Source organism: Brevibacillus sp. YAE8 (assembly GCF_057543335.1).
The window spans coordinates 288,358-400,956 of the sequence record NZ_BAAIYG010000001.1 but is presented as its reverse complement, the minus strand read 5'-3'; the positions used below and the strand labels follow the sequence as shown (position 1 = coordinate 400,956).

Below are 112,599 nucleotides of genomic sequence, written 5' to 3'. Positions count from 1 at the left end.
TTCCTCTCCAAATGGAAATCACGGGCACTCTGCCTGTGATGGAGAGCAAACGGAAGAAGACCTCCGCGTACGCCAATTTACGCGTAAGTGGCCATAGCGAAACAAGATCCCCTGTGCCATACGAAAAGAAAAGGGGAAATGTGCATAACAAAAGAAAGGCAGTATGATCTACCTTTCTACACCTTGCCGTATATTTCATGCAAAATGAAGATTATTAAAAGAAGGCAGACTAATCCCGTTTACCCTGCTCACACAAGCAGAGCCTTTGAATATACAATTACTTATTCAAAGTCAGGGAACGTAGTCTCATATAATCCATCTTTTAATAATCCTCTTTCGAAATTTTTTACATACATTTACAATGTAGCATCATCTTTGCAGGGGAGTCAACACCATTTGCGTGTTTGACCCAAGAAATGGCCTCGCATGAGCTTTTAACCAGGGGGTTAAACCGCTTTTTGGGCTTGTGGTGCATGTCTATGCGGAAGAAGGAAAAGAAAAAACCTTGCATCAGCAAGGCTTTCAAAAGCTTTTGTATGGAGCGGGTGATGGGAATCGAACCCACGCCGCTAGCTTGGGAAGCTAGAGTTCTACCATTGAACTACACCCGCAAAACGTCGAGACTGGCTTGTCCTGTTTGTTACACACAGTGAAAATGTTTCATTCCTCTGTTATTTATTATAGCAGCAGCATCCTCCAAGTCAAGGAAAAGATATCCATAAAGGTTTGCTTGGGGCAAAAAAAGACGGAAAATGTTACGCCAGCCTGTTCGTCGGGCTGTTGTCGATGGGGGATGCAGGTCTGACAGGCAACGATGCGTTCCGTGTTGTCTCGGATATCCAGCATAGCTTCTATTATCAACGGCTCTGTTAAAACGGCGGTGTTGAGTTGATAGGCAAGCAAAACGAAACCCCACAGACGAATGGTGGGGTGTATGCCGTTTAAAAGCTTGTCAAAAGCTTGCGAGCGATATCCGTTCGCTTTCTCATCATGGCCCGTACGCGAAAAATTACGATAATGCTTTTATCATGTTGTACCACTTCTCTCCGGCATGTTCAGAACTGGAGAGCCCCTTGTTGACGTAACCATGCTTTTCGTAATAGCCAATTAAGTTTTCTTTGCAGGTAAGGGTGATCGTTTCACGATGTTTCTGTCTTGCTTCTTGTTCCAGGTGCATCAGCAGCTTTGCTGCGATGCCGTGCTTTTGAAACTGCGGGTGGACCGCCAGTCCCAGGATGCTTTGATGCCCGCCGGTTGCCGGGTTTTTCTTTATATGCGTAAACAAATCGTCGGTTATGTAGGCGGTTTCGATGACGGGGCCGTTAATTAACCCTACAATTTCCCCGTTTTCTTCGGCAACATAAAAGCTATCTGGAATCATCTGAATCCGCTTTGCAAACGCCGCTTTCGTTGCCGCCTCTTCTTCCGAAAAACAGAGCTGTTCAATGACGACAAGCTGCGGCAAATCTTCCATCTGGACTTTTCGAATGTGGAACACGAATACCACCCTTTGCATTTTGGTAGGAAGCAGGCTACTGGTAGAGAGATTTCTCCCTGCCAAAAGCCGACGAAAGACTCACTTTTCCAACGAATAAAAACAGTCATTCACCAGCTTTCCGGCAATTTCCGTATTCTCCGGCACGATTTTATCCAGCTTCATCCCGGCCTTTTCCAAAACGCGCCTGGAAGCGGCGTGCTCTTCCGAACAAACGGCCGTAAACACTTTGAATCCATACGTACTGGCAGCGAAGTCGAAGACGAGCTGGAGCGCTTCGGTAGCATAGCCTTTGCCTTTGTGCGCTTCTACGATGATGAAGCCTGCTTCCGCCGTGAGCGGCTCGCGCCTGCGGGTGCAGAGGCTCATCAGACCGACGTCGCTGCTGGTCGCCGCCTCGCGGATGATCCAGGTGAGCCAATGCGTCGAATCGAGGCTCCACGGAGCGAGCTCTTTTTCGAAGTTGCGGCGAATTTCTTCTTCGCTCATCGCTGCCCCGATGTGTTGCATGAGCGCCGGGTTGGAGTAAATGGAGCGGATCAGCTCCCAATCGGTTGGGGCCAGTTTGCTCAAGGTGAGGTGCGCACTGAAAAGTTGCTCGTTCATCGGATTCTCCTTTGGGGGCGGTAGAGTAGTCGACAAAGCTGCCGGCGATACGGACGCACCTTTGTTGAATGGCTCGCAAGCTGCTCAAGGACAGGAACAGGGATGGTCTTTCGGGGAACGCCGGACACATCCAGCCAGACATCGAGCGAAGCTTCTTCCCAGGCGGCGCGGAGATATTGTGCTGGCTTGCACGAAGTTGGACAAATTGGTCAGCAAATTCGCTCGCAGAATGGATTTCTTCCATTGATTGCGTTCGGATGCGGGGACAGCAATGACAGATAAACGCTTCGCTATTGTTCTTTTCGAAAAAGACTTTTTATCGCTTCAACGCCAATCGCGAGTCCGAAGAAGGCCAGGAAGAGAACGCCTACTACGTTGAGAATGGCGAGGAGAGCCTCGACAAAGTCAATCCGATGCCTCGGTTCAAACAGGAGAAACAGGGCGCCGGTCAACAATCCTGCCCCTAAATAAGCCAGTCTTTTCATAAAAAAGCCTCCTCTCTGCCTTACGATATATAGGGTACCATTTTCCAAGAGGGAATGGAATAAAAAGGGAGATGGTTTGGCTTTTGGCAGTCCGCAGGGAAAGAGCGACACACTGCTTGCGTATTTGGGAGATAGTGGTAATATAAAAAGGGAAATTCTGTCTTCTGGAAAAATATCCAGCCTGGCAATGGGGCTGCATCAAGAGAGAGAAAGGGGGCTGGAACTGTGCTGGATTTTGGCGCTGTCGCTTTGGAATGGAACACAATGCTGGTCCAATTGATCGTTTTCCTCCCGGTGCTGCTGTTTTACGCGTTTGTCATTTATGCGATAGCGAAAGCGCTCAGTTTCATGAAAACAAAAATACAGCTTGACCGCGAGCGCAATCAAAAGCTCGATGAACTGCTTGGGAGCCAAAGACGTACGCAAAAGTAAACGGCTGGGATATCAAGGAAAGCAACATGGAGAAAAGCAAGCGGTTGATACCCGCTTAGAAAAGGCGTCCCTCGCCATGGGCAACAGCAGGTGCGCCAGCAAGATCGAAAAAACGCCGCTTTTTGCCTCTTCCGATAGACACGGCCAGGCCAAATGACAGAATCGTTGCAAGCTAATGAAACCTGGGAAGAGGATGGCGTTTCGATGCAAAACGTAGACTTTACAGAGCTGCACCAATATTTGAACGATCTTTCCGCAAGTGTCCGGCAAGCAGGCGACGTAACAGGCCATTCCTTGTCGGAGGTGACGAGGCAGCTCGCTTCGCTGCAGGAGCAAATCCAGACCACGAATTACTTGCTGACGGGCTTATTGATGCTGCACGTCGCTTTCCTCGTTGTTTTGATCTGGAAAAAGAGCAAGTAACGAGGCAAAAAGCCGCGCGTTTCGGTTCTATGCGCCGATTCCGGGGGCGATTTGCAACTGGGAGACGAGCGCCGTGCAGCGAATAAGAGCGAAGACGAAAAAGCAAGTGATAAAAGAGCGGGCAAAACACTACTGCCGAAAATGAAAGCAAGTCCATGAAAGCAAAAAAGAGCAGAGGGAGCCTGCTCTTTTTTTACTAGCCAAGAAGAGAGAAACAGTCGCATCGGCAGGAAGGCAACGAAGGCTGCACCAAAGCCCCAAAAGATGGACGAAGCTACATTCCGCACACGGAGGGGCAGCATTCGTTCCTGCCCTGCGGAAGCGCGCCTACAAAAAGCGAACGAGCGCCTGCACGAACTTTTCCAAATAAAGCTGATCGACTTCGTCAAATCGGTTTTTTCGCGGGCTGTCGATGTCGAGCACGCCGAGAAGCTGGCCGTCTTTTATGATCGGCACGACGATTTCCGATTCGGATGCGGCGTCGCAGGCGATATGGCCGGGGAACAAGTGCACATCTTCCACGCGAACAGTTTCCCGCTTCTCCGCCGCGGTGCCGCATACGCCTTTGCCAAACGGAATGCGCACGCACGCAGGCAGCCCCTGGAACGGTCCAAGCACCAGCTCATTCCCGTCGTTGAGGTAAAAGCCGACCCAGTTTACTTCCTCGAAAAATTGGTTCAGCAAAGCGGCGGCGTTTGCCAGATTGGCGACCTGGTTGGATTCGCCTGCAAGCAGCGCTTCTAGCTGTTTGATGACCAGTTCGTAGTTTTCTTCTTTTTTTCCTTGAAACTTTTCGAGTTTGAACATGAAAGCTACCTCCCACCCGCTGAGCATCTGTTGATCTACTCCGCCATTATAAACCATCCGGGTGAGAAATGGCTCCGGCAAATTCGCCGAGAGTATGCGGCTGGCCCCAAGTTTTGCTAGAAGCTGGTAGAGAGCTCTAGTACAATGAAGGGAGATATACCGAATTTTCTCGTGGGCAAGGCATGGATAGGAGGCAAAAGACAGCATGGAAAAAGCGACATTTGCCGGAGGGTGCTTCTGGTGCATGGTTACTCCGTTTGAAGAGTTGCCAGGGATCGGAGGCATCGTCTCGGGTTATACAGGGGGCTCGGTCGAGAACCCGACCTACGAACAGGTCAAAACGGGGCAGACCGGGCACTGGGAAGCGGTTCAAATTACGTTCGACCCGGAGCTGTTCCCTTATGAGAGACTGCTCGAGCTGTATTGGCAGCAAATTGATCCGACAGATCCTGACGGGCAGTTTCATGATCGCGGCAGCCAGTATCGCACAGCCATTTTTACGCACAATGAAAAACAGCACGAACTGGCAGTCCAGTCCAAAAAAGCGCTGGAGGCGAGCGGCCGCTTCTCGAAGCCGATTGTCACGGAAATTTTGCCTGCTGCTCCGTTTTATCCGGCAGAAGAATACCACCAGGGCTACCACAAGAAAAATCCGAAGCATTACAAGGAAGACCGCGAGAAATCCGGGCGCGACGCGTACATTCAGGAGCATTGGAAGGAAACGACATAATCGCGGCAGCAAAAACAGCACAGTAGCAGAGCCGAACAGGCTGCTGGCAGTCCCCGTCTTTTGGCAAAAGGCGGGTTTTTTTGTTCGCTCATCCAAACGACTCTTAGCGAACGCTTCGGCCAAGCCAGGTGTGTGATCTGGAGCGCCGTTCGTACGTGCTGCTGCCGACCGCCCGATACAGCTCTGTCTCCTTCGTCGTGCAAGCTTTTTCGAACGGCACCGTTTAGAATACAAACAGGCCGCTAAACCACGGCAACGCAAAATAGACGAGCGCACACACGAGTAGAAACAACATCGTTTTTAACAGCATGCCTGCCAAAAAGCTGTCAGTGGGCAGGCTGCGCTCGATCAGCCTTTCGAATGCGAGAAAAAGCGTGATAGCCAGACAAGCGAGCAGGCCAAAGCCGATGAACGGTCCCATCTAGCAGACACCTCCCGGAAATTTCAACAGCGCCTTCCTTCTCTTTACGTCTAGTGTCCATGCCGGTGGATTTCGGCTTCAAACCCGGAAAAGTCCCAAAAGATCGAGAAGATGAGCAACCCGATAGCCAGGACATACAGCCATCTGATTCGGTAAGACGGTGACGCGACAATCAATACCCAGGCGATGAAAAGCAGCCAAAGGATTCCGTTGCTTATAATATCGTCGAACATAGGCGAAGCTCCCTCCCCATGGACAATACGGTTTTGGGGGATTTTTGGTTACAGGAGAGGGGGAGAAGCGACGCGCCATGGCAAGCGGAGTGTCAGCGAAAATCTTTCCACGTAAAATCAATGCTCAGGTGGCCGATGTACCTCTCTTTGATTGCGACCTTTCCTTTGGTGGCCAGCTCCGGCTTGCGAAAGCAGACGAGGTCTTCGTGATAGCCGAACATGCGGCATATCTCCGGACGAAACGAATGAATGCCGCACTGATCTTTGTTCATGTCATAAAAAATACAGGTTCCGCTAAAGCGGGGCTGCTGCTCCAAGTTTTCGCGCAGCTTTTTCGGCATGGCCTTCAGCTTCTTATGTATGTGCTTGCGCTCTTTTTCCGTGATCGGCACAGGACCGCAGCATAAGCCTTTGCAGCCTTGGCATGGCAATGTATTCACAAAAGCACAACCTTTCTATTTGAAAGTTGCCATTTGCGGCGAGAAAAAAGGGCGGCCAGCACGGAGTCGGCGAACAGCGACAAGGCGAAAATTACAAAAGCAGCCTTTGACCAGATAGAAAACGGGATGACGTATGACGAAGTGAAAAACATCATCGGCGGAGAAGGTGAGCTGCTCTCCGAAGCGGGCAACAAAGGAGAGCAATTTCATGCCGTGGTCTACATGTACGAAGGGGAAGCGGCAGGCAGCAACGCCAGCTTTACCTTTCTGGATGGCAAGCTGCAAGTCAAAGGCCAATATGGGCTGAAATAAACCAACCCCGTCTTTGCAGCAAGCGCAAACGACGGGGTTTTCTTCGCAGGATGTCTGTACGGCTCGTTAACGCGGATCTTCCGTTACCAGCGCGATGGCAAAGCCGTCGTAGCCTTTGCTGCCGACCGTTTGAATTGCGGTCGCGCTAACCGTCGGCTCGTTTGCGACCAGATCGGCGAATTGCCGGACGCCGACAATGTTCGGATCGCTGGTGGCTTCGTCGACGACGGCACCTTTGCGTACCACGTTATCGGTAATGATGACGCTGCCTTTTCGCGAGAACTTCAGCGCCCAGCGGAAGTAGTCCGGATTGTTTTTCTTGTCGGCGTCGATGAAGATGAGGTCAAACGGTCCCTGTTTTTCATCCGCGAGCGCAGAAAGGCTGTCCAAGGCGTCTCCAAGCCTGATCTCGACCACCGATTCCAGCCCGGCACGGGCGATGTTGGCTTTGGCCACCTCGGCATGCTTCGATGCCGCTTCCAGCGTGATGAGCCGACCGTCGGCAGGTAAGGCGCGGGCTAGCCAAATCGTACTGTAGCCGCCCAGTGTCCCGATCTCCAAAATCGTCCGGGCTCCCTGGATGCGTGCCAGCAGATGGAGAAATTTTCCCTGATTGGGCGCGACGTCGATAGGCGGGAGGCCAGCGGAAGCGTTGTTTTCCAGCACGGCTTCCAGGATCGGATCGGCTGAAACGAATTTTTGCGTAAAATACTCGTCTACGGCTGTCCATTGTTCGCGATTCATGGTTTCCCTCCTTTTTATGACAAGGCTACGAAAAGAGCATATGGCAAAAACAGCATATCATAAAAGCTGCATCGTCGAAATATTGGAAATGCAAAGGCGATTTCAGCGCAAGAAATTGAGGAAGCCAACGACGATGAGAAAGCCCAGAAACGCTATGATTCCGTAAACCAAATACGTTGGCAGCCTGTCAAAGCCTCCCGTCGCTGCTTCAGCTTCGTGCTCTCGCGCGCCAATGGACGAAGCATTCCCCCCGGCAGGATTCGCGGCGCCCGACTCGTGACCTGGACGAACGGATGGCTGCTTGGGAGTCGACAAAACGATCCCGACGATCAAGAGAAAAAGGCTTGCCGCCAGAAAAAAGGTCACAAAGCCGTTGGTGAACAGGGAGGGAAGCTCCGGCTGCGTGGGAAACTGCCCGGTGGCAGAGGCGGCTTGCATTTGCCCGATCCAGATGTAGTAGGCGAGCATTCTTTCAAGCGTGTAGAGCAACCCGCTGGCTAGAAACAAAATCGTGCTGAGCGTATAGGCAAGCTTTGCAGTCAATGGATTTGCACTCACTTTCTGTCAACGACAATTATTGGAGGTACGTCATGTAGATGGCTGCGAAAAAGCATATGGCTGCACTAAAGGAGAGCAGCGCGGTAGCCATCCTGGAAAGCGGGTGGTTGTGCTTGCTTGGAAACCAGCTAGATTGCTGCAGCCGATTGCGGTAGTAAATGAGCAGGATGAGAAACAAGGCGGCGTGCGCCAAAAAAATGCCTTCCCCCGGCGCTTGTTCGGGAAAAAACAAGGTGACCACCGGGCCTGTCACCACCAAAAAAATGGCCATGCAAATCAGTATGCGAATGATTTCCAAAAAAAATCGAAACAAAATGAGCATCGTTATCACCATGTACATTGTAACATAATTGGATATTTTGAGGAATAATGGTATTTGTTATGGAACCTTACGGAAAAATAGAGGAAACAATTGCGTCCGTTACCATTATTTTCGAATGGTATTATCGTCCAATTCTAGCGATAATAGAAAAGTAATCCAAGCTAGCTAGTATAATCCAACTTGGGGATTCGATGCGTTCGACTGAATTTATGCAGATAGGTCGACGCTATTTTTTTGTTCCATACATAGGTATAATTACCTAAAATTGATCGTTGTTTAGGGGGAGATCGTACTTTATGATTAGATCATTCACGTATGACATATGCGTACTACCCCGTACGCCCCGGCCGGAAGTTGCGGCTGGGATTTTTTTTTGCCGTCCGGCATCCAATGATCTCCTATCGCGTTTTGACGCGCTTTTGGTATATTCTATACGAGGACTCACAATGTTCTTGGGGTCCGCGGTGGCTCAAAAATGCAGAGGAGCCACCGCTTTTTTTATACAGATTCTTATCCAGTATGAGGGCAACTAAAGCCTTGCCAATGTCTTGGCGCAGCCAAGTTTTTTGCTGCGACGAAAGCCTTGCTTGCAACAAAAGCGAGCCATACATATTCAGGTCTTTTGTACCATACTTTCGGCTGTGCGTTGGCGAGAACTTGCCATGGAAGGATCGCGCATTCATACATGCTCCATTTCCGGTCATCCTAAAGAAAGGGAAAATTGGTCTGGAGGTGTTTCGCATGCGAACGATCCTTGCTGTTTTGGCGCTTGTCTTGGCGATTACGGGCTGCACGGGCAAGAACAACGCGCAAACCCAGCAGAAAAACGACGCGGAGCCGTTGTGCACTCCGGCGCCCGTGCGCCATACCGAATGGGAGGAGCAGGCAAAGGCGATTGCAGGCAGGGTGGATGGCATTGACGAAGTGGCAGCCGTCCACATCGACAAAGACCTGAACCTGGCGATCAAGGTGAGCAATTTCAACCGCTTTCGGCTGGAGTCGATTGAAAAAGAAGTCTCTGGCAAGCTGAAGGAGGCTTTTCCGGATTCAAAAATCCACGTGACCTCTGACAAGAAGCTGTTTATGGATTTGCAAGCGATGAGCGGCGCTCCGTGGCCAACGGATGTCAAGGAAGCGTGCCAGAAAAAGAAAGCGAGCAAAAAGCTGGAAAAGAAAATGAAAGGGTAATAGCGGTCTAGCGCCTCGGCTTGCCAAAAAGGTGGCCGAGGCTTTTTGCGGTCGGTGAACAAGCAGGCGAGGCGAACGGTTGCCGATGAACAACGCATCGAGGGCAAAAGAAAAACTCCCGGGATGGGAGTTGGATTCGTTTAATAGCAATCGCCATGAACACGGTCACGGTCATGATCGCGGTCACGATGCAAGTCGACGCCGCGCAGCTCGTCTTTCGCTTTCTCAACCAGCACTTGATAATCCCTTACCACTTCGGTCAGGGCAGAAACGGATTCTTTGTAATCCGGCTCATTACAAATCCCATCAATGGCCCGATGGAGGTGGTACATTTTATCTTCGGTTTTGCGGATAAATTCTACCCAATCCATTCCGTTCATAAAAATACCTCCTTTCCTTGCCTTAGGCTTTACCCGATGACAGAGAAGTATGCAACGATTTGTCTGGCAGCCTGCGCAAGAGCGGATAAAATCATTTTTTTCGACACTTTGTCTTACCATGTTTATCTCTTTACTATGGAAATAAACTTGCCTAGTGCGTAATATAAGAGGATGGGATTTTTCGTTGAGCCGTGAGAGAAGATCCGTGGAGCGTTTTCGGAAGCGAATGAGGTGGAGAGTGTGGATGTTTTAGCAAGAGTAAACAAGTCATTGGAAAAAATAATGCCGGTATTGACCCCGAGCAGTGTGGCGATTGGCGTGTTGGCCGGGACTCATCTTCAGCCCTATGCCTTTTTGTCGCCGTGGGTGTTTGCCTTTATGACCTTTGCCGGGAGTTTGGGAGCGGGGTTCAAGGAATTTGCCAAAGTATTGACACGGCCGCTGCCGCTCGTCGTCAATTTGCTGATTTTGCATGCGCTGATGCCGTTTATCGCCTGGGGAGTGGCTCATCTGCTCTACCCGGACGACATGCATGTCGTCACAGGCTTTTTGTTGGCCGCACTTATACCGACCGGGATCTCCAGCTTTCTCTGGTCGTCGATTTACATGGGCAATATTGCCCTGACGCTTTCGATTATTTTGCTAGATACGATGATTTCGCCGCTTGTCGTTCCGTTTGGCATGTACGTTTTGCTCGGGGCAAAGGTGGAGATGGACACGTGGGACATGATGCAGGGGCTGTTTTACATGATTGTGCTGCCGTCGCTTGCCGGGATGCTGCTGCATCATTTTTCGCAGGGGAGGGTCAAAAAGACGTTGGCTCCCAAGCTCGCTCCGTTTTCCAAGCTGGGCATGGGTGTCGTCGTTGCCATCAACAGCTCGATGGTCGCAAGCTATTTCCACGCCTTTGATGCCAGGCTGCTGGGAATGGCGCTGGTCGTTCTTTTCCTCGCGATTTTGGGCTACCTGCTCGGGTGGTGGATCTCCCGGCTCTTTGGCTGGGAGCGCGATGTGATCGTGACCTTGACCTTTAACAGCGGGATGCGCAACATCAGTGCCGGAGCGGTCATGGCGATTACGTATTTCCCGGCGACAGTCGCGCTGCCTGTCGTGCTCGGGATGCTGTTCCAGCAGACGCTCGCTTCCACCTTTGGCAAGTTTTTGGACGTCGTGGAGAAAACACCGAAAAAAATCATCCAGGAAGCCGCGCAGTAGAAAGCAGGGAAATCCTGCTTTTTTTTATTGCTTGTTCGCATGTTGTTCGTATATAATACATACAAACGTACGTTCGAGGTGAGGCTTTTGCTGGAGACAATAGTTGTGCCCGTCCACAATGTGATGAAGCGGGTTCCGGTGCTGACAACTGTACATCTTCGTGTCTACAAAATGCTGGAGAACGGAATAGAGATCAACACAATCGCGGCGGATCGCCAGATGAGGCGCGCCGTCAACGATTTGTGCAGGTTAGGGTGGGTGAAAGCAAGTGGGGATCGGAACTAGCTATGCGGGACGGCAAGCTTCCCGGCAGCGCACTACTCCGCCGGGGGTCACGAAGCAGGAGCGCGAATCGTTTTTGTATTTGCTTCGCGACTCGGGCAGGGAGGATTACGCGGTGACGGTAAGCTGGTGGGTTTCGTTGGACGGCGAGTGCGGCAACACGCAAAGCATGTGGGGCGTGGTCAAGTGGGTCGATCCGAAAGCGCGCAAAGTCCAGTTGGTCAACGAAACGAGAAGCGAATGGATTGAGCTGGAGCAGATCGTGAATGTGCGCGGCTGAGCTTGGAGTTTGGCGGCAGGCACAAAAGAAGGAGGGCGACTATGCCCTCCTTTTTCGTTTGGATGAGGAAGTAAAAAGATATTATGTAAGAAAACCTAACACGAAATCAAGAAAATTGCCAAAAAGCATTGACAATCGACCATGATATGTTAGTATATATTACATAGCATGCATTCTCTCCACTTCCTATCTTCGACCCAGAAATGGGTCCTTTTTTTTGCCCGGATAGCTTGCCTATTGCGGATAAGGCTTGCCATCGCCCTTGAACAGCTTGCTCACCATCTGGTACAGACGGCCCGGCATGTTCGGGAACACGAACGAATACTGATCGGCTCCCTCCTTTAGCAAAGCGACAGGGGCTTCGATCGTGTAAGGAATTTTCATCAAGTCGAGCATTTTTTTGTACTCATCCACCATGGCGTGATCGACTGTATAGTAAAACGATTTGGAAGGGTTCATTTGTGCACGCTCCTTTTCCATATTGTAGCATAGGAAGGCGTTTGTTTGAACGAGACATAATATTTATTATGTTAACTAAATGACCGTCTGAACGACAAAAAACACTCTGCTGTCAGGCAAACAGAGTGTTTTTACGCGTGCGCATGCAAGGGACGGGACCGCCTAGCTGCTGAAAAAACTTCTGCTGGAGTGCTTCCGCTTGTAGTGGGAGCTGCCGTAATGGGAGTGCCCATGCCCGTGCCGATGTCCGTGGCTGGAACCGTATCCTTTGCGATACTTGTAGTCGCTGCTGCTGTATTTCCGGTATTTGTGGGAAGAAGTCGAGTGATTACCCAGTAAATTTTTCAATAGCTTTTTTAACATCTCCATCACTCCCAGTCGTCGTGTAGGATCGGTTTATATTCGTATTTACGAATACGCTTGGCAATCGTTTCAGTTCCCTGCGAATTTTTCGGGAAAAACAGGTCCGATCCGGTCAATCCGGTTCGTCCAGATACCGCCCGTAAACGTAGCAGGCACCCGGTCGAGGTCAGCAGGCGTATCGAAGCCTGCGGAAAAATCGCCGCTTCCGGCTACAAGGATGACGCGCGTATTTACTGCTTCCATTCTCGCCATGAAACGGTTCGGCCAACCCCACAGCCATGGCGCGATTTGATCGGGAATGTGGAGCTGGGTGTGGGCGCAGGCGTCGGGAACGTAACCGGACCAGCCCGCCGCTATGTACGGGATCAGACAGCTTTTCATCGTATCCATCGAGATGACGCGCAGCTCCGGGATTTGGCTCTTCACGGCGGCGACCGGCTCGTCGCCTCCGTAGACTGTCAGCTTTTCCAGCCGTTCTTTTGGCAGAGCCTGCAAGGCGTCCGCGAGCGCCTGTCCTTCGTTTGGATCATTGCTCTTGATATGGATGAGCAGAGACTCGTCGGGGAACGCTTTGAGCACATCGGTTAACGACGGCATCAGCCCGATGCCTTTTCCGCGAAACGGATAGGTGCGTCCTCCGTCTGCCGTATAGTTGTAGCCGATATCGAGCTTCTGCAGGTCGGCCAGGGTAAAATCTCTGGTGACGCCGTCGCCGTTCGTGCGACAGCCGAGCGTCCAGTCGTGGAACACGGCAAATTGCCCGTCTTTCGTCCAGTGGACGTCAAATTCCACGACGTCGGCACCTGCTGCGAAGGCGGCTTTCATGGACGGCAGCGTGTTTTCCAGATACGGATGCTCCGGCGGGTAAATTCGTTCGGCTGTACACGTCTCGTTCGTCAGCCCTTCCATGTGAAAGGTCTGCGCCATTCCGCGGTGGGCGAGCAAAAAGGGAGAGCCGGCAGGCGGAGCAGCCAGGTAGGAGCTGTTGACGAAAAAGACGTAGGCGACAAACAAAAGCGGGATCCAGACCACTTTTTTGCGGTACCATTGCTTGCGCGGTCTGTTATCGGAAGTGGACATGACTTGTAATCCTCCAGCGTCGTGACTTTTTGTGCGTTCATTCTATCAAAATGCGGACGCAAGCGGAAATCCTTTTTCGCCGGAGAGAGCAGGGGTTGGCATGGAGGAAAAAGACTGGCAAAATAGATGAATAATTGAAACCAGAATGGACAGAGCAGGGGGATTCCATGAAAATAGCGCTACATCAGATCGCCTATCAGATCGGGATGCACCCGGCAGAGATGGCGAAGCTGGTCTACGAAGGAGAAGTCACGGGCGAAGTGCCTGACCGCAACCCGCAAGCGAAGGATGCGTGGGTAGATTTGCATTCGTTGAAAAACTTCATTGAATGGAAGTTCGATCAGGGCGCCTTCGACCAGATGTTTTTCGATAAAGCCATGCGCCATCTCAACAAGGCGATGGGGAAAAAATAAAGCGGTGCGACAAGGGAGAGAACACAACATGCAGCCATCGATCATTTATTGTATGTGCCCAAAAGCTTATTGGGAGAAATGGGCGGACAAAGACCATTACCTGCCTCGCGACTACGAGCAGGAAGGGTTCATTCACGCCACAAAAGGCGAGGAGCTGCTCGGCAAGGTAGCAGACCGGGTGTACGGCGCGTTCGACGAGGAGTTGTACGTGCTCGTCGTGGACGAGACAAAATCGCCTTCGCCCGTGAAGTACGAGCAGGCCAAGGACGGGCTTTTGTATCCGCACATTTACGGCCCCCTCCATCGCGAGGCGATAGTAGACGTGAGGCGCATGCTGAAAACAGACGGGCACTGGCACATCGGTCCGTCCATCTTCTAATGCCCTATCCGTTCCAGTTGAACTGCGCGAGCAAATCCAGCACCTCGCGACGCTTGGCTGGCGGCAACTTGTCGAGCCTGCGCAGCAAGAGGGCGATTCGTTTGCGCTGCTCGCTTTCGCCGGAAGACTCGGCGCGCTTGCTCACCCATTGGCGTTTGAGCCGGACAGGGTCTGTCTCCGCTATGATCCGCAGCAGCTTTCGTTCCAGAAAATCCAGAGAAGCCATGTGAAAAACCTTCTTTTTCGCAAAGTCCGTTCTCTCTATCCTATCATACATAATTGTTCCGCGAACGGAGCACAATGGTACAGGTAGTGAATCATACTGGCAAAGTGAGGAGTGTTTTTCATGGCAAAACCGGACGATCGTTCTGACAACGCAGCCAAGCTGCAAGAAATGCTGCAAAACACGGAAGAGAGCATTCGCGAGTCGGAAGATTACCTGGCGGCACACGCGGGCGAGATTTCCGAAGAGGAACGAGCGAACATCGAGGCGAAAAACCAGCGCCGTGCAGAGAGCATCGAAGGGTTCCGCTCCGAGATTAAAGACGAAGTTTCCCAAAGTGAATAACGTGCTCATCAACGCCTGTCGCTGTCCATTGCGGCAGGCGTTTTTCACATTGGGCCGACAAAAGTGCAACAAGACATGAATTGTTGGACGAAACATGGTAATCTGTAGATGGACAAATTAAATCAAGAGGAGAAAGACTATGAAACGACCAGAAGATACACGCGTCGTTGTCGGCATGTCCGGCGGGGTCGACTCCTCCGTGACGGCTTACCTGCTCAAGCAACAGGGATATGACGTCATCGGCATCTTCATGAAAAACTGGGATGATACCGATGAATTCGGCCACTGCACGGCGGAAGAAGACTTCCAGGATGTCCGGCGCGTCTGTGAACAAATTGGCATTCCATACTACACCGTGAATTTTGAAAAAGAATACATGGACAAGGTGTTCCAGTATTTTTTGGATGAATATAAACGCGGGCGCACACCGAATCCTGATGTGATGTGCAACCGTGAAATCAAGTTCGGCGAGCTGCTCGCCAAGGTCATGGACCTGGGAGCCGATTACATCGCCACCGGCCATTACGCGCAGGTGAAGTTCATCGACGGAGAGTACAAGCTGATCCGCGGCGCGGACAACAACAAAGACCAGACGTACTTCCTCAATGTGCTCGGCCAGGAGCAGTTGTCAAAAACGATGTTCCCGATCGGGCATTTGCCGAAGCCCGAGGTGCGCAAAATTGCCGAAGAAGCCGGGCTTTACACCGCGAAAAAGAAGGACAGCACAGGGATTTGCTTCATTGGCGAACGCAACTTCCGCGAGTTTTTGCAAAACTACTTGCCAGCCAAGCCCGGCAATATCGAAACGGTAGACGGAGACGTGATCGGGCAGCATGACGGCCTGATGTACTACACGCTCGGCCAGCGCCAAGGCCTGGGGATTGGCGGCGGGCACGGCAAGACCGGCCAGCCGTGGTTTGTGGTGGACAAAGACCTGGAGCGCAACGTCCTGATCGTCGGCGAAGGCTCCAACCATCCCCGCCTGTATTCGAGTAGCTTGCTGGCGACAGACGTAAGCTGGGTGAGCGCGAACAAGCCGACCGAATCGTTTGCGTGCACCGCGAAATTCCGCTATCGCCAGCCGGACCAGCAAGTGACGGTGCACATCCGCGAGGGCAACACCGTAGAAGTCGTTTTCGCCGAGCCGCAAAAAGCGGTTACTCCTGGCCAAGCCGTCGTCTTTTACGATGGGGAAGTGTGCCTGGGCGGAGGTACGATTGACAAGGTGCGTTTGATCGACAAAGAGAATTGAATAACGGGGGAAGCGCTTGGTGGATGCTACGAAAAAGTCAAAAGTGATTATTGTTTCGTTTTTGGCGGGAGCGCTTTTGCTGGGAATACTCGCTTACGTGGGGATGTCGGCCACGAGCAACGAGCACATGACCGTGATCGAGAGCGTCATCAAGGAAAAGGGTGGCGTGATTGAAGCAGGTGGTGTGACAGTGGTTCCTCCCGAGGAGAGTCCCTTCCCGAAAAGCGGAAAGGGTAACACCATCTATCGCATCGTGTACACGAAAGATGGGCAAAGCCTGACAGCCTGGTATCGCTCCGATAACCATTCCTCGATTATCAAGGAACCGGAAGAGTGGATTCTTCCGCATTAAGGATTAACCTGACTGGGAGAGTGAGGGTATTACATGACCCAATATGCTGGACTTCGTGAATTGGCCCAATTGATTCGCAGACTGGAGCCGCAGCTCGCAGGGGCGTCCCTGAGCATTTTGGCCCATGAAAATAAAGAAGAGATCGCTTCGCTTCTGGTGGATGGACTTGGCAGCGGCGTTTCGGTTCAAAACAGCTCCGGCGAGTACGCCAACCATCTGGCGAATTTGCGCGTGGGAGCGAACAAATACACGTTTGCCCAGGACTGGCGCGAAGTGTACATCAGCGAGATCAACTACTGCGCCTGTCGGATCCCTCCGGGCGCTCACGGTCTGTTGGTGCACCATACCGACTATCCGGGCGTCATTTACGACGTGTCCCGCAAGCTGGCTGACCACGAGATCAATATTTCCAAGATGAATGTGTCGCGTGAGCAAAAGGGGAAAAACGCCCTGTTGATTTGCGTCACCGACGAAGAGATTACGCCAACTGTCGTAGCTGCCATCGAGGAGCTGCCGCAGATCAACAAGGTGTTGTCTCTGCAATAGGCGAAAAGAGCAGTAGTGCATGCATGGCCGCTCATCGTTTTCGTATGAGCGGTTTTTTGCGTGTGCCGACTGCCTTGTTTGCTTGCTTGTGTGCATGGAGCGAGGCAAAGAAAAAACTGCCCTGACTAGCGGGCAGTTGGCTTGGAAGCAAAGCGAATGGCGTGACTGATGAGGACGTGCAGGACAGACGTGTGGTTTTCGTCCGGAAATTGGCGGAACGACGCTTCGATCTGCCCGTTGCCCATGGCGGACAACCGTTCAGCCATCGCTTGCGCCTTGACGTTGACGTGGAAGCGGCCGTCGTTTTCCAGCTCCCCGATGGCGAGCAGCGCTCTGACCCGCAAGTCGTCTGTGAGCAGGGACGGCAGGCGGCGCTCCTCTTCCAGCAGGACGCTTTCGTTCCAGTGGATCGACGGGCTGCCGGCGATGTAGCATTGGTACGCGTGTGGCCGGGTCAGCAAGGCATGCAGCACGAGCAAGCCGCCGAGCGAATGTCCGAAAATCGTTTGCCGCGTGCGGTCGACGGGCAAGTCCTTTTCGATCGCGGGCTTCACCGTGTCTTCGATGAAGCTGAGGAAGCCTTCTGCCCCGCCCATTTCCGGCCATTTGCCGCCGCGCGGATGAGCGGGCAGCTCGGATGCGGGAACGACATGGGTGAAGTCGTAGTAGCGCGATGGGTGGAACGGCGCTTCTGTCGGGTAGCCGATGCCGACGACGATGGCCGGATCGACGCCCGTTCTTTCCGGAACCCGGCATTGCAGGCGAATCGCTTCGGTCATGGTGCCAAACACCGAGTTGGCATCCAGCAAGTAAATGACCGGGAAGCCGGACGGCGGCAAAGCCACGTCGGGGATGCTGACGAAGATGTGGAACGTGCGGTCGTTGTATGTCATTTTTCTCGTTTGCGAACGCGGAATGGCTACTGCTTCATAAACCGTGCTTTCCATCAGGGGTCACTCTCCAATCGGCCGGTGGCGTCACCTTTTTTGTGCATGAAACCTATTATATGGACGCAAACCAGAGATTGGCAATAGAGAAATGAGAGAGATTATCAGTTGCCAAAATAGAGCATGCCGAGCTTGACTCCTACGATATATTGAGGTAAAGTAAGTTTTACCAACTACATATTGATGCGGACAGGTGTTTGCCACGCTATATTTGGTAGACTTAATAGGGAAGTCGGTGAAATTCCGACGCGGTCCCGCCACTGTGATGAGAGAGTTCCATTTGGTTTTTGCGCCACTGATTAGCTGATCGGGAAGGCACGAATGGAGCGATGACCCCGAGCCAGGAGACCTGCCTGACCGTCAGCACTGTGTAACCTACGGGAGATAGGGAAGTGTTCGAGCGCTCCATTCGTTTTTCGGCGGATGGATACGATGGGGATCATCATGCGCATTCGACATTTTGGCGTCGGATGCGCTTTTACTTTGGCTAAAAAAGTATAGAACAGCAGTAAAGGATGAGGGACATGTTAATCGCTTTTGATTCGAAAACAGGAAACGTGAGACGATTCGTAAGCAAGCTCGATCTGCCGCGCGTGGAGATTGATCCGGAGATGGTGATCGACGAGCCGTTCATTCTGGTCACGTACACGACGGGCTTTGGCCAGGTGCCGGAGAAGGTGGACCGTTTTCTGAAGCGGAATCATGTCTATTTGCGCGGGGTGTCGGCGAGCGGCAACCGCAACTGGGGAGCCAGCTTTGCCAAAAGCGCAGACACGATCGCCAGCCAATATGGCGTTCCGGTCATTTCCAAATTCGAACTGTCCGGTACCGGCCGTGACGTGGAACAATTTACGAGTGGGGTGGCAGCAATTGCGACACATTGAATTGAACAACCAACTGATGCAGCGAGGAAGCGACGGATTTTACCAACTGGAAAAGGACAGAGAGGCAGTCGCGGTCTTCATGGAAGAAGTACAGGCGAAGACGATGACCTTCAACAGCGTGAAAGAGCGCATGGACTATTTGATCGAAAATGACTTTTATGAAAATGTGTATGAAAGCTACACGGTTGAACAGGTCGATGAAGTGTTCCGCCTGGCGCATGACGCTGGTTTTCAATTCGCTTCGTACATGGCTATCTCCAAGTTTTACAAAGACTACGCCCTGAAAACAGACGACAAATCGATGTATTTGGAGCAGTACCCGGATCGGGTGGCGATTGTGGCGCTCTCGCTCGGGCGCGGAGACTTCGAACTGGCGAAGCGGCTGACCGTGTCGATGATGGACCAGCGACTCCAGCCGGCGACGCCGACGTTCCTCAATGCAGGGAAAAGCCGCCGCGGCGAAATGGTCTCCTGCTTCCTGCTGGAAATGGACGACTCCTTGAACTCGATCAACTACGTTCTCGGCACTTGCATGCAGCTTTCGAAAATCGGCGGCGGCGTGGCCGTCAACCTGTCCAAGCTGCGCGGGCGCGGAGAGCCGATCAAAGGCGTCGAGGGCGCAGCCAAGGGCGTCATGCCTGTACTCAAGCTGCTGGAGGACGCGTTTTCCTACGCCGATCAGATGGGGCAGCGCAAAGGCTCCGGGGCAGCCTACTACAACATCTTCGGCTGGGATATCAACGAGTTTCTCGATTGCAAAAAGATCAATGCCGATGAAAAGTCGCGGATCAAGACGCTGTCGATCGGCCTGATCGTGCCGAATGTGTTTTACAAGCTGGCAGAGGAAAACAAGCCGTTGACAGTGTTCGCTCCTTACTCCGTCTACAAGGAGTACGGCGCCCATCTGGATGATCTGGATCTCGACGAGATGTACGACGAGCTGGTGGCAAACGAGCGCGTCAAGAAAAAGGTAGTCATGAGCGCCCGCGAAATGCTCACCAAGATCGCGATGATCCAGATGGAGTCGGGCTACCCGTACATCATGAACAAGACGAACGCGAACAAAAATCACGCGCTGAAGGACATCGGCTCCGTGAAAATGTCCAACCTGTGCACGGAAATTTTCCAGCTCCAGGAGACGTCCACGATTACCAACTACGGCGAGCCGGACATCATCCGCCGCGACATTAGCTGCAATCTCGCTTCCTTGAACATCGTCAACGTGATGGAGCACAAAAAAGTGCGCGAATCCGTGCGCGAGGGCATCGAGGCGATCACCGCCGTGAGCGATGTGACCCGCGTGGAAAATGCGCCAGGCGTGCAAAAGGCCAACCGCGAGCTGCATTCCGTCGGGCTGGGTGCGATGAACCTGAACGGCTACCTGGCGAAAAACAAGATCGCCTACGAGAGCGAGGAAGCAAAAGACTTCGCCCGCACGTTCTTCATGATGATGAACTTCTACTCGCTGGAAATGAGCATGGAGATCGCCATGGCCAAAGGGGAAACCTTCATGGGCTTCGAGCAGTCGGAGTACGCCAAAGGCACGTATTTTGACAAATACCTCGCAAACGACTACCGTCCGCGCACGGAAAAAGGCAAGCAACTGTTCGCAGGCATGCACATTCCGACGCCGGAGGATTGGGCCGCGCTCAAGCAAAAGGTGCAGAAGAACGGACTGTATCACGCGTACCGTCTGGCGATTGCGCCGACGCAGAGCATTTCCTACATTCAGAATGCGACGTCGAGCGTGATGCCGGTTGTCGAGCACATCGAAACGAGAACGTACGCGAACTCGACGACCTACTACCCGATGCCGTATTTGTCGCAGGAAAACTATTTTTACTACAAATCTGCCTATGTGATCGACCAGTTCAAAGTGATCGATCTGATCGCCGAAATCCAGGAGCATGTGGACCAAGGCATTTCCACCGTGCTGCACGTCAACAGCAACATCTCGACCAGAGAGCTGGCGCGTTACTATATTTACGCCGCGAAAAAAGGCTTGAAGTCGCTCTACTACACGCGCACCAAGCATTTGACGGTAGAAGAGTGCATTAGCTGCGCCGTTTAAGCCGTTTACTGTGAGGAACCATCCGGCATGGAACAAAGTTTTTTCAGAGAAGAGGAACGCCCTAATGAAAGCTGTCAATTGGAACAGGCCAGACGACGATTTTACGATGACGTTTTGGAACCAGAACATCATGCAGTTCTGGACCGATGACGAGATTCCGCTCTCGGATGACAAAATGTCCTGGATGGAGCTCAGCGCTTCGGAACGGGACACGTACAAAAAAGTGCTCGGCGGACTGACTTTGCTCGACACCGTGCAAGGCGGCGTCGGGATGCCGAAAATCATGGAGCATGTGGACGGGCTGCAGCGCAAAGCCGTCCTGGCTTTCATGGGCATGATGGAGCAAATCCACGCCAAATCGTACAGCAGCATTTTCACGACGCTCGCGGCCACGGAGGAAATTGACGAAATTTTTGCCTGGGTGGAGCAGAGTCCGCATCTGCAAAAGAAAGCGGCGCTGATCGCAAAGCGCTACCAGGAGATCGAGACGCCAAAAGATTTGTACATGGCGATGGTCGCCTCCGTCTTTTTGGAAAGCTACCTGTTTTACAGCGGCTTTTTCTACCCGCTCTTTTTGGCCGGGCAGGGCAAGATGACGAGCAGCGGTGAAATCATCGACCTGATCGTCCGGGACGAGAGCATTCACGGCCTGTACGTCGGCGTGCTCGCGCAGGAAGTGTACCAGCGGCTCAGCGTCGTGGAGCAGGCGACGGTCAAAGAGGAGCTGTACGCGCTATTGCACGAGCTGCACCAAAACGAAGAGGAGTACACCGTCTCCTTGTACACAGAGATTGGCCTGGCGGACGAGGTGTTGGCCTACGTGCGCTACAACGCGAACAAAGCGTTGATGAATCTGGGGCTGGAGCCGTTTTTCCCCGAGGAGGAAGTCAACCCGATCGTCCTGAACGGGATTCGCACGCACACGAAGCAGCATGATTTCTTCTCGAAAAAAGGCAATGGCTACGTCCGCACGCTCAACGTCGAGCCGCTGACGGATGACGATTTTCGCTTTGAGTAAAAAAGTTAAACGATCGTTTAAAAGGGTTGCTGTCTACAGACGGCAGCCTTTTTGTCGTGCCCGTTACGCGAAAAGGGGCGAGCGGCGCGCATGCACAGGCGCGCGCGAAGTAGCGGATGAGTTGCCCACATTCCTTCCTGTGAGATTTTCTCGATCAAGAATCTTTTATAGAAAGGAATAAAAGAATTCTTCATTTTAAAATACCTTTTCATTCATATTTATGTTATAAATAAATGATGTGTCGGCTCTTTTGATTGCCACCCGGTCGAGCCGAGTTGGGCTTAGGCTGGAACAGCAAAGCGGCAGTGACGAGAGTCGCAGAATCATCGTGTCATGCGTCTGGAGGACTGATTTATCTGACAATGAATCCAGTGTTATCCAGTTTGGCTGGAGGCTGGACGAGCCGCTAGACTTCGTGAATTTTTTCACTAATCTGAGGGTTCCTTACAAGGCCCTTCGTTCTTACTCACAGGAGGTTTTTGTCATGCTTCAAAAAGTTTCATATTCGTTTATCGTCATCATCGGATTTATGCTGTTTGCGCTGTTTTTCGGAGCAGGCAACCTGATTTTTCCACCGATGCTGGGACAGATGGCGGGAACGAACGTCTGGGAAGCCAACGCCGGTTTTCTCGTGACAGGGGTTGGCTTGCCACTTTTGGCAATTACAGCGTTGGTGTATTCAGGTAAAGACGATTTGCGTTCGCTCGCAAGCCGTGTGCACCCGCTGTTCGGTCTTGTTTTCACGATTTTGCTCTATTTGGCGATCGGGCCGTTTTTTGCGATTCCGCGCTCCGGGAATGTTTCGTTTGAGATCGGGATCAAGCCGTTCTTGTCCGAGCAGGCCGGGCCTTTTCCGTTGATTGTGTTTACCGTCTTGTTCTTCACGCTCGCTTGCCTGTTGTCGCTCAATCCTGGAAAAATTATCAATGTAGTCGGAAAAGTCTTGACACCGATGAAGCTGACGTTTATCGGCATCATCGTCCTGACGGCGATCGTGTATCCGATTGGCGAGCTGCAAGCGCCAGTGGGCGATTACCAGTCCAAGGCGTTTTTCAAAGGATTCCAGGACGGCTATTTGACGCTGGACGCGCTCGGGGCGTTTGTATTCGGCATCATCATCGTCAATGCGATCAAGGAAAAAGGGGTTACGTCGAAAAAGCAAATTTTGCTGACGTGCGCCAAAGCAACGCTGATTGCGGGTGCGCTCCTGGCGTTTTTCTACTCGGTGCTTGCCTACATGGGCGCTTCCAGCGTGGAAAAGCTCGGCCATTTGGAAAACGGGGCGCAAATTTTGGCCAAAGTGTCGAATTATTACTTCGGTTCTTACGGCGGCCTGCTGCTCGGCCTGATGATTACTGCGGCGTGCCTGACGACCAGCGTCGGATTGATTACGGCGTGCTCGTCGTTTTTCCACGCTATGTTTCCGCGCATTTCGTATAAAAAGTTTGCCGTCATTTTGGCTGTGTTCAGCACGCTCGTCGCCAATATCGGGTTGACTGCGCTCATCAAGGTGTCTGTTCCGATTTTGACGACGATGTACCCAATCGCCATCTCGCTGATCTTTTTGACGTTTTTGCATCAAAGGTTTGGCGGTCGGCCAGAGGTGTATCAAGGCAGCTTGTTCGGTACGTTTCTCGTTAGCCTGTTTGACGGGCTGAATGCTGCCGGGGTCGAGCTTGCGGCGATCAACGACGTCTTTTCCCGCTACTTGCCGATGTACACGATCGGCCTGGGCTGGCTGCTGCCTGCATTGATCGGGGGCGTTGGCGGCTACCTCGTTTATTTGATGCGCAAACCATCGCTGCGCGCGCGTGAGCTTCGCCTGACCAAGCAATAGGACAGGCATTATGAGGAAGCAGCCTGAACGTTGACATCAGTTTGCAAAGTGGAAATAGTTTAGCATGACAAAAACTGGTTTACGTGTTACTGTATGAAGAAAGGTGTGTCCCGCCCATTTTTGGGGCACATGCACTCATACCGACAATTTCATATGAGTGGAGACAGGTTCCTTGGCGATGAATATCGGCGCAAGGATGAAAAGGGAAGTCGGTGAGAATCCGACACGGTCCCGCCACTGTATGAGGGGAGTTTGCACAACTTTTGGCCACTGGTCGAGCTGACTGGGAAGGCGTTGTGCAGATCATGATCCTCAAGTCAGGAGACCTGCCTGTTTCGACAACACTGCTTAACCTACGGGAGATAGGGAGGTGTTAGGATGCTGTGATCTCAGTGTTTATTTGGCATTTCTAACGTTCTTTCTGATCGTTGGAGATGCCTTTTTTATTGGGCGAAATCGAAAAAATGATCGCAAAGGATGGAGAGGAAGCAAATGAAAAGCAGCAACTTGGGATACCCGCGGATCGGCAAAGATCGCGAGTGGAAAAAGGCACTGGAAGCTTTTTGGGCGGGGAAACTCGACGAGACGACATTCCTTGCGCAAATGGAGCAAATTCGCAAGCAGCACCTGGTCAAACAACAAAAAAAGGGGATCGACTGGATTCCGGTCAACGACTTTACGTTCTACGACCACATGCTCGACATGGCGGTCATGTTCGGCCTGATTCCGAAGCGGTTCGCGTATGCGGGCGGTCCGGTGCCGCTGGCTACGTATTTTGCGATGGCGCGCGGCAACAAAGACGCGGTCGCCAGCGAAATGACCAAGTGGTTCAACACGAACTACCACTATATCGTCCCCGAGTTCGGCGAGCGCACGCCTGTCTTGACGGAAAACAGGCCGCTACAAGCGTACCTGGAGGCGAGAGATCAGCTAGGGATCGCCGGCAAGCCTGTCATCGTCGGGCCGTACACGTTTGTCAAGCTGTCCAAAGGGTATGCCAAAGACGAATTTGAACGCGTCGTCGATCAGATCGTGCCGCTGTACGTGGACGTCCTTCGCGAGCTGGAACTGCACGGCGTCGAGTGGGTGCAGATCGACGAGCCTGCGTTTGTCCTCGATCTTACCGGGCAAGACAAAACACTCATTCGTCGCGTGTACGAGCAGTTCAGCCAGGCGCTGCCGCACCTGAAGCTGATGGTGCAGACGTACTTTGAAGCAGTGGACTGGTACGAGGAGCTGATTGAACTGCCTGTCCACGGCTTGGGCCTTGATTTTGTTCACGGGAAAACAGCAAACCTGGCGAACTTGACGACGCACGGTTTCCCGCAAGACAAAGTGCTCGGCGCCGGGGTCATCGACGGACGCAACATTTGGCGCTCGGCCCTGGAGGAAAAGTGGGAGTTGGTCAAAACGTTGTGCACCGTAGTAGCCCCAGAACGGGTATGGGTTCAGCCGTCGAGCAGCCTGCTGCACGTTCCGGTTACCGTCGAAGACGAAACCGATTTGCCGGAAGAAGTGCGCGTCGCATTGGCGTTTGCCGATGAGAAATTGGCTGAAGTGCGCTTATTAGTCCAAGGTTTCCAATATGGAAAGTATGTTATTTCGAAGGAAATCGCCCAGAACGAGAAAGACTTGCAGCGCTTGGCCCAATTTCCGGCACGGAACCGCCAGGAAGTGCAGGAGGCGAGAAAAGCGCTGGCGTCGACAGCGGCGAAGCGGGCAGTGCCGTTCCACGAGCGTCGCGAGATTCAGCAGGCGACGTGGAAGCTTCCGCTGCTGCCAACGACGACGATCGGCAGCTTCCCGCAGACGACAGAAGTTCGCCAGGCCAGACAGCAGTTCAAAAAAGGAAACTGGAGCGTCGAACAGTACGATGCGTTCATTCAGGAGCAAATCCGCGAGTGGATCGCCATTCAGGAACAGATCGGCCTGGATGTGCTGGTGCACGGCGAGTTCGAGCGGACAGACATGGTGGAATATTTCGGCGAAAAGCTCGACGGCTTCGTTTTCACGAAAAACGGCTGGGTGCAGTCGTACGGCTCCCGTTGCGTCAAACCGCCGGTCATTTACGGCGACGTGCAGTTCGTCTCCCCGATGACGGTCAAGGAGAGCGTATATGCCAAGTCGTTGACGGATAAACCAGTGAAAGGGATGCTGACAGGTCCTGCCACGATTTTGAACTGGTCGTTCGTGCGCGACGACGTCTCCCGTCAGGAAGTGTGCGAGCAGATCGCGCTGGCGCTGCGCAAAGAGGTGGAGGCGCTGGAAGCGGCGGGCATTCGCATGATTCAGGTGGATGAGCCGGCATTGCTTGAAGGCTTGCCGCTCAAGCAGGCAGACAGAGCCGCGTATCTGGACTGGGCAGTCAAGTCGTTCCGGGTCGCTACCTCGACAGTCGAGCCTGGCACGCAAATTCATACGCACATGTGCTATTGCGAATTCCACGATTTCATCGACGTCATCAGCGAGCTGGATGCCGATGTGATCTCGATCGAAACTTCCCGCAGCCACGGCGAGCTCGTCTCGGTGTTCGAGACGTGCACGTACGACAAAGGGATCGGCCTCGGTGTCTACGACATCCACAGCCCGCGCGTTCCGGCTGTGGCCGAGATCGAGGAAATGGTGTCCCGCGGCGTGCAAGTCCTGCCGCCAGGGCAATTCTGGATCAACCCGGATTGCGGGCTGAAGACGCGGGGCAGAGAGGAGACAATCGCGTCTCTGAAAAACATGGTAGCGGCGACACACGCAGTACGAAACCGCCTGGCACAAAAAGCATAAGCATGAGCGAGAGGAGCAGCACAGATGGCAACAGAAGCCCAGATCGCAACAGAAGCACGGCCTGTCGGGCAGTCGAGAACTTTTTTGACAGACCTCGTCTTCCCGCCGGATACGAACCATCACAATACGATCTTCGGCGGCAAAGTAATGGCGTACGTCGACAAGATCGCCTGCATCGCGGCGATGCGCCATTGCCGCAAGCCGGTAGTCACCGCGTCCAGCGATTCGTTCGATTTCCTCGCGCCGATCAAGACAGGGGAAGCGATCAACCTGGAAGCGTACGTCACCTGGACGCACAACACGTCGATGGAAGTGTTCGTGAAGGTGGAGTCGGAAAATCTGTTGACAGGCGAAAAACGCATGACCGCGAGAGCGTACTTGACGATGATCGCCCTCGACGAGCAAGGCAAGCCGACGCTGGTGCCCGCCGTCATCCCGGAAACCGAGGAGGAGCGCCTCCAGCACGAAAAGGCGAAGCATCGCTACGCGCTGAGGAAGCAGCGGAAGGCGGAGTTGTAGTCACCGTTGCAAGAAACAGCATACAGCAACAAAAGCAATGCCAAAAGCCCTCACCGACAGGTTGAGGGCTTTTGCTGTGAGCGGCACGCAGGCACTAAGGGATCAAGGGCAAACACACAATGCGGCACGGGGAAAGCCGCAACGTCAAAACAACTGTTGCCGCACCAACGGCCGCAGCTCCTCTGTAAACTGCTCGACCAGCTCGGGCCGTCCGTGAAACTGTGCAGGCGTATTTTGAAACAGTACGGCTTCCCACTGCTCGCCCTGCTTTTTCGCTACGAGCGTCTGGTGCGCATGGAGCGCTGGATCAAGCTCGTCTTTTCCGGGAGGGATCATGCCGACCATGGCGCGAACCATCCCCACTTCCTCGCTGAGCAGGCATGCGGACTTGATTTTGTACACAAAGGGGGGAGTCAGATGGTGGGAAAAAACGTCGTGCAGGTGCGTAAAAATGGCGGCTCGTCCGATCAGATGGCTGCCGTCAAAGCCGATAAGCTCGCCGTCTGCCGCGAACGGAGCGGACATGCCGGATGCACTGTGTTCGTTCCAGCCGCGAATGACTTGCCGGTAGAGGGTGCGAATCGCATCTTCGTGTGTGGCTGTGCCCATCCTGGCGTACCTCCTTGGGTGGCTGTTTGAACCATAGTGTATCATACGAACCCGAAACGATGTCAAAGGCTTGTGAGCACGCACCGAACGCTACTTTCAGGATCGCGCCGCGCGTGTGCATGGTCTGCTGTGGCTGCCGTGCGCTTCGCTGCGAGTGTGTTTCCATCCGGATGGAGTTCCGGTCGTACAGCGATGGCAGGCAGCAAACTGAAGGATAAACTACATTTTTCAATATGTATTGAAGTGAATTAATGCAAAAGATATACTATTCTCAAAACTTGCACCAAACGAAACGCAAAGGAGTCTTTTCGGTATGGATCAGGATCAGCACCAGCACGTAAAAGAACGCATTCGCAAGCAATACGGCCATTTGACCGCCAGCCAAAAGATCATTTCCAAAATCGCCCTCGAAAAGCCGAGCCTGCTAGCTATCCATACGGCCAAAAAAATCGCGGAGCTGACGAATACGAGTGAGGCGACCGTCATTCGTTTTTGCTACGCGCTGGGCTATTCCGGCTACACAGAGTTGCAGGAGGAGATCAAAAAGTCGCTGTTGATCGGCGACCAGAGAAAGGGGCCGATCCAGAAATACCGCGACACCGAAGCTGCGCTCACCCGCGACAATTACGCGCACCAGGTCATAGAAACCGACATCGCCTACCTCCAGCAAAGCTTGCAGCAGATCGACTACGGCTTGCTGCATCAGGCTGTGCAAAGCATTATGGCGGCGCACCGGATCGTCGTCGTAGGGTTTCGCTGGTGCCACATCCCGGCGAAGTGGCTGTTTTCCGCCTTGAACGCGATCAAGGGCAACACCCACCTGTACACGGGCGCGGTCGACAACGCCGACTACTTTTTGACCGAACGCGAGCAGGAGTGGCTCGTCATTGCGCTTTCTTTTCCGCGCCATCCGAGCGAGACGGTCGCCATGGTGCATTCCGCCAAGGCATTGGGGGCAAAAGTGCTCGCGATTACCGAGGGCGAGCTGTCGCCGATCAGCCAGGCTGCCGATCTGCTGCTGAAAATCACGACGCCGCAGCCTGTTGCGACCAGCGGCATGCCTACGCTGTTTTCGGTGCTGAATGTCCTCGTCAAAGGGGTGATGGTCCACGATGCTGCGCGTGTGCAACAACGGCTGCAGCACTACGATGAGATCAGCTCGAAGCTCTACTCCTTCGTCGGAGAAGAGGAAGAAGACTTTTCGATCTATTAAAATCCAACGATTATCAAAAAAGTAAGGGAGGATGCAGCCATGTCTTTGCCCGTTTGGTTCGCCGCTACAGGCGACAGCTTTCTCACACGCGACTTGCCTTATCGCGATCACGCTTTTCAGGAAGTAGCCCGTTTGCTGCATCGTGCCGATGTGCGCATCGCCAATCTGGAGTCGACCGTGCACGACAACGAAGGCTATCCGAGCGCGCAAAGCGGCGGCACCTGGGCGATGTCGCCGCCAGCTTCGTTGCAGGTATTGAAGGACTATGGCTTTAACATGATCGGCTGGGCGAACAATCACACGCTCGACTATTTGTACGGCGGGCTGGAAGCGACGGAGCGCCACCTGAATGAATACGGCTTCGTCCATGCCGGCGCTGGCAAAAATCTCGCGGAGGCGTCCGCTCCCCGCTATCTCGAATGCGAGTCGGCGAGAGTGGCCTTGATCGCGGCGACATCGACGTTCCATCCGTGGTGGGCGGCGGGCGAACAGCGTCCAGACAGCATCGGCCGCCCCGGAATCAATCCGCTGCGCTACGTCATGACGCATTATTTGCAGCCGGAAAAGCTCGCCAGGCTGCAAGAGATTGCCGCTGTGACAGACATCAACGCCTTCAACAAGCTATTGATCGAGGAAGGCTTCATGAACGATCCGGGCAAAGACGTTTTTTTGTTCGGAAACGCCCGCTTTATGGCGGGAGAAGAGGAGGGGACGACGACTCAGCCGCATCCGCGCGATCTGGCCCGGATCGTGCAGCGGATCGGGGAGGCGAAGCGGCGCGCCGACTACGTCGTGGTCAGCATTCACGCGCATGAGATGAAAGGCGATGCCAAAGAGGTGCCCGCAGACTTTTTGCCTGTTTTCGCCAAAGCGTGTATCGACGCCGGGGCGCATGCCGTGGTTGGGCACGGTCCGCATCTGCTGCGCGGCATCGAAATTTACAAAAACAGGCCGATCTTTTACAGCCTGGGCGATTTCGTCTTCCAGACCGAGTTGGTGACGACGCAGCCGGCCGATTTTTACGAACATTACGGGCTGGACCATACGCACAACGTCGCAGACGCGCTGGAGGCGATGAGCGCGAACTACACGCGCGGCTTGTGCGTGCACAAAGAGGTGTGGCAGTCGGTCATTCCGCTGTGGAGTATGCAAAATGGCGAGCTGGTCGAGCTGGAGCTGCACCCGATTGAGCTTGGCTTCGAGCAGCCTGTCTATCGGATGGGCTGGCCGAGACTGAGCGCGAACCCGGAGATTTTGCTCGGACTGCGGGCGCTTTGCGAACCGTACGGCACGGTTATCGAAATGGACAACGGCATCGGGAGGGTGCGGCTGCAAAAAGGCTGAGCTGGCTGCGCCGAATCTGCTTTCCATCCCATACTTGAATGGAGTGATTCACATGATGGCGAGAATCACCATGGTCATGCTGTTCGTGCTGTACATGATTAACTATGCGGACAAAACGATTGCGGGCTATTCTGCGGTACCGATTATGGCAGAGTTTTCCCTGTCGCAAAAAGAGTGGGGGCTGGTCGGAAGCAGCTTCTTCTGGTTTTTCTCGATCGCCGGAATCCTGGGGGCGGCGCTCTCGGACCGGATCGGGACGAAAAAGATGCTCGCCATCATGGCTTTGTCCTGGACGGTCATCCAGTTTGGCGCTTATGCGATCGCCGGATTGCCGATGCTCGTGGTCGCGAGGGTGCTGCTTGGCATCGGCGAAGGCCCGTTTTGGGCGACGGTGGTCAGCCACCTGAACAAATGGTTTCCCGAAGAAAAGCGTGGCCTCGTCTATTCGACCGTCAACTTCGGCGCTTTTGTGGGCGCTGTGGCCTCGGCTCCGCTGCTGGTTTCGCTCATTGACAGCAACGGCTGGCGGTTTGCCTGGGCGTTCATGGGCGCTCTCAGCCTGATTTGGCTTTTGATCTGGCTGTGGGTCGGCAAGGACAGACCGCCGATCAGCGTCGAGGCGGCAAAGCCTGCGGCAGCTTTGCCCAAAGCCAAGTGGACAGACATCTCCGGCGTCCTGCTCTCGGCGACGTTTTTGCTCTGCTTCCTCATTTATTTCGCGCAAATTTGGGGCACGACGTTTGCCTCTGTATGGGAGCCTGTCTACCTGGTGCAAGTCATCCATTTAACGAATCAGCAAATGGCCTACTCGATTGCCGGGATGGGGCTTTTGGCAGGGCTGATGACCATCCTGATTTCCTGGACAGGGGATCGCCTCTATAAAAAGCATCGCAGCTACCGCAAATCGTACGTGCTGGTAGGGGGAGTCTCGATCATTTTGGGTGGCGTGTGCTTTTATGCGGTCACCTTCGTGCAGTCGACGCCGCTTGTGCTGATCGCGCTCTGCCTGGGAAAAGGGTTTGCTTTTTCCGTGGGCACGGCCGCCTCTGTCATCGTCAGCAGCATGCTGCCAGAGCGCACGGGCTTGCTTGTAGGCGTGCTGTCCAGTCTCGTCACGCTGGCCGGGATTATTTCTCCGCTCGTCACAGGCTCGATTGTGCAGGCAGCAGGGAATGTCGGCGTCGGCTTCAGCCATGCGATGATCGTGAATGCGCTCTTGTTTGTCGGCTGCGGCGTCCTCTTTCTGCTCTTTGCCAAACGGGAAGAAAAAAAGACGCCGTTGCTCGCAGAAATCCCTACGGTTTCCTAAAAGAAATGCTTTATCCGGCTCGTTTCAGGTGTTAAAATTTTCTGAAAAGGGGGTAGATGTGATGTATCATTTGAATGAAAACTTGCGGCAAAGCGCACAAAATTTCCCGGACCATCCCGCCTACATATTTTCGGGGGAGACGACCACGTACCGAGAATTGAACCAGCAGGTGGATGAGCTGGCCTCCGGCTTGGCCAAGCTCGGGATCGGAAAAGGAGACGCTGTTGCGCTCATCATGGACAATCGGCCACAGTTTGTAAGCGCTTACTACGCGATTTTGCGGACAGGTGCTGCCGTCGTCCCGATGAATCCGATCTACACGCCGCGGGAGATCAGCTTTATCCTCGCCAACAGCCAGGCTAAAGCCGTGATCGCCCTCGCCGCGCTCGAACCTGTCCTTACCCCCTTGAAGGAACAACTGGAGCATGTGACACATCTCATCTACACGGAGGCGACAGGCGATGAGCTGACGCTGGAGCAGGTCGCACAAGCGGGGGACGGCAGCTTTGTCGAGCCAGAGCGACACGAAGACGATCTCGCCGTGATTTTGTACACGTCCGGCACGACCGGGCAGCCGAAGGGCGCGATGCTCTCTCACCGCAACATGGCTTCCAATGCAGAAGCGATGGGGATTTTGTTCGAGCTGCTCCCCGAAGATCGGGTGGTGGCGGTGCTGCCGATGTTCCACGTCTTTTGCATGACGGTTTGCCTCAACGGTCCGATTCGCTACGGCGCATCCATTATCATCATTCCACGCTTCCATCCGGTAGAAGTGGTCAATACGATCCGCGAGCAAAAAGCGACCTGCTTTGCGGGCGTTCCGACAATGTACAACTACATGCTCCAACTGCCGAATGCGACGAAGGAAGATTTCGCTTCCGTCCGTCTCTGCTGCTCGGGCGGCGCATCCATGCCAGTCGAGCTCTTGCACAAGTTCGAAGCCAAGTACGAGGTAATGATCTTAGAAGGCTACGGGCTGTCCGAGGCGGCTCCGGCCACTGCCTTCAACCCGTTGCGCGGGACGAGAAAGCCTGGCTCGGTCGGAGTGGACATCCCCCATGTCGTGAACAAGGTCGTCGATCCGGAGGGCAACGAGTTGCCGCGCGGCGAAGTCGGCGAGCTGGTGGTGCAAGGCCCGAATGTCATGCTCGGCTATTTGGGACTGCCGGAAGATACGGCCGCCACGCTTCGAAACGGCTGGCTGTACACGGGCGATATGGCGCGGATGGACGAGGAAGGGTATGTGTACATCGTAGACCGCAAAAAAGACATGATTCTCGTCGACGGCTACAACGTCTACCCGCGCGAGGTGGAGGAAGTGCTCTACCAGCACCCGGCGATTATCGAGGCGGCGGTGATCGGCGTGCCGGACGAAGTGCACGGCGAAGCAGTCAAAGCTTTTGTCGCGCTCAAAGAAGTAGCGGTGTCCCAGGAAGACATCGTCGCGTTTTGCCAGGACAAATTGGCGAAGTACAAAGTGCCGCGCCTGGTCGAAATCGTACCGGAGCTGCCGAAAAACAGCACGGGCAAAATTTTGCGCCGCAGCTTGCGCAAGTAATCTGCGCTTGGACGTGTGCGACATAGTTAGCTGATTGTGATTGACAGAAGGAGAAGAGCCAGACCCGCGCGGGATCTGGCTCTTTTTTGCCCAGAGCGGATTCTTATACGGAATAACGGGAGGGCACCTTTCATCAAGGGTATTTCGTTTACGTGATCGTCGTAAGCTGGACTGACTGGCTTTGGGCAAACAGTCGAGGCGCGCGGCGGCAAAATTCAGGCGGAAATGGGCGGCGCAACACCGGCGTCGATCCGTACATGCTGGCATCGGTCATTCAAAAATTTTGTACGGTACTTACCAAAACGCGACCTTTTGCGCCGACCACATGCCCAAAAGACTTGCAGCTCTATGCAGCAGCAGCCCACGAACAGCACGTGCCCGTACTCGTCGGAGGCACGGTATCGCAGATGTACGAAGTAGCAAAGGCACAGGACAAAGGAAGCTGGAATTCGTCCGCGGTCTGCACGACGACAGAGAAGCAGGTTGGGTGAGTATTGGGCGGTAGGGTTTTCTACATTTGCAAAAAGTCGATGCTTCCTGTAGAGGAGCATCGGCATTTTTTGTCGCTTGCTTGCAGATAGCTGTATTTTTTTGTGAATGCGGGAAAAAGAGGATTGCTTACTCCACCGCATCATCGGTCGATAACGGATAGCTGCTCTCATAAGAAAAGGGCTTCTGCTTCACTTGGTGACCGTTAGCATGGCAAACACCGCGTTACAGTTTGAATTCTTAGTAAATAGTTTGAACGAAATTGGGGAAGATAGATTGAAGATCGTGTTAATGTATTGGATCGTATTACACAATGTCTAATTACAAGGTTATTCCTGATGCACATTAAAAATGGTCGGAATCGACAAAACATTATAGACGATTCTGAGTGCAAATGTTGATACGAAATGGTATAATGTGTAATAAAATACATAAGGAGGTAATTTGGTGTTTAAGAAACTAATCTCATTATTTTTTGCATTATCGCTCATCTTAGTACAAGCAACATTTGTCGCACAAGCAAAGAGCAACGAAGTGACAGAAGAAGTTGTAGATCAAGTAGCAAAAGAATATTTGAAGAGATTGAAGACTACTGTAGAGTTTGAAGACAAAACCAATGTGATTCCATTTTATGACCTTGATGATAACGAGTTAGGTTACTATTATCAGTTTGAGAATGGGGAAGAGAGCTTCTTTATGTTACTATCATCCAATACTGACTACTCACCGCTTTTCTCAGCCGGAAGTGGCGAACCTGATATTAAGATCATAGACGATGATGGTAAATATTATTACGCTGGTAATGTGACTCTCTATAAAGCTGAAAGTGATACAAATGTTGTAGATAGAATTAATGATGCATTGAATAAAAGCTCTTTGATGCAGAAAAGCGTAAGCAAAAGTAATCAGTTAGATAAAAGAGAATTGCGCATTAAGAAAAACTCAAAATCAATAGATAAATGGGAGTTGTTTATCTCTGATAGTAAAACCACATCTCGTAAAGATACATCAGCTGTTTCAACCGCAGCAGTAAAAGAGGATTATATCAAAGGTGTTGAAATAATGAATCAATGGGGGAGCGGTGTGGACTATCCAGCTAGTTCTTGTGGGCCGACTACCCTCGCAACAATAGCTGAATACTGGAGATCTGAAGAAAGCAAAAGTAAAATACGCGGACTTGATTATTACTCGGAAGCGGATATGATTAACCACATGTGGGATACACATGGAGGGACAGTTTTAGGGATGACTACTGGCAAACTAAGAGATGCTATAAAAATTCACACTAATGAACATGGAGGTAAGTATTCTGTTAAAACAAATAGTTTCAATAATTTCACTACCTATAAATCGGAAATTAGAGCAGATAGACCTCTAGCAATTAAATTCGATGATTGGTTTGTGTTTGACGATAGTTGGGGGGATGAATATGTTTATGATTACCATTGGACAACAGGAGTAGGATATATTGAAGGTGATGGCGATGAAATAATGTATATCCATGATAGTGTAGGCGGTGTTGCTTATATCGATTATGTAACTCATGAGGATATTGTTACTATGGTATCAATAGATATTAATTAGTTAATAGTACGTCTAGGGTAAGTAAGAGACTTACTCTAGACGTAAGGAGATATAGAATATGCTGAAACGAATTATAAAAATCGTTGGGGTTCTTTTGATCCTAGCAGTTCTTGTTAGTGGATGCTCTGAATTCTTCGGAACGATCAATGGTAGAATAGCAGCAAACAAACATGCTATTGAGTACATAAGCAAGAAATACAATGTTCCTATCGAACAACTTGGAGCAGATATACCTTCTTATAGATATGGACAGCGATTGTATGTTACAGGTATCAATGATAAACAAGAACAAAAAAAGTATACTGTATATGTCAGAATGTGGGGAGAGGGTGAAGTTATGAATATTTATGAGGAATGATAAATGGACCTCTGTCAATAGATTAAATACACTAAACCGAGAGAATTACGTAAGTGAATCAGAGTTTATGTTCGTATTGGTTTGGAGAGATACCCGATTAATGAGTGGAGAAGCATGTGATGTATCGACTTTCCCAAATTTACTTGACACGAAGGTAAGACCAATATTGGACTTTCATCAATCCTCTTTACACGGAGTTAAGACGAAGGATAACTTTGTGTAAAGAGGTTATTTTTCTATGCGTAAAAGTATGACAACGCCTTAAAGATAACTGCCGTGTTGCAAATCATGCATGAAGGAATGAAAGTCTCCCCTGTTGCGAAAGCTTCAGGCCTTCCTCCTACGACGCGTAGCCGATGGGAGTATGAATATCAAACACACGGTGATGAAGCCTTTGCAGGTAACGGGAAACGTATCAATTGAGATAGTTGGCTGTGCGTTCATTTCCGTTCTTTTCCTTTTCCCTCCGCCCATTGACAAGGCATTCCCGACATGCCTAGCATAAAGAATCAAGAAAAAGGAAGGGAAGGCGCCAGATGCAAGAAATCGACACCACCACGCTCAACCGCCTTTGCCAACAAAACAAGCCCTTCGCCTTGTTCATCTACACTCCCATGTGCGGCACCTGCAAGCTGGCGGAGCGGATGCTGCACGTCACCAGGGAAGCGCTCCCGGGGCCGCTTCCGTTGTACCAGCTCAACATCAACACGGCCGCAGCCCTTGCAGAGCGGCTGCAAATCACGAGCGTCCCGGCCCTGTTCCTGTTTCGCGGGGAACAGGTCACAGGCAGGCATTATGCGCTGCGCTCCGTCGGTTATTTGTACGACGTGCTGAAAACACTCGTCTAGACAAACACCTATCTCCTTCGTCCTGAATAAAAGAAAGAGAGACATATTGCGAAGGGGGAGGCGCATGCAAATCCATGTCGTGGAAGAAGGACAGACGCTGTCCGGAATAGCAGCAGCGTATGGGACGACGGCTGAGGAGATCGCGGAGGCAAACGAGCTACCCGATCCGGGCAGGCTCGTCGCGGGACAGGCGATGGTGATTCCGATTGTCGGGAGCTACTACTGGGTCAGGCAGGGAGACACCTTGTACACGATCGGGCAGCGCTACCAGATCAGCGCAGGCGAGCTGGCCCGCGTCAATAACATATCGCAGTACCGCCCGTTGCAAATCGGGCAACGCTTGTACATCCCGCCCCGTCCGCGTCGGGCGGCGGATTTCAACGCGTATGCGGAGCCGCGCAGGACGGTGTCGGCAGCACTGGAAGCGGACGTGCGCACGGCGGCACCGCATTTGACGTACCTGGCGCCGTTCAGCTTTCGGATCAGGCGGGACGGGACGCTGGCCCGGCCGCCATTGAACGATTTTCCTGCCATTGCAAGAGAAAACCAGGTCGTGCTGATGCTCGTCGTCACCAACCTGGAAAACGACCAGTTCAGCACCGAGCTGGGCGGGCTTATCCTGAACGACCAGGAGCTGCAAAACAAGGTGCTCGACAACATTTTTCAAACGGCGAGAGAGCTTGGGATGGGGGACATCCATTTCGATATGGAGGCGCTCCCGGCTGCGGATCGCGAGGCGTACATCCGCTTTTTGCGCAGGGCTCGCGACCGGGCGCACGCTCAGGGGATGATGATTTCCGTCGCTTTGGCACCGAAGACGAGCGCCGAGCAGCAAGGCAGATGGTACAGCGCCCACGATTACCGGGCGATTGGCGAAATTGCCGACTTTGTCGTCATCATGACGTATGAGTGGGGCTACAGCGGGGGGCCGCCGATGGCCGTGTCACCGATCGGGCCTGTGCGTCGCGTCCTCCAATACGCGCTGACCGAAATGCCGGCCGAAAAAATTTTGATGGGCCAAAACTTGTACGGTTACGACTGGACGCTGCCTTATGAGCAGGGGACGACGGCGAGAGCGTTGAGTCCGCAAGCGGCGATTGCCTTGGCGGCGCGGGAAAACGCCGTGATTCGCTACGATTACCGGGCGCAGGCGCCGTTTTTCCACTATACGGCAGACGACGGCAGGCGGCATGAAGTATGGTTTGAGGACGCCCGCTCGATTCAAGCCAAGTTCGATCTGGTGAAGCAACTGGGCATACGCGGAGTCAGCTACTGGAAGCTCGGTTTGCCGTTTCCGCAAAACTGGCTGTTGATCGAAAGCAACTTCCGCGTCCGCAAACGGGCGTAGCGAGAAGGCGTGCAATCCACTTTCGGCTTGTACGCCTTTTTCGTTTTCCGGCTGGTACTTTTTTCGCCGTGTGCCTGTCAGCCAGTCAGGAGGGTACACGCTCCTTTTGTCTGCTGGCTGGCGCAGTTCCCGGCAATGGACGACGACTCGTTGCAGAACAGATAGCGGTTCGTCGCCAGAGGCGGGTACAAAACAGCCAGGCTGTCCGACAAAACGCGCCCCTCGCTGTTTCGCGCGTGCTTTTTCAGCAACGCCGGGCCGCTGCAAGTGTTGGCCCGGTCACGTTTTCGATTGGCAGCAATCGTGGTATGATGGAACAAGAATACGTAGAAAAGGAGAGAAAGTATGGGAGAATGCAAGCTGGATCACAGCAAAGAGGATGTGCAAAAGAAGTTGGCCGAGCAAGCGCCGTTTTTGTCCGAAGAGCGGGTAGGGCAGTTCCAGCGCATGCTGGAAGGAGAGCTTAGCCAGGAGCGTTTGAACGAGCTGTTTCACCTGTTGAAAAAATACGATCTGGCAAGCCCGGAAGAGCGCCTCGCGCGCGAACAGCAGATGGATCGGCTGTTTGGCTAAAAAAGCCGTCACCGGATCGGCTTGCGGCCCATGAAGCCCTCGCGCAACCCGTGGTAGTGGGTGATGGATTCCTCGCCCTCGCGCCAGCACAGGAGCACTTCTTCGCCGTCGATGATCGCGGGAAAGTCGAACAGGCCGATGTCGATGTCCTTCACCTGGATGCCTTTGCCGATCAGTTGGGTGACGTGCATCTTCGCTTCCAGTTCGAGAAACTCAAGCTGGCATTCCACCGAAAAGAGCGCCTCTTCGTCAACGGGCTGCTGCTTTTTGATTTGCTCGCGCTTTTGATACATTTCGTAGAAAGAGCGCTTCGATTTTTGCAAAAACGAGAGTTCTTCACGTACATAGGGCAACAAGTCGTTCGCTTCCTGAAGCGTAAAGATTTTTTTGTTCACGGATCATCCCTCCACGATCTCTATTCTATTAGTATAATATCACCCTTGGCGGGAGAAAATGGCCGGAATGGAAAAAGCGCAAATGGCTTTCCGCTCCGGCGGCAAGGAGCAAAGATGGAAGACAGAATCTATTATCAAGATGCGTATGCGACAACGTTTTCGGCGCGCGTACTGCGGCAGGGTACGGAAGAGGATGGAACGCCGTACGCTGTGCTGAGCCAGACGGCGTTTTACCCGACGGGAGGCGGACAGCCCGGGGATGTGGGCACGCTCGGAGAATGTCGGGTCATCGACGTGGAAGAAGTAGCGGGCGAGGTGCGTCATCGGCTGGAAGCTCCGCTGCCGGAGGACTGCACGGAAGTGGTCGGGCAGATCGATTGGGACCGCCGCTTCGATCACATGCAGCAGCATGCCGGACAGCACATTTTGTCCGCCGCGTTTCTGGAAGTCGCGCGGGCGGAGACGGTCGCGTTTCATTTGGGAAAAGAACGCGTGACGATCGACGTGCGCCTGGATGAGCTGACAGCGGATGTGTGGGAAGCAGTCGAGCAGCGGGCCAACCAGGTCGTGCTGGAAAACCATCCGATCATCGCCCGGTTTGTCGACGACGAGGAGCTGGCTACGTTGCCGCTGAAAAAACAGCCGACGGTCACGGAAAATGTCCGCGTCGTCATCATCCCCGAGTACGACTACAATCCGTGCGGCGGCACACATCCTGCGCGCACGGGCGAAGTGGGCATGATTAAAATTCTCGGCTGGGAGCGCCATCGCGGAAACATCCGGCTGGAGTTCATCTGCGGCTTGCGGGCTTTGCGGGATTACACGCGCAAGCAGGCGGCTGTGCGCGAGCTGGCGAAGCGGTTTGCGACCAGCGAGGCGGAGCTGATCGCGCAGGCAGAGCGCGTGCTGGCCGAACGGGACAGTTTGAAAGCAAGGCTCGCCGACGCCGAAAAGCAACTGCTGGAAGGCGAAGTCCGAAAGCAGCTCGGCGTGGCAGAGCAAGTGGGAACTGTGCGTGTCATCGCGCAAGTTTTCCCGGACAAAACGATCCAGCAACTGCAGCAGTACGCCCAGCTCGCAGTCGCGGAGGCGCCGGACGTCGTATGCTTGCTGGCCGCAGCGACTGACGAGAAGACCCAGCTTGTGTTTGCGCGGGGGCAGGACGTGAACGTCGCCGTCAACCAGCTTATCAAGGAGACGCTGCCGTTGATTGCCGGAAAAGGCGGCGGCAATCCGGCGATGGCGCAGGGCGGCGGTCAACCAGCGCCTGCTGCGGACGAAGTGTTGGCGCACGCCCGCAAGCTGCTTGCCCAGTCGCTGGCCTGACGGACTAGCTGTGGGCAAGGCCGTTCACGCCTGGCCCCTACCATGATGGATGATGCGAGGAGGAAACGACGATGTTTTGGAACCCCGGCGATAAAGTTCGCGTGACGCAGCGGACAGGAGAATATATCGCGGAAGTGCTGGAAATTCACGATACGAAGCTGTTGGTCAAGGTGCTGGCGGTGACGAAATACCCGCAGCAGGGCGACCTGCATACGTCCTACGAGGTGGATGTGCCGCTGTTCCACCAGCGCCCAGCGCTCTCCTACCAGGAAAAATTCATGACCCCGGCCGCATCCGTCATCCGCTACAACGGCGAAGTGCCGGACTACAAGGAGTCCGTGCGCAAAGCGATGGAGCGGGAAATGGAGAAGCTGAAAAAAATGGCGGCCTGGTCCGAGCGCTGCCTGGTTGAACTGGAAGCGATGTACAAGGAAACCTTTACAAACACGAAATAGAATGGTACTGTAATACTCGAACGTACGACAATTTCATAGGTTTACTACCAAACGGGGGCCGAGCATCGTCGGCTGAGATTGTAACGAGCGTGTTACTGACCGTTGAACCTGACCTGGGTCATGCCAGCGGAGGAAGAGGTATATGAATCGATTTCACGGTGCGGCAGTTGCGGCGTATTTGCCGGAATGCTGCTACCAGATGATGAGATCAACTCAACCATCCCACGGCGGATGGTTTTTTTCTTCCATCTGTCCGATGGGATACATATACGGCTTCCACCGTTTGACTGGGGTGACTTCCGGCAAGCGAGGGAGGCCGTTTTTTCGTCCCTCGACAGGTGCCATCAAGAAGGAGGAATACAATGGTTGTTGTGCTGAACGGAAAAACAGCAGAGCTGTCGGCTGAGATCAACACAGTCCGCGCCTTGCTCGCTTCGTATTCCCTGCAAGAGAAGATTGTCGTCGTGGAGCGCAACGGAGAGATCATCGACCGCTCCCGGTATGAACAAACGCCGATTGCAGACGGAGACCGCATCGAAATCGTTCATTTTGTCGGAGGAGGATGACCAGCATGGATACATGGAAAATTGGCCCTTACGAGTTTCGCTCCCGCCTCTTGCTCGGGACCGGAAAATTCGCAGATTTGGAAACGCAAGGAAAAGCAGTCGAGGTGTCGGAAGCAGAAATTTTGACGTTTGCGATTCGCCGGCTCAATTTGGAAAATCCGCAAGAGCCGAACTTTTTGGAACAGCTCGACCTGAAAAAATTCACCCTGCTGCCGAACACAGCGGGAGCCTATACGGCAGAGGAAGCGGTGCGTATCGCCCGTCTGGCGAAAGCATCCGGCTTGTGCGATATGATTAAGGTGGAGGTCATCGGCGACCCGAAAACGCTGCTGCCTGACCCGATCGGCACGCTGGAAGCGTCGAAAATACTGGTCGAAGAAGGCTTCATCGTGCTGACCTACACCAACGACGATCCGATTCTCGCCAAGCGTTTGCAGGAAGTGGGCGTGCATGCCGTCATGCCGGGCGCGTCCCCGATTGGCTCCGGACAAGGCATCGTCAACGAAAACAACCTCCGCTTCATCATCGAGGACGCGAAAGTACCGATTATTGTGGATGCAGGCATCGGGTCGCCAGCCGATTGCGCGAAAGCGATGGAGCTGGGCGCGGACGGCGTGCTGCTGAATACGGCAGTCGCGCTCGCGGACAATCCGGTGCTGATGGCCGAAGCGATGAAGCTCGGCGTGGAAGCGGGGCGCAAAGGCTTCCTCGCGGGACGGATTGCGAAAAAGCGCTACGCGTCGGCGAGCAGTCCGACCGAAGGGATGATTGAGTAGCGTGGACCGACTGACAGAAGCGGTAGAATCGATTGCCAGGCGCAAAGAAGAGTTGTTTGCCCTCCTGGCAGAGCTCGTTTCCCATCCGACTGTAAGTCCGCCAGCGCGAAACAGCGACGCGGCGCAAACGGTACTCGCCCATCGGCTCGCGGCCATCGGCTTTGAGGTCGACCGCTGGACCGTCTACCCCGGCGATGACAACGTCGTCGGCCGACTGCCGGGCAGCGCTTCCGCCCAGGCGAACAGCCTGATTATCAACGGGCACATCGACGTTGCGAGCTGGACGTATCCGCCGTTTTCCTTGACGCGCGGCGCAGACGGGCGGCTGTACGGACGCGGTGTAGCAGACATGAAAGGTGGACTGGCTGCAAGCCTGTTCGCCATCCAGATGCTGCGCGAGCACGGCGTCGAGCTGGCAGGCGATTTGCTGTTCCAATCGGTAATCGGCGAGGAAGCGGGCGAAGCCGGGACGCTGGTGGCGCTCGAACGCGGCTACCAGGCGGACTACGCCATCGTCGTCGACACGAGCAACCTGCACATGCAAGGGCAGGGCGGCGTGATTACCGGCTGGATCACGATTGAGAGTCCGACGACCTTGCACGACGGGATGCGGGCGAGAACGATCCATGCCGGAGGCGGCGTGCGCGGCGCGTCTGCGATTGAAAAAATGGCGAAAATCATTACGGCGCTGCAGGAGCTGGAACGCGACTGGGCTGTGATGAAGGCGTACCCCGGCTTTGCGGCTGGCAGCAATACGATCAACCCTGCCGTGATCGAGGGAGGACGCCATGCTGCGTTTATTGCGGATCGCTGCGCGCTCTGGATTACGGTTCACTTTTATCCGAACGAATCATACGAACAGATCATTCGCGAGATCGAGGACCATGTCGGACGCGCAGCGGCGGCCGATTTGTGGCTGCGCGACCATCCCCCTGTGTTTCGCTGGGGCGGTCGCTCCATGATCGAGGAGCGCGGAGAAATTTTCCCGTCCCTGGAGCTGGACACGGAGCATCCGGCTTTGGCGCAGTTGCAAGCCGCCTATGAGAGCGAGCTGGGCGAGGCGCCTGTGGTGGACATGTCTCCTACCGTCACAGATGCGGGCTGGTTCGCGCACGCAGGCATTCCCGCCGTACTGTTCGGCCCGGGCGAGCTGAAGCACGCCCATGCCGTCGATGAGTCGATTGATCCTGACCAGCTTGTCCGGTTTGCCCAGATTATGGCCCGTTTTATCGCGAGCTGGTGCAACACGCCAAAGGAAGCGAAGGAGTGAAAAAAAGCATGGCAACCTTTACAGACCGTTTGTTACGCAGCGTCGCCCCGATCTGGGAGCGCGTTCACCAGCATCCATTTGTAACCGGCCTGGGTGACGGCACGTTGCCTGTAGAGTCGTTCAAATTTTACATGAAGCAAGACTACATCTACCTGATCGATTACGCCAAAATGTTCGCGCTCGCCAGCGTGAAGGCCTACGATCTGGAGACGAGCGCCCGGTTCGCCGCCCTGCAGGAATCGACGCTCAACATGGAGATGGAGCTGCACCGCCAGTATGCGGCGCGCTTCGGCATTTCCCGCGAGGAGCTGGAAGCGACCGAGCCGTCCTTTGTCATGCTGGGCTACACCAGCTACATGCTGCGAGTCGCGCACCAAGGCTCGCTGGCAGAGCTGGTCAGCGCGCTTTTACCGTGCACGTGGAGCTACTGGGAGATCGGCAAGCGGCTGGCGCAGGTAGAAGGGGCGCTGGACCACGAGCTGTACGGCGAGTGGGTGCGGATGTACAGCTCGGACGAGTTCGGACAGCTTGCGATCTGGCTGATCGACATCATGAACGAGCTGGCAGACGGGAAAAACGAGCAGGAGCTGGCGAGACTGGAAGAGTATTTCGTCAACACCTCCAAAATGGAGTACATGTTCTGGGATATGGCCTATAGAGAGGAAATGTGGCCGTGCGCGATCAACTAGCTTTCTCCAACGTCCGCTTTTCCTACACAGGCACGCCGATTCTCGAAGACTTTGATCTGCGAGTGAAAAAAGGCGAGTTCGTCAGCATGATCGGGCCAAGCGGGATCGGAAAAAGCACGTTGTTTCAGCTTATCGCGGGACTTTTGCAGCCCGAACAGGGAGAAATCCGGCTGGGCGAGGAACGGATGGAACAGCGGCTGGGGCAGGTAGGCTACATGCCCCAGCGCGATCTGCTCATGCCGTGGCGCACGATTGTGGAAAATGCCGCCTTGCCGCTGGAGATCAAAGGCGTGCCGAAAAAGGAAGCGCATGCGCGCGTCCGGCAAGAGCTGCCCCGGTACGGACTGCACGAGTGGGCAGACGCCTATCCTGCCCAGCTTTCCGGCGGCATGCGGCAGCGCGTGTCTTTTTTGCGGGCGCTCTTGTCCGGGACAGACCTGATGCTGCTCGACGAGCCGTTCAGCGCGCTCGATGGCATTACGCGGCTCGACATGCAGGAATGGCTGATGGAAAAATGGCAAGAGACAGGCAGTACGATGCTGATGATTACGCACGACATCGACGAGGCGATCTTGCTTGCTGACCGCGTGATCGTCCTGTTGGGCAAGCCGATTCGCCAGCCTGTGGAGCTGCACGTGTCGATTCCGCGGCCGCGAGCGGTGGGCAGCCGGAATCAGCCCGGCTTTCTGGCCTTGCGCGAACAAATCTGGGCCTTGCTGCGCACAGAGCAGTCCAGGTTGCAGTCGCTGGGGAGGGAAGCGTGATGGGCAGAGGGATCTGGTTCGGCATTTCCATCGCGCTGTTTTTCGTCGCCTGGGAGGGTGTTTGCCGCCTGCTGGCCGTGCCGCCGTTCATCTTGCCGCCGCCGAGCGCAGTCGTGCTGGCGCTGTGGGAGCTGCGCGGCTCGCTTCTCGGGCTGCATTTGTGGGCGACCTTGAAGGAAGTGCTGCTCAGCCTGTCTGTCTCGATCGTGTTTGGCGTTTTGCTCGCTTTTGCGATGAATATGAGCCGAGTCGTCGAGCGACTGGTCTATCCGTATATCGTCATATCCCAAACGATTCCAATTATAGCATTATCCCCTGTTTTTATTTTGTGGTTCGGATACGATTTGTCCGGAAAAATCGCGGTGACGATCCTGTTTACCTTTTTCCCGATTGTCGTCAATACGTATGACGGACTGCGCTCTACCGACAAAGAAATGCTGCAGCTATTGAAAACGATGGGCGCTACCCGCTGGCAAATGTTCGCGAAGCTGCAACTGCCGTCGAGCTTGCCGCATTTTTTCAGCGGCTTGAAGGTGGCTGCGACATACAGTGTCGCGGGTGCAACGATCGGGGAATGGCTCGGCGCGAGCGAGGGACTTGGCTACTTCGGCAGACGGGCATCGGGCAATTTTCAGGCGCCTGCGCTGTTTGCCTCGGTCCTGCTGCTCTCCGTCCTCGGCATGCTGCTTTTCTGGCTCGTCGGGCGGATCGAGCGCCATCTGTCCCCGCACACAAAAGCGAAACACCCAACATCCAAGTAAGAAAAGTAGGGAGATCAAACTATGAAACCGATGAGTAATAAATGGACAAAAGCCATCCTGGCCCTGACGCTGGCTACCGGACTTGCTGCGTGCGGCAATCAGTCTGGCGCTGGCACGACCGCGCCGCAGACACCAGCTCCGGCTGAACAAGCGGCGGAACCAGCCGAGCTGACGATCGCGCTCGACTGGTATCCGAATGCGGTGCACTCTTTCCTGTACGCCGCAGAGGAGCAAGGCTTTTTCAAGGAAGAAAACCTCAAGGTCAACCTGCAAATGCCATCGGACAGCAACGATCCGCTGAAAATGGCGGCGGCAGGCAAAGTCGACCTGGCTATCAGCTACCAGCCGCAGCTCGTCCAGGCGCGCGCCGAAGGGATTCCGGTCGTGGCTGTCGCGGCACTCGTGCGCCATCCGCTCAACGTCATCATGACGCGCAAAGACGGCGACATCGACAGCCCGCAAAAGCTGGCAGGCAAAAATATCGGCTACCCGTCCATTCCGCTCGACGAATCGATCGTTCGCCAGGTGGTGAAGCATGCGGGCGCAGACGACTCCGGCCTGTCCTTTACCGACATCGGCTTTGACATCGTTCCGGCCTTGACTGCGAAAAAAGTAGACGCGGTAGTAGGCGGCTATATCAACCACGAACAGCTCATTCTGGAGAAAAACGGCATCCCGGTTCACGTCATCAAGCCGTCTGATTTTGGCGTGCCGGATTACTACGAGCTTGTGCTCGCGACCAGCGACGAGACGCTTGGCAAAAAGCATCAGGCGGTCGAAGGCTTCCTGCGCGCGATTGCCAAAGGCCAAGACTACGTGAAAAACAACAAGGAAAAGGCGCTCGACTTGCTGCTCGCCAAGCAAGCCGCTGAGTTCCCGCTGGAAAAAGACATCGAAACAAAAAGTCTGGACATCCTGATTCCGTTGATGGATGCGGGCGACAAGCCGTTTGGCTCCATGACAGCCGAGTCGTGGCAAACGTTGATCGACTGGATGAAACAAGAGAAGCTGATTACGACCGATGTGAAAGTGGAAGACATCATGCGCGATCTGGTGAAATAAGCACAAGCGCAGAAGCAAATAGCAACCCCCCGTTAGCCAAACAGCCCGGAACGATTTCTCGTTTCCGCAGGGCGAGGTTGTCGGGGGGGTTTGCATAAGGGGCAATAGGTGAGTTGACTGGAAGGTTTTTACATGGTATCTTTGAGTTAGTTATTTTGATAAATTTCTAAATATCTAATAAAGATATTCTGAAAGTAGGATCGATCACTATGTCCATGAATCATGCCTTTAAGGCGCTGTCTGATCCCACAAGGCGAAAAATTCTTGATCTGCTGCGGGAAAAAGACAGGACGGCCGGGGAAATTGCCGAGCATTTTCAAATGACAAAACCGAGCATCTCGCATCACCTCAATCTGTTAAAGCAGGCTGAAATGGTTTTCGATGAGCGAAAAGGGCAAAACATTTACTACTCGTTAAATACGACCGTTTTTCAGGACCTGTTGAAATGGTTTATTCAATTCCATTCGAAAGAGGAGTCATGAAATGAAAATATCCCGCTTGACTATTTTGTGTTTCCTTGCCAGCGTCGTGATGGCGGTGATTTGTTATCCCTCCATGCCTGACACCATGGCCGTTCACTGGGGAATAAACGGCGAGCCGGACGGTTTTGCGCCCAAGCTCGTGGGCGTAGCTTTTGTTCCGATCATGATGGTGGTACTATTTCTGGCTTCCCGCTATCGCGAGCAGAGCTACCAAAAGTTTGCGAGCAGCAAGGACGCGATCATGCATACGCTGATGGTTGCGCTCCTCGTCATCCACGGCCTTATCATCGGATATGGTTACGGATATATGGTGAACATGGCGACCGCAGCGACGCTCATTCTCGGGGTTTTGTTCATCACGATGGGCAATTTTATGCCGCGTTTTCGCCATAACTATATGATCGGGATTCGCACGCCGTGGACGCTGGCTAGCGAAGAGGTCTGGAAAAAGACCCACCAACTGGGGTCCCGTGTATTTTTTATCGGCGGGCTGCTCATCGTCCTCACCTCATTTTTGCCAGCACCGCTTCACTTTATCGTGCTGTTGTTTCTGATCGTGGCAACGATTCTTGTCACGATGGGGAGCAGTTACTACTATGCCAAAAGGAGGAAATAAAATGAAGAACTTGAAAATAGCGTTATTTTTGTCGGGGCTGAGTGCGATCGGGTTTGTCGCGGCCACGCCTTACTTGCTAACCATGATAGGGGATGCGGTAGCTATGGTGCCGCTTCCGTTGCCTGCTGTGATCGCCTTGTTCGTCTTGCAGGGCAGCATCACGGCGTTTCTGCTTTCGTGGGCGGGCTTGACTTTGGCGGGCAAGGTCGGGCTGGATGCTCCGATCTTGCGGAAATGGTTGTATAAAACGGGCGGTGCATCGTTTAACCGACAAGGAATCGTGCAGGCGGTCATCTTCGGGCTGCTCGGAACGCTGATGATCTATTTGCTGGAACGGCTGATTTTTCAACCGCTCATGCCGATACTCGCGGAAAAGGCGCAAGAGTTGAATGCGCCGGTCTGGGCAGGCGTCCTGACCGCCATTCAGGGCGGAGTGTACGAGGAAGTAATGGTACGGCTGTTCATGATGACACTCGTGGTCTGGATTTTGAGCAAGCTGTTCGGGCGTCAGTCCTCTCCAAAGCCGTGGATGTACTGGATCGGAATTTTCGGCGCAGCCTTTTTGTTCGGGCTCGGCCATCTTCCGGCAGCGTCCGTCTATTTTGGAGAGATTACTCCGCTCTTGTTTGTCCGGACCATCGCCTTGAACGGGGTGGCAGGCATTTTGTTTGGCTACCTCTACTGGAAGCGCGGGCTGGAGTACGCGATGATTGCCCACGCGATCGGCGATATCCTGCTTCACGGCTTTTTGAGCTAAGGGAAGCAGGTTTGTTTTTGTAACTTACTGGGAAATAACGGAATGTCCCCCGTAAACTTACAAGGTTGTGGTGAGCTAAACTTTAAAAAACTAGAAAAAATTGGAAGTAACGCTCGATGCCGGATATGCAGCTTCTCGCCCCGCTTATTGCCATTCAATTGCTTCTGATGATTATCGCCTTGATCGACCTCGTTCGCCGCGACCCAGCCAGAGTCGCAGGCGGGAAAAAATGGCCGTGGGCGCTCGGTATCGTCTTTATTAACACCCTGGGTCCCATCGTTATTTCTTCGTAGGCAGAAAAGACTAGCCCAAGACACGAAGAAAGGGTTGACATGGTTTGCGCGTAATCGAATGCGAAAGTCTCACAAAGGAATACAAAGACCATAAAGCGCTGAAGGATGTATCTTTTACCATCGACAGCATCGGCTGCGTCGGTTTTCTCGGCGGAAACGGTGCCGGGAAAACCGACGACGATCCGCATCCTCACAGGCTTGGCTGCCCCGACAGCGGGCAAGGTGAAAGGTCGGCTACGATGTCGTAACCGAGCGCAACAAGGTCACCAGCGAAGTCGGCTATTGCCCGCAAATTCCCGCCTTTTACAACTACATGACAGCGACAGAGTGGATGCACTGGGTAGGCAAACTGTACGGGCTGGACAAGCGCACGGTGGAAGAGCGAACCAATGAACTTTTGGAGCTGTGCGGAATCAGCGAGGCGCGGAACCGCCCGATCAGCGGCTACAGCGGAGGGATGAAACAGCGTCTGGGAATTGCCCAGGCGCTCATCCACAACCCGAAGCTGCTCGTTTTGGACGAGCCAGTCTCCGCCCTCGACCCGATGGGCAGACACGACGTTTTGCTGTTGATCGAAAAGCTGAAGCGGCACATGACCGTCTTCATGTCGACCCACATTCTCGATGACATCGAGAGAATCGCCGACCACATCATCATCATCAAGGACGGCACCGTGCTGTTGTCGTCCAGCCTGGAAGAGTTGCGAGCCAGCCACGTGGAGCCGGTAATCGAGTTCAAGCTCGATCAGGAGGACATTGACTTGACCGATGTGTTGGACGGGCTTGCGTGGGTCAGGGAGTGGAGCCAGGATGGGGGCACGTACAAGGTGATGGCCAGTGACATGGAAAAAGCCAAGGAAAGCTTGCCGCACATTCTTCTGGAGTCGGGCGGAACGCTTGCGTACTACCGTCTGTCAGCATTGACACTTCAGGATATTTTCCTAAAGGTTGTGAATGGATGACTTCCTACCCAATGATTCGAAAAGAATTTCAGGAACTGATGAAAACGTACAAAATTCTCATCGTTCCGATTGTGTTTATCGCCTTGATGATTACACAGCCGATTACGATGAAGATGCTGCCGGATATTTTGGCCAATTCCACCGGACTGCCGAAGGGAACGGTCATCAATATTCCCACCCCGTCTGCTCCGGAAGTGCTGTCGACGGCGATCAGCAAGTTCAGCTCGCTCGGCACTTTTGTGCTGATTCTCGTCGTCATGGGCACGATTGCCGGGGAAAAAGCGTCAGGGGTTGCCTCCATGGTATTCGTCAAGCCGGTCAGCCGGGCCAAGTACTATCTCGCCAAAGCCATTACCTATTACACGTTGACAATCGGAAGCATGCTGATCGGGATGGGGATAACCGCTTACTACACGGAGCTGCTTTTCGGCAAACTCGATTGGGCGCACGTGTGGCTCGGGACGTTCATGTACATACCGAATCTGTTGCTTGTCGTCACCACGACCCTTTGCGCCTCCAGCTTTTTTAACAACGCCGTCGGGGCGGGGGGAGCGTCGCTGGTCTTCAATATCGTGGTCTTCACCGTCCCGCAATTTCTCGGCAAATTTTTGGACATGGTCTCCCCGGGGGGATTGACCAATGCCGCGATGATGATGATTCAGGAAAATTCGACGCTGGCTGAAGCGGCGATCACCGGGTTGCCGGGGCTGGCGGGCGTCTTTGCGCTCAACATCGTGTTTTTCTTCATGGGCTGGTACTTCCTGGAGCGATCTGAAATCTAGGCAGGGGTCGTCGCTGTGGAACACTTTTGGCTAATCTGGACGGTCAGCGTGCTGTGCGCTTTCTGCATCATCCCGGTGCAGTCCAGGACGATTCGCAGGCAAGTGCAGCTACAAGCAGAAGTCCATCCCACTGGCAGAGTCCCGCCAGTCCCAGTCCTGGTTGCGGTGATGATGCTTCAGACCTCTGTATTGCTCGCTCTGGCGACTGCGGCAGGTTTGTGGCTTTTGCCTGCAACCGGACTGCGGCTGTGGGTGGTAGAGCACTCGTCGCAAGGAGTGGCGCTACCTTTTTCGCTCCAGGCTTTTTGGGTTGTCTCCGTCGTCTCGGGGGTTGTGGCAGGGATCGTGGTCAACTTCGTGGACCGCTGCTGGTTTCAGCCGCACATGACCGCGAAAAGGGGACAAGCAGCGATCTCATCACGATTCCTCGGTTTGCTCTCGTCTTTTTACGGTGGGGTTTGCGAGGAAGTGCTCGTGCGGCTCGGGGTGATGACCGTTGTCGTGTTTTTCGCCCAGAAGCTCGGGCTTGCAAGCAGCGCCTACTGGCTCGGCATCGCTGTCGCCGCCATCGCGTTCGCTTGCGCCCACCTCCCGGGGAATTACATGACGTATGGAAAAGGCAGCATCGTCACATGCTGGACGCCCGTAATCCCCCTTTTCTATTCTGGAGAGGGGGATTCTGTTGTCGCGCACAGAAAAAAAGCGAGTGTTTTTATAGATTAAACGCAGCTTCAGTGTGTGGCTGCGGTGTCAAAAAACTGCTTGTGTGAAGACAAAGGGGAGTACAGCTTTGAAATATTTCACAAAAGATTGGTATGCCCTTTTTCAGAAATGAAAATCGTCGCTGAAAACGTCTTGATCGAGGAACAACCGGCGTAACGAAAAGAAAACCCCCTCCGGGCAGAGGCGGCCAACCACGGTGGCGTGGCTGGCAGATCCATGTCTGCTTGGAGGGGAGCCTGTTATGAGCGGCGTTTTCTTTTGCTTCCTGAACGTATTTGCTACGTTCCATTTCATCAGCGCTTCGCTTCCTGTCATGTGGGAAACGGGGAGAAGGGACGATGCAACGGTGATGCGAGCTGGTGCTTTCGCTGCGAGAGCGGTTACGAAATCTGTTTTTCCGAGACGACAGTTTCGCCGTCCTTGCCGAAAGCCGTGATGGAAAACATCTCGCCCTGTTTGACCGGGAGCTGGGCGTACCACAGACGGAAGGGGAACAGCTCGTTGTCGATAATTTCCGCCTGGAGCGCCTTTCCGGTCTTTTCGCTTACGACCATCAGGCTGTCAACTTCCGGGTCGAGAATGACGCCAAACAGCATCGGGAACGGGGAGTCGAACGGGTTTTCTTTTCCATTGGCAATGTATTGCGTGGAAAAGGCAGAATCAGGCAGCGGAACTTCGGAAACAGCGGGGATGGTGTGACTGCCGCCATTTCCCCATTTCCAGCCAAGGATCGTTTTCTTGGCAAATTCGGCGTCAATCATCTGGCTATCCTCGCGAACGAGGAAGAACAATGTGCCTTTATCTGTACTTGCTTCATGAAAAACGGTGCCGATTTCTTCTCGCATGCTTTCGATCGCCTCAAGCGCAGTGGGAGAAGAATCGTCGGTCAGAACATAACTGAAGGTGAAGAGGGTGAGCAAACATAAAAAAAGGGCAATTCGTGTCATAGTGAACTCTCCTGTAAGCGTTTTTCCATGACAGAAAGCTTTTGCTACAGTCTTATTTTACCAACAAATCATCATATAATCCATAGCTTATATGTGTGAATTTGCTGTGAACGGAATTACGGTTTTCTTTTCAGGCAAAACCCCCCTATAATAGAGAGGAATGCTTGTACGAGGGGAAGTTTTCATGAGCGACAAACACGATCAAAAAACGAACAACAAATGGGTCATCCTGGGTTTTGTCGGCTGTGTGCTGGCTTGTGCCGTCTCTATGGTGATTTTCATTTACGTCATGAGAAGCTGACTTGAGGTGCACGCCAAAAAACCGCTCGCCGGACGGGAGCGGTTTTTTGGCGACTTTGCTTACGGCTGCAGGCTTTTCAGCTTTTGCTCGATCTCTTCCAACGACAGTTGATTGAAGTCGGCAAAGCCGACACCTTGCAAGGCGATGGTTTTGCCTTGGTACAGCGGGTACACGCCTTGCCATAGTCCGGTGAGGCTGTGCAGCGACGAACCTTTCACCTTGCGCAAAAACACGAGGTAGTTTCCTTCGCCAAGCGGGCCCGTGTACGTGAGGTTCAGCGAGCTAGAAGTGTCGGGGAGCGGCTCGACGCCTATGCTGAGCACGGTCAGCAAGCGGGGCGATGCGCCCTTGAACACTTTTTTGACGTGCAAGGTTTGGGTGTAATTGACGATTTTGCCCTGGGGGATGCTGCGCCCCGTCGGGTATGATTTATGCGCGCTGTCCATCCAGCCGATGACGATGTAGTCGCTTTGCTGGACAAGCTCTTTGGCGTTTTGGACAGAAGTGATCGGCACATGGAGATGGCCGATGTTCGTTTCGGCGGAAACGGGCAGCATGACGGCGCACAGCAGGATGATGAGGATCAGCAGGCGGTATCGCATGGATAAATATCCCCTCGCTCTTCGTTGTCATGCCGATAGTATGGTCGATAGAGCCAAGGTTCATCCTCTGTTTCCTTTTAGTAGGATAGTAATATTCCGAAAAGTCTAAATAGATGCTATCATTGGGGCGTACTGTGGAATTTGCGTAAAACGTCAAGACTAGGACAAGGAGGGTAACATGAATCAGTTGGTTGTCTTTCGACGCGTCTGTACGTGCTTTCTGCTTTTTGCGCTTGTGTTGCAGCTCGCGGCGTCTCCTGCTTTTGCGAGGGAAGACACCGCCACCAGGGGCGCGCTCGCCGATCACATCGAGAAATACTTGACGGACCTGAAGCGCGACGAGAACAGCGTGGGGCTGTATGCGGGGATTGTCGTCTACGACCTGACGGACAAAACGTATTTGTATCGGCACAACGCCGAGCGCAACTACATTCCCGCCTCGAACATGAAGCTGTTTACCACGGTTGCCGGACTGGATAAGCTCGGGCCGGACTACCAGTGGAAGACGGAGCTTTTCCTGCAAGGAAAGGTCAGTTCGGACGGCGTTTTGCAGGGCGATCTGGTGTTGAAAGGCTACGGCGACCCGACCTTGACGCCAGCGGACTTGCAGCAGATGGCAAGCGTATTGAAGCAGGCCGGGATCAAGCGGATCAACGGCCATTTGCTGCTGGACGAAAGCTACTTCGACGATACGCGCCTTGGCGTCAGTTGGATGTGGGATGATGAGCCGTATGGCTACAGCGCCCAACTGAGCGCTCTTTCTGTGCATAAAAATGTCACGACGTTGACCGTTACACCGGGGAAGGCCGTGAATGCGCCACCGACATTGGCGATGGAACCGGCTACTACATACGTAAAAGTCATCAACAAGCTGCAGACGGTGGAAGGCAGCGAGTCCAACATCACACTTGAGCGGCCGCGTGGAAAAAACGAGGTTGTGCTGACAGGAACGATTGGGTTTGCCGCCAAACCGTATGAGGAGGATGTCACGCTGGAGGACCCGGCGCTGTTCGTCGGGGATGTCTGGAAAGAGCAACTGCTCGCACAAGGCATCGGGCTGAATCCGGGCGCAGCCGTGAAAAAGACAGTGGTGCAATCCGGCGTGCCTTTTTCTACCCATCTCTCCAAGCCGCTCGGCGAAGTGATCGTGGAGTTGAACAAGGAGAGCGACAATTTTTACGCCGAAATGCTGCTCAAGACGCTCGGCGCGACGCAAAAAGGGGCGGGCACATTCGCAGCCGGAAGTGAAGCGGTAGCGGACGTCATGAAGCGTGCCGGCATCGACAGCGGCTATCGCCAGGTTGACGGCTCGGGCCTGTCGCGTTTTGACCTGGTTTCAGCCGAGCAGATCGTGCGGCTTTTGGCGTTTGTGCAGCAGCAGAGCTACAGCGTGGAGTTGGAAAAATCGTTGCCAGTCGCGGGCGTCGACGGCACGTTGAAGACCAGAATGCTCGGTACGGCGGCAGCGAAAAACCTCATCGCCAAAACAGGCTCGATGGGCGGCGTCAACAGCCTGTCCGGCTACGTCACGGCGCAAAACGGCCATAAGCTGGCCTTTTCCATCCTGATTAACGGCATTTACAAGTCGAAGTATGCGCGCGACCTGCAAGACTTCGTGGGCACGCTGCTCGCGTCTTATCCGCAGCTCGCCGCCGTGCAAGGGGATCCACCGGAAGCAAAAAAAACCTACGCGCTCTCGGCCTTGCTCGATCCGCTGTTCGAGCAGCCGCAGGCAGTCGGCATGACCGCAGGCGTCCTCGTCAAGTCGCTAGACAAAACGGGGGACGCAGCCATTTTGTACGAAAAAGAGGCCGATGCACTGCTCACGCCCGCGTCCAACCTCAAGCTGCTGACGACGGCTGCGGCGCTTTCCCAGCTCGGAGAGGACTACACGTTCAAGACGGAGCTGTACGGGGATGCGCCCGTCGCCAAAAACGGCGTGCAGCGAGGCAATCTGTACGTCAAAGGCTACGGCGATCCATCTCTGCACACCGAAAACGCCCTGAAGGTGCAGGAAGGCGTCTCGATTGAAAAAATCGCCGCCTGGATCAAAGAGCAAGGAGTCAAAGAGATTCAGGGGAACCTGGTGCTCGACGAAAGCTACTTCGACGCGCAACGGCTCGGTCTGGGCTGGGCCTGGGATGACGAGAGCTACTACTACAACCCGACGCTCGGCGCATTGTCCGTAAACCGCGGCACAGTCATGGTCGAGTACGAGCCTGCCGCAAAAGCTGGAGACGCCGTTTCGTTCAATCTGCTGCCGAAAACGTCCTACGCAGAGGTCATCAACGAAGCGAAAACGGTAGAGCCAGGCCAGGAAAACACGTTTGCCATCGTGCGCGACCGGGGAACGAATACGATTCGCCTGACCGGAAACCTCCCGCTCGACCATCCCGGCGACTACGAGCGCGTGCCTGTGGAGGAGCCTGCGAAATACGTCGGGACGCTGCTCAAGGAAGCGCTGGAGAGCGAGGGCGTCCGCTTCGCTCCGGGCAGCGAGTTGCTCGTTTCGCCTGTGCCTCATACAGCGGTCAAGTGGAACGAATTTGCCTCGCAGCCGTTAAAAGAAATCGTTTCGTACCTGAACAAGAAAAGCGACAACTTTTACGCGGAAATGCTGTTGAAAACGTTAGGCGCCGTGAAAAAAGGCGAAGGCAGCGCGACAGCAGGCGCACAAGTCGTCCAGGAAGCTGTGCAGGCAATGGGCGGCAAGGCGAATTTTGACATGGTGGACGGCTCCGGGCTGACGCGCTACAACCTCATCTCGGCCCGCCACATCGCCACTGTGCTGGAAGGCATGGCGAAGCAGCCGGCTTTTTCCACTTACGAGGCGTCACTGCCTGTCGCGGGCGTAGACGGTACGTTGAAAAACCGGCTGGTGGAAACGGCCGCCGCCCATAGCTTGCATGCCAAAACCGGGTCGATGACCGGAGTAAACAGCCTGTCCGGCTATCTCACGACGAAAAGCGGCGAGAGGCTGATCGTCTCGATCATCTTCAACGGCTTCGTCGAGGACGAGGACTTTTTCGTCGAGCTGCAGGACCGGATCGTTTCGACTGTCGCCACATACGAATAAACTGTCCGTAAAAGTAGAGAAGCTCCTTTTGCCGCGAAAAGCGCAAGGGGCTTCTCTTTTTCGCGTGCCGCCGTGTCGGCAAGCCGCTCTCTCCGCTACCGGGTCAATGCCTGTGACGGTCGCTGCGGCGCCGACATATTTATATTCAGATGCAGATCGAAAAAACGAAGATCGGGGAGGGAAAGCGAAGGTGAACCCTACACGCTTTCATTGGAAGGGGTTGGAGCAGGTCGCTGCACAGGTCCTTTCTCGCGCGGGCGTCAGGGGAGAAGACGCGCAGCTTGTGGCCCGGTCGCTCGTCCATGCGGATTTGCGCGGAGTCGAATCCCATGGCTTGTCGCGGCTGCCGATCTACGTGCAGCGGATCGAGGCGGGACTGATCGAGCTGACGCAGCCGCCAGCGCTCGTCGTCCGGCAAGGCGCGACCGCCCTCATCGACGGCAAAAATCAGCTCGGCGTTGTCGTCGGAGTAGCGGCGCTGGACGAAGCGAAGCAGCTTGCTCGCCAACACGGCATCGGATTGGCCGGGGTGCGGCATTCCAACCACTTTGGCTCCTGTTCGTACTATGCGGAGCAGGCAGTGGACGAGGGATTGATTTTGCTCGTCTTGTCAAATGCGCCCGCATCCATGGCACCAACCGGAGGGATCGTGCCGTTTTTCGGAACGAATCCGATTGCGATTGGCATTCCGGCTGGCGAGCAGCCGCCTTTTTTGCTCGACATGGCGACGAGTGTGGCTGCGCGCGGCAAAATCGCTCTGGCTGCGAAAAAAGGGAGCGCCATCCCCGAAGACTGGGCGATCGACGCCGACGGCTTGCCCACTCACGATCCGACGAAAGCCTTGCTCGGCTCGCTTTTGCCGATCGGGGGAGCAAAAGGCTACGGACTTGCCATGTTCATTGATATTGTCTGCGGGCTGCTCACGGGCGCGGCGGTCGGCCCCGGCGTGAAAAGCTTGTACGACAACTGGCAAGACCCGCAAGACATCGGACACGTCTTCCTGTGCATCGACGTACAGCGCTTCCTGCCGCTCGATGCATTCAGGCAAAGCATGGACGCATACATTCGCCAAGTCAAAAACGTCCCGACTGCTCCCGGTGTCGCGGAAATTTTGATTCCCGGCGAGATCGAGCAGCGAATCATGACGGCCCGCAAGCAGGACGGCATTCCTTTTCCGCAAACCGTGGTGGAGGAGCTCGCCAAGCTGTGCTCCGCCTATGGAATTGATCTGGCACAGGCAGTCTGTACGGCGTGAGCAATCCTTTTGGCTGTCCATGGTTTCCCGGACATTCTCTCGCACATAGACTGATGTCAGCGGTTTGAAAAGGAGTGAACATCCGATGCAACGCCACATGTGCAAAGGTAAAATCCACCGGGCGACGGTGACGCAGGCCGAGCTGGACTACGTCGGAAGCATTACGATTGACGTGGCCCTGATGAAAGCGGCCGATATCAAGCCCTACGAGATTGTGCAAATTACCAGCCTGCGCAATGCGACGCGCTGGAAAACATACGTTCTGCCGGCAGCAGAAGGAAGCGGGAAAATTTGTCTGAACGGCCCGCCTGCCCACCTGTTTTCCCCAGGCGACATCGTCATTATTTTAAGCATGGGCATGTACGACGAGAGCGAATGCGATCAACTGGTGCCCAAGGTCGTGTTTGTGGATGAACACAATCGCATCACCAAAATCGAAGAGCATCATCTCATTACGAATGGAGAGACATTGCCATAAAAGCGCCAAACGTAGGAAAATGGGGCAAGCATCAGCACATGGTCCAAGATGAGCTGTTGCGGGAGCACCTGCCCAAGACCCGGTTGTTTTCTCCGGAGGCGTTATGGGAGTACGCGGAAAGCTACAAGCGCGTGATGCTCAAGCCATCCGGCGGCGGAGGCGGAGCAGGGATCATCCAGTTGACCGACCTGGGCGAAGAGCGCTACCTCGTCCATAGCGGCAATGTGCGGCGGACTATCGAAGGCAAGGAAAAAACCGTGCAGTACGTCCGCTCGCTGTTCCGTCCGAAAAAGTATTTGCTGCAGCCGCGCATTCCGCTCGGCCGGATCAACGGCAAGCCTTTTGACGTGCGCGTGATGCTGCAGCGCACTGGCAAAGCTTCGCCCTGGCTCATCACGGGCTGGGTGGCAAAGCTCGCTGGACCAGGCTTCGTCGTCACGAACGTGGCGCGCAGCAGGGGAAAGGTGCTGCCGCTTCGCACCGCGATTCGCCAGTCCAACGTCGCGGCCGGACCGGATTTGCTCAGGGAGATCAGAAGCGTGTCGCTTGCGGTCGGACATTGCTTGGGCAAAGCGTACCCGACCTTGCGGGAAATCGGCTTGGATATGGGTATCGACATTCACGGGAAGCCGTGGATTATCGAAGCGAATTTTCGCCCGTCGCTGTCCTTGTTTCAACAGCTTTTGGACCAGACTTTTTACAGACGCATTTTGGCCATGCGAAAACGATGAGCGGATAACCACCTAGTCGGGTGCAGCCAGAAAAGCGACAGGTGGTTATCCCATCGCTTTTCTGGCGTGGACAAGCCGATTTCCGGGATTGGCTGGCCGGGCCTTGCGCAAGCTGTCGCAATGCACTTGCTATTGCGAAAAAAGGAGAAGCACTGGCGTATTATATCAAAAGTTGATAGAATGCCTCTCATTATGGAGGGAGGTAGTATGTTCGACAATGACAACAATGTCTAAAAAAGAATGGATGCTCATCAGCTTTATGCTCTTCTCCATGTTTTTCGGGGCAGGCAATCTGATTTTTCCGCCTTATCTCGGTCAGGAAGCAGGCTCGCTTGTCTGGTCTTCGCTGCTCGGCTTTGTTTTATCGGCCGTCGGCTTGCCGATTCTCGGCGTGGTGGCGGTGGCAAAAGCTGGCAGCTTCCACAGCCTGGCGAGCCGGGTTCATCCCGTTTTTGCTCTTATTTTTCCGTTTTTGATTTACGTTTCGATTGGGCCTGCGCTCGCGATTCCGCGTGCGGGAAGCCTTGCCTTCGAGATGGGGATGGCTCCGTTTTTGCCTGAACCGCTGGTTGCCTCCAAACTCAGCCTGTTCGTGTACACGGTCGTCTTTTTTCTGATCGTCTTCTGGCTGAGCCTGTCTCCTTCCAAGCTCGTCGATCGCTTTGGAAAGCTGCTGACACCGGCTTTGCTGGCCTTGATCGCGCTGATTTACGTGAAAAGTCTGGTGACGCCGCTCGGAGCGATGGGGACGCCGACAGGGAAGTACGGCACCAATCCGATTGTCCAAGGGTTTCTGGACGGGTATTTGACGATGGATGCGCTGGCCGCACTTGTGTTTGGCATCGTCATCGCCAACACGTTGCGCGCCAAAGGGATTACCGACACGAAGAAGCTGTCGGCGAGCATGATCCGCGCGGGGATCGGGGCAGGGCTATTGCTCACAGTCATCTACGTGATTTTGGGGATCATGGGCGCTTCCGCCGCTTCGCTGGGCAAGGCGGAAAATGGCGCACAGCTTTTGGCGAACATGATGAATCAGTTGTTCGGGTCGAGCGGAACGTTGATTCTCGGCGTGATCTTCACCGTCGCGTGCCTCTGTGTGTCGATTGGCCTTGTGACCTCGTGCAGCCAATATTTTCATGGGCTGTTCGGCGGCTTGCCGTACAAAGGATGGGTGACGGTGCTCAGCGTCTTGAGCATGATCGTGGCGAACATGGGGCTGACGCAAATTTTGACCGTATCCGTACCCGTGCTCGGCGCGATTTATCCGGTTGCGATCGTTCTTATTTTGCTCGCGCTGGTGGAGCGGTTCATTCCGGCGACTTCGCTCGTCTACATCACGACAGTTGGGGTCGTCGCGCTGTTCGGGCTGGCCGATTTGGTCAATGTCTTGTTCCTCGCTCGCGGGTGGGATGGCGTGCTGACGGCTTTGCCGTTTTACAAGGAGGGCGCTGGTTGGCTGCTGCCTGCCTTGATCGCTGTTGCGGTCGGCATGGTTTTGGATATGTGGAAAAGAGCTTTGCGTCCACACGGGAAAACGACTTCCCAACCCGATTAATAGGGGCATGGCTGGCAAAAGAGCTTCGCACAAGCGGGGCTCTTTGTTTTTGCCTGATGCAACACCGTTACTTTTTCCCGGGCTTGCTCGTAGTAAAAGAGTACGGAAAGAGAAGGAGGCTATCATGCGCTTTGACACTCTCATGACGATCGCTGTCGTGCTTGTGCTGACATCCTGTTACTGTTATTTGTGGAAATGGCTGCGTTCCAAAACGTCCGGTTGATCCGGGCGTTTTTTCTTTTGCCAACAGGCCGTTTCGTCCAATTCCATGCGGACAGACAGGATAAAAGTGGCATGAATGGGGCAAAATTTCCCTAACTCATTTCACAGCTTGACTCATTCCGGGGGGAAGCGTGACTGTTTGGGAATCAGGGGGTGGGGGTGTGAGCCGGAACGCGCGAAAATGGTGGAGATCGCACAAGCAAAGGGTCCAGCAACAGCAGGCAGTGCCTTCGCATACGCCTTTGCACAGGGAGCTTGCCGAGAACGAGCAGCAACTGCGCGCTTTTTATGCCAATTGCGCCGATGTGGTTTTCCGCTCTTTTCGCATCGGAGGATCGACCCGGGCGCTTGCGATCTACATCCAAGGCTTGACGAACAACGAGGAGCTGGAGCGCACCGTCTTGTCCGTGCTGATGAAGACGAAGCTGCCGAAGGATTCGGCGATCAGCAAGCTGCTGGACAATGTTGTGTCCGTATCGAAAACGCATGAGCTGGCGACCTTCGAGGACTGTCTGGAATCTGTCGCAAACGGCTATCCGATCCTGTTGATCGATCAGCAGCAGCGCGCTCTTTCCTTTGGCCTGGCGCGATGGGAAAAAAGGCAAATCGAGGAGCCGATGGCCGAAGGAGTCGTCCGCGGCCCGCGCGAAGGCTTCACCGAATCGCTTCAGGTCAATACGGCGCTGCTGCGGCGGCTCATCAAGACGCCGGCATTGAAAATGGAGCAAATGCAGATTGGCGGCTACACGAAGACGCAAGTCGTGCTCGCGTACGTGGACGGGCTTGTGGACGCGGATTTGGTCACGGAAGTACGGGCGAGGCTGAACCGGATCGACATCGACGGCGTGCTGGAGAGCGGGTATATCGAGGAGATGATCGAAGACTATCCCGCTTCGCCCTTCCCGCAAATTTTGACGACGGAGCGCCCGGATGTGACGTGCGGCAACTTGCTGGAGGGCCGGATCGCCATTCTCGTAGACGGCACGCCGTTTGTGATGATTGCGCCGACGACGCTGTTCTCCCTGCTGCAATCGAGCGAGGACTACTACCAACGGTCGATTGCGAGTACTGCGATTCGCTGGCTCCGCTACTTGTTCACGGTGATTTCCTTTTTGCTGCCTTCGCTGTACGTGGCGCTGATTACGTACCACCACGAAATGGTGCCAACCTCTCTGTTAATCAGCATGGCGGCGTCCCGCGAGCCCGTGCCTTTTCCCGCCCTGGTCGAAGCGCTCCTGATGGAGATTACATTCGAGGCGCTGCGGGAAGCTGGCGTCCGGCTGCCCAAACAGGTAGGTGCCGCTGTCAGTATCGTGGGCGCGCTCGTCATCGGTCAGGCTGCCGTACAGGCGGGGCTGGTTTCCGCTCCGATGGTCATTGTCGTCGCCATTACCGGGATCGCTTCCTTTATGATTCCGCACTACATCGCAGGCATCTCGATTCGGCTGCTGCGCTTTCCCATGATGTTTCTCGCGGGCACGCTCGGGCTGTTGGGGATTATGCTCGGCATCATCGTCACCGTCATTCATTTGAGTACGATTCGCTCTTTAGGGGTTCCTTATTTGACGCCAGTCGGGCCGATGAAGTTTTCGGAGTGGAAAGACACCATCGTCCGCGCGCCGTGGTGGATGATGAACGAGCGACCGCACCTGACTGGCGATTATCAAAAAATAAGGCAGGGGGCCGACCAGAAGCCAGGTCCGGAAAAAGGGGGAGATCCTGCTTGAAATGGGGCCAGATTGTCACGATGAGCGCCTTTGCCTGTATCCTGTTCGCGTTCGAATGGCCGCGTCTTTCGCGCTTGCCGAGGCGGGACAAGGTGTCCTTCATCACCCTGCTGTTCACAGGCTGGGTTTTGTCGTTGCTGGATTTGCCGAACTTGCCGGGGCCGACTACGCTCATCAATGCGATTTTCAAGCCGCTAGGTCAATTTCTGGAGTAAAAAAGGGTGGGGCGTTTGCTAGAACAGGGAAAAATCTCTTCCGCTCAGATGGGCAAAATGGTCTTTTTAGCCATCGTGGCCTCGGCTGTGACTGTGGTGCCGAGCTACACGGGCAAATACGCGGAAAACGACTTGTGGTTGTCGCCTTTCTTGGCATCGCTAATCGGATTTTTTACGGTGTACATCGCGTTTGCATTGAACAGGCTGTATCCGCAGCAAACGGTGATCCAGTACAGCACAGATATCATCGGCAAAGTCCCGGGAAAAATTTTCGGACTGCTTCTTTTGTTTTTTTACGTTCACATGACGGGCCTGATCGCCAGAGGCTATGCCGAGTTCATCATCGGGAACTTTTTGCCGCAAACGCCGATCAGCGTCGTCATTCTCACGATGATAGCCGTGTGCGCGTATGCCGTAAGGGCAGGGTTAGAGGTGATCGGCAGGACAGCGCAAGGCTTTTTCTTGCTCTTCCTGTTTCCGTTGCTCCTGATGCCGTTTTTGCTCCAGGACATGCACTTCGAGTTTCTGTTCCCGATGTTTGAACGCGGCTTGCTGCCGTCGGTGAAAGGGGCGCTGATTCCCCAAGGCTACTTCAGCGAAGTTTTCCTGATGTCGTTTTTGCTTCCGTATGTGACGAACCGGGACAAAAGCATGCGCGCAGGAATGCTCGTCATCCTCGGGATCGCCTTGCTATTGACCTGTATCAATTTTTTCATCCTGCTCGTCTTCGGGCGGCAGGCGGCGGATTACATGTACCCGGTCATGGTCGCCTTTCGCTACATCAGCATTGCGGACTTCTTTGAAAATCTGGACTCGGTGGTCATGACCGTCTGGATTTTGGGGATGTACGTCAAAATCAGCGTGTTTTACTACGCCACTGTGCTGGGGACGAGCCAGTGGCTGGAGCTATCAGATTATCGCCCGATTGTCATTCCGATCGGGATGCTCATTGCGGCGCTCAGCTTCTGGTCGATGCCGAATCTGAACGAGGCAGGCCGCTTCGACATTGTCGCGTTCCCTTTTTACGGCCCGCTCATGCAGACAATTTGCCCGTTGCTGCTGCTCGGCTTCGCCTATTGGCGCAAAAAAGGCAAGCAGCAAAGCCAAGCCCAAATAGCCGCGGTGTCCGGCAGTGCCCATTCCGAAAAGCAAGAAGGATGAGGAACCATGCTCGAAACGGGAAAAATATCAGCCTTGCAGATGGGGATGATGATGTATCCAGTCCTCGTGTCCACAGCGATGCTTGTCGGACCAAGCATCATGGCACAGCACGCGCAAAACGACTTGTGGCTCACTCCGCTATGGGCTTCGCTTATCGGTTTTTTCAGCGTGTGGATTGCGATCCATCTCAACAAGCGCTTCCCCGGCATGTCGGTCATCGAACATGCGCGGGAAATTACCGGAAAAGTTCCTGCGGCAGTCCTCGGCTTCTTGTACTTGTACTTTTTGCTGCAAGTAAACGGCATCATCGTGCGGGAGTATGCGGATTTTATCGCCTTGTTCCTGCAGGAAACCCCGCTTGGCGTCATCTCGTCCGCCCTGATCTTCGTCTGTTCGCTCGCGGTAAAAGGCGGCATCGAGGTGCTGGGGCGGACGGCGCAAGTGTTTTTCCCGGTGTTCATCCTCCCGCTGCTGCTGATGATCGGCCTTGTTTTTCCCGCTCTGGACCCTGGCAACCTGTTTCCGATTTTGGACAACGGGGTGTTGCCGTCGATGAAAGGAGCGGTCACGCCGCTTGGCTGGTTCACCGAGGTGTTTCTGATTTCCTACCTGCTGCCCTTCCTGTCCAACCGCAGGCAAGGTGCGCGGTCGGCCTTTTTCGTAGTGGCCGGCGCCATGCTGACGATGACGATCGCGAATTTGGTCACGCTGTTTTTGATGGGGGACGCGCTCGGCAACATCTTGTTTCCGATTATGGATACGGCCAAGTATGTAAACGTCGCCGATTTTTTTGAGAATATGGAATCGGCCGTCATGGCGATCTGGGTTATCGGCGCTTTCGTCAAAGTCTCGATGTTTTACTACGCGACCGTGCTCGGCACCGCGCAATGGCTGAACCTGACTACTTACCAGCCGCTCATTTTGCCGAGCGGAGTGTTGACGGTGATATTCAGCTTTTGGGGCATTCCGAGCTTCTCCATGCTCGGAGATGTCACCACGTTTGCGATTCCGGCCTTGCTGACGCTGTTCTTTTGCTTCATTCCGGCGGGGCTGCTCGTCTGGGCGATCATGCGCGGGAAGCGCAGCAAGACAGAGGAGGCAGAATCCGGGTGAGGGCGCGAGGGAGCGTGCTAATTTTGTTGGCCTGTTGTGTGTTGCTTGGCGGCTGCTGGGATCGGACGGAGATCAACGACCTTGCGATTATTACTGCGGCTGCTGTGGACAAGGGGGGAGCGGGCGAGATTGTGTTGAGTATCCAGGTGCTTATCCCGCGAGCGGTGGGGGAAGGCGGGCTCGGCGGACCGACCATGAGCGCGGATCGCGAGCTGACGACCGTGCTGAGCGGAAAAGGGATCAATATTGCCGATGCGATGTCCAAGGTTCAGGCCAAGCTTTCCCGCAAAGTTTTTTGGGGGCATTGCAAAATTTACTTGTTTGGAGAAGCGGTTGCCAAAGAAGGGATTGCCGATCATATCGATTTTCTCGTGCGCCATCCGGAGCCGCGCAACCGGGCCTATCTGTACATCTCCAAAGGAAAAGCAATGGAAATTCTCGGGATTAAAACCTTGCTGGAGCGTTCCACGGCGGAAGCGCTGCGGGAATACGCGACTCTGCACATCGGCATGGCCGTGACCTTGGTTGATTTTCGAAACATGCTCAATGGAGAAGCCCGGGCTGTGGCCCTTCCCTATATTCAAAAAGGGAGCAAGCTGGACGAGCAGGCGCAAATCCAGGAAAACTCGCTCTTGATGGGAACGGCCATCTTCCGCAACGATAAAATGATTGGCGCGCTGACGACAAAGGCCACAAGAGGCTTGCTCTGGCTGCGAAACGAGATCATCCGCGCATCCGTCAGCGTCAACATTCCGGGGGGACAAGGGCTTATATCGGTCATCCCGCTTCGGGCTACGACGAAGCTGGTTCCGAAGATCGAGAATGGGAAGTGGTCCATCCTGGTCAAAATTGATACGGAGGGCGACATCGTCGAAAACGGAACGCGGCTGAACATGATGGATTTGAGCAGCATCGCGCTCGTGGAAAAAGCGGTCGAAAACGAAATCCGCTCCCGCGTCAGCCTGGCGTTGTTTTATTTGCAAAAGGAGCTGCACGCGGATGTGACCAACTTTGCCGCCGCTTTTCATCGGAAGTACCCGCAACAATGGGACGAAGTCAAACAAAGCTGGGACGAAATCTACCCGCAGGTTGAGGTGAGCACGAAGATTCACGCTGCGATCCGCCGCCCGGGACTGACCTCGGAATCGGTGGGCTATCCGGCAAGCCAAGAAAAACGGTAGTCGCGCACGTCAAGCGACGGTTGCAAGCAGCAAAAGAGGCTGGAACCAGCATGCACGCAGGAGGTGGATGAAATGAACGGGAGATGGATGGATTTTTTAATAGGCTCGTTTGTAGGAACGCTCGTTGCAGGCATCCTGTTTGCGCTGCTGGCGTTTTTCACGTTTCGTCCTGCGGTGCAGTGGCTGCTCGGGCGCTTTATGAAGCGATTGATGTCGGACCGCTATCCGGAAAATATTTTCGAGATGGTGTCGGCATTGACCAAGGTCAGTCCGCGCTACGTCGTGGAAAACAGCTTGCGTGCGACGACAGGGCAGGCGATTGAACGGCCATTCGGCAGTCCGCGCAAATTTCTGAACTTCGACGGGCTGATCTTTTCCCCGGCCCAGCTTGCGGTGCTGCCGGCTGACGAGGACGCCGAGGTCGACATGAAAATCACGATCGGACCGAAGGCAAAACGGCCGCTGACCCTCGATATCCCGCTCCTGTCTGGGGCCATGGGCTTTGGCATCGGCATCAGCGAGAGCGTGAAGATTGCGATCGCCAAAGGAACGGCGGCTGTCGGCAGCGTGAGCAATACGGGAGAAGGGCCGCTTTTGCCAGAGGAAAGAAAATACGCCAAGTATCTCATCATTCAATACAATTCCGGCACGTGGTCCAAGGAGCCGGAGACGCTGCGGCAGGCAGACGCCATTGAAATTCACTTCGGGCAAGGCGCGACGGCGGCAGCGGCCAGCTTTATCCCCAGTGAATACATAACGGGCAAGGCAAGCCAACTGATGGGGGTGGAGGGCGAGGAAATGGTCGTCATTCCTTCGCGCCAGCCGGAGGTCAACAGCCCGGAAGACTTGCGCAAGCTGGTCGACAAGCTGCGCGCGATCACAGACGGAGTTCCGATTGGCGTGAAAATATGCGCCAGCGCTGTGTTGGAGCAGGATTTGGAAATTGCCATCCAGGCTGGCGTCGATTTCATCAGCATTGACGGGGGTCAGGCAGGGACGAAGGGCGGCCCGCCGATTTTGGAGGATGACTTCGGCTTGCCGACGATTTACGCCTTGTGCCGGGCCGTCCAGTACTTGAAGGAGAGAGGGGTCAAAGACCGCATCTCGCTTTTGTCAGGTGGCGGCTACACGACCCCTGGCGAGTGTCTGAAGGCGATTGCGCTGGGGGCGGATGGCATTTTTATGGGAACGGCCATGCTGTGGGCGATGACCCACGATCAGGTGACAAAGGCGATCCCTTGGGAGCCGCCGACAGAGCTGACGAATTACCCGGGAAAGCTGAAGGACAAATTCAACGCCGAGCAAGCAAGCAAATACTTGGCGAATTTTTTCCTTTCTTTTGTAGACGAAATGGAAATTGCCATACTCGCCCTGGGAAAAACTTCGTTACGTGATGTGACAGCAGACGACCTCGTAGCGCTTGATGAGTTGACGAGCAAAGTGACGAAAGTACCGCTCGCCTTCCATTCTTCTGCGGAAAGTTGAACAAACATGACGATGGCTGGCGACGTTGGGGAGGGATTCGTATGAGCCAGGGAATCATTCCAATCAGGGAAAAGCGACAACAGAAAGGCTGGAGGATGACGCAGACGTGGGAGCATTTGCTGTTTGCGCACTGGGCCGTTTCGCCCGAGGCGATCCGCAGCCTGATTCCGGCAGGCCTGGAACTGGATACGTATGACGGGCACGCCTGGATCAGCGTCATTCCGTTTCTGCTCACCAGAGTCCGTCTCCGCCGCCTGTTTCCAGTCCCGTATGTCACGACCTTCCCCGAGATCAATGTGCGAACATATGTGAGGGCAGGCTCCACACGAGGCGTTTACTTTTTGTCGCTGGATACTTCTCATTTGCTCGTGACGAAAATCGCCGAGTACTGGTATCGGCTGCCCTATTATCATACGAAGATGGATCTTCTTGTTCACGCTGACCGCATTGATTTTCAGTCGGAGCGGTTTTCGGCAGGAGCGGATGCGGCTGCATTTCGCGGCAGCTACTGGCCTGTATCCGAGCCGGCCCTCGCCCGCGCCGGTACGCTGGAGCACTGGCTGACCGAACGCTATACGCTGTTTTGCCAGTGCAAGAAAACAAACGGACTTTATTATGCCAACGTGTTCCATGAGCCGTGGATGCTGCAGCGGGCCGACGCGCATATCCGCGAAAACTCCATGCTCGCCCCGTTCGCGCTGCCGATCAGCGAGAAGCCTGATCTGCTCGTGTACGCGCGCGGGGTCGAGAGCTTCATCTGGCCGCTAGCGAAACTCTCGCCCTTCGAAGGGGAAAGGAGCCGATGAAGCGGCTTGCTTTCCTTTTTTGCCTGTGCGCAGGTCTGCTTGGCGGGTGCTGGGACCGCGTGGAGATAAACGATGTCGCACTCGTGACCGCTGCCGCCATCGACTGGTCATCGCCAAACGATATCGAACTGTCGATTCAGGTGTTCATCCCGCGCTCGCTCAGCGAGGGAAGCGGAGCAGGGAACGCGATGACGCTCATTCGCACGGCAAAAGGGGTCAATATTGCCGATGCGATGTCCAAAGTGCAGTTGAAAATACCGCGGAAAGTGTTCTGGGGCCATTGCAAGGTGTATATTTACGGGCAAGCGCTCGCCCGGCACGGCTTGAAGGAGTACGTCGACTATTACGCCCGTCACCCCGAGCCGCGCAACCGGGCTTTCGTGTACGTGAGCAGGGGACAAGCCCGCGAAGTTCTGGAGATGCTGCCGCCGCTCGAACGATACTCCGCCGAAGTAGTCCGCAAGCTGTCTGACATGAATGTCGGGCTATCGGTCACTCTGCTCGATTTGCAAAAAATGTTTGCCGCAAGAACAGAGGCGGCCGCCTTGCCGATGATCGACATCATGAAGCCGCCGAAGAAAGGACAGCCGAAGAAGACAAGCCCGTATTTGTCGGGTACGGCTGTCTTTCAAAATGGCAAGATGATCGGTCTTTTGTCTGACCGGACGACGAGAGGGGTACTCTGGCTGAGGAATGAAGTCCCCAACACGACGGTGACGGTCAAGCTCAAACAGGAACACGGATTCGTCTCGTTAAACCCGATTCGCGAGGTGACCAAGCTGACGCCGCGGATCGAAAACGGGAAATGGAAGATGCTCGTGGATATCGACACGGAGGGAGACATCGTGCAAAACGGCACCAGGCTGACCTTGAACAATCCCCAGCAGATCGCGATGGTCGAGGAAGCGCTGCGCGAAGATATCAAAACGAGAGTCCGGCTCGCGCTCAAACAGGTGCAAAAGGAATTAAAGGCAGATATATTGAACTTCGCCCAGCAGTTTCATCGCAACTATCCAAAAGAGTTTGCGGCAGTGCGAGCGGACTGGAATCAGGTGTTTTCCGATATCGAGGTAGACATAAACGTGAAGGCTTTTGTCAGGCGGCCTGGGCTGATCGCCGTTCCAGGCGGCCTCCCGCATTCCGAGGTGCAGCACTAAGAAATGACCGAAAGCCAGGCTGGGCAAACGACCCCTTCTGGATGTGCCAATAAAAAAAGAAAGCAGGCGGATGCCGCGGCGGCATCGGCCTTTTTGTACAGATAAGAATTTAGAAGATTCTCATCCAGTATAAGGGCAACTAAGCTGCGCCAATGAAGTTTGCTAACATGCAGGGTTGCCTGTTGCCGTACGGATCTGTAAGATGAGGATGACACTTGTCCAATAAAACAGGGAGGATCTGGTAGTTTCTATGGGCCGAAAAGAACGAATAGCAGAGCTTGACCTCATTCGCGCCTTTGCCTTTCTCGCGGTCGTCTATCAGCATGTGATCGGCGTCTTTATCAGGGAAAAAGGGTTGAGCGAGCAAGCGGCTATCGTATATGGAATGTTGTTTCATCTGCTAAAATTCGCCGTTCCGGCATTTATTTTTATTACCGGACTGGTCTTGTTTTACAACTATTACGAAAAAGTCAACTACTTTTCTTTCATGCGCAAGCGGGTAACGGAAATTTTGGTGCCGTACGGGATTTGGTCGGCCATCTACCTGGCTGTGCAGACGAAGCCGCTGGGCGAGGGCAGCGCCTTTTTGTGGACAATCGCCAAAAAGCTCGTGACGGGAACTGCGTCCTATCACTTGTGGTTTGTCGTGATGATCTTCCAGTTTTATTTGCTCTATCCGCTGTGGCAAAAGCTGTTTCGATTTTTGCATCGCCTGGTCACGGGCCGCCTCCGCCTTCTTGCGGTCGGAGCGGTTGCCGGGGGCGTGTATGCGGGCTTGATGTGGTTTTCCGCCCGCTATATTCCGGCGCACCCTGGCGAATTTACCGGGGGCTGGCTGGAAGCGTACTTTATCAAGTACCGCGATCGTAACAGCTTCTACTACTTCTTTTACTTTTTGCTCGGCGGTGTGGCTGCCGTGGCCCTGCCGGCTTTCAGGGACAGTCTGCGCAAGCGCTGGCCGCTGACCGCGACGGCGTTTTGCCTGTTGTACGTCTGGATTGGCTACGAGCTGTTCCGCGACTCTAACAGCGGCACTATCAATTTGAATGTCGCGACCTCCTTGAAGCCGTCCATGTTTTTGTACACCGTCGCTTCGCTCTTGGGCGTGTACGGCCTGGCGCTCTGGCTCGGGAAAAAGAAAGCGGCTTGGACGCACTGGCTCGGGCTTGTCGGAAAGTATTCGTACGGCGCGTATTTGATGCACGCATTGATCCTCACCTACTTGATGAAGGGGCTGCGCGCGATTGGCCTGTTTCACACCGGGATCATCGAGAGCCTGGTCGTTTTTGCCATCTGTGCGGCCGGCTCGTTTTTGCTGTCGTACGGGTTGGGCAAACTGCCATTTGGCGCCTTGCTCGTGGGCGCAGCCGAAAAAAAACGGGCGAGCGAGCCTGTGCAAAAGCAACTGCAAAACGCCGGGTAGCCGAAAGAGAGAAAACGTTTGGCGGATCGCAGGCAGCAGTTGCAGCCATTAGCCTGAAAAAAGCGCGACATTTTTTCACAGTAAAAGGAATTGGGGCAGGGCGAATGGAAAAGAGTAGGAGCACGAAGGGAGGAAAAGATAACGCTTGCTGTTCGCCTACATTCAGTTGGCCCTATCAATGGCATTGGTAGGCATGAACATTTCCATCGGAAAGGAAATCGTTTCGCACGTCCCTGTCTTTTTGTTTTCCGAGCTGCGCTTTTTGCTCGCGATGGTCATTTTGCTGCCGCTGCTGGCTTTGCGCGGCGAGTGGAAGACATCGTGGAAAAAGGAAGAGGGAAGCGTCCTGTTCTGGCAGTCGTTTTTCGGCGTGTTTCTGTTCAGTATTTGCATGCTGTACGGCGTCCAATGGACTACCGCGACGGCAGCAGGGATCATTACCAGCACCGTCCCTGCCTGTATCGCTCTTTTTTCCTTCTGACTTTTGAAGGAAAAGCTTCAGGTGAACAATGTCGTGGCGATCATTCTCTCGGTATGCGGCATCGCCCTGATTACGTTTACGGGCGGAGCAGGGGCACAGACGCTGGCGAGCATGCTCGGCAACCTGCTCGTCTTTTTGGCAGTCGTGAGCGAAGCGCTGTTCACCATTTTCGCCAAGCGGCTGTCGGGCAAAATCACGCCGTTTCAAATGACGGCTGCGATCAATGTCATCAGCTTCGCCATGTTTTTGCCGTTTGCCGTCTGGGAGGGCATCCGCTTTGACTGGGGACTGGTTCCCGCCCATATTTGGTGGCTGCTCGTCTACTATGCCGTGACGGCCAGCGTCCTGTCGTTCTTTTTCTGGTACAACGGAGTCGCCAAGGTCGAGGCGTCCAAGGCCGGCTTGTTTACCGGGATGATGCCGATCAGCGCGGCACTCGTCGCCGTGCTGTTTTTAAACGAAGCGTTCACCTGGCTGCATGGCATCGGCATGCTGCTCGTGCTTGCCTCCATTTTCGTCGGCACGCAGCAGACAAGGCAAAAAGGCACAACGCTGGAACGGTAATCGCATCGCCATGAACCTGCCGGGCTGGTCGTCCTCTTTGGAAACAAGAAGCGGCAGCTTGCCCATAGCAAAAAAAGCGCTTTGGCTTCCGGGCCAAAACGCTTTTTTATTACTCCAACCTCTTTATTTAGCCAAGGCTTTTTCCAAATCCTTGACGCCGTTGTAGATCAAATCGAACAAGTCGTCGATGTTGCCTTCCTCGATGCAAGAGAAGGCGATGCGCAGATCGGTTTGGCCGAGGGCGATTGTGCCTACGCCGTATTGATCCAGGAGATGCTGGCGGAGTATTTCCGCATCGACGGTTTTCAGCTTGAGGCACATGAAGTAGCCGGAGTTGAACGGATAGTAGCTCCACGCGTCGTCGTATTTTCCGCTGTCGAGCAACTGCTTCACGCGGTTGGCGCGGCCTTTCATGATTTCGTACTTCTCCTGCTTCTGCGCCTTGAACTCCGGAGAGGTGAGGGCGTGCAGGACGAACGTTTGCGATGGGTGCGCTCCGCTGGAGATCGTGGCGCGGATGATGCCCAACGTCTTTTGTTCCAGGGCGGCCAAAAGGTCGCTGGAAGGAGCGGCGTATGTGATGAAGCCCACGCGGAAGCCCCACACGTACTCTTCCTTGGTCGCTCCGTCGACTTTTACAGGAAGAATGCGCGGATGCACGTTGTAGAGGCTTGGGAAAAGCGACTCGTGCAGGGAGTCTTCAAAGAACAGGCCAAAGTACGCATCGTCTGTCACCGCTACGATGTTGATGCCAGCTTCTGCGCCTTCCTTGAGAGCTGCGACGATTTGACGGCCTTCCTCTGCGCCGGGCGTATAGCCTGTCGGGTTGTTCGGGAAGTTCAGGACGACAATCGCCTTTCCTTTATCTTTTTGCGCCAGGATCGCATCGCGCAATCCGGTGGCATTAAATTTCATTTCGTCGTTATACAATGGATAGTAGACCATTTCGGCACCACGGCGGATGGAGAAGGTCAGCTCGTAGTTTTCCCAGTTCTTGTCCGGGATAATCACGCTGTCTCCGCTGTCTGCGAACAGGTCGGCCACGATGCTGAGCCCGTGCGTCAGAGCGTTGGTGACGATCGGGTTGCTGAAGGAATAGTTTGCCAGAGCAGGTTGTTCCTCGATCATTTTTTGCCGCCATGCTGCGCGCAACTCAGGCTTTCCGGCAGGAGGAGCGTACTCATACAAATCTTTTGGCTGGAAGGCAGACAGGTTGTCTTGAATCACCTTCAGATGCATAGGTTGTCCGTTTTCCAGCGCGATGCCGATGGTGGCGTTGTATTTTTTCGCTTTTGCTTTCGCTTCAGCCGATTGGCTCAGGATGCCCTCTTTTGGAAAGTAAATCAGCTTGCCGATGTTGGACAGCATGTCAAAAACGTGTGGATTTTCCCGCTGAATCGTGTCATTCAGCTGTGATGCCAGTGAATGCATGGTAGCCTCCCTCTTCCTTTGGAACATCTGTTTATCATCATCAATAAAGATAGCGCATCTACATGCATTTGTCATCTAGCAGGCGGGGATTTTTCAGATTTTTGCACGGATTCCTTTGACAAGGAACGAAAAGCTTTGCTACGGTGTAAGCACATATAGGGGCAGGGGGGATTGTACGATGGCAGAACGGACGATCGTACGACTTGGCGATCCGGTTTTGCGCGAAAGGTCACGACGAATTTCATCCATGACTCCTCATACAGAAATGATCGCGGAAGACATGAAGCAGACGCTTTACGCGAAAAAAGGACGGGCCGGACTGTCGGCCGTACAGATCGGCGTACCGCTGCGGCTGATTGTCATTGACTGCGGCAGCGGCCTGATCGAGCTGATTAACCCCGAAATTGTGGAAATGAGCGGCGTGCAGGTTGGCCCGGAGGCTTGCCTGTCCATCCCCGGCGTCGTCGGAATTGTCAGCCGCTCGCGCTACGTCAAAGTGAAGTCTCAAAACCGCAGGGGCGAGCCGACCGTGCTGGAAGCGGAAGATTTTCTCGCCCGCTGCGTGCAGCATGAAATCGACCATCTCGAAGGCGTTTTGTTCATCGACCACGTCGAAGCTCTGTACTCTGCCAAAACCGGAAAGCCGCTCAGGCAAAAGGAAGCCAACGCCATTTTGGCCTACAGAAGAGAGACGTACCGCAAAGCATAGAAACCGTTTGGCGACAGCAAGGAGAATGACAAATGAAGCGTTGGAACATCGTACTGACAGGATTCGGAACAGTAGGCAAGCAGATTGCGCGGCTTCTTGCGCAGCGCCAGGACAGGTACCGCAAGCTGTACCAGGCAGACGTCCGGCTGGTGGGGGTCGCCAGGTCGGCTTGTGCGCTCTACGATCCTGAAGGGCTTGCAAACGAACAGATTGAGTCGTTGACGCAGTCCAAGCAGCCCGCTCATCCGGCATGGGAGGCAGAAAAGTGGCTGTCGACCGTAGCAGCGGACGTGCTGATCGAGGCAGGCCCGTCTGATGCCCGGACAGGGGGGCCAGGGCTTCGCTACATCCGTCAGGCGCTTGCAGGCGGCATGCACGCGATCGCCGTGTCCAAAGGCGCGCTCGTCGTCGACTACGCCGGCTTGTCTGCCCTGGCGAAAGCAAAAGGCGTGCAGTTAAAAATCAGCGGCGCAACAGCGGCCGCCCTGCCGACGATCGACCTGTTCAGCTACAATCTCGCGGGCTGTGAAATCAAGCATGTGGAAGGCATTTTTACCGGAACGACCAACTTTGTCTTGACAAGCGTCATGGAGGAAGGCGTCACGAGCGAGGAAGCGATTCGCCGGGCGCAGCAAATGGGCATCGCCGAGCCGGACCCGACCTACGACATCGACGGCTGGGATACGGCCTCGAAAATCGCGATTTTGGCCAACGCCGTGTTCGACGCCAGGCTGAAGCTCTCCGATATCCCGCGGGCGAGCGTTCGCGACCTGTCTCCCGCCCAAATCGCCGAGTGGAAACGCGCCGGACGGGTGCCGAAGCTGATCGGCACGATCCGGCCGACAGCAGACGGCGTAGCGGCAGCGGTTGAGCTTGTCGCAGTCGATGCGACGCATCCTTTTGCCCAAGTAAAAGGGACGACGAAAGCGATCCGCGTGGAAACAGACGTCATGGGCGAACTGATGGTCGTGGGCGGGAAGTCGGACCCGGCAGCAGCGGCGGCGGCAGCACTGAAAGACCTGGAACATATCATGAGTAGACACGGCGCTGTCTGACAGCGGCAGCTTCCTTGCGCCGCTTTCCAGCGATCGGCAGGAATGACCCGGTTTGTTTTTCGCGCATACTAGGGACGTACCACGAACAAATAGCGGCGAGGGGGCCATACGGATGAATCAATCGTCTGATGTCAATGCCGAACTGCAGCAAGTTTCTGCCTATCCAACGAAGCAGAAGATGAACCAGAAGGAAGTCGCTCTGTTTGACGAGCAGGAAGGCTGCGGCTGCACCCCCAAAGCGAAAAACGCGGCAAATACGGAGCAAGGATAGCTCCACACGAAAAAAGCCGGGCCTCTTTGGAAAAAGAGTACCCGGCTTTCGTGTACAGGGAAAGACGTTCTTAGCCGATAAATTCCTGAACCCAGTAACCGTTGGTGTAGCCGACACCGATTTTGGTGAAGGCCGGGTTCATGATGTTTTTGCGGTGGCCTTCGCTGTTCATCCACTGCGTCATCACTTCTTGCGGACTGCGTTGACCCATGGCGATGTTCTCGCCTGCGGTCATGTAGGAAATGCCGAATTGCTTCATCATGTCAAACGGAGAACCGTACGTTGGGCTGGTGTGGTCAAAGTAGTTGTTGTTCGACATATCGGCTGCTTTCGCCAGAGCGACTTTGGACAGGGCAGCATCCATCGTTACAGGCGCCAGACCTGCTTTGGCGCGTTCCTGGTTGACCAGATCAGCAACCTGCTTGGCAAAGTCGCCAGCCTGTGCCTGGTCGGCCTGGTTCGCCGGAGCAGCCGGCTTTGTGACGTTCTGTACTGGCTTTGCTGGTGCTTGTGGCGCTTGTTGCACCGGCTTTTGTACGGGCTGCTTTTGTACAGGCGCCTGATTTACTGGCGCGGCAGGCTGTTGTGGCTGTGCGCTAGGTGCAAATGGAAGCTGACCCATATATGGAATCCATTGATACTGGATTTGGTATTGTATGCCAGTTGGTACCGGGCAATTGGCTGCAGCAGATGCAGATGGGGTAAAGCCGGTCAAAGCCAAGCCCAATCCCAGAGTCATCGCGATGGCAGTAGCTCCAAAACGTTTCATATTCAACATCGTCTCCTTTTTTTGGCCTACGAGGTTAGTTGTCGGATTCGGATTGAGGAAACAACCCTACGCTCCTTCGAGCGATTCACCCCTTAGTGGATGCGTGACCCACAAAAAGATCCCCCGCACTTCCATTCGTGAGGAAGCTTCGGCTTATTGGTTTGGCATGACCCAGAATATCAGACTATCCCACCCGAAATAAAGAAGTAATATCTGCCAAACCGCTGGAAACGCTGGCGCTACTGGGCTTATTCGCCCTCGCTCTCCGGCTCGTTCCACGCTGTCAGTCCGCCGAGCAGCGCTTTTGCCTCGTATCCGTGCTCGCGCAGCAGAGCAGCCGCTTTTTGCGCTTTGTTGCCCGACGTACAGACCGTGATGACCTGCGCTTTTCGCGCCACGGATTCTGTTTCTTCATCTAAGGGCTTGTCACGTTCGAGCATGTGCACATAGGGAACGTTTTTGGTTGCGGCCAATTCGCTGGTGAGCGTTCCGTTCCGGAATTTTGCCTCGTCGCGGACGTCAAGGATGAGTACAGGTGTCTGTTTTTCCAGCAACTCGATTACTTCCTGTTTCGTCCAGATGTTTTTTAGCATTCGCAATCCCTCCCGAGCCTATTGTAGCAGTTGCCTTTCTGATAGAGTAGTAGTAAATGGTTGATTTTTATGGTCTGGTTATGGTAGAATGATAATGCTACTTGAATACTTGAGCCTAAATCTTCGAGGTGTATGCTGATGGATAACGTTTTTGAAATCCCGATTCACACTGGCGCGGTCATCGGAGCCGCAAGGATGGAAGAGAGGAAGGGCTTTCGTCGTTTTAGGTTTTCAAAAAGTTTTGGTTTTAACATGGCAGTTCCGTCCTATGACACTTTCATTTTAGCGAAGTAGATCAACTTCACATATCATGAAGGCGTATCGCGATCTCGCTCTGGGGTATTTCTTCATGATATGTGAGCTTTATTTGCTTCGGTAAATATGACTAGCATATTCAAATTGACTTTTGGAGGTTTTCTCATGCAAGCGAACGGAACAGTAAAATGGTTTAACGCAGAAAAAGGTTACGGCTTCATTCAAGTAGAAGGCGGAGACGACGTATTCGTACACTACAGCGCAATCCAAGGCGACGGCTTCAAAACTTTGGAAGAAGGCCAGCGCGTTGAGTTCAACATCGTAACAGGCAACCGCGGTCCTCAAGCTGAGAACGTAGTAAAACTGTAAGTCTCCTTTATAAAAGAAACTGTCCGTCAGCGGGCAGTTTCTTTTTTTCTCGCAAGATCACGGTGTTTGACGAGCATCACCCGGTAAAAGTCGGCGTGCGCCTGGATGTGGCCGAACAGCCCGATGAACGAAGGCGGAACCGGGTCGCCAAACTGAAAGGCCGCGTTCTCGCCCGTCGCTGCGAGCTGCGCCATCAACTTCGGCAAGATTTCGTCTGTACACGCAAAAAGCAAATCGAGCTTCCCGGCGTTTTTTTCTACCAATTGCTGCCACGGCTGTCGTATAATCGAGCATGCTGCTTTTTATCACAGACCGGGAGGAGAGTGAACGAAATGGAAGACTGGCTGGTGTCGCTGCAAAAAACGGTTCCGCTTTTGCAACAGGCGGGGAGCGTGGAGGAAATCAAAAAAGGGCATTCGGCAGACCGGAAATATCGCGTCGAGTTGGCAGCAGGAGGCCCTGCTGTCTTGCGGGTAGCCAGCTACGAGCAAGCCGGGCAAAAAGAGCAGGAGTATGCGCGGTTGCAGGCGTTGCAGCCTCTGCCGATCAAAGCTTCCAGGCCGCTCGATTTTGGCGTGCGAAAAGAATGGGGCATTTGCTACATGCTCGTCTCTTACATCGAAGGAGAGGATGCGCGGGACGCACTGCCGACCTTCACGGACAGCGAGCAACAGCAGGTCGGCTTTTTGGCGGGACGGGATTTGGCCGCCATGCACCAGCTCGCGGCTCCCGCGTCGACATCGCCATGGGCAGAGCGCTGTGTGCAAAAGCATCGCATGTATGCAGCAGCCTACGCTGCCTCTGCTTCCGCGTTCAAAGACGGCGAGCGCATTCTCGCATTCATTGACCGACACTTGCCCCTGCTGGCTGGGCGGCCGAGCTGCTTTTTGCACGACGATTTTCACGTCGGAAACTTGATCGTCCGCGACCGCAGCTACGCAGGCGTGATCGACTTCAACCGCTACGACTGGGGCGACCCGGTGCATGAGTTCGTCAAGCTCGCCTTTTTCAGCAAAGAGGTGAGTGTTCCGTTTTGCAACGGCCAACTGGCGGGCTATTGGAACGGGCAGGAAATTCCCGACTCTTTCTGGACGCTGTACAACGTGTACACGGCGATGGCCATTTTCTCCTCGATCATCTGGACAGAGCGGACTGTCCCCGCGCTGCTGCCGGACATGATGAAGCGGATCCAGACGATTGTCGAGGAGCACGACGCGTTTGAAAGACGCATCCCGTCCTGGTATAGCTGAATCGAAAAAGAAAAAAGAACTATGGAATTAGAGCCATAGTTCTTTTTACAGGGAAAGCGAGAATTACAGGCAGCCATCGACTTCTATGGTGAGCAGTTGGCTAGGCAGAACAGACAGGCCGTTGACTTGACCGCCGCCGATAGAAGTACGGCCATACGTGGTCAGAAGGACATTTTCACGGTTGCCGTTGCGGCCGACAGTCAGGCGCACTTCGTAGTGGTTCGTTGCAACGACAGTCGCGTTCAGCGCAACCCGTGTGTTTGCGGCGAGCGTTTGTGTGACGTCGAGCAGTGAACCTACCGGATTGGTTTGTGTGACCGCTGTGCCCCAGTTCAGCACTTGCACACGCACCTCCACTGGCTCGTCATTGAGGTTGACCAAGTCGATGTGAGCGGTAAGAGCCGTGTTCAGGTTGTTTTGCAGAATGCCAGTCGTGTAAACAGTTGTTCTCCTTGGTCTTCCACCCCCTCGGTCGCTGGTGCTTTCAAACTCCATTTCAGACATCCCAGATCACTCCATTTCTTGTTGTTTAACTAATGGGACAATACTACAATATTAAGTCTTGTCTCCTTTTGTAACGGCGAACGTAAGGGGACAAGTAACCATTTCTGATAGAAAGCGGTGGAATGGATGAGCGAAGCTTCCATATTTAAACAGCTAGACTATACGGCGCGGTTTGAATGGGGATATGAAGGGGTAGAACAGTTGGCGCCCCAGTCAGACATCGTCGTCATGATAGATGTGCTGTCGTTTTGCACCTGTGTGGATGTCGTGTGCGGGCGCGGCGGGATCGTCTATCCGTACCGCATGCGAGACGAGACGGCAGCGCTTTACGCGCGGGAAAAAGGAGCACTGCTCGCCGGGAAACGCGGAGAGCCAGTGTCGCTCTCTCCGGCGTGTCTCGCGACGATTCCAGCCGGGAGCAAACTCGTCCTGCCTTCCCCCAACGGTTCGACCTGCACTGTGCTGGCGCAGCAAAGCGGAGCCGTGGTCGTCGCAGGCTGCTTGCGAAACGCAGCGGCGGTAGCTCGCTTCATCAACGCGCACAAAGGAACCGTGAGCGTGATCGCCTGCGGAGAAAGATGGCCCAACGGCGCCCTGCGTCCTGCCATCGAAGACATGCTGGCCGCAGGCGCGATCCTCGACGGATTAAGCGGCTACCAGCTCTCCTGCGAAGCGCAAATGGCGGTCGCCGCATTCCGGGCGGCCAACGAGCAGCTTGCTGCCGTCCTCGCGGAAAGCGGCTCTGGACGCGAGCTTGCCGCAAAAGGATATCCGCAGGATGTTCAGATCGCAGCCGAATGGAACCGCAGCCAGACCGTTCCGCTACTGGGAAAAGACGGCGGGTACGTTGCCGCTTCTTCTGCTCTCGGTTCAGCGCCGGGCTTTTTTGCATAAAGACTCCCTTTTTCGGAAACCATTTCTCATGATCGAGTGAGAAACTGGACAGGGAGGATGAACATGGAAGAATCGAAGAACAGCACACAGGGCAGGTCAACCGAGGAAGAGTTGCTGACCAATCGGCAGGGCCATCCGATCACAGACAACCAAAATATGCGCACAGTAGGCAATCGCGGTCCTACCGTTCTGGAAAACTATGATTTTCTGGAAAAAATTACGCATTTCGACCGTGAGCGAATACCGGAGCGGGTCGTGCACGGGCGTGGCGCAGGCGCACACGGATACTTCGAGGCGTACGGAACGGTCGGGGATGAGCCGGTTGCGAAGTACACGAGAGCGAAGCTGTTTGCGGAGCGCGGCAAAAAAACGCCTGTGTTCGTCCGTTTTTCGACCGTCATTCACGGCACGCACTCGCCTGAGACTTTGCGCGATCCGCGCGGCTTTGCCGTGAAGTTTTACACGGAGGACGGGAACTGGGATCTGGTAGGGAACAATCTGAAAGTCTTCTTCATTCGCGATGCGATGAAGTTTCCTGATCTCGTCCACGCGTTCAAGCCAGACCCGGTGACGAACATTCAGGACGTCGAACGCATTTTTGACTTCATTTCCAATACGCCTGAAGCGATGCACATGATTACGTTTCTGTTCTCCCCGTGGGGCATCCCGGCGAACTACCGGCAGATGCAAGGCTCCGGCGTCAATACGTACAAATGGGTCAATCAAAAGGGCGAAGCGGTGCTGGTCAAGTACCATTGGCAGCCGCTTGCGCAAGGGATCAAAAACTTGACGCAAAAAGAAGCCGAGGAAATTCAGGGGAAAAACTTCAATCACGCGACACAGGACCTGTACGAAGCGATCGAACGGGGAGACTATCCGGAATGGGAGCTGTGCGTGCAAATCATGAGCGATGACGAGCATCCCGAGCTTGATTTTGATCCGCTTGATCCGACGAAGCTGTGGCCGGAGGAGCAATTTCCGTTTTTGCCTGTCGGAAAAATGGTGTTGAACAAAAATCCGGAAAACTACTTTGCCGAAGTAGAACAGGTCGCGTTTGGTACAGGCGTGCTCGTCGACGGCCTGGACTTCTCGGACGACAAGCTGCTGCAAGGCAGAACGTTTTCCTATTCCGACACGCAGCGCTATCGGGTGGGAGCCAACTATTTGCAGTTGCCGATCAACGCGCCGAAAAAGCACGTCGCCACCAACCAGGAAGGCGGGCAGATGCTGTACCGGGTCGACCGCAAGCAGCCGCACATCAACTACGAGCCGTCCACGATCGGCGGTTTGCACGAGGCCAAACAGTCCGCTCCCGACCATCAACCAGAGGTCGCGGGCAAGATCGTCCGGCAAAAAATCGACCGCACCAACGATTTCAAACAGGCTGGCGAACGGTACCGGCTCATGGAGGACTGGGAAAAAGACGACCTGATCGCCAATTTGACCGATGCTCTCCTGTCCTGTGACCGGCGCATCCAGGAGAAGATGCTCGATTACTTTTTCCAGTGCGACGAAGAGTACGGCTCCCGGGTGAAGCAAGGAATCGAGCAAGGTCGCCGGAACCGGGACAACGGCCACGGCGGACCGATGGGAGCGACCAATCCCGGCGCTGGCGTGCGTCAGGCCGAACAGGATGGACATCCGGCGGAGCCGTATTGATCGCTTGAATAAAGGCCAGCCAGAGCCAGAAAACAGCGCCTGACCCCTTTGCGTGTGCCGATTGGCTGCAAAGGGGTTGGCTTTTTCCCTCTCCTGCCGTACCCTTTTGCGCGAGGAAGAAAAAAGGCTGCTTGCACAGTCGCCCTTTTTCCGTTATTCGAACGGTTCCGCTTTCAAGCTCATTCTCGTAGCCTTTCGCATGATAGTGGAAGTGCCACAGGAAAATATAGGATTAGACTAAAGTTATTGAACCTGCGCGGTTTTTGAATAGTAAAATCAGCAGTCGCTATAAAAAAGTGGTAGATTGACCGCGTAAAAGAAACAGCGGCGGACTAGGACTCAAAAATAAAGGCTGAGACTGCCGCTGTTTTTTGAGCGAGCGGTTTTCGGTTGTTCAATGGCAAGGTTGAACGAAAAAAGCAATGGTTCTTTCCAGCGCTGCGCGGCAATCTGTTAGCAGAATCGTAACTTGCGGGAGGCCGCGAAGGCTGCTTCTTTAGTTCTTGCTGCCGTCTACTTTTACTGGTCGCGCAGGTGCGTCGCCAGATTGTCGAGCGTACCAGACCAACCGTCGTACACATACTGATCGCCGGGGTGACCAGCGAATCCGCGCAGGTGGAAGATCATCTCGGTGCGCTCGCCCTGTGCGGTAAGGGTCAGGGTCACGACAGGGGTGCCCTCGACGGGATCATCGGGGGAACCCCAGGTGAAGACGAGCCGTTCGAAAGGAATGACGTCAAGGAACACACCCCCGGTGTGATACTCCTGGCCGGTCTGCTTATTGACCATAGTATAGCGGTAGCGTCCGCCTTCGCGGACGTCGAAGGAGATAGACTCTAGCGGCGTTGAAGGGAGCCAGGCGGCGAGATCGTTCTTCTCGGTCCAGGCGCGCCATACGAGCTCGCGGCGGGCATTCAGGGTGCGGGCGATGGTGAACTCCGGTGCAGATGCGGTCATGTTCATTGTTCCTCCTTTTTGGTCATGGACTTGAGGGGAAATTCCAGTGCGTCGAAATGCTTGTTCCAGGCTAAGGATGCTGCTCCTGCCCGTTAGTTGAGCGCCGCCACCTGAGTCTACTCTATGTTATTTTTCAGTCTACAACTTAATTTCCCCAGTCTGATGCTTTATTTTCACAGAACAGGAAGTGCATGGTAGATTCGGCGCACGCCTTGAAATTCTCTCTATTACCTAGCCTCAAAAACCGAACAAATGTTCTGATTCGATTCTATCATAAATGGAGATTTTCCACAATCTGTGCAAGAGAAAACTTTTCAAAAACTTGTGTTGGAAAAAGGTAACTTTTGCCGCCACCGCACGTCTAACCAGTTGATTTTCCTCTAAATCCCAATAGTGGTGGTGGAACGGGCAATGTGGTACGGCAATCACGCAAAAGCATGGCTGTGCAGCAGTTTGGCGTTGGTGCTCGCAGTCTCAGGAAGCGTGCAAGCGCAACAGCTAGCCGCGCAAACAGCTCCTGCGCAAAAACAGGCTGTTAGCAGTAAAACGGTGGCGGAAAAAGCAAGGCAAGTGACGACGAAAGCGTGCGGCGAGGACGAGCAAAAAGCCGGGCAAAAGAAGCCTGCTGCAAACTCCCTGGCGTCCCTCGATGAAGCTTCCGCCTCGCCTCTGTCCGGCATCCGGAAAATTGCCACGGGCGTTATTTTCGATGAAGCCGGGTACGGCTGGCGTCCGGGCATTTCCTATGCGATCGACCAGGCAGGCAACGCGTGGCGCTGGGGCGTGCAGGCAGGCCAGTGGCTGGATTTTCCGCAAAAGCTCACAGGCATCGAGAACGTCAAGGAGGTCACATGGGGCTACGCGCTGACGAATGCAGGTGATGTATGGCGGCTGGGTGAGCAGGCGCAGCCGGAAAAAATCGCGGGACTCGATCACATCCGCTCGATCCGCGAACTAATCGGAAACGAAGAGATACTTGCCCTGTTAAAAGACGACGGGACCGTGTGGACGCTCAAGCAGGGAGAGCGACAGCCGCGGCGATTGGGGTCGTTTGCCAAAGTCAGCGCGCTCTACGGCTCGGCCTTCTCCCTGTTTTTGCAAGAGGAAAGCGGCAAGCTGTTTTATTTGGACGGAAAGCGACAAGAGCTGAAAGCCGAGCTTGCCCATGTCGTGGATGTACCGGGAGCGGTGAAGCAAATCGCGCTCGATTATTCGGATCGGGCTATGATCCAGACCGCAAATGACGAGGTTTACCTCTTTAATGCAAAGGAGAAAACGTGGACGCGGGCGCCGCGCGAAGCCGACGAGGCAGTCAAGATGGCGGTTGGCGGAGACGGGCTGTACCTGTTCAGCAAAAAGGACGGCACGCTCTGGGGCTGGGGCCACAACACGCTGGGGATGCTCGGCGAGCAGTACCCGGATCGGGTCGAGCTGCCTGTCCGGATTGCCGACCTGACCGATATTGTCGATGTGCAGGCAGGCACCGATCACATCCTCGCCTTGCAAAAATCCGGCCACGTCTTTTCCTGGGGAAGCAATATGACAGGCCAGTTGGGCAGAATGCCGCGCCTTTTCACGGAGTGGACCGAGATCGGCGAGCTGAAGGACGTAAGGCAAATCGCAACCGGACTTGGCCAGCCTTATTTTGTGCGCAAGGACGGCACGGTTTGGGGGATCGACGAGCAGCGGCAGCCTTACCAGGTGGCAGGGCCGAAAAATGTCCAGACGATTGACAGCGTGTTGAATGCGGCAGTCACGCTGGATACGGCGGGCCATGTACAGCTTTGGACCGATCAGTTCGGCACGTGCCAGACGTTGGCGCTGCCGGGCACTGTCAAAGATGTGGTCGCTGGGGAAGAACGACTGCTGCTGCGCCTGGCGGATGACGGCCTGTTCGCCGTAGAACTGCGCCATGAGCTGGTCGAGAAAAACGGCGTCTACGTGCCCGCCAACATCACGGTCGGCGAGATGGAAGCTGCGCAGATCGACCCGGCCGTGGCAGCGCGCATTGCCAAGCTGTACGCCAACGCTTACCTGTTTTTCGCCACAACCAAAGAGGGCGAGGTGCTGTACGCCGAGCAAACTGCCAGGCAGCCCTCGTTTCAAAGCGTACCTGGCGTAAAAGGCGTGCGGGAGCTGGCTCCGCAATATTTTGTACGCTACACGGCCGACCCGCTTTCCGTATGGGCTTTATCCGATGCGGGCGCGGTCCGCGAGCTGCAATTTCAACTGGACCGCCACAAAGACGAATGGAACATCGCGCAAGTCAGCGTGGCAGGGGAGGCGGAGGAAGGGATCGCCTTTGCCAGCGGCCGGCTGCGCATCACGAAGGACGGGCAATTGTATGAAAAAGACTGGAGCCCGCTTGTGAAAAAACAGATTCCTCGCCCTGTCCGCCTGGTAGCGTCCACGTACGACTACGCCATCGAGGGACCCGGATCGCACTATCATGTCATCGTCACGGAAGATGACAAAGTAGTCGTCCTCGGCTATAACCCGTTTGAAAAAAGCTCGCTTCAGCCGCAACTGGTCCAGACCAAAGCGAAACCATAACCTAATAGGAAAAAACTCACGCCCGGATTGTGGGGCGTGAGCGTCGCGCGCAGGGGAGATTATTTGCCCCTGTGCTTTTCTTTTGCCTTTTGCACTTTTCGCTGCCATTTTTGCTCCAGGCGTTCGAGCTTTTGCTTGCGCCCGGCCACCTTTTTTTCGGCCTTGCGCGTTTCCCATTCCAGCTTGATCGCTTCCTGGGCATAGGTCGAGGGGCCTTTTGTGCGCAACTCTTTGGCAACTTGACGGGCCAGCCGCTTCGGATTGACTTTGGTCGGAACGGCTTCTTGCACTTCCACGGACGCTTTCCGATTGTCCAGTCCAGGCAACAGCCGATGCAGGACAAAATCGAGCACTTCGCCGTCTTTTGGCTCCGCACCAAAAATGAACCGGCACGCCCGCAGTCGGGCACTGTCCACATGCTCGACCACGCCAACCCAATACTGTCCATCGTAATAAACGGTTAGTTTCATCCAAACCGCCCCCTCTGTAAAAATCAAGAGTGTCGGACATCCCGAGGGGGGAAGGTTACTGACAGGGACAAAAGCTGCCTCCTGCGTCCGGACTACCAACCGGAGCTGTGTTTTTACACTCTGTCATCTATCATAGGGGATGGTGTCTTTGCTGGCAAGATGCCGCAATGCGGGAAAACAGCTATCCATTGTCACGAACGGTCACGGACCGCAGGCAGCGGAGGCTGGCCCTGCATTTTCTGCGAGTAGACGGCCATGATGAAACCGAGACAGATGGGTACGAAATCCGCATCGCTGCAGCCGATGGTGAGCCTCCAAACGGTCAAGCATAGCTTGTTTGGAATATTGTAACAATCTTGTGCAACCTATGGATAAACATGGGAGGAAAATGTAGAATCATGTCGAATGTGTAGACATAACAACCCGGCATGAGTCCAAAATTTTTGGTTCAGGCAGCAAAGGAGTTTTGTGGAATGGATCATTTTTCTCACCTATTTAAGAACGATCACCATTCATGCAGCGAGTCGTCAATTGGGCAAAACGATGATTCTCCCCGCATCTCTTTACAAGGTAACCCAGAAGTTTTGGCTCAATTGAACATGATTAATTTGACGCAAAAAGACCTGGAGCTGATTGCAGGGCTTCGTCCTGTCGTCGTGGAGCAAATTGAGCAAATCACCGCCTCGTTCTACGAAGCGATCCTGCACGTCGATACATTAAAAGAGATTATTACGAGCCATACGACGGTCAATCGTCTGCGGCAAACGTTGTCCAGCCATTTGATTGAGATGTTCGACGGCCGTATTGATGAGGCTTTTGTTGAAAAACGGATGCGAATTGCCATGGTGCACCAAAAAATCGGGTTGCCCTCGAAGTGGTATATGGGCTCGTTTCAAAATCTGCTCAGCACCTTGCTGCGCATCGTCGATAGTTTGCAAGGCACTCACCCGGACTGCTCCGGTCTGGCACAGGCTGTCACCAAGCTGCTCAGCCTCGAACAGCAGTTGGTTTTGGAAGCGTACGAGCATCAGACGCGGATGGAGGAGCAACGGGCGAAAGCGATTATCGAATACCAGGCGCTTCACGACGATTTGACGGGCTTGCCCAACCGGAGGAAGCTGCATGTAACGTTGCAGGAGACGATTGAGATAAGCAGGGAGGACAACTCCCGTTTTGCTGTGCTGGTGCTGGATATTGATCGGTTTAAATTGATTAACGATTCGCTTGGACACACGTACGGAGATCGCTTTTTGCAAGAGGTGAGCGACCGCATTCGCAAAAGCACCGAAGGATTCGACGTCATGATCGCGCGGATGGGGGGAGACGAATTTACGCTGATTTGCAAAAACGTGTCCTCCGACCGGGATTTTTCGGAGCTGTCCGAGCAGGTCGTCAAGGAGATTGAGATTCCGTACCGTCTGCAGAGCAACGACTATTACGTCTCGGCGAGCATCGGCATTGCCATCTATCCCGATCACGGCACAACTGTGGAGGAATTGCTGAAAAATGCCGACACGGCGATGTACGAGGTGAAGAAAAACGGCAAGAACGGCTACCAGTTTTTCACCAACGAGCTGGACAACCAACTGCTGCTGCGCTTTGAGCTGGAAAGCGACTTGCGCAAGGCAGTCAAGGAAAATGAGTTTACGCTGTTCTACCAGCCGCAGGTGCAGGCGCTCAGCAATGAAATCATCGGGGTCGAAGCGCTTGTCCGCTGGAACCACCCGACAAAGGGCATGCTCTCGCCGGGCATTTTTATTCCGTTGGCGGAGGAAACAGGACTCATCTACGACATCGGCACATGGACGCTGAGGGAAGCTTGCCGGCAAATGAAAGAATGGCATGATGCAGGCGGGCCGCTCATTCCCGTCTCCGTCAACTTGTCTTCGCGGCAGTTCCACCAGGCGAACCTGGTCGAATACATTCGCGACATCCTGGAAGAAACGGGGCTGGAAGCGAAATATTTGGAGCTGGAAATTACGGAGAGCATGATGATGGACCCGGATTTGTCCACGGAAATTCTCAACAAGCTGAACGATTTTGGGGTGAAAATCAGTCTCGACGATTTTGGTACCGGATACAGCTCGTTGAGTTACCTCAAGCTGTTGCCCATTCATAAGCTGAAAATTGACCGCTCCTTCATTACCGACATCACGCGAAATGCGAGCGACCAGGCTATCGTGGCGACGATCATCTCGATGGCGAAGCATTTGAACATGGACGTGATCGCGGAAGGAATCGAAACACAAGGCCAACTGGACTTTTTGACGGAAAACGCCTGCAAGGAAATTCAGGGCTATTACTTCAGCCGACCGTTGCCAGCAACCGAAGTAGAGGAAACTTTTTTTGTCCCTTACAGACTGTCCCAGCTCTCCTAAGAGATTGACAGCCGATGCATAGAATGGAATCATTTTGTAATTCCTGCTACAATAAAGAGAGTCCCTTCGGGGGCTATTTTTCTAAGGAGGTTTTTTCGATGAAAAACATGGCGTTCATCAAACTCGTCTATGAAAAACAACTGGGGGGTGACATTTATTATGAACCCTAGTATTTTGCAAGGCACGCGAAAGCATCTGATTAACCAGCTTGTCTTTTTCGATGAGCAATATTCGCTCTTTTTCGATCATTATGTCCGGGATTACGGAAAAGAAAAACAGACGGTTGACGACATGATCCAGCGCTACAAGCAGACGCTGGAACAACTGCTCGCCAAAGACGACAGTGCGCTGTTTGAGTCGCTCAAGTCAGTGACTTTGCTTGGCAGCAGCGTGAAGGTGCTATTTGAAGAGGATGGCTTTGAGGAATCATTCACTGTGGTGTACCCCACAGACATTGATCCAGACAACAACAGAATCTCATTCTTGTCGCCCATCGGCAGACAGTTGCTGCTGGCCGCTCCACACGATTTTGTTGTTCTGGAGAGCCCGGTCGGCAGGCAGCAGGTGCAAGTGCGGGAGATAAGCTTTACATATATGGGCGGTTTTTCAGCTCAGTAGTCATGATGAAGGGAAAAGGCGCTAACGGTTCGGTTAGTGTCTTTTCTTTTTCCAGGCAAAAGGAGGAGAGCAAAATGACAGGATACGACCAGCTCGATGGCGTACACATCCCTTGGCAACGGTTGACGACCGCATACGGGCGAGGAACCGAGCTGCCTGCGCTGATGGCAGCGCGCGCCTACGAGAAAATCGCTCCGCTGATCGAGCATCAGAGCACACTGTGGCAAGTGACTCCCACATTATCCCTTTATGGAATCAGGTTGCCCGCCGCTTTGTAGATGCGGTACCATTCTTCCCGGGTCAAGCTCAGGTCTGCCCCTTTGCACGCGTCCTTGAGTCGTTGCGCATTGGTCGTCCCGAGCACCACTTGAATATTGGCGGGATGGCGGGTAATCCACGCGACAGCGATGGCGGTGTTCGTCACCTCGTACTTTTCCGCGATGCTGTCGATCACCTTGTTCAGCTCCGGGAAATGAATCAGGTCGCCGAGAAACGGGCCGCTGAACATGCCGTGCTGGAAAGGCGACCACGCTTGCATCGTAATGTCGTGCAGACGGCAGTATTCCAGAATGCTACTGTCGCGGTTGAGCGATTGGTCTGTTTTCATGTTCAGGGAGATGCCGGAATCGATCAAGGGTGTGTGCGCGATGCTGAACTGGATTTGGTTGACCACGAGCTTTTGCGGTATGTACTTTTGCAAGAGCGCGATTTGCGCGGGGTTGTGGTTGGACACCCCGAAATAGTTGACCTTGCCCTGGTCCTGCAACTGCTGAAAAGCTTCCGCGACTTCCTCTGGCTCCATCAACGGGTCCGGGCGATGGAGGAGCAGAATATCCAGATAGTCCGTTTTCAACCGTTTCAATATGCCGTCGACCGAGGCGAGAATATGCTCTTTGGAAAAGTCGTAGTAATTTTCCTTGGAGCGAATGCCGCATTTGCTCTGCAAAATCATTTTCTCGCGAATCGCCGGGTTCATCTGGATGGCGTCGGCAAAATGCGCCTCGCAGCGGCCTTGTCCGTATATATCCGCATGGTCGAAAAAATTGATCCCTTCTTCGAGCGCTGTACGGATCAAGTTTTCCGCTTCTGCCAGGGAAAGCTGGGTCAGGCGCATATTGCCCATAATCATGTTGGAAGCGTGCAACTCGGTGTTTTTGATCGGATAAACCTTCACGTTCATTCCCCATCCAATTTTTCGCTCCGTAATACTTTCGGCAATCGCGATCGTTGTCCCTACCGCTATTTGATTCCAAGCCCGCGTTTTTTGCGCACGAGCGTCGATATATTCACCCCGAGCTTGTCCGCGCATTCCTGCATCGTGCTCGTTTCTTTCAATACGCGCTGGATGTATTCCCGCTCAAACCGTTCGACCGCTTCCTTGAGCGCAAGCGGTTGCTCCATTTTAGCCAGATGCAGCGGGAGCGCGCTATGCTGCGAATTGCGAATCGAGGCGGGAAGCTGATCGTACGTGATGCGTCCATTTTCGCACATGTGGTAGGAGCGCTCCACGACGTTTTTCAGCTCGCGGACGTTCCCTGGCCAGTCGTAATCGACGAGCGCTTCCAGCGCGTCGGTTTCGAGGCGCATTTCCTGCTGGTATTTCCACTCCAGCTTTTTTAAATAGTAGAAAACGAGAGCGGGAATATCTTCCCGGCGTTCGCGCAAGGGCGGGATGGTCAGCGACAGCACGTTCAGCCGGTAGTACAAGTCCTGGCGAAACTGCTTCTGCTCGACCATCGCTTCCAGGTCGCTGTTGGTCGCCGCGATGATCCGCATGTTCACCTGGCGCGACGTTTTTCCGCCCAGCCGCCTGATTTTGCCGTCCTGCAAAACGTTCAGCAGCTTGACCTGCAACGGAAACGGCAAATCGCCGACTTCGTCGAGGAAGACCGTGCCGCTGTGCGCCAGCTCAAACAGTCCTTCCTTCGCCTGGCTGGCTCCGGTGAACGCGCCTTTTTCGTAGCCGAACAATTCCGACTCCAGCAGATGGTCGGGGATCGCCCCGCAGTTGATTTTGATAAACTCGCCCGAGCGTCCGCTCTGTGCGTGAATGTAGTTCGCCAAAACGTCTTTGCCGACGCCGGACTCGCCAAGCAGCAAAATCGGCGAATCGTTGGCCGCAAAGCGATTCGCCAGCGAGACGATCCGGTGCATCATGCTGCTGCGGTAGATGATCTGGCCGCCCGAGTCGATGTCGTTTTGGATCTGCTCTAGCGCGCGTTGGAACGAAGAATTGATCTGGCGCGTTTCCTCCAGCTCCTGCTGTAGCTTGTTCAGCTCGGTAATATCGCGGACGTTGCCGACGACAAACAGCAGCTCCCCGTTTGGATCGAGCAGCGGCGTCGCGGTATTGATCGCCGTCCGGCCGTTGGCGTAATGGATGACGACGCTATGCGTCTGCTTTGTCGCGATCGCTCTGGCGGCGGAGGAATCCGGAACCATGTGCATTTCTTTTTGTTCAATATAACTGAAGTTGTTCAGGATATCAGCAGGAATCCCGGTAATGCTCAAATAGGCGTCGTTGTACAGGAGCACATAGCCGTTGCGGTCGCAGATCGCCAGACCGTCGTGGGAAGTTTTGAAAATGGTCATAATCAACTGGACGAGCTCGGTATTGTCGCTTCCCTGGAAAAATTTGGTCTGATACATGGTGTTCCTCCTTGGGCATGGCTTGTTGCTTGTTTGCAAAATAATCAGAATTGAGCATCCGTGCGCAAAAATGCATATGCAAAATGAATCATCAAGTACATTCGTTGTAAAGAAACCGCTTTCATTCGCTTGGCACGCAACTTGCTCATACGTTATGGTGAACGATGGAGAAAGCGAGGGATGTTTTCATGTCTTCATTATATCAGGTATTGACTCCTGCGGGAGAGCTGACAGCGGCGATTGACGGGCGACTGGATGAGTCCATGATGATAAACATGTATGAACAGATGGTGCGGGTGCGTTTGTTCGACCGCAAGTCGATCCATTTGCAGCGCCAGGGGCGGATGGGGACGTACGCGCCGTTTGAAGGGCAGGAGGCTTCGCAGGTCGGAAGCGCGCTGGCGCTCAAGCCCGGGGATTGGCTGTTTCCCACTTACCGCGATCACGCAGCGGCGATTGTGCATGGACAGTCGATGGCGCGCGTGTTTTTGTACTGGATGGGCCATATGGAGGGCAGCATCAGCCCGAAAGGCTTGAACATCATGCCGCCATGCGTGCCGATTGCGACACAGATGGTTCACGCGGTTGGCACGGCGTGGGCGAGCAAGCTGCAAAACGAGCAGCACGTCAGCCTGGCCTACTTTGGCGATGGGGCGACGTCGGAGGGCGACTTCCATGAAGCGCTCAACTTTGCCGGGGTGTTCCAGACGCCGACGATTTTTTTCTGTCAAAACAACGGCTATGCGATCAGCGTGCCGTTTTCCCAGCAATCCGCTTCGAAAACGATTGCCCAGCGCGCAGCCGCCTATGACATTCCCGGCGTGCGCATCGACGGCAACGATATTTTCGCCGTCTGGCTGACGATGCAAGAAGCGGTGGAGCGGGCTTTGAACGGGCAAGGGCCAACCTTGATCGAAGCGGTGACATTCCGCTACGGCGCCCACACGACCGCAGACGATCCGAAAAAGTACCGCGATCAGGAAAAACTGGCGGAGGAGTGGAGAAGCGAGCGCGATCCGATCCAGCGGCTGCGCACGTTCCTCGTCCGGCGCGGGCTGTGGAACGACGCCAAGGAAGCGGAGCTGATCGCCCGGGCAAACGAGCAGATTGACGCGGCACTGGCGGAAGCGGAGAGCTATCCGAAATCCCGGCCGGAAGACATGTTCAAGCACGTGTACGCAGAGCCGACCTGGATGGCAGTCGAGCAGGAAGGCGAGCTTGCGAAGCCAGCGAAGAAGGAGGACATCCCGGCATGATTCGCAAACTGACGATGATTCAAGCAATTACGGAAGCCATGGATCAAAAGATGGCAGAAGATTCGCGCGTCATGCTGCTCGGCGAAGACGTCGGCGTGAACGGAGGGGTTTTTCGCGCGACCGAAGACCTGATTCACAAATACGGGGCCACTCGCGTCGTCGATACGCCGCTGTCCGAGGCGGGCATGATCGGGGCGGCCATCGGGCTTGCCATGAACGGGCTGATTCCGGTCGTCGAGATTCAGTTTCTGGCCTTTATTTATCCCGGCTTCGAGCAGATCGTGTCCCATGCAGCGCGGATGCGTTACCGGACTCGCGGCCAGTACCATGTGCCGATGGTCATTCGCACGCCATACGGCGCAGGCATTCGCGGGCCGGAGCTGCACTCGGAGAGCGTCGAGACGTTTTTTGCCCACGTGCCAGGGCTGAAGGTAGTGGCGCCGAGCACGCCCTATGACGCAAAAGGCTTGCTGATCGCCGCGATGGAAGACCCGGACCCGGTCATCTTTTTGGAGCCGACCAAGCTGTACCGGGCTTTCAAGGAAGAAGTCCCCGAAGAGATGTACCGCGTGCCGATCGGGAAAGCAAAAGTGGTGCGCGAAGGGACGGATATTTCGATTTTTGCCTGGGGAGCGATGCTGCGCGTAGCCGAGGAAGCGGCGAAGCGGATTGAGCGTGAGCAGGGAGCGAGCTGTGAGGTCGTGGACTTGCGCACGATCTACCCGCTCGACCGCGACGCGATTGTCCAGTCGATCAAAAAGACCGGGCGCGCCGTCGTCGTCCACGAGGCGCACAAGACCGCAGGGATGGGAGCGGAAATCATCTCGATCATTAACGATGAGGCGCTGATTTATTTGAAGGCTCCCGTGAAGCGGATTACGGGCTTTGACGTGCCTGTCCCGCAGTTCAGCATCGAGGACGATTATTTGCCGACGCCCGCGCGCGTCATGAGCGGCATAGTGGAAACGCTTACGTTTTAGCGTAAAGGAGCGAGGAACATGGTGGAGTTCAAACTCCCGGATGTGGGAGAAGGCATGCATGAAGGGGAAATCCTCAAGGTGCTGGTTCGCCCGGGCGAAGCAGTCGTCCAGGACCAGCCTGTCATTGAGGTACAGACGGACAAAGTTAGCGCAGAGCTGTCCGCTCCGGCAACCGGGGTCGTCCAGGAAATTCGCATTGCCGAGGGCGACACGGTCGAGGTGGGAACGGTACTGCTGGTGATCGACACAGGGGCAGCAAGCGGAGAGGGCACGGAAGCGAAGCCGACTGTTACGCCTGTATCTGCACCGGAAAAGCAATCGACCGCTACGGTTCCGGCTCGTCAAGGGGCGCGCCGTTCCTTGGCGACGCCGTACGTGCGGCAGTTGGCGCGAGAAATGAAAATCGACATTGAACAGGTGAGCGGCACGGGGCCAGCCGGACGCGTCACCGAAGAAGATTTGCGCCAGTTTGCCAGCGCCGGGCAAAAGCGCGCGCTGCAAGAAGTATCGGCGACTGCTTTTGCCGCAGCTCCCGTGAACGAGCCGGCGGAGCCTGCGCGTCCAGTGACGCCAGCAGCCGTTAGCAAGACGGCAGAACAGGAAAAGCCCGTGCAAAAGCAAGCGGCCTCCCAGGCGTCGGCCTTGCCCGTGGGCGTGGGCGATCACCTGATCGAACGTCTGCCGCTGAAAGGCATCCGCAAAAAAATCGCCGAGCACATGGTGAAATCCGTGACGGTCATTCCGCACGTCACCTCTGTCGACGAGCTGGAAATGGATCAGCTTCAGGCGCTGCGGGAGCGGCTGAAACCGCATGCCGAGAAAAAGCAGCTCAAGCTGACGTTTTTGCCGTTTTTCATCAAGGCGCTGGTGATCGCGCTGAAGGAATATCCGGTCATGAACGCTTCCATTGACGATGCTACCAACGAAATTTTGCTAAAGCGCTTTTATCATATCGGGATTGCAACCGATACGCCGGACGGGCTGATCGTGCCTGTTATCCGGGACGCAGACCGCAAATCCATTTTTCAACTGGCAGCGGAGATCAAACAACTGGCTGAGCTTGCTCGCGAAGGCAAGCTGACGCTTGAGCAGATTACAGGCGGGACGTTTACGATCAGCAATGTGGGACCGATCGGCGGCCTGCAAGCGACGCCGATCATCAACCATCCGGAGGTTGCGATTTTGGCCCTGCACAAAATGGAAAAGCGCTGGGTCGTGCGCGAAGAGGAAGGCGTGATCCGGCAAATGATGAACATATCGCTGTCCTTTGACCACCGGCTGATCGACGGAGTGACGGCAGTGCGCTTTACCAACCGGATCAAGGAGCTGCTCGAAGATCCGAATCTATTGTTCGCGGAGATGGTCTAAATGGTAGTTGGGGAAATCGCAATCGAAACAGACGTTGTCGTCATCGGAGGGGGCCCTGGCGGCTATGCGGCGGCCATTCGCCTCGGCCAGTTGGGCCAATCGGTCGTCCTGGTGGAAAAAGAGGCGTTGGGCGGCGTGTGCCTCAACCGGGGCTGCATTCCCTCCAAAGCGTTGATTCATGCCGCAGGCGAGTACCATAAGCTGGCCGGGCTGGGCAAGCTGGGGATCAGGCTGCCGGACGGAAGCGCGGCGTTTCACATGCCGGACTGGCAAGCGTGGAAAGAGTTCGTAGTTGCGCAATTGAGCCAGGGGGTAGAGCAGCTTTGCCAGGCAAACGGAGTGACGGTAGTCAAAGGCTCCGCCACGTTGCTTTCTGCCGACCGGATCGGAGTCGAGACGGGCGGCGATTTTGAGACGTACAAGTTCCGCCAGGCGATCATTGCCACAGGCTCCCGCCCTTTTGCGCCGAAGGCTTTGGCGCCGGACCATGAGCGTATTCTGGATTCCACGGACTTGTTGAACCTGCACGAACTGCCGAAGTCGCTTGCGATCATTGGCGGCGGCTATATCGGGATGGAGCTGGGCATGGCGCTTGCCAAGCTGGGAACGAGCGTGACGGTCGTAGAGGCAGCACCAGGCATTTTGCCGCAGACGGCTCCCCACTTGACGCAGGAAGTGCGGAAGCAGGCGAAAAAGCTGGGGATAAGCGTGAAGACGGCGACAAAAGTCGAGGAAATCTCGCGTAGCGGTGACCAGGTGACACTTGCCGTCCTCTCTGAGCCGCACGGACGCGAAGAGCTTACGGTGGACAAAGCATTGGTGACGATTGGCCGGGTGCCGAACACGAGCGACATCGGATTGGGGCAAGCCGGAGTCGTGATCGATGAAAAAGGCTACATTCCCGTCAATGCCGAGTGCCGCACCAACCAGCCGCACATTTTTGCCATTGGCGATGTGACGCCCGGGCCTGCACTGGCGCACCGCGCCTCGAAGCAAGGCATCGTGGCCGCCGAAGTCATCGCGGGCTTGCCAAGCAGCGTGGACTCGCCGTATGTCCCTTACGTCATTTTTACCGACCCGCCAATCGCCGGTGTCGGCCTGACGCCAGAAGAAGCAAAGGAGCAGGGCTATCGGGTCAGAACGGCGTCGTTTCCGTATCGGGCGAACGGCAAAGCTTTGGTGATCGACGAGCGTGACGGCTTCGCAGAAGTGGTCGTCGAGGAAGACACGCACCTGCTAGTGGGCATGCACGTAGTCGGCGCGGATGCGCCGAACCTCATCGGAGAAGGTGCGCTGGCTCTGGAGCTTGCTGCCAGAGTCGAGGATTTGGCGCTCACCATCCACCCGCACCCGACCTTGAGCGAGGTGTGGCTGGAAGCAGCGGAAGCCGCCCTCGGACACGCCATCCACATCGTCAACAAAAAATGAGCGAAAACCTCCTTGCTCGCGAATGGAACGCGAAAGGGGGTTTTTTCTTGTCTGCCCGAAAGTATATCTTTTCCTGCATGAAACCAAACTAAGTAGGAAACGGCACGTTCGGCTGCAAAAAAGGAGAGGGCACGATGGGAGACTGGGTGACGATTTGGATCGGAGCGAGTATCGGGGCATTTCTGGCGATCGTGTTGCTCGCGACCGTAGCGTTTTGCTTTTCGCGCGGATTCGTGCGCTGGGCGGTCGGCCACTTCGCCAAAATCGTGATGAACGACCGCTATCCGGAAAACATATGGGAAATCGTCTCGGCGCTGACGCGCGTCTCTCCCCAAAAGGTGCTGGAAAACAGCTTGCGCGCTGCGGAGGGCACCGCGATTGACAGGCCGTTCGGCACGCCGCGAAAATTTTTGAATTACGACGGTCTCCTGTTTTCCCCCGCGCAATTGTCGGTGCTTCCTGCGCCTGAAAATGCCGAGGTCGATATGCGCCTCACCATCGGGCCGATGGCCAAAAAACCGTTGACGCTGGAGATTCCGCTGTTGGCTGGCGGGATGGGCTTTGGCGTTGGCGTGACGGATAAAACCAAGATCGCCATTGCCAAAGGGACGGCTGCGGTCGGCACCGTCACGAATACGGGAGAAGGCGGTTTCTTACCCGAAGAAAGAGAAAACGCAAAATATTTGATCTATCAATATCATTCCGCGACATGGACAAAGAGTCCGGAGATTCTCAAGCAAGCCGACGCGATAGAAATCCGGATCGGCCAAGGCGCTACCGCCGGAGCTGCGACTTTTATCCCGCATCGTGATCTTCGTGGCAAGGCCAGCCAAGTCATGCATCTGCCAGACCAGGAGTACATCGTCATCCCTTCCCGGCATAAAGAGGTGCAGAAGCCAGACGATCTTCGCAAGCTCGTCGACCAGCTCCGCGAGTTGACAGAGGGTGTGCCGATTGGGGTCAAGATGTGTGCCAGCGCGAACATGGAAGCCGATCTGGAAGTGGCGATCATGGCTGGCGTCGATTTTATCAGTATGGACGGGGGCCAAGGCGGCTACAAGGGCAGCGCGCCGATCTTGCAGGACGACTTCGGCTTGCCGACGATCTACGCGGTGTCAAGAGCGGTCCGCTATTTGCAAAAACGCGGCGTCAAGGACAAAATTACGCTGCTGAGCGGAGGTGGGTACTATACGCCAAGCCATTGCCTGAAAGCGCTGGCCCTGGGGGTGGATGGCGTCTATTTGGGCACGGCCATGCTCTGGGGGATGGCGCACGATCAGGTCACGAAGGCCATTCCGTGGGAGCCGCCCACCCAGCTCCTGTTTTATGGCGGGCACTCTCAAAAAGAGTTTGACGAGCAGGAGGCGGCCAAGTATTTGGAGCATTTTTTTTGCGCGTTTGTCGATGAAATGCGGATTGCCACTCTCGCATTGGGCAAGACATCCGTTCGCGAGGTAGGCGTCGACGATTTGATCGCTCTCGACAGCATGACCAGCAAAGTCACAAACATCCCGCTCGCGTACACCCCGCGCATCCCGCACAGTCCGTCATGAAGGCAAAAACAAGACACGATCGGTTAACCCGTACGAGCAAAGCTTCCTTCTGTCGTTTTTGGGGTTGGAAGTGGCAACAGGCGCGGCTTTGTATCTCGTATTCGTGATCTTCCGTAAGCTGGATTCCAGCCCGTATGCGTTAGTCAAGCTGGGGATTATCGGGAGCGCAGTCGGGTTGGTTCTCGATGCGTTCGCGCTGTGGAACCGCGATGTATTTTTTGCAAAGCTTTCCAATGAGCAGTTGCTCGCCTTTACGATCTGGATGGCTTTCGCCTACGGTTTGTATTTGGCGCTCCCGCTGTTCATGGCAAAAGGCGACAAATCATAAGCGATTTCTGACGGATCGTTTACCCCCTATTCAAGAGGTCCGGCAAAAGCCGGAAGCCTGAATAGGGCTTTTTGTTAGCTCGTTATCGTTCAGGCTTTTGCGCAAAGCGATCATGCTATATAATGATAATGATTATCAATTACATTCATTCGCAAAAGGGAGAATCATCCGAGTGTTTTTACATCCGTTAGAATGCGCAAAAGAGACGTTTTTCGTTTTACAGCGAATGGAGCGGCAGCAATACGGTTTGCAGCAGGAGCATCCTCCCGTATGGAAGGATGGGCACCATCTGCTCTACGTCCAGGAAGGAGAGGGGATCTTGCGCGTGGACGGCGACCCGCTCCTGTTAAAGCCGGGAAAAATCGTGCTGCTCGCCCCGGATTGCTGCGTAGAGGTGGAGGGCCGCTCCTGCAAGCCGCTGTCTCTCTACGATTTTTCGTTTACATATACCGTGGCGAGCGACACGCCAGCACAGTCAAAAAAAGCAAAGGCTGTCTTTTCCCCTGGCCATCACGCGCTGTCTGCCCAGGCTGCCGCTCGTTTTGCGCAGTTGCTGGAGCAAATGGAGCAGCTTGCGGAAACAGAGGAGCCGCTCGCCAAGTGGAAGCAGTCGATTTTGTTCCAGGAAATCATGTACCTCGCCGTCTCCGATCCGCTGACAACGGAAGAAACAGGCGGGACGCGGGAAGCGATTGAAAAAGTGCTGCTTTATGTGCAGCAGCATTATCAGGAGGACATTTCTTTAAAGGAAGTCGCACAGATGCACGGCATCAGCGCCTCGAATTTTTCCAGCGTGTTCAAAAAGCATGTCGGACTGAACCCGCTTGACTATGTGACACAACTGCGAATGGCCCAGGCGCAGCGAAAATTGAAGGCGAGCCAACCGATTGAGCTCGTCGCCCGGCAGGTTGGCTTCAAAGACCCGCTCTATTTCAGCCGCATTTTCAAGCGAACAGTCGGCGTCACACCGTCCGCCTATCGAAAACAGAGCCAGACGGACAAGATCGTCACGCTGCTGCCGCATTTGAACGATTACTTGCTGGCGCTTGGGGTCAAGCCGTTTGCGACGCTGCCCTACGGCGGGAATGACCAGGTGGATGGCTACTTGCCTTATCTGGCTCGCGAGTTGAGCGAGACAAAGCTGACGGGAAGCTGGAACAAGCCGGACATGGACGAGCTGGCAGAGGCGAAGCCCGGATTGATTCTCGGCTCGAACTGGTTCCACATCAATCTGGAGTCGGTGAAAAAAATCGCCCCGACCATCCCGATCATTTTGCGGGATGACTGGCAAAGCCTCTTGCTGGAACTGGCTCGTTTTTTCGGCAAAGGAGAAGAAGGGAAGCACTGGATGCGGCGATACGAGCAAAAGGTAAATCAGGCGAAGGCGCTCTTGTCCTTGTCCAAAGCCCGTGACGAGTCAGTTATGATTCTCACCGTGACTTGCAACGAATACCGGGTGTACGGCGGCAGAAGGCAACTCGGCAAGGTGCTGTACGAAGATTTGCGGTTGACACCTCCGGCGGGGATTTCGACCAAAACGCATTACGTCTGTGTGACACTCGAACAAATCCAGGCGATGAATCCCGACCACATTTTTTTGTCGACGAACAATTCCAATCCGAGCAAAGAACAGATCAAGGCCCTCCAGGCGACCAAGGCGTGGTCCGGTTTGCGGGCGGTGCAGAAACATCAGGTGTACGAGGTGGAGAGCTGGCTGAACGGTCACGCTCCGATCAAGCACAGCCTGTCCATCGACGTCGCCATCAGCCATCTGGCCGAGAGCAAGCAATGGGAGGTCTCTGTCATGTAAGCCGCTTCGTCAGCAAGTGGCTTTTTTTCATGGACGGCCGCAAGATTTTGTCCATATAGGAACAAGATTTTGTCAATTGTGCCAGGTCAGCGGCTTACTCTATAATCACTAAAGTGAAAATGATTATCAATAACAACGCGGAGGTTCAGTCATGATATCCTTTCAACCGTTTAAAAAAGTAATTTCCGGGGCGCTCTGCCTGTTTGCGCTGACCGCAGCGGGCTGCGGAACCAGTCCCGCTCAGCAGGGAGCGCAGGCGGGAGTAGCGCCAGCCCCGGCACCTGCCCAGGAGCAGACGATCGAGCACGATATGGGCAAAACGGTCGTCAAAGGGGACCCGCAAAAAATATTGTCGCTTCATCCATGGATCAGTGACTTTTTGCTTTCGCTGGAGATCACACCATCGGCTTCGCCAAGCTCAGGCCCCAACTCCACCGAGTTCACCTGGTATTTGAAAGACGGGCTGAAAGATTCGGTCAACCTGGGCTGGCAAATTCCGAAGCCGAACCTGGAGCTGATCGTGCAGAGCAGCCCGGATTTAATCATCGGCAACCAAAACTTCGGCGAGTTGAACGAGCAACTGTCCAAAATCGCCCCGACGATTTTCATCGAGCCGGTTGAAGATGACCAAGGCGTGCGAAAAATGCGCGAGACGTATTTGCGCCTGGCGAAGATGCTGAAAAAAGAAGAAATCGCCAAGAAAAAGATCGCGGAATACGACGCAGAAGTGGAGAAGTACCGCGCCCAGCTTAAAGCGGCGATGGCCGACCAGACCGTCATGTTCCTGCGCGTCACCGATAAAGAGCTGCGCTACTACAGTCCGAAGCTGTTCGAGGTGCTGTACGACGACCTCGGACTGGCCAAGCCGGCGAATATTCCGGATGCGGCCAAGAGCTTTCAGCCGCTCTCTATTGAAAAGCTGCCAGAGGTCAACCCGGACCATATTTTCCTGCTGCACGAAGGCGGAGACCGCGTGTCGTCCTTGCGGGAAACCGCTGTATGGAAAGGGCTGGACGCTGTGAAAAACAACCGCGTGTACGAAGTAGACTACGATCTGTGGTTCCAAGGTTTCGGCCCGATTGCGAACCGCTTGATTCTGGAAGACGCGACCGAGAAGCTGCTCGGTGCGAAAGCGAATAAATAAGCATTGCGATAGAAAAACGTTCCTCTTGTTCCGGAAGCCGTCAGACACTGCTGTGTTCTGGCGGCTTTTTGCTGTTTATTTTTTGCCTGCAAAAACTTCCTCTCTGTGAAGGCCGCTCCCAGTCTATCCAAATTTTTAGCGCAGGCAAGCGTTGCGCATGTTGATATACTGACTCTTTCGGCCGCCTGACTACCCGCGCCTATCCGGACACCACCGTCGTCTTGTACGAGTACGACCTGCTCGGCCGCCATGATGATGATTGGCAGCGGGGTTGTAAAATCTTGGACAATATCGACTTCTGTTTTCGTTTCCATCTCGCGAATTAACTCATTCACGACTGTTCCACCCGCGGCTCCCACGTTTTTAGGCTTCTCGGCGTGAAAGCGGCCGAAAACAAAGAGCGCGCCTTGCGGTGTTCGGGCGGGTCGCTGTCATGGATGTTCAGGCGTTCTGGAAACGTCCCTTCCTTTGTGCCAGCTCCGACATTGACAAGGGTACGCTCGCGAACACTCGAAAATAAGGCGTAGTCGGTCAGCACCCGTTTCACGTCTTCGTAGCGGAAAACATTCCAAGTGTTCGTGCCCGCGTGGTAGTAAACCGGATGCTGTTCAAGCATTTTCTTATACCACGCTACAGGAAAAAAATGTTTGGATTTCGCTTTAAAATTCGTGATCTCAGACGGTAGATATACCGTATTTTCCATCTATATACCTCCTTTTGAATGATTGGTTTGTAAAATGGCGCATGAAAAGGAAAGGGATGCGGAGAAGGCTCCCCAACGAGCGTGGAAGGGAGGTTCCTCCGGCCGCTAATCCTGTATTAGCATGCCTATCCAGATTTTTCCATTTAAAAGAGGAACAGGAGTCATAAAAGAGGAACGGGAGTCAGGGGCTTGAGATTTTCACGCGCGGTCTGCGGCAAAAAAAGCGCGGACAGAAAGCAATTGGGCTAAATACCAACTTGACCGATAGGTTTTATTTAATTTACACTTGTAAGTATCACATACCGATATTCACCCACGCCGATCAGTCCACTGAAGGCTCCCCGTATTTGCCTTGCGCATGCGTGTGGGAGCCGTTTTTATGGAGGAAAAATGCTTTCGCCAGGGGGAATGAACGTGGAATATACTTGTCTGACTTGCCAACAAGTCTTCGCGTCCGAAAAGGGGCTGTGCCCGCATCTGCAACAGTTTTTCACTTCCGCAGAAGGACAAAAAATTTGGCGCATACGGCTTCTCCACCGTTACGCGTATGAATTTTACAGCGATTCGCAAATGCAAGAGCTTGTGCGCGAGCAGCCGCTGATGGTCTCGGAGGTGCTGTGCGTCGAGCAGTTTGATACGAGGACGTACACGGGCCTGAACGCATTGGGGCAGCGCGTCTCTATCCTGGAGTAGACGAAAAAGGAGCGGCTGCGGGTGAACTCATTGTCGGTTCATCCCGGAGCTGCTGCTTCGAGAACGAAGAGGTGCGGCCGCACGGATGGCGGCCTGCTCGCCCGGCCCGCATCGTCTTTTCCCTGATGGCGCTCGGCGTGGCGGCTGCTGCCATGTTGCCCTTTCCCGATCGACGAAAGCGCGATGAGGGAAGCGGTCACGAGTTTGTCATTTCTATAAAAAAGTGGAAAAAGATTGAAATCGACGGACGGATGAATTAAAATTTTGCTAAAGGAAGCACGGACGTAAGCAAAAAAGATGCGATCATGAGCAGCAAGGGACGATGAGCCGCTCGTAAAAGCCCCGTTTGAATCTAATAGCACAACAACCTGAGTGAATCTATTGAAGCTTAGGCACTTTAGAGGAATGAAGGGGTCATACGGCAAAGCGCACTGGAGTGTATCGGCTGACGGATACATGAAGGGGCGAAGCTTTGCCGTTTTTTTGTGTTTTTGCCATCCAAAAGCAAAAGAAAAGACCCGAAAGAGAAAGAGGTTTCCAAGATAATGGAGGAATCGCTAGCCATGGAGCCAATCAACTGCTACCCACTGACTCATCCGCAAAAAAGAATCTGGTCAATCGAGCAAATTTATCCCGACACTCCGTTGCACAACATTGGCGGAACTGTCATCATAAAAGGCCCTGTGCAACTGCCTGCGCTTGAAAAAGCTGTTCATCTGTTTATCGGCAGACATGAAGCGTTGCGACTGCGCGTTTTGAACCGGAAGGGCGAGCCGCAGCAATACGTGAGTCCGTATGAACCTTTCCCATTGGACTGCCTAGATTTCTCAACTGGCACAGAGCCGCAGCACGACTTTGCCAACTGGGTGCAGGCGGAAGCGAGAAAGCCGTTCGTCATCGAAAACGAAAGGCTTTTTTATTTTGCCCTGTTTCGCCTCTCGGACCGCGAGCATGGCTACCTGGCCAAGTTCCATCATCTGATCGCCGATGGATGGTCGATCAAAATCATGACCGACGAGATTCGCGAACGGTACGACAAGCTCGTGCGCATAGGGGCAGCAGACGAAGAGCCTGCTCCAAGCTACTTGGCGTACATCGAGCACGAGCGGGAGTACCTTTCGTCGGATCGCTTCTGCAAAAACCGGATGTTTTGGAAGGAGAAATTCCGCGACTTGCCCGACTCGCATCTGGAAAAAAGCTCAGACACGCTGCCGGGAAACCGCCTCACGTATGAATGGAGCGCCGAGCTGTCCACCCGGGTAAAAGAGTGGGCCAACGCGAACAACTGGTCGTTGAACACCGTTTTTGTCGCGGTGTATTTGCTGTATGTCCACAAGTTCACCGGGCGCGCGGATCTCGTGATTGGCACGCCGGTGCTCAATCGGTCTGGCAAGCAGCAAAAAAGCATGTTTGGCATGTTTACGAGCACGATGCCGTTTCGGTTTTTGGTCGACGATAGCTGCTCGGTTGCGGACATGATCGGACAGGTCAACCGGGAGCTGCGGGATTGCTTTTTCCATCAACGCTATCCGTATGACTTGCTGATCCAGGATGTGGAGCTGAAGAAAAAGGGCCACCACCAACTGTTTGATGTGTGCGTCAATTACTACAACACAGCGCTCGATACAACGTGGGACGGCTACGCGGTCGAGAATGTCGAGTTTTACAGCGGGCAGCAGATTTACTCCATGCAACTGGTCATCAAGGAATGGTCCGATTCCGGTCGCATCAGCATCAGCTTTGACTACAAAACGAACGACTACACAGCGGAGCAAATCCGCGATTTGTTCGCTCGCCTGACTGCCCTGGCCGGGAAAATCGTGGACAAGCCCGACGAGCCGATCAGGCGGTTGACGCTTTTTTTCGCGGATGAGCGGCAAAAACTGGTGGAGGCGTATAACCGAACCGATGCGTTTTATCCGCGCGACCAGACGATCTACCAACTGTTCGAAGCGCAGGCAGCCAAAACGCCGGACAAGCTCGCGGTGCAGCATGGCGAAGCGACTTTGACCTACCGCCAACTGAATGAAAAAGCCAATCAGCTTGCCAGATATTTGCGCGAGCAAGGAGTCGGGCGGGAAACGATTGTAGGCCTTTTGACCACGCATTCGCTGGAAACGGTGGTCGGGCTGCTCGGCATCGGAAAAGCGGGCGGAGCGTTCATGCCCATCGACCCTGACAATCCTGCCGAGCGGATTCGCTACCTGCTGCAAAACTCCGGCACCAGGCTTTTGCTGACGAATGTGGACACAGCGGACGAGTGGGACTTCAACGGACAAGTCATCCGCCTGCCGGACGTCGACTGCACAGCGTATGCATCGTCCAACCTGCAGGCGGAGAGCGAGCCTCAAGACCTGGTCTACCTGATTTATACATCCGGCTCTACCGGAAAGCCCAAAGGCACGATGATCGAGCATCGCGGGCTGGTCAACTATATTTGCTGGGCCAAAAAAATGTATGTCAAGCAGGACGACGAAGTGTTCCCGCTCTATTCGTCGTTGGCGTTCGACTTGACGATTACGTCCGTCTTTACCCCGCTCATTAGCGGCGGAACGATTTTGGTCTACAGCCACAAAGAAGACGAGTACGTGCTGTTCCGCATCATGCGCGAGAACCGCGCGACAGTTGTCAAGCTTACGCCTGCGCATTTGTCGCTGCTGCTGGATCGGGACAACCGGAATTGCTCGGTGAAACGATTCATCGTCGGCGGGGAAAATTTGAAGGCCAGCCTCGCCAAAGGCATCTATGACAGCTTCGGCGGCAACATCGAAATTTTCAACGAATACGGGCCGACCGAGACGGTAGTCGGGTGCATGATTCACGCTTATGATCCCGCGACGGACACGCGAGCGGCTGTGCCCATTGGCAAGCCGGCCGACAACGTCCGCATTTACGTACTGGACAGGCACCTGGCTCCTGTCCCGACCTGCGCCGTCGGGGAAGTGTACATTGCCGGCGACGGGGTGGCGAGAGGGTATTTTCACAAGGAAGAGCTGACCCGCGAAAAGTTTATCGACAACCCGTTCGCGCCTGGCGAGCGGATGTACAAGACGGGAGACCTCGGCCGATTTTTGCCGGATGGCAAGCTGGAGTATTTGGGCAGGAGCGACCAGCAAGTCAAGATCAGGGGCTACCGGGTCGAATTGGGAGAAATCGAAAACGGGTTGCTTCAGCACCCGCTCGTAAAAGAGGCGGTTGTCCTCGTGCGGGAAGACAAGCAGCAACCCGCAATGCTGTGTGCGTATTACGTCGCGGCGGGCGAGATCGACATTTTGGACTGGAAGCAGCAGTTGGGGCGGCAGTTGCCGGATTACCTTGTCCCGCAATATTTTGTAGAGGTAAAGGAAATTCCGCTCACAGCTAACGGCAAAGTCGATGCGCGCTCCTTGGCAAAAATCCCTTTGCCGAGTACAGAACATAGCGAATATGCCGCTTATTCGAGCGAGAAAGAGCAGCAGTTCATCCAGACCGTGGCAGAAGTCCTCGGCGTTCGGCAGATCGGCCGGAAGCACAACTTTTACCATATGGGCGGAGACTCGATCAAAGCAATTCAGATTGCTTCCAAGCTGAGCGCCAAAGGCTACCGGATCAAAGTCAAAGAGATGCTGTCCCACCCTGTCATGGAAGAGATGGCGCTGCTTGTGGAAGCAGTAGAGCCAACCGTTGTCGAGCAGGGGCTGGCTGAGGGCAGCATTTTGCCTACGCCGATTGCAGCGTGGTTTTTTGCCCAAGCATTCCCCAAGCCGCAGCATTATCATCAGACCGTCTTCGTGGAAATCAGTCCGGCGATCACGGCAGACATGCTGGAAAGAGCGCTGTTCAAGCTCGTGGAGCACCACGACAGCTTGCGGATGAACGTCGACGCGCGCGGCGAGCTGTTTTACAACAATGACCACCTGCTGGCCCGCTTCAAACTCGAACAGCGCGACTTGACAGGCGTTGCCCCTGCCGAGCGCTACGGCAGGCTGGAGCAAGCGGCGCACGAGCTGGCGGAGCGCACGGACTTGTCCCGCGACCTTTTGCTGAAAGCGTGCCTGATTCAGTTGGGGAGCACACGCACTTTGCTGCTGTCTGCCCATCATCTCGCAGTCGATGGCGTGTCCTGGCGCATCATCCTGGAAGATTTGAACGCGCTGCTCAAGCAAAGCTGCCTCGGACAAGACGCCGCGCTTCCTTTGAAGACGCATTCGTATCAAAAATGGGCGGAGGCGTTGGAGCGCTCTGGGCAAAGCGTGGGAGAGGCCGAAAAAGCGTACTGGGAAGCGGTCTGGCAAAAGCATGTGCCGTTTCCGGTCGACCATGACGCTGGCGCAGACAGCTTGGCTGTCAGTTGCACGCTTTCCGCCGAGCTGGGCCAGCAGGAAACGCTGGCGCTTTTGTCCGAGGCCAATGCTGCCTACAATACGGAGCCTGTCGATCTGCTGTTGACGGCTTTGTTCGTCGCGATCCGCGAATATACCGGACAGACGGATATCGTGATCGAAACAGAGGGGCACGGGCGAGAGCAACTGGAGGAGAAGCTCGATATCGGCAGGACGGTCGGATGGTTCACGAGCCTCTACCCGTTCGGCATCTCGCTCACAGACAAAGCTTTGTCCGCGCAGATCAAGCACGTCAAGGAGACGCGGCGAAAAGTCCCCCGTAACGGAATCGGCTACGGCATGTTGCGCTATTTGGCAAAGACGCTGCCGGAAGCCGCCCCCCGGACGGTCAGGTTTAACTACTTGGGCGAGTTTGCCCAACCGTTCGACGGCGGCTATGTCAAACTGCTCGGAGGCGCTCTTCAGCACAACACGAGTCCAGACAATCCGCTCACGTGCCTGATTGAGCTGAACTGCTTTGTGTTGGACAGTCGCTTGCAAATACGGCTGGCCTTTAGCCGGAACAAGTTTACGGAAAGCAGCATGCAGCGCTTTTTGGACAACTTCCGGCGGCGTCTTGCTGAGATCATCCTGCATGGCAGCGAGCACGGAGCGAAGGAGTTTACCCCTTCTGATTTTGACGCGGTGGAGCTTACGCAGGAAGAGCTGGACAATCTGTTCATTTGACGGCGGGAAAATTCGGGATGAGAGGGTACGTTTATGAGAAAAGGAATCGCGGCATGGCTTGTCCTGCTTCTGCTCACCATGACTTTTCCCTGGAAATTACAGGCGGAAACAGCGGCAGCAACCAGTCTGGGCGCAGAAAAAATCGCAGCGATCGAAGCGTGGATCGCACAAAAAATGCAGGACGGCAAAATTCCCGGCGCTTCTGTCGTCATTGTAAAAGGTGAAGAGACGGTCTACAACCGCGGGTTTGGCTATGCGGATGTGGCCGCGCAAAGCCCGGTGACGCCGCAAACGCTGTTTGAGCTTGGCTCTACCAGCAAGGCGTTTACGGGTCTGGCTGTCCTGACGTTGGAGGAACAAGGGCGGCTCAGCTTGCAAGACCCGGTGCAAAAGTATCTCCCGTGGTTTCAGATGAAAGATGCCGCAGGAAATACGCCGCCTATTACGTTGGCGCAATTGCTCCACCATACGAGCGGAATCCCGTTCCGCTCGATTGGCGAAATTCCGGCAGGCGAAGAGGCAGACGCGCTGGAGCGTACAGTGAGGACAGCGCTAGGGCAGACGCTTGATTTTCCTCCGGGAGAACGATTCCTCTATGCGTCTATCAACTACGATGTCCTCGGATTGGTCGTCGAAAAAGTGACGGGCATGTCTTTTGAACAATATGCAAAAGACAACGTGCTGACGCCGCTTGGCATGCAGCATTCCTACCTGTTCCGGCAGGAAGCACAGCAGCAGGGGATGGCCAAAGGCTATAAGATCGGCTTTTTGGGGGCGCGAGAATACGAAGCTCCCGTGTATCGGGGCAATACGCCAGCCGGATACATCATTTCCAATAGCGAGGATATGGCGCTCTGGCTGAAACGGCAGCTTGGCGCGGTAGCGGAAGAACAGGTGAGTAGCGAGCTGATTGGGCGGTCGCATCAGCCGGATCGGTCCGTTTTTCCGGGCAGTGATGGTTCCTCGTATGCGGCTGGCTGGTTCGTCTACCAAAAAGGCAGCGGCGAACTGTCCCATGGCGGAAGCAACCCGAATTACTCTTCCTCGGTCGTCATTCGCCCTGGCGATCAGTTGGGGGTTGCGGTATTGACCAACATCAACTCGGCTCATACGCAGGCGATGGGCCAGGGAATCATGGACATGTTGCAAAACAAGCAGCCGCCGGAAAACGTTTCCGACCTTTACAGCAGCGTCGACAAGGTGGCGGTTGTCATTTTGTGCATCGCGCTTCCGTTGATTGCACTTACCGCCTGGTTTGCCGCCAAGGCTCTCGGCGAAATCGCCCGCAAACAGCGGCGTCCATCCGCAGGGCTTGTGAAAAACGCGTATCGGTTTGCGCTGCTGCTCGTCTGTCTGGGGCTGTGCGGATACTGTTTGTGGCAAATTCCCGCCGTTTTGTTTGATGGGCTGTCCTGGAGCTTCGTCGACGTCTGGGCGCCTTCAAGCTTTAGCATCGCCATTCTTAGTTTGTTTGTCGGAATTGTGCTGTTTTCCGTCTACTACTGGCTGACGGTCGTGTTTCCAAAAGCGAATGACCGCACCTTTTTTCCCGTCATCGTCCTCAGTACGGTCAGCGGACTGGGCAACGCGCTGATTATTTTCATCATTAACGAGGCGCTCAACCATACCGACCGTTTTCAGGGCGGCTTGTTTTCCTTTTTTGTGATGGGCATTCTCATCTATGTGTTCGGACAAAGGCTGGTCAGAGCCAAGCTGATTACGATCACGAACGAGATGGTGTTCCAGAAGCGAACAGAGCTGATTGGCAAAATCCTCAACTCTCCGTACCAAAACATTGAAGCGATCGAAAAAGAGCGCATCTACTCCGTGTTGAACAACGATACGGAAACGATCAGCGGCGTGTCCAACATCCTGATTTTCGGGGTTACCAGCCTGGTGACGCTGCTGTGCTGCTTCATTTATTTGGGCATGGTCAACCTGTACGGCCTGCTCATTTCCATTGCCGTGATTTTGGCCGCTGCCGGGCTTTATTTTCTCGCCGGTCGGTACGCCAATCGCGTCTGGGAAGAAACGCGGGACATTCAAAACGCGTTTTTCAAGTTCATCAACCACATGATTGGCGGCTTCAAGGAGCTGAGCATCCACCAGGGAAAAAAAGGGCAGTTCCAGCAGGAGCTGCAGCAAAGCTGCGACACGTACCGGATCAAACGGATTCAGGGGGATTTGAGCTTCGCCAATGTGTTTGTGATGGGCGAGCTGCTGTTCACCTTCGTGATCGGGGTCGTTGCGTTTATTTTTCCTGTCGTCTTTACGGATATTGCCAACAGTTCCTTGCGCGCCTACATTTTTGTGTTCCTGTACATGACAGGCCCGGTGCATGGCGTGTTGGATGCGATCCCCAACTTCATTCGCGTGCGGATTAGCTGGAATCGGTTGAACGAACTGTCGAGACAGTTGGAACCCGGCGCGAAAACAGAGGACGGGCAAACGACAGCGGCAGCTCACGGCGAGGAGGGCATCCATTTGGAGGCCAGGGCGGTTGAATACCATTACAAAAACGCAGAGGGCGAGCCATTTACCGTCGGTCCGGTCAATTTGCGCGTCCACTCCGGCCAGGTCACGTTCATTACGGGCGGAAACGGGAGCGGAAAATCGACGTTGGGGAAACTGCTGGTGGGGCTGTACAAGCCTGACCGGGGCGAAATTTTGCTGAACGGCCAGCGCCCGGAAGACCTGGGGCAGCACTTTGCCGCCATTTTCAGCGATTTTCACCTGTTCGAGAAGCTGTACGGCATCGACGTCAAGCAGAAAGAACAAGAAATCCAGGACTATTTGCGCAAGCTCGGCATGGAAGAGAAGCTGCATATCCAGAATGGCGGCTTTAGCACGGTCAACCTGTCAACGGGTCAAAGAAAACGGCTGGCCTTGCTCGTCAGTTGCATGGAGGAGCGGCCGATCTATTTCTTTGACGAATGGGCGGCCGATCAGGACCCTGAGTTTCGAGAATATTTTTACAATACACTCATTCCGGAGATGAAGCAAAAAGGCAAGTGCGTCATCGCGATTACGCATGACGACAGGTATTTCCATGTGGCCGACCAGCTTTTGAAAATGGAAGTCGGTCAGCTCGCTCATGCACAAGTGAGACAGCATGCGTAGCCAACCATAGAGAATCTCTGCGTAAAAAGGGAGAGGAGGGGAGGCGGCAGAGCGAAAAAAATCGGGAAGCGATAGGAGCGGACGAGTTCGTTGCACGGTCTACTACGAAAAAAAGGATGATGGCTAAAGATGAATACATTCGAAACGATTGGCATTATCGGCGCCGGGGTCATGGGATCGGATTTGGCTCTGGACCTGGCGAGCCACGGATACCGCGTCATTTTGAAAGACTTGCATCCCGCCATTTTGGAAAACGCGAAAAAGAAAATGCGGGAAGATTTCAAGCTGGTCAAGCTGATGAAAAAAGAGATTCCGCTAAAAGACATCGAGCAGGTGCTTGACCATGTGCAGTTCACCACTGCGTACGACGATTTTTCGGCCGTGCCGTTCGTGATTGAAAACATCACCGAAAATTGGGAGGCCAAGAAGCAAGTTTACCTAAAGCTGCGACAACATTGCCCGGAAGACACGATTTACGGCGTCAATACAAGCTGCATTTCCATTACAAAGGTCGGCTCGCTCATGCCCAAGCCGGAAAATGTCATCGGGATGCACTTCATGAATCCGGTGCCGCTCAAGCAAATGGTCGAGATCATCCGCGGCTACTATACGTCCGAGCAAACGATCGAGAAAATCAAGGGCTTTTTGAAATCGGCCGACAAAAAGCCGGTGCTGGTCAACGATTCGCCCGGCTTTGTCACCAACCGCGTGCTGATGCTGATGATTAACGAATGTATTTGGGCGATTCACGATCAGGTGGCGACGCCGCAGGACCTCGACAAAATATTCCGCTTGGGGTTCAGCCATAAAATGGGGCCGCTGGCTACTGCGGACTTAATCGGACTGGATACGATTTTGCACTCGATTGAAGTACTCTACGAAAGCTTCAACGATCCGAAGTATCGCCCGTGCCCGCTGCTGGTCAAAATGGTTGACGCCGGACTGCTCGGCAAGAAAAGCGGCAAAGGGTTTTTCGATTATACGGCTGCGTCCCCGTTGGCGCGCAGTGCCCGGTAAGCGGTATGCCGGGCGAAGTCGGTCAAAATTTCATGTAAAGGAACATGCAAATGGAGCTGAAAAACGGGATTAAATGTGTCGTCTGGGATTTGGACAACACGGTCTGGAACGGCGTGCTGTCAGAAGGGGACGAGGTTGCCCTCTATCCGCAAGTCAAGGAAATCATGGAGCAGCTTGACCAGCGCGGCATTTTGCAATCGGTCGCGAGCAAAAACAATTACGATGACGCGATGCGCAAGCTGAAAGAGTTCGGCATCGACCACTATTTTCTGTACCCGCAAATTCATTGGGAGCCGAAGTCCAAGTCCGTCGGGGCGATCCAGCAGGCGATCAACATCGGGATGGACACGCTTTTGTTCATTGATGACCAGCCTTTTGAACTGGATGAAGTAAAAAGCGTGCACGATTCGGTTAACTGCCTGCACGCCGGGCGCTATACCGAGCTGCTGACCCATCCTTCGCTGATTCCGGCTTTTATTACGGAGGACTCGAAAAAACGGCGGCTCATGTATTTGCAGGACATGGAGCGGCAGCAGGAGGAAGAGTCGTTCACCGGAACGAGCGAAGAGTTTTTGAAAACGTTGGACATGAAGTTCATTATCAGCGAGGCGCAGGAGGATTGCTTGAAACGCGCGGAGGAGCTTACGGTGCGCACCAATCAGTTGAACTCGACGGGGCGGATTTACAGCTACGACGAGCTGAACTATTTCCGCCATTCGCCCGACCACAAGCTGTACGTGTGCGAGCTGACCGACAAATACGGCTCCTACGGAAAAATCGGAATCGCCCTGGTCGAAATGAACGAGACGCATTGGCATATCAAATTGCTCATCATGTCATGCCGGGTCATTTCGCGGGGTGTCGGCACCGTATTGCTGACGCACATCATGCAACAAGCCAGGCAAGAAGGCAAGCGATTGCTGGCCGACTTTAAAAATACGGAACGAAACAAAATGATGTACGTCTCCTATCGGTTTTCCAACTTCAAGGAAGTTTCCAAAGAAGAAGACGGTTTTGTCATTTTGGAAAACGATTTGACCCAGATTCAAAAATTCCCGCCTTACATTGAAGTGCTCGTTTTGTAATGACGATCTAACCAAAAAGCAACCCAAAAAAGGAGAGTTTACTCATGCAACTTCACCAACAAATTCGCGACTTTATTTTGGCCAATCTCGTTGTGTTCGACGACGAAGTGGAATTTGGCAATGCCGACAATATTTTTGAGCTTGGCTTCGTCAATTCCTTGTTCGCGATGAAGCTCGTCACGTTCATCGAAAGCGAGTTTCAGATGACGATTGAAAGCGACGAAATGGAAATTTCCAACTTCAATACGATCGACAACATCGTGAATTTCATCCAGTCCAAATCGGTGTACAAATGAGTGGCGCAGATGATTTACACGACGAAAAATACAAGCGCGGATTTCAATTGGACGGAGTATTTTACGACAATTAACAAAGGGGAGACGCCCAGTCTCGACGGGCAGCTCTATTTTCACAACGTCCGGCAGCTATTGCGTGAAAATGCCCACTTGCTCGGCCTGGTGCTGGGTGA

118 protein-coding genes, 1 tRNA gene, 2 pseudogenes and 4 riboswitches (1 of these 125 only partly in view) are annotated in these 112,599 nt (G+C 54.4%); of the genes and pseudogenes, 89 read left to right on the top strand and 32 right to left on the bottom strand.

Going from position 1 to position 112,599, the window contains the following annotated elements; translation table 11 throughout:
* Positions 1-537: 537 nt before the first annotated feature.
* The 4 genes from AC27IT_RS01325 to AC27IT_RS01310 all read right to left on the bottom strand — a co-directional run bounded on the left by AC27IT_RS01325 (position 538) and on the right by AC27IT_RS01310 (position 2,586).
* A tRNA-Gly gene (locus AC27IT_RS01325) sits at positions 538-611 on the bottom strand.
* Positions 612-1,009: 398 nt separating this feature from the next.
* The gene (locus tag AC27IT_RS01320; protein ID WP_005834813.1) at positions 1,010-1,498 is read right to left on the bottom strand and encodes a GNAT family N-acetyltransferase; all 489 of its coding nucleotides are present in this window, start codon (positions 1,496-1,498) and stop codon (positions 1,010-1,012) included.
* Between the two features lie 78 nt (positions 1,499-1,576).
* Complete coding sequence (locus AC27IT_RS01315) at positions 1,577-2,101, bottom strand: GNAT family N-acetyltransferase (RefSeq protein WP_005834815.1); 525 nt, start codon at positions 2,099-2,101, stop codon at positions 1,577-1,579.
* 290 nt (positions 2,102-2,391) lie between these two features.
* Positions 2,392-2,586, bottom strand: coding sequence for a hypothetical protein (locus tag AC27IT_RS01310; RefSeq protein ID WP_487091540.1), 195 nt, complete (start codon positions 2,584-2,586; stop codon positions 2,392-2,394).
* A 225-nt stretch (positions 2,587-2,811) separates the two neighbouring features.
* On the opposite strand from AC27IT_RS01310, the gene AC27IT_RS01305 reads away from it, so the two are divergent.
* The gene (locus AC27IT_RS01305) at positions 2,812-3,018 is read left to right on the top strand and encodes a hypothetical protein (RefSeq protein WP_487091539.1); all 207 of its coding nucleotides are present in this window, start codon (positions 2,812-2,814) and stop codon (positions 3,016-3,018) included.
* A 204-nt stretch (positions 3,019-3,222) separates the two neighbouring features.
* A complete protein-coding gene (locus tag AC27IT_RS01300) occupies positions 3,223-3,441 on the top strand; it encodes a hypothetical protein (protein ID WP_283857849.1) in 219 nt (72 codons plus the stop codon).
* Positions 3,442-3,768: 327 nt separating this feature from the next.
* On the opposite strand, the gene AC27IT_RS01295 is transcribed toward AC27IT_RS01300, so the two are convergent.
* Complete coding sequence (locus tag AC27IT_RS01295; protein WP_005834822.1) at positions 3,769-4,248, bottom strand: GAF domain-containing protein; 480 nt, start codon at positions 4,246-4,248, stop codon at positions 3,769-3,771.
* A 205-nt stretch (positions 4,249-4,453) separates the two neighbouring features.
* On the opposite strand from AC27IT_RS01295, the gene msrA reads away from it, so the two are divergent.
* Positions 4,454-4,978, top strand: coding sequence for a peptide-methionine (S)-S-oxide reductase MsrA (msrA, locus tag AC27IT_RS01290; protein WP_005834824.1), 525 nt, complete (start codon positions 4,454-4,456; stop codon positions 4,976-4,978).
* Positions 4,979-5,201: 223 nt separating this feature from the next.
* Here msrA and AC27IT_RS01285 read toward each other — a convergent pair whose 3' ends face one another.
* Complete coding sequence (locus AC27IT_RS01285; RefSeq protein ID WP_221843198.1) at positions 5,202-5,399, bottom strand: hypothetical protein; 198 nt, start codon at positions 5,397-5,399, stop codon at positions 5,202-5,204.
* Positions 5,400-5,724: 325 nt separating this feature from the next.
* Entirely contained in the window at positions 5,725-6,072 is a 348-nt protein-coding gene (locus AC27IT_RS01280; protein ID WP_005834829.1) for a YkgJ family cysteine cluster protein, read from the bottom strand.
* Positions 6,073-6,105: 33 nt separating this feature from the next.
* On the opposite strand from AC27IT_RS01280, the gene AC27IT_RS01275 reads away from it, so the two are divergent.
* A complete protein-coding gene (locus tag AC27IT_RS01275; protein WP_005834830.1) occupies positions 6,106-6,384 on the top strand; it encodes a DUF3862 domain-containing protein in 279 nt (92 codons plus the stop codon).
* A gap of 66 nt (positions 6,385-6,450) precedes the next feature.
* Here the strand turns inward: AC27IT_RS01275 and AC27IT_RS01270 are convergent, their stop codons facing one another.
* From AC27IT_RS01270 to AC27IT_RS01260, 3 genes are all read right to left on the bottom strand, one after another.
* Complete coding sequence (locus AC27IT_RS01270; RefSeq protein WP_327944400.1) at positions 6,451-7,128, bottom strand: O-methyltransferase; 678 nt, start codon at positions 7,126-7,128, stop codon at positions 6,451-6,453.
* Positions 7,129-7,230: 102 nt separating this feature from the next.
* Positions 7,231-7,671: a hypothetical protein gene (locus AC27IT_RS01265; protein ID WP_221843201.1), complete on the bottom strand. Its 441-nt coding sequence runs from the start codon at positions 7,669-7,671 to the stop codon at positions 7,231-7,233.
* A 31-nt stretch (positions 7,672-7,702) separates the two neighbouring features.
* The gene (locus AC27IT_RS01260; protein WP_283857847.1) at positions 7,703-7,999 is read right to left on the bottom strand and encodes a hypothetical protein; all 297 of its coding nucleotides are present in this window, start codon (positions 7,997-7,999) and stop codon (positions 7,703-7,705) included.
* Between the two features lie 750 nt (positions 8,000-8,749).
* Between AC27IT_RS01260 and AC27IT_RS01255 the strand changes: the two genes are divergently transcribed.
* Positions 8,750-9,196, top strand: a complete 447-nt coding sequence (locus AC27IT_RS01255; RefSeq protein ID WP_005834837.1) for a YhcN/YlaJ family sporulation lipoprotein — start codon at positions 8,750-8,752, stop codon at positions 9,194-9,196.
* A 140-nt stretch (positions 9,197-9,336) separates the two neighbouring features.
* On the opposite strand, the gene AC27IT_RS01250 is transcribed toward AC27IT_RS01255, so the two are convergent.
* A complete protein-coding gene (locus tag AC27IT_RS01250) occupies positions 9,337-9,576 on the bottom strand; it encodes a hypothetical protein (protein WP_005834838.1) in 240 nt (79 codons plus the stop codon).
* A gap of 282 nt (positions 9,577-9,858) precedes the next feature.
* Here AC27IT_RS01250 and AC27IT_RS01245 point away from each other — a divergent pair, with 282 nt between their 5' ends.
* Together AC27IT_RS01245 and AC27IT_RS01240 are read left to right on the top strand one after the other, a co-directional pair.
* Positions 9,859-10,791: a bile acid:sodium symporter family protein gene (locus AC27IT_RS01245; RefSeq protein WP_206699211.1), complete on the top strand. Its 933-nt coding sequence runs from the start codon at positions 9,859-9,861 to the stop codon at positions 10,789-10,791.
* Positions 10,792-11,059: 268 nt separating this feature from the next.
* Positions 11,060-11,353 carry a YolD-like family protein gene (locus AC27IT_RS01240; RefSeq protein WP_005834845.1) on the top strand — a complete coding sequence of 98 codons (294 nt, stop codon included), beginning with the start codon at positions 11,060-11,062 and terminating at the stop codon, positions 11,351-11,353.
* A gap of 234 nt (positions 11,354-11,587) precedes the next feature.
* Here AC27IT_RS01240 and AC27IT_RS01235 read toward each other — a convergent pair whose 3' ends face one another.
* The 3 genes from AC27IT_RS01235 to AC27IT_RS01225 all read right to left on the bottom strand — a co-directional run bounded on the left by AC27IT_RS01235 (position 11,588) and on the right by AC27IT_RS01225 (position 13,255).
* Entirely contained in the window at positions 11,588-11,812 is a 225-nt protein-coding gene (locus tag AC27IT_RS01235) for a hypothetical protein (RefSeq protein WP_025847761.1), read from the bottom strand.
* Positions 11,813-11,974: 162 nt separating this feature from the next.
* Positions 11,975-12,175 carry a hypothetical protein gene (locus AC27IT_RS01230; protein WP_007781980.1) on the bottom strand — a complete coding sequence of 67 codons (201 nt, stop codon included), beginning with the start codon at positions 12,173-12,175 and terminating at the stop codon, positions 11,975-11,977.
* Between the two features lie 69 nt (positions 12,176-12,244).
* Positions 12,245-13,255 (bottom strand): glycerophosphodiester phosphodiesterase family protein, encoded by a 1,011-nt coding sequence (locus AC27IT_RS01225; RefSeq protein ID WP_283857845.1) that lies wholly within the window; start codon positions 13,253-13,255, stop codon positions 12,245-12,247.
* Positions 13,256-13,422: 167 nt separating this feature from the next.
* On the opposite strand from AC27IT_RS01225, the gene AC27IT_RS01220 reads away from it, so the two are divergent.
* Together AC27IT_RS01220 and AC27IT_RS01215 are read left to right on the top strand one after the other, a co-directional pair.
* Positions 13,423-13,668: a hypothetical protein gene (locus tag AC27IT_RS01220; RefSeq protein WP_005834849.1), complete on the top strand. Its 246-nt coding sequence runs from the start codon at positions 13,423-13,425 to the stop codon at positions 13,666-13,668.
* 28 nt (positions 13,669-13,696) lie between these two features.
* Positions 13,697-14,047, top strand: a complete 351-nt coding sequence (locus tag AC27IT_RS01215) for a DUF952 domain-containing protein (RefSeq protein WP_025847765.1) — start codon at positions 13,697-13,699, stop codon at positions 14,045-14,047.
* A 4-nt stretch (positions 14,048-14,051) separates the two neighbouring features.
* Here the strand turns inward: AC27IT_RS01215 and AC27IT_RS01210 are convergent, their stop codons facing one another.
* Positions 14,052-14,273: a hypothetical protein gene (locus tag AC27IT_RS01210; RefSeq protein WP_005834853.1), complete on the bottom strand. Its 222-nt coding sequence runs from the start codon at positions 14,271-14,273 to the stop codon at positions 14,052-14,054.
* 120 nt (positions 14,274-14,393) lie between these two features.
* Here AC27IT_RS01210 and tlp point away from each other — a divergent pair, with 120 nt between their 5' ends.
* The 4 genes from tlp to AC27IT_RS01190 all read left to right on the top strand — a co-directional run bounded on the left by tlp (position 14,394) and on the right by AC27IT_RS01190 (position 16,765).
* Complete coding sequence (gene tlp / locus AC27IT_RS01205) at positions 14,394-14,615, top strand: small acid-soluble spore protein Tlp (RefSeq protein ID WP_007781991.1); 222 nt, start codon at positions 14,394-14,396, stop codon at positions 14,613-14,615.
* 139 nt (positions 14,616-14,754) lie between these two features.
* Positions 14,755-15,867: a tRNA 2-thiouridine(34) synthase MnmA gene (mnmA, locus tag AC27IT_RS01200; RefSeq protein ID WP_005834859.1), complete on the top strand. Its 1,113-nt coding sequence runs from the start codon at positions 14,755-14,757 to the stop codon at positions 15,865-15,867.
* A gap of 19 nt (positions 15,868-15,886) precedes the next feature.
* Positions 15,887-16,219 (top strand): hypothetical protein, encoded by a 333-nt coding sequence (locus AC27IT_RS01195; RefSeq protein ID WP_005834861.1) that lies wholly within the window; start codon positions 15,887-15,889, stop codon positions 16,217-16,219.
* A 33-nt stretch (positions 16,220-16,252) separates the two neighbouring features.
* Positions 16,253-16,765, top strand: coding sequence for an ACT domain-containing protein (locus AC27IT_RS01190; RefSeq protein WP_005834863.1), 513 nt, complete (start codon positions 16,253-16,255; stop codon positions 16,763-16,765).
* Between the two features lie 125 nt (positions 16,766-16,890).
* On the opposite strand, the gene AC27IT_RS01185 is transcribed toward AC27IT_RS01190, so the two are convergent.
* Positions 16,891-17,712: an alpha/beta hydrolase gene (locus AC27IT_RS01185; protein WP_007781995.1), complete on the bottom strand. Its 822-nt coding sequence runs from the start codon at positions 17,710-17,712 to the stop codon at positions 16,891-16,893.
* A gap of 174 nt (positions 17,713-17,886) precedes the next feature.
* Positions 17,887-18,083, top strand: a riboswitch (cobalamin riboswitch).
* Positions 18,084-18,236: 153 nt separating this feature from the next.
* Between AC27IT_RS01185 and nrdI the strand changes: the two genes are divergently transcribed.
* The 6 genes from nrdI to AC27IT_RS01155 all read left to right on the top strand — a co-directional run bounded on the left by nrdI (position 18,237) and on the right by AC27IT_RS01155 (position 26,819).
* The gene (nrdI, locus tag AC27IT_RS01180; protein WP_007781998.1) at positions 18,237-18,596 is read left to right on the top strand and encodes a class Ib ribonucleoside-diphosphate reductase assembly flavoprotein NrdI; all 360 of its coding nucleotides are present in this window, start codon (positions 18,237-18,239) and stop codon (positions 18,594-18,596) included.
* On the top strand, positions 18,583-20,667 hold the full coding sequence (gene nrdE, locus AC27IT_RS01175; protein WP_007781999.1) for a class 1b ribonucleoside-diphosphate reductase subunit alpha: 2,085 nt from the start codon (positions 18,583-18,585) through the stop codon (positions 20,665-20,667). The genes nrdI and nrdE overlap by 14 nt, the downstream gene beginning before the upstream one ends.
* A 64-nt stretch (positions 20,668-20,731) precedes the next feature.
* Positions 20,732-21,685, top strand: a complete 954-nt coding sequence (nrdF, locus tag AC27IT_RS01170; protein ID WP_005834871.1) for a class 1b ribonucleoside-diphosphate reductase subunit beta — start codon at positions 20,732-20,734, stop codon at positions 21,683-21,685.
* Positions 21,686-22,169: 484 nt separating this feature from the next.
* Positions 22,170-23,522, top strand: a complete 1,353-nt coding sequence (gene brnQ / locus AC27IT_RS01165) for a branched-chain amino acid transport system II carrier protein (protein ID WP_283857844.1) — start codon at positions 22,170-22,172, stop codon at positions 23,520-23,522.
* 148 nt (positions 23,523-23,670) lie between these two features.
* Positions 23,671-23,870: riboswitch (cobalamin riboswitch) on the top strand.
* A gap of 144 nt (positions 23,871-24,014) precedes the next feature.
* Complete coding sequence (gene metE, locus AC27IT_RS01160; RefSeq protein WP_283857843.1) at positions 24,015-26,300, top strand: 5-methyltetrahydropteroyltriglutamate--homocysteine S-methyltransferase; 2,286 nt, start codon at positions 24,015-24,017, stop codon at positions 26,298-26,300.
* A 24-nt stretch (positions 26,301-26,324) separates the two neighbouring features.
* Positions 26,325-26,819 (top strand): acyl-CoA thioesterase, encoded by a 495-nt coding sequence (locus tag AC27IT_RS01155; protein WP_005834877.1) that lies wholly within the window; start codon positions 26,325-26,327, stop codon positions 26,817-26,819.
* A gap of 144 nt (positions 26,820-26,963) precedes the next feature.
* On the opposite strand, the gene AC27IT_RS01150 is transcribed toward AC27IT_RS01155, so the two are convergent.
* Positions 26,964-27,428 (bottom strand): SgcJ/EcaC family oxidoreductase, encoded by a 465-nt coding sequence (locus tag AC27IT_RS01150; protein WP_005834879.1) that lies wholly within the window; start codon positions 27,426-27,428, stop codon positions 26,964-26,966.
* 313 nt (positions 27,429-27,741) lie between these two features.
* Here AC27IT_RS01150 and AC27IT_RS01145 point away from each other — a divergent pair, with 313 nt between their 5' ends.
* The 10 genes and pseudogenes from AC27IT_RS01145 to AC27IT_RS01100 all read left to right on the top strand — a co-directional run bounded on the left by AC27IT_RS01145 (position 27,742) and on the right by AC27IT_RS01100 (position 37,479).
* Positions 27,742-28,641, top strand: coding sequence for a MurR/RpiR family transcriptional regulator (locus AC27IT_RS01145; RefSeq protein WP_005834882.1), 900 nt, complete (start codon positions 27,742-27,744; stop codon positions 28,639-28,641).
* Positions 28,642-28,680: 39 nt separating this feature from the next.
* On the top strand, positions 28,681-29,985 hold the full coding sequence (locus tag AC27IT_RS01140) for a CapA family protein (RefSeq protein WP_026557252.1): 1,305 nt from the start codon (positions 28,681-28,683) through the stop codon (positions 29,983-29,985).
* 52 nt (positions 29,986-30,037) lie between these two features.
* Complete coding sequence (locus AC27IT_RS01135) at positions 30,038-31,294, top strand: MFS transporter (RefSeq protein WP_005834886.1); 1,257 nt, start codon at positions 30,038-30,040, stop codon at positions 31,292-31,294.
* A gap of 61 nt (positions 31,295-31,355) precedes the next feature.
* Positions 31,356-32,852 carry a long-chain-fatty-acid--CoA ligase gene (locus AC27IT_RS01130; RefSeq protein WP_007782014.1) on the top strand — a complete coding sequence of 499 codons (1,497 nt, stop codon included), beginning with the start codon at positions 31,356-31,358 and terminating at the stop codon, positions 32,850-32,852.
* 152 nt (positions 32,853-33,004) lie between these two features.
* Positions 33,005-33,343, top strand: coding sequence for a hypothetical protein (locus AC27IT_RS01125; protein ID WP_025847773.1), 339 nt, complete (start codon positions 33,005-33,007; stop codon positions 33,341-33,343).
* Positions 33,344-33,788: 445 nt separating this feature from the next.
* Complete coding sequence (locus AC27IT_RS01120) at positions 33,789-34,925, top strand: C39 family peptidase (protein ID WP_025847775.1); 1,137 nt, start codon at positions 33,789-33,791, stop codon at positions 34,923-34,925.
* Positions 34,926-34,983: 58 nt separating this feature from the next.
* Entirely contained in the window at positions 34,984-35,283 is a 300-nt protein-coding gene (locus AC27IT_RS01115) for a hypothetical protein (protein WP_005828764.1), read from the top strand.
* A 258-nt stretch (positions 35,284-35,541) separates the two neighbouring features.
* Positions 35,542-35,706: pseudogene (locus AC27IT_RS01110) on the top strand (transposase); the annotation flags it as partial.
* Between the two features lie 113 nt (positions 35,707-35,819).
* Entirely contained in the window at positions 35,820-36,131 is a 312-nt protein-coding gene (locus AC27IT_RS01105) for a thioredoxin family protein (protein ID WP_025847777.1), read from the top strand.
* Between the two features lie 64 nt (positions 36,132-36,195).
* Positions 36,196-37,479, top strand: a complete 1,284-nt coding sequence (locus AC27IT_RS01100; protein ID WP_327944397.1) for a glycoside hydrolase family 18 protein — start codon at positions 36,196-36,198, stop codon at positions 37,477-37,479.
* 77 nt (positions 37,480-37,556) lie between these two features.
* Here the strand turns inward: AC27IT_RS01100 and AC27IT_RS01095 are convergent, their stop codons facing one another.
* Positions 37,557-37,730 (bottom strand): hypothetical protein, encoded by a 174-nt coding sequence (locus AC27IT_RS01095; RefSeq protein ID WP_283857838.1) that lies wholly within the window; start codon positions 37,728-37,730, stop codon positions 37,557-37,559.
* 94 nt (positions 37,731-37,824) lie between these two features.
* On the opposite strand from AC27IT_RS01095, the gene AC27IT_RS01090 reads away from it, so the two are divergent.
* Positions 37,825-38,052 carry a hypothetical protein gene (locus tag AC27IT_RS01090; protein ID WP_005828760.1) on the top strand — a complete coding sequence of 76 codons (228 nt, stop codon included), beginning with the start codon at positions 37,825-37,827 and terminating at the stop codon, positions 38,050-38,052.
* A gap of 8 nt (positions 38,053-38,060) precedes the next feature.
* On the opposite strand, the gene AC27IT_RS01085 is transcribed toward AC27IT_RS01090, so the two are convergent.
* On the bottom strand, positions 38,061-38,447 hold the full coding sequence (locus AC27IT_RS01085) for a DUF2203 domain-containing protein (RefSeq protein WP_005828758.1): 387 nt from the start codon (positions 38,445-38,447) through the stop codon (positions 38,061-38,063).
* A gap of 114 nt (positions 38,448-38,561) precedes the next feature.
* On the opposite strand from AC27IT_RS01085, the gene AC27IT_RS01080 reads away from it, so the two are divergent.
* The 17 genes from AC27IT_RS01080 (at position 38,562) to AC27IT_RS01000 (ending at position 50,730) form a co-directional block, all read left to right on the top strand.
* Entirely contained in the window at positions 38,562-39,773 is a 1,212-nt protein-coding gene (locus tag AC27IT_RS01080; protein ID WP_327944396.1) for an alanyl-tRNA editing protein, read from the top strand.
* A gap of 71 nt (positions 39,774-39,844) precedes the next feature.
* Entirely contained in the window at positions 39,845-40,228 is a 384-nt protein-coding gene (gene kapB, locus AC27IT_RS01075) for a kinase-associated lipoprotein KapB (RefSeq protein WP_005828754.1), read from the top strand.
* Positions 40,229-40,269: 41 nt separating this feature from the next.
* Positions 40,270-40,380, top strand: a riboswitch (TPP riboswitch).
* Between the two features lie 210 nt (positions 40,381-40,590).
* Positions 40,591-40,794, top strand: a complete 204-nt coding sequence (gene thiS, locus AC27IT_RS01070) for a sulfur carrier protein ThiS (protein ID WP_007782031.1) — start codon at positions 40,591-40,593, stop codon at positions 40,792-40,794.
* Positions 40,795-40,799: 5 nt separating this feature from the next.
* Positions 40,800-41,570, top strand: coding sequence for a thiazole synthase (locus tag AC27IT_RS01065; protein WP_005828751.1), 771 nt, complete (start codon positions 40,800-40,802; stop codon positions 41,568-41,570).
* Positions 41,563-42,840: an acetylornithine deacetylase gene (locus tag AC27IT_RS01060; protein ID WP_487091520.1), complete on the top strand. Its 1,278-nt coding sequence runs from the start codon at positions 41,563-41,565 to the stop codon at positions 42,838-42,840. Before AC27IT_RS01065 ends, AC27IT_RS01060 begins: the two co-directional genes overlap by 8 nt.
* An 8-nt stretch (positions 42,841-42,848) precedes the next feature.
* Entirely contained in the window at positions 42,849-43,529 is a 681-nt protein-coding gene (gene tenA / locus AC27IT_RS01055) for a thiaminase II (RefSeq protein WP_007782039.1), read from the top strand.
* Positions 43,514-44,293: an ABC transporter ATP-binding protein gene (locus AC27IT_RS01050; RefSeq protein WP_005828746.1), complete on the top strand. Its 780-nt coding sequence runs from the start codon at positions 43,514-43,516 to the stop codon at positions 44,291-44,293. Before tenA ends, AC27IT_RS01050 begins: the two co-directional genes overlap by 16 nt.
* Positions 44,293-45,054 (top strand): ABC transporter permease, encoded by a 762-nt coding sequence (locus tag AC27IT_RS01045; protein ID WP_487091518.1) that lies wholly within the window; start codon positions 44,293-44,295, stop codon positions 45,052-45,054. Before AC27IT_RS01050 ends, AC27IT_RS01045 begins: the two co-directional genes overlap by 1 nt.
* A 21-nt stretch (positions 45,055-45,075) precedes the next feature.
* A complete protein-coding gene (locus AC27IT_RS01040) occupies positions 45,076-46,116 on the top strand; it encodes an ABC transporter substrate-binding protein (protein WP_005828743.1) in 1,041 nt (346 codons plus the stop codon).
* A 209-nt stretch (positions 46,117-46,325) separates the two neighbouring features.
* Positions 46,326-46,598: an autorepressor SdpR family transcription factor gene (locus AC27IT_RS01035; RefSeq protein WP_007782051.1), complete on the top strand. Its 273-nt coding sequence runs from the start codon at positions 46,326-46,328 to the stop codon at positions 46,596-46,598.
* A gap of 1 nt (position 46,599) precedes the next feature.
* Positions 46,600-47,214, top strand: coding sequence for an SdpI family protein (locus tag AC27IT_RS01030; protein WP_238503781.1), 615 nt, complete (start codon positions 46,600-46,602; stop codon positions 47,212-47,214).
* Position 47,215: 1 nt separating this feature from the next.
* On the top strand, positions 47,216-47,971 hold the full coding sequence (locus AC27IT_RS01025; protein ID WP_005828736.1) for a CPBP family intramembrane glutamic endopeptidase: 756 nt from the start codon (positions 47,216-47,218) through the stop codon (positions 47,969-47,971).
* A gap of 116 nt (positions 47,972-48,087) precedes the next feature.
* Positions 48,088-48,264: a PLDc N-terminal domain-containing protein gene (locus AC27IT_RS01020; RefSeq protein WP_005828734.1), complete on the top strand. Its 177-nt coding sequence runs from the start codon at positions 48,088-48,090 to the stop codon at positions 48,262-48,264.
* A gap of 44 nt (positions 48,265-48,308) precedes the next feature.
* Entirely contained in the window at positions 48,309-48,512 is a 204-nt protein-coding gene (locus AC27IT_RS01015) for a P-loop NTPase family protein (protein WP_237716623.1), read from the top strand.
* Between the two features lie 44 nt (positions 48,513-48,556).
* On the top strand, positions 48,557-49,225 hold the full coding sequence (locus tag AC27IT_RS01010) for an ABC transporter ATP-binding protein (RefSeq protein WP_327944407.1): 669 nt from the start codon (positions 48,557-48,559) through the stop codon (positions 49,223-49,225).
* A gap of 11 nt (positions 49,226-49,236) precedes the next feature.
* Positions 49,237-50,007 carry an ABC transporter permease gene (locus tag AC27IT_RS01005; protein WP_237716624.1) on the top strand — a complete coding sequence of 257 codons (771 nt, stop codon included), beginning with the start codon at positions 49,237-49,239 and terminating at the stop codon, positions 50,005-50,007.
* Positions 50,008-50,022: 15 nt separating this feature from the next.
* Entirely contained in the window at positions 50,023-50,730 is a 708-nt protein-coding gene (locus AC27IT_RS01000; protein ID WP_327944394.1) for a CPBP family glutamic-type intramembrane protease, read from the top strand.
* Between the two features lie 102 nt (positions 50,731-50,832).
* Here the strand turns inward: AC27IT_RS01000 and AC27IT_RS00995 are convergent, their stop codons facing one another.
* From AC27IT_RS00995 to AC27IT_RS00985, 3 genes are all read right to left on the bottom strand, one after another.
* The gene (locus AC27IT_RS00995; RefSeq protein WP_327944393.1) at positions 50,833-51,024 is read right to left on the bottom strand and encodes a hypothetical protein; all 192 of its coding nucleotides are present in this window, start codon (positions 51,022-51,024) and stop codon (positions 50,833-50,835) included.
* A gap of 86 nt (positions 51,025-51,110) precedes the next feature.
* Complete coding sequence (locus AC27IT_RS00990) at positions 51,111-51,677, bottom strand: hypothetical protein (RefSeq protein WP_025847813.1); 567 nt, start codon at positions 51,675-51,677, stop codon at positions 51,111-51,113.
* Positions 51,678-52,037: 360 nt separating this feature from the next.
* Entirely contained in the window at positions 52,038-52,580 is a 543-nt protein-coding gene (locus AC27IT_RS00985) for a hypothetical protein (protein ID WP_005828725.1), read from the bottom strand.
* 178 nt (positions 52,581-52,758) lie between these two features.
* Between AC27IT_RS00985 and dacB the strand changes: the two genes are divergently transcribed.
* From dacB to AC27IT_RS00910, 15 genes and pseudogenes are all read left to right on the top strand, one after another.
* A complete protein-coding gene (gene dacB, locus AC27IT_RS00980; protein ID WP_487091511.1) occupies positions 52,759-55,656 on the top strand; it encodes a D-alanyl-D-alanine carboxypeptidase/D-alanyl-D-alanine endopeptidase in 2,898 nt (965 codons plus the stop codon).
* Between the two features lie 190 nt (positions 55,657-55,846).
* Positions 55,847-56,911, top strand: a complete 1,065-nt coding sequence (locus AC27IT_RS00975; RefSeq protein ID WP_005828720.1) for an Ldh family oxidoreductase — start codon at positions 55,847-55,849, stop codon at positions 56,909-56,911.
* A gap of 85 nt (positions 56,912-56,996) precedes the next feature.
* Positions 56,997-57,389 carry an aspartate 1-decarboxylase gene (gene panD, locus AC27IT_RS00970; RefSeq protein WP_005828718.1) on the top strand — a complete coding sequence of 131 codons (393 nt, stop codon included), beginning with the start codon at positions 56,997-56,999 and terminating at the stop codon, positions 57,387-57,389.
* Positions 57,386-58,120, top strand: coding sequence for a YheC/YheD family protein (locus AC27IT_RS00965; RefSeq protein WP_255320441.1), 735 nt, complete (start codon positions 57,386-57,388; stop codon positions 58,118-58,120). Before panD ends, AC27IT_RS00965 begins: the two co-directional genes overlap by 4 nt.
* 217 nt (positions 58,121-58,337) lie before the next feature.
* Positions 58,338-59,678 (top strand): branched-chain amino acid transport system II carrier protein, encoded by a 1,341-nt coding sequence (brnQ, locus tag AC27IT_RS00960; RefSeq protein ID WP_005828714.1) that lies wholly within the window; start codon positions 58,338-58,340, stop codon positions 59,676-59,678.
* 383 nt (positions 59,679-60,061) lie between these two features.
* Entirely contained in the window at positions 60,062-61,627 is a 1,566-nt protein-coding gene (locus AC27IT_RS00955; RefSeq protein ID WP_487091508.1) for a spore germination protein, read from the top strand.
* Entirely contained in the window at positions 61,624-61,842 is a 219-nt protein-coding gene (locus tag AC27IT_RS00950) for a hypothetical protein (RefSeq protein WP_197186482.1), read from the top strand. Before AC27IT_RS00955 ends, AC27IT_RS00950 begins: the two co-directional genes overlap by 4 nt.
* A gap of 6 nt (positions 61,843-61,848) precedes the next feature.
* Positions 61,849-63,003, top strand: coding sequence for a GerAB/ArcD/ProY family transporter (locus tag AC27IT_RS00945; RefSeq protein ID WP_005828709.1), 1,155 nt, complete (start codon positions 61,849-61,851; stop codon positions 63,001-63,003).
* Between the two features lie 6 nt (positions 63,004-63,009).
* The gene (locus AC27IT_RS00940; RefSeq protein WP_025847828.1) at positions 63,010-64,116 is read left to right on the top strand and encodes a GerAB/ArcD/ProY family transporter; all 1,107 of its coding nucleotides are present in this window, start codon (positions 63,010-63,012) and stop codon (positions 64,114-64,116) included.
* 14 nt (positions 64,117-64,130) lie between these two features.
* Positions 64,131-65,297, top strand: coding sequence for a Ger(x)C family spore germination protein (locus tag AC27IT_RS00935; protein ID WP_290426837.1), 1,167 nt, complete (start codon positions 64,131-64,133; stop codon positions 65,295-65,297).
* A 72-nt stretch (positions 65,298-65,369) separates the two neighbouring features.
* Entirely contained in the window at positions 65,370-66,782 is a 1,413-nt protein-coding gene (locus AC27IT_RS00930; RefSeq protein ID WP_025847832.1) for an FMN-binding glutamate synthase family protein, read from the top strand.
* A 41-nt stretch (positions 66,783-66,823) separates the two neighbouring features.
* On the top strand, positions 66,824-67,588 hold the full coding sequence (locus AC27IT_RS00925; protein WP_487091504.1) for a YqjF family protein: 765 nt from the start codon (positions 66,824-66,826) through the stop codon (positions 67,586-67,588).
* Positions 67,585-68,745, top strand: coding sequence for a Ger(x)C family spore germination protein (locus AC27IT_RS00920; protein ID WP_005828702.1), 1,161 nt, complete (start codon positions 67,585-67,587; stop codon positions 68,743-68,745). Before AC27IT_RS00925 ends, AC27IT_RS00920 begins: the two co-directional genes overlap by 4 nt.
* Before the next feature lie 250 nt (positions 68,746-68,995).
* Entirely contained in the window at positions 68,996-70,168 is a 1,173-nt protein-coding gene (locus tag AC27IT_RS00915; RefSeq protein WP_487091501.1) for an acyltransferase, read from the top strand.
* 145 nt (positions 70,169-70,313) lie between these two features.
* Positions 70,314-71,213, top strand: a pseudogene (locus AC27IT_RS00910) (DMT family transporter).
* 123 nt (positions 71,214-71,336) lie between these two features.
* Here AC27IT_RS00910 and AC27IT_RS00905 read toward each other — a convergent pair.
* Entirely contained in the window at positions 71,337-72,644 is a 1,308-nt protein-coding gene (locus AC27IT_RS00905) for an aminotransferase class I/II-fold pyridoxal phosphate-dependent enzyme (protein WP_005828698.1), read from the bottom strand.
* A 178-nt stretch (positions 72,645-72,822) separates the two neighbouring features.
* On the opposite strand from AC27IT_RS00905, the gene def reads away from it, so the two are divergent.
* The 3 genes from def (at position 72,823) to AC27IT_RS00890 (ending at position 74,679) form a co-directional block, all read left to right on the top strand.
* On the top strand, positions 72,823-73,353 hold the full coding sequence (gene def / locus AC27IT_RS00900; RefSeq protein WP_005828697.1) for a peptide deformylase: 531 nt from the start codon (positions 72,823-72,825) through the stop codon (positions 73,351-73,353).
* Between the two features lie 32 nt (positions 73,354-73,385).
* On the top strand, positions 73,386-74,408 hold the full coding sequence (locus tag AC27IT_RS00895) for a homoserine dehydrogenase (protein ID WP_283857823.1): 1,023 nt from the start codon (positions 73,386-73,388) through the stop codon (positions 74,406-74,408).
* A gap of 112 nt (positions 74,409-74,520) precedes the next feature.
* Positions 74,521-74,679 (top strand): hypothetical protein, encoded by a 159-nt coding sequence (locus AC27IT_RS00890; protein WP_007782111.1) that lies wholly within the window; start codon positions 74,521-74,523, stop codon positions 74,677-74,679.
* A 70-nt stretch (positions 74,680-74,749) separates the two neighbouring features.
* On the opposite strand, the gene AC27IT_RS00885 is transcribed toward AC27IT_RS00890, so the two are convergent.
* Both AC27IT_RS00885 and AC27IT_RS00880 read right to left on the bottom strand, forming a co-directional pair.
* On the bottom strand, positions 74,750-75,448 hold the full coding sequence (locus AC27IT_RS00885; RefSeq protein WP_005828692.1) for a CAP domain-containing protein: 699 nt from the start codon (positions 75,446-75,448) through the stop codon (positions 74,750-74,752).
* 8 nt (positions 75,449-75,456) lie between these two features.
* Positions 75,457-75,612, bottom strand: a riboswitch (cyclic di-AMP (ydaO/yuaA leader).
* Positions 75,613-75,696: 84 nt separating this feature from the next.
* Positions 75,697-76,041: a rhodanese-like domain-containing protein gene (locus AC27IT_RS00880; RefSeq protein ID WP_487091497.1), complete on the bottom strand. Its 345-nt coding sequence runs from the start codon at positions 76,039-76,041 to the stop codon at positions 75,697-75,699.
* Positions 76,042-76,461: 420 nt separating this feature from the next.
* Between AC27IT_RS00880 and AC27IT_RS00875 the strand changes: the two genes are divergently transcribed.
* The gene (locus tag AC27IT_RS00875; RefSeq protein ID WP_005828688.1) at positions 76,462-76,665 is read left to right on the top strand and encodes a cold-shock protein; all 204 of its coding nucleotides are present in this window, start codon (positions 76,462-76,464) and stop codon (positions 76,663-76,665) included.
* Between the two features lie 26 nt (positions 76,666-76,691).
* Here AC27IT_RS00875 and AC27IT_RS00870 read toward each other — a convergent pair whose 3' ends face one another.
* Positions 76,692-76,928 carry a hypothetical protein gene (locus AC27IT_RS00870; protein WP_005828686.1) on the bottom strand — a complete coding sequence of 79 codons (237 nt, stop codon included), beginning with the start codon at positions 76,926-76,928 and terminating at the stop codon, positions 76,692-76,694.
* A 69-nt stretch (positions 76,929-76,997) separates the two neighbouring features.
* Here AC27IT_RS00870 and AC27IT_RS00865 point away from each other — a divergent pair, with 69 nt between their 5' ends.
* A complete protein-coding gene (locus AC27IT_RS00865; RefSeq protein ID WP_283857822.1) occupies positions 76,998-77,915 on the top strand; it encodes a phosphotransferase family protein in 918 nt (305 codons plus the stop codon).
* 63 nt (positions 77,916-77,978) lie between these two features.
* Here the strand turns inward: AC27IT_RS00865 and AC27IT_RS00860 are convergent, their stop codons facing one another.
* Positions 77,979-78,419: a hypothetical protein gene (locus AC27IT_RS00860; RefSeq protein WP_005828682.1), complete on the bottom strand. Its 441-nt coding sequence runs from the start codon at positions 78,417-78,419 to the stop codon at positions 77,979-77,981.
* A gap of 126 nt (positions 78,420-78,545) precedes the next feature.
* Between AC27IT_RS00860 and AC27IT_RS00855 the strand changes: the two genes are divergently transcribed.
* Both AC27IT_RS00855 and AC27IT_RS00850 read left to right on the top strand, forming a co-directional pair.
* Positions 78,546-79,313 carry a 2-phosphosulfolactate phosphatase gene (locus AC27IT_RS00855; RefSeq protein ID WP_122952759.1) on the top strand — a complete coding sequence of 256 codons (768 nt, stop codon included), beginning with the start codon at positions 78,546-78,548 and terminating at the stop codon, positions 79,311-79,313.
* A gap of 63 nt (positions 79,314-79,376) precedes the next feature.
* Positions 79,377-80,972: a catalase gene (locus AC27IT_RS00850; RefSeq protein ID WP_122952760.1), complete on the top strand. Its 1,596-nt coding sequence runs from the start codon at positions 79,377-79,379 to the stop codon at positions 80,970-80,972.
* A gap of 519 nt (positions 80,973-81,491) precedes the next feature.
* Here AC27IT_RS00850 and AC27IT_RS00845 read toward each other — a convergent pair.
* Positions 81,492-81,929 carry an SRPBCC family protein gene (locus AC27IT_RS00845; RefSeq protein ID WP_007782128.1) on the bottom strand — a complete coding sequence of 146 codons (438 nt, stop codon included), beginning with the start codon at positions 81,927-81,929 and terminating at the stop codon, positions 81,492-81,494.
* Between the two features lie 411 nt (positions 81,930-82,340).
* On the opposite strand from AC27IT_RS00845, the gene AC27IT_RS00840 reads away from it, so the two are divergent.
* On the top strand, positions 82,341-84,482 hold the full coding sequence (locus AC27IT_RS00840; RefSeq protein WP_327944388.1) for an RCC1 domain-containing protein: 2,142 nt from the start codon (positions 82,341-82,343) through the stop codon (positions 84,480-84,482).
* A gap of 59 nt (positions 84,483-84,541) precedes the next feature.
* On the opposite strand, the gene AC27IT_RS00835 is transcribed toward AC27IT_RS00840, so the two are convergent.
* Entirely contained in the window at positions 84,542-84,952 is a 411-nt protein-coding gene (locus AC27IT_RS00835; RefSeq protein ID WP_025847852.1) for a YjdF family protein, read from the bottom strand.
* 599 nt (positions 84,953-85,551) lie between these two features.
* Here AC27IT_RS00835 and AC27IT_RS00830 point away from each other — a divergent pair.
* The 3 genes from AC27IT_RS00830 (at position 85,552) to AC27IT_RS00820 (ending at position 88,226) form a co-directional block, all read left to right on the top strand.
* Complete coding sequence (locus AC27IT_RS00830; protein ID WP_487091574.1) at positions 85,552-87,330, top strand: EAL domain-containing protein; 1,779 nt, start codon at positions 85,552-85,554, stop codon at positions 87,328-87,330.
* 159 nt (positions 87,331-87,489) lie between these two features.
* Entirely contained in the window at positions 87,490-87,948 is a 459-nt protein-coding gene (locus AC27IT_RS00825) for a GreA/GreB family elongation factor (RefSeq protein WP_005833659.1), read from the top strand.
* Between the two features lie 74 nt (positions 87,949-88,022).
* Complete coding sequence (locus AC27IT_RS00820) at positions 88,023-88,226, top strand: hypothetical protein (protein WP_005833657.1); 204 nt, start codon at positions 88,023-88,025, stop codon at positions 88,224-88,226.
* Here AC27IT_RS00820 and AC27IT_RS00815 read toward each other — a convergent pair.
* Together AC27IT_RS00815 and AC27IT_RS00810 are read right to left on the bottom strand one after the other, a co-directional pair.
* Positions 88,196-89,128 (bottom strand): aldo/keto reductase, encoded by a 933-nt coding sequence (locus AC27IT_RS00815; protein ID WP_217202410.1) that lies wholly within the window; start codon positions 89,126-89,128, stop codon positions 88,196-88,198. The two genes, AC27IT_RS00820 and AC27IT_RS00815, sit on opposite strands and share 31 nt — an antisense overlap.
* A gap of 59 nt (positions 89,129-89,187) precedes the next feature.
* Positions 89,188-90,597 carry a sigma-54 interaction domain-containing protein gene (locus tag AC27IT_RS00810; RefSeq protein ID WP_005833653.1) on the bottom strand — a complete coding sequence of 470 codons (1,410 nt, stop codon included), beginning with the start codon at positions 90,595-90,597 and terminating at the stop codon, positions 89,188-89,190.
* A gap of 188 nt (positions 90,598-90,785) precedes the next feature.
* On the opposite strand from AC27IT_RS00810, the gene pdhA reads away from it, so the two are divergent.
* The 8 genes from pdhA to AC27IT_RS00770 all read left to right on the top strand — a co-directional run bounded on the left by pdhA (position 90,786) and on the right by AC27IT_RS00770 (position 100,464).
* Entirely contained in the window at positions 90,786-91,853 is a 1,068-nt protein-coding gene (gene pdhA / locus AC27IT_RS00805) for a pyruvate dehydrogenase (acetyl-transferring) E1 component subunit alpha (protein WP_007786698.1), read from the top strand.
* Positions 91,850-92,833, top strand: coding sequence for an alpha-ketoacid dehydrogenase subunit beta (locus AC27IT_RS00800; RefSeq protein WP_197186568.1), 984 nt, complete (start codon positions 91,850-91,852; stop codon positions 92,831-92,833). The genes pdhA and AC27IT_RS00800 overlap by 4 nt, the downstream gene beginning before the upstream one ends.
* A gap of 18 nt (positions 92,834-92,851) precedes the next feature.
* On the top strand, positions 92,852-94,201 hold the full coding sequence (locus tag AC27IT_RS00795) for a dihydrolipoamide acetyltransferase family protein (protein WP_238500825.1): 1,350 nt from the start codon (positions 92,852-92,854) through the stop codon (positions 94,199-94,201).
* Positions 94,202-95,629, top strand: a complete 1,428-nt coding sequence (gene lpdA, locus AC27IT_RS00790) for a dihydrolipoyl dehydrogenase (RefSeq protein ID WP_007786692.1) — start codon at positions 94,202-94,204, stop codon at positions 95,627-95,629. It begins immediately after the preceding gene.
* Positions 95,630-95,763: 134 nt separating this feature from the next.
* Positions 95,764-97,182, top strand: coding sequence for an FMN-binding glutamate synthase family protein (locus tag AC27IT_RS00785; RefSeq protein ID WP_431809040.1), 1,419 nt, complete (start codon positions 95,764-95,766; stop codon positions 97,180-97,182).
* A gap of 70 nt (positions 97,183-97,252) precedes the next feature.
* On the top strand, positions 97,253-97,510 hold the full coding sequence (locus AC27IT_RS00780; protein ID WP_051353883.1) for a hypothetical protein: 258 nt from the start codon (positions 97,253-97,255) through the stop codon (positions 97,508-97,510).
* A 172-nt stretch (positions 97,511-97,682) separates the two neighbouring features.
* Positions 97,683-99,320, top strand: coding sequence for an ABC transporter substrate-binding protein (locus tag AC27IT_RS00775; RefSeq protein ID WP_122952439.1), 1,638 nt, complete (start codon positions 97,683-97,685; stop codon positions 99,318-99,320).
* A gap of 151 nt (positions 99,321-99,471) precedes the next feature.
* Positions 99,472-100,464 (top strand): ABC transporter substrate-binding protein, encoded by a 993-nt coding sequence (locus AC27IT_RS00770; RefSeq protein WP_122952440.1) that lies wholly within the window; start codon positions 99,472-99,474, stop codon positions 100,462-100,464.
* 331 nt (positions 100,465-100,795) lie between these two features.
* On the opposite strand, the gene AC27IT_RS00765 is transcribed toward AC27IT_RS00770, so the two are convergent.
* Entirely contained in the window at positions 100,796-101,167 is a 372-nt protein-coding gene (locus AC27IT_RS00765) for a cytochrome (protein WP_487091487.1), read from the bottom strand.
* A 408-nt stretch (positions 101,168-101,575) separates the two neighbouring features.
* On the opposite strand from AC27IT_RS00765, the gene AC27IT_RS00760 reads away from it, so the two are divergent.
* From AC27IT_RS00760 to AC27IT_RS00725, 8 genes are all read left to right on the top strand, one after another.
* Entirely contained in the window at positions 101,576-101,860 is a 285-nt protein-coding gene (locus AC27IT_RS00760) for a hypothetical protein (RefSeq protein WP_005833634.1), read from the top strand.
* Between the two features lie 71 nt (positions 101,861-101,931).
* Positions 101,932-102,120: a hypothetical protein gene (locus AC27IT_RS00755; protein WP_235694745.1), complete on the top strand. Its 189-nt coding sequence runs from the start codon at positions 101,932-101,934 to the stop codon at positions 102,118-102,120.
* 303 nt (positions 102,121-102,423) lie between these two features.
* Positions 102,424-106,908, top strand: a complete 4,485-nt coding sequence (locus AC27IT_RS00750; RefSeq protein WP_487091484.1) for an amino acid adenylation domain-containing protein — start codon at positions 102,424-102,426, stop codon at positions 106,906-106,908.
* Between the two features lie 33 nt (positions 106,909-106,941).
* Positions 106,942-110,028 carry a cyclic peptide export ABC transporter gene (locus AC27IT_RS00745; protein ID WP_026557216.1) on the top strand — a complete coding sequence of 1,029 codons (3,087 nt, stop codon included), beginning with the start codon at positions 106,942-106,944 and terminating at the stop codon, positions 110,026-110,028.
* Positions 110,029-110,157: 129 nt separating this feature from the next.
* Positions 110,158-111,045 carry a 3-hydroxyacyl-CoA dehydrogenase family protein gene (locus tag AC27IT_RS00740; RefSeq protein WP_025847878.1) on the top strand — a complete coding sequence of 296 codons (888 nt, stop codon included), beginning with the start codon at positions 110,158-110,160 and terminating at the stop codon, positions 111,043-111,045.
* A gap of 50 nt (positions 111,046-111,095) precedes the next feature.
* Positions 111,096-112,130 carry an HAD-IIIC family phosphatase gene (locus tag AC27IT_RS00735; protein ID WP_035422716.1) on the top strand — a complete coding sequence of 345 codons (1,035 nt, stop codon included), beginning with the start codon at positions 111,096-111,098 and terminating at the stop codon, positions 112,128-112,130.
* A gap of 44 nt (positions 112,131-112,174) precedes the next feature.
* Positions 112,175-112,426: an acyl carrier protein gene (locus AC27IT_RS00730; RefSeq protein WP_025847882.1), complete on the top strand. Its 252-nt coding sequence runs from the start codon at positions 112,175-112,177 to the stop codon at positions 112,424-112,426.
* A gap of 9 nt (positions 112,427-112,435) precedes the next feature.
* Positions 112,436-112,599 carry the 5' end (the start) of an SAM-dependent methyltransferase gene (locus tag AC27IT_RS00725; RefSeq protein WP_025847884.1) on the top strand. It continues 529 nt past the right edge of the window, so only the first 164 of its 693 coding nucleotides appear in the window; the start codon lies at positions 112,436-112,438; its stop codon lies beyond the right edge, outside the window.

What these genes read in the sequence shown, in the direction of transcription:
- AC27IT_RS01315 (WP_005834815.1), bottom strand. Translation starts at nt 2,101, where the DNA reads ATGAACGAGCAACTTTTCAGTGCGCACCTCACCTTGAGCAAACTGGCC.
- AC27IT_RS01310 (WP_487091540.1), bottom strand. Translation starts at nt 2,586, where the DNA reads ATGAAAAGACTGGCTTATTTAGGGGCAGGATTGTTGACCGGCGCCCTG.
- AC27IT_RS01300 (WP_283857849.1), top strand. Translation starts at nt 3,223, where the DNA reads ATGCAAAACGTAGACTTTACAGAGCTGCACCAATATTTGAACGATCTT.
- AC27IT_RS01295 (WP_005834822.1), bottom strand. Translation starts at nt 4,248, where the DNA reads ATGTTCAAACTCGAAAAGTTTCAAGGAAAAAAAGAAGAAAACTACGAA.
- msrA (WP_005834824.1), top strand. Translation starts at nt 4,454, where the DNA reads ATGGAAAAAGCGACATTTGCCGGAGGGTGCTTCTGGTGCATGGTTACT.
- AC27IT_RS01285 (WP_221843198.1), bottom strand. Translation starts at nt 5,399, where the DNA reads ATGGGACCGTTCATCGGCTTTGGCCTGCTCGCTTGTCTGGCTATCACG.
- AC27IT_RS01270 (WP_327944400.1), bottom strand. Translation starts at nt 7,128, where the DNA reads ATGAATCGCGAACAATGGACAGCCGTAGACGAGTATTTTACGCAAAAA.
- AC27IT_RS01255 (WP_005834837.1), top strand. Translation starts at nt 8,750, where the DNA reads ATGCGAACGATCCTTGCTGTTTTGGCGCTTGTCTTGGCGATTACGGGC.
- AC27IT_RS01250 (WP_005834838.1), bottom strand. Translation starts at nt 9,576, where the DNA reads ATGAACGGAATGGATTGGGTAGAATTTATCCGCAAAACCGAAGATAAA.
- AC27IT_RS01245 (WP_206699211.1), top strand. Translation starts at nt 9,859, where the DNA reads ATGCCGGTATTGACCCCGAGCAGTGTGGCGATTGGCGTGTTGGCCGGG.
- AC27IT_RS01235 (WP_025847761.1), bottom strand. Translation starts at nt 11,812, where the DNA reads ATGAACCCTTCCAAATCGTTTTACTATACAGTCGATCACGCCATGGTG.
- AC27IT_RS01230 (WP_007781980.1), bottom strand. Translation starts at nt 12,175, where the DNA reads ATGTTAAAAAAGCTATTGAAAAATTTACTGGGTAATCACTCGACTTCT.
- AC27IT_RS01225 (WP_283857845.1), bottom strand. Translation starts at nt 13,255, where the DNA reads ATGTCCACTTCCGATAACAGACCGCGCAAGCAATGGTACCGCAAAAAA.
- AC27IT_RS01220 (WP_005834849.1), top strand. Translation starts at nt 13,423, where the DNA reads ATGAAAATAGCGCTACATCAGATCGCCTATCAGATCGGGATGCACCCG.
- AC27IT_RS01215 (WP_025847765.1), top strand. Translation starts at nt 13,697, where the DNA reads ATGCAGCCATCGATCATTTATTGTATGTGCCCAAAAGCTTATTGGGAG.
- AC27IT_RS01210 (WP_005834853.1), bottom strand. Translation starts at nt 14,273, where the DNA reads ATGGCTTCTCTGGATTTTCTGGAACGAAAGCTGCTGCGGATCATAGCG.
- tlp (WP_007781991.1), top strand. Translation starts at nt 14,394, where the DNA reads ATGGCAAAACCGGACGATCGTTCTGACAACGCAGCCAAGCTGCAAGAA.
- mnmA (WP_005834859.1), top strand. Translation starts at nt 14,755, where the DNA reads ATGAAACGACCAGAAGATACACGCGTCGTTGTCGGCATGTCCGGCGGG.
- AC27IT_RS01190 (WP_005834863.1), top strand. Translation starts at nt 16,253, where the DNA reads ATGACCCAATATGCTGGACTTCGTGAATTGGCCCAATTGATTCGCAGA.
- AC27IT_RS01185 (WP_007781995.1), bottom strand. Translation starts at nt 17,712, where the DNA reads ATGGAAAGCACGGTTTATGAAGCAGTAGCCATTCCGCGTTCGCAAACG.
- nrdI (WP_007781998.1), top strand. Translation starts at nt 18,237, where the DNA reads ATGTTAATCGCTTTTGATTCGAAAACAGGAAACGTGAGACGATTCGTA.
- nrdF (WP_005834871.1), top strand. Translation starts at nt 20,732, where the DNA reads ATGAAAGCTGTCAATTGGAACAGGCCAGACGACGATTTTACGATGACG.
- brnQ (WP_283857844.1), top strand. Translation starts at nt 22,170, where the DNA reads ATGCTTCAAAAAGTTTCATATTCGTTTATCGTCATCATCGGATTTATG.
- metE (WP_283857843.1), top strand. Translation starts at nt 24,015, where the DNA reads ATGAAAAGCAGCAACTTGGGATACCCGCGGATCGGCAAAGATCGCGAG.
- AC27IT_RS01155 (WP_005834877.1), top strand. Translation starts at nt 26,325, where the DNA reads ATGGCAACAGAAGCCCAGATCGCAACAGAAGCACGGCCTGTCGGGCAG.
- AC27IT_RS01150 (WP_005834879.1), bottom strand. Translation starts at nt 27,428, where the DNA reads ATGGGCACAGCCACACACGAAGATGCGATTCGCACCCTCTACCGGCAA.
- AC27IT_RS01145 (WP_005834882.1), top strand. Translation starts at nt 27,742, where the DNA reads ATGGATCAGGATCAGCACCAGCACGTAAAAGAACGCATTCGCAAGCAA.
- AC27IT_RS01140 (WP_026557252.1), top strand. Translation starts at nt 28,681, where the DNA reads ATGTCTTTGCCCGTTTGGTTCGCCGCTACAGGCGACAGCTTTCTCACA.
- AC27IT_RS01135 (WP_005834886.1), top strand. Translation starts at nt 30,038, where the DNA reads ATGATGGCGAGAATCACCATGGTCATGCTGTTCGTGCTGTACATGATT.
- AC27IT_RS01130 (WP_007782014.1), top strand. Translation starts at nt 31,356, where the DNA reads ATGTATCATTTGAATGAAAACTTGCGGCAAAGCGCACAAAATTTCCCG.
- AC27IT_RS01115 (WP_005828764.1), top strand. Translation starts at nt 34,984, where the DNA reads ATGCTGAAACGAATTATAAAAATCGTTGGGGTTCTTTTGATCCTAGCA.
- AC27IT_RS01105 (WP_025847777.1), top strand. Translation starts at nt 35,820, where the DNA reads ATGCAAGAAATCGACACCACCACGCTCAACCGCCTTTGCCAACAAAAC.
- AC27IT_RS01100 (WP_327944397.1), top strand. Translation starts at nt 36,196, where the DNA reads ATGCAAATCCATGTCGTGGAAGAAGGACAGACGCTGTCCGGAATAGCA.
- AC27IT_RS01090 (WP_005828760.1), top strand. Translation starts at nt 37,825, where the DNA reads ATGGGAGAATGCAAGCTGGATCACAGCAAAGAGGATGTGCAAAAGAAG.
- AC27IT_RS01080 (WP_327944396.1), top strand. Translation starts at nt 38,562, where the DNA reads ATGGAAGACAGAATCTATTATCAAGATGCGTATGCGACAACGTTTTCG.
- kapB (WP_005828754.1), top strand. Translation starts at nt 39,845, where the DNA reads ATGTTTTGGAACCCCGGCGATAAAGTTCGCGTGACGCAGCGGACAGGA.
- thiS (WP_007782031.1), top strand. Translation starts at nt 40,591, where the DNA reads ATGGTTGTTGTGCTGAACGGAAAAACAGCAGAGCTGTCGGCTGAGATC.
- AC27IT_RS01065 (WP_005828751.1), top strand. Translation starts at nt 40,800, where the DNA reads ATGGATACATGGAAAATTGGCCCTTACGAGTTTCGCTCCCGCCTCTTG.
- tenA (WP_007782039.1), top strand. Translation starts at nt 42,849, where the DNA reads ATGGCAACCTTTACAGACCGTTTGTTACGCAGCGTCGCCCCGATCTGG.
- AC27IT_RS01045 (WP_487091518.1), top strand. Translation starts at nt 44,293, where the DNA reads ATGGGCAGAGGGATCTGGTTCGGCATTTCCATCGCGCTGTTTTTCGTC.
- AC27IT_RS01040 (WP_005828743.1), top strand. Translation starts at nt 45,076, where the DNA reads ATGAAACCGATGAGTAATAAATGGACAAAAGCCATCCTGGCCCTGACG.
- AC27IT_RS01035 (WP_007782051.1), top strand. Translation starts at nt 46,326, where the DNA reads ATGTCCATGAATCATGCCTTTAAGGCGCTGTCTGATCCCACAAGGCGA.
- AC27IT_RS01030 (WP_238503781.1), top strand. Translation starts at nt 46,600, where the DNA reads ATGAAAATATCCCGCTTGACTATTTTGTGTTTCCTTGCCAGCGTCGTG.
- AC27IT_RS01025 (WP_005828736.1), top strand. Translation starts at nt 47,216, where the DNA reads ATGAAGAACTTGAAAATAGCGTTATTTTTGTCGGGGCTGAGTGCGATC.
- AC27IT_RS01020 (WP_005828734.1), top strand. Translation starts at nt 48,088, where the DNA reads ATGCCGGATATGCAGCTTCTCGCCCCGCTTATTGCCATTCAATTGCTT.
- AC27IT_RS01005 (WP_237716624.1), top strand. Translation starts at nt 49,237, where the DNA reads ATGATTCGAAAAGAATTTCAGGAACTGATGAAAACGTACAAAATTCTC.
- AC27IT_RS00995 (WP_327944393.1), bottom strand. Translation starts at nt 51,024, where the DNA reads ATGAAATGGAACGTAGCAAATACGTTCAGGAAGCAAAAGAAAACGCCG.
- AC27IT_RS00990 (WP_025847813.1), bottom strand. Translation starts at nt 51,677, where the DNA reads ATGACACGAATTGCCCTTTTTTTATGTTTGCTCACCCTCTTCACCTTC.
- AC27IT_RS00985 (WP_005828725.1), bottom strand. Translation starts at nt 52,580, where the DNA reads ATGCGATACCGCCTGCTGATCCTCATCATCCTGCTGTGCGCCGTCATG.
- dacB (WP_487091511.1), top strand. Translation starts at nt 52,759, where the DNA reads ATGAATCAGTTGGTTGTCTTTCGACGCGTCTGTACGTGCTTTCTGCTT.
- panD (WP_005828718.1), top strand. Translation starts at nt 56,997, where the DNA reads ATGCAACGCCACATGTGCAAAGGTAAAATCCACCGGGCGACGGTGACG.
- brnQ (WP_005828714.1), top strand. Translation starts at nt 58,338, where the DNA reads ATGACAACAATGTCTAAAAAAGAATGGATGCTCATCAGCTTTATGCTC.
- AC27IT_RS00940 (WP_025847828.1), top strand. Translation starts at nt 63,010, where the DNA reads ATGCTCGAAACGGGAAAAATATCAGCCTTGCAGATGGGGATGATGATG.
- AC27IT_RS00930 (WP_025847832.1), top strand. Translation starts at nt 65,370, where the DNA reads ATGAACGGGAGATGGATGGATTTTTTAATAGGCTCGTTTGTAGGAACG.
- AC27IT_RS00925 (WP_487091504.1), top strand. Translation starts at nt 66,824, where the DNA reads ATGAGCCAGGGAATCATTCCAATCAGGGAAAAGCGACAACAGAAAGGC.
- AC27IT_RS00920 (WP_005828702.1), top strand. Translation starts at nt 67,585, where the DNA reads ATGAAGCGGCTTGCTTTCCTTTTTTGCCTGTGCGCAGGTCTGCTTGGC.
- AC27IT_RS00915 (WP_487091501.1), top strand. Translation starts at nt 68,996, where the DNA reads ATGGGCCGAAAAGAACGAATAGCAGAGCTTGACCTCATTCGCGCCTTT.
- AC27IT_RS00905 (WP_005828698.1), bottom strand. Translation starts at nt 72,644, where the DNA reads ATGCATTCACTGGCATCACAGCTGAATGACACGATTCAGCGGGAAAAT.
- def (WP_005828697.1), top strand. Translation starts at nt 72,823, where the DNA reads ATGGCAGAACGGACGATCGTACGACTTGGCGATCCGGTTTTGCGCGAA.
- AC27IT_RS00895 (WP_283857823.1), top strand. Translation starts at nt 73,386, where the DNA reads ATGAAGCGTTGGAACATCGTACTGACAGGATTCGGAACAGTAGGCAAG.
- AC27IT_RS00890 (WP_007782111.1), top strand. Translation starts at nt 74,521, where the DNA reads ATGAATCAATCGTCTGATGTCAATGCCGAACTGCAGCAAGTTTCTGCC.
- AC27IT_RS00885 (WP_005828692.1), bottom strand. Translation starts at nt 75,448, where the DNA reads ATGAAACGTTTTGGAGCTACTGCCATCGCGATGACTCTGGGATTGGGC.
- AC27IT_RS00880 (WP_487091497.1), bottom strand. Translation starts at nt 76,041, where the DNA reads ATGCTAAAAAACATCTGGACGAAACAGGAAGTAATCGAGTTGCTGGAA.
- AC27IT_RS00875 (WP_005828688.1), top strand. Translation starts at nt 76,462, where the DNA reads ATGCAAGCGAACGGAACAGTAAAATGGTTTAACGCAGAAAAAGGTTAC.
- AC27IT_RS00865 (WP_283857822.1), top strand. Translation starts at nt 76,998, where the DNA reads ATGGAAGACTGGCTGGTGTCGCTGCAAAAAACGGTTCCGCTTTTGCAA.
- AC27IT_RS00860 (WP_005828682.1), bottom strand. Translation starts at nt 78,419, where the DNA reads ATGTCTGAAATGGAGTTTGAAAGCACCAGCGACCGAGGGGGTGGAAGA.
- AC27IT_RS00855 (WP_122952759.1), top strand. Translation starts at nt 78,546, where the DNA reads ATGAGCGAAGCTTCCATATTTAAACAGCTAGACTATACGGCGCGGTTT.
- AC27IT_RS00850 (WP_122952760.1), top strand. Translation starts at nt 79,377, where the DNA reads ATGGAAGAATCGAAGAACAGCACACAGGGCAGGTCAACCGAGGAAGAG.
- AC27IT_RS00845 (WP_007782128.1), bottom strand. Translation starts at nt 81,929, where the DNA reads ATGACCGCATCTGCACCGGAGTTCACCATCGCCCGCACCCTGAATGCC.
- AC27IT_RS00840 (WP_327944388.1), top strand. Translation starts at nt 82,341, where the DNA reads ATGTGGTACGGCAATCACGCAAAAGCATGGCTGTGCAGCAGTTTGGCG.
- AC27IT_RS00835 (WP_025847852.1), bottom strand. Translation starts at nt 84,952, where the DNA reads ATGAAACTAACCGTTTATTACGATGGACAGTATTGGGTTGGCGTGGTC.
- AC27IT_RS00830 (WP_487091574.1), top strand. Translation starts at nt 85,552, where the DNA reads ATGATTAATTTGACGCAAAAAGACCTGGAGCTGATTGCAGGGCTTCGT.
- AC27IT_RS00825 (WP_005833659.1), top strand. Translation starts at nt 87,490, where the DNA reads ATGAACCCTAGTATTTTGCAAGGCACGCGAAAGCATCTGATTAACCAG.
- AC27IT_RS00820 (WP_005833657.1), top strand. Translation starts at nt 88,023, where the DNA reads ATGACAGGATACGACCAGCTCGATGGCGTACACATCCCTTGGCAACGG.
- AC27IT_RS00815 (WP_217202410.1), bottom strand. Translation starts at nt 89,128, where the DNA reads ATGAACGTGAAGGTTTATCCGATCAAAAACACCGAGTTGCACGCTTCC.
- AC27IT_RS00810 (WP_005833653.1), bottom strand. Translation starts at nt 90,597, where the DNA reads ATGTATCAGACCAAATTTTTCCAGGGAAGCGACAATACCGAGCTCGTC.
- pdhA (WP_007786698.1), top strand. Translation starts at nt 90,786, where the DNA reads ATGTCTTCATTATATCAGGTATTGACTCCTGCGGGAGAGCTGACAGCG.
- AC27IT_RS00800 (WP_197186568.1), top strand. Translation starts at nt 91,850, where the DNA reads ATGATTCGCAAACTGACGATGATTCAAGCAATTACGGAAGCCATGGAT.
- AC27IT_RS00795 (WP_238500825.1), top strand. Translation starts at nt 92,852, where the DNA reads ATGGTGGAGTTCAAACTCCCGGATGTGGGAGAAGGCATGCATGAAGGG.
- lpdA (WP_007786692.1), top strand. Translation starts at nt 94,202, where the DNA reads ATGGTAGTTGGGGAAATCGCAATCGAAACAGACGTTGTCGTCATCGGA.
- AC27IT_RS00785 (WP_431809040.1), top strand. Translation starts at nt 95,764, where the DNA reads ATGGGAGACTGGGTGACGATTTGGATCGGAGCGAGTATCGGGGCATTT.
- AC27IT_RS00770 (WP_122952440.1), top strand. Translation starts at nt 99,472, where the DNA reads ATGATATCCTTTCAACCGTTTAAAAAAGTAATTTCCGGGGCGCTCTGC.
- AC27IT_RS00765 (WP_487091487.1), bottom strand. Translation starts at nt 101,167, where the DNA reads ATGGAAAATACGGTATATCTACCGTCTGAGATCACGAATTTTAAAGCG.
- AC27IT_RS00760 (WP_005833634.1), top strand. Translation starts at nt 101,576, where the DNA reads ATGAACGTGGAATATACTTGTCTGACTTGCCAACAAGTCTTCGCGTCC.
- AC27IT_RS00750 (WP_487091484.1), top strand. Translation starts at nt 102,424, where the DNA reads ATGGAGCCAATCAACTGCTACCCACTGACTCATCCGCAAAAAAGAATC.
- AC27IT_RS00745 (WP_026557216.1), top strand. Translation starts at nt 106,942, where the DNA reads ATGAGAAAAGGAATCGCGGCATGGCTTGTCCTGCTTCTGCTCACCATG.
- AC27IT_RS00740 (WP_025847878.1), top strand. Translation starts at nt 110,158, where the DNA reads ATGAATACATTCGAAACGATTGGCATTATCGGCGCCGGGGTCATGGGA.
- AC27IT_RS00735 (WP_035422716.1), top strand. Translation starts at nt 111,096, where the DNA reads ATGGAGCTGAAAAACGGGATTAAATGTGTCGTCTGGGATTTGGACAAC.
- AC27IT_RS00730 (WP_025847882.1), top strand. Translation starts at nt 112,175, where the DNA reads ATGCAACTTCACCAACAAATTCGCGACTTTATTTTGGCCAATCTCGTT.